The 108,468-nt window shown below is 65.0% G+C and carries 90 protein-coding genes; 27 read left to right on the top strand and 63 right to left on the bottom strand.

Going from position 1 to position 108,468, the window contains the following annotated elements; translation table 11 throughout:
* Window positions 1-191 precede the first annotated feature (191 nt).
* The 9 genes from sppA to AC0L21_RS14435 all read left to right on the top strand — a co-directional run bounded on the left by sppA (window position 192) and on the right by AC0L21_RS14435 (window position 8,159).
* On the top strand, window positions 192-1,172 hold the full coding sequence (gene sppA, locus AC0L21_RS14475) for a signal peptide peptidase SppA (protein ID WP_473262526.1): 981 nt from the start codon (window positions 192-194) through the stop codon (window positions 1,170-1,172).
* A gap of 171 nt (window positions 1,173-1,343) precedes the next feature.
* Entirely contained in the window at window positions 1,344-1,649 is a 306-nt protein-coding gene (locus AC0L21_RS14470; protein WP_007598410.1) for an integration host factor subunit beta, read from the top strand.
* A 71-nt stretch (window positions 1,650-1,720) separates the two neighbouring features.
* Complete coding sequence (locus AC0L21_RS14465) at window positions 1,721-2,113, top strand: lipopolysaccharide assembly protein LapA domain-containing protein (protein WP_473262525.1); 393 nt, start codon at window positions 1,721-1,723, stop codon at window positions 2,111-2,113.
* A gap of 81 nt (window positions 2,114-2,194) precedes the next feature.
* A complete protein-coding gene (locus tag AC0L21_RS14460) occupies window positions 2,195-2,866 on the top strand; it encodes a phosphoribosylanthranilate isomerase (RefSeq protein ID WP_473262524.1) in 672 nt (223 codons plus the stop codon).
* A complete protein-coding gene (gene trpB, locus AC0L21_RS14455) occupies window positions 2,863-4,080 on the top strand; it encodes a tryptophan synthase subunit beta (protein WP_473262523.1) in 1,218 nt (405 codons plus the stop codon). The genes AC0L21_RS14460 and trpB overlap by 4 nt, the downstream gene beginning before the upstream one ends.
* Window positions 4,077-4,913, top strand: coding sequence for a tryptophan synthase subunit alpha (trpA, locus tag AC0L21_RS14450; protein ID WP_473262522.1), 837 nt, complete (start codon window positions 4,077-4,079; stop codon window positions 4,911-4,913). Before trpB ends, trpA begins: the two co-directional genes overlap by 4 nt.
* 124 nt (window positions 4,914-5,037) lie before the next feature.
* Entirely contained in the window at window positions 5,038-5,979 is a 942-nt protein-coding gene (accD, locus tag AC0L21_RS14445) for an acetyl-CoA carboxylase, carboxyltransferase subunit beta (RefSeq protein ID WP_456766997.1), read from the top strand.
* The gene (locus AC0L21_RS14440) at window positions 5,976-7,319 is read left to right on the top strand and encodes a bifunctional folylpolyglutamate synthase/dihydrofolate synthase (RefSeq protein WP_473262521.1); all 1,344 of its coding nucleotides are present in this window, start codon (window positions 5,976-5,978) and stop codon (window positions 7,317-7,319) included. Before accD ends, AC0L21_RS14440 begins: the two co-directional genes overlap by 4 nt.
* A 99-nt stretch (window positions 7,320-7,418) precedes the next feature.
* Window positions 7,419-8,159 (top strand): metallophosphoesterase family protein, encoded by a 741-nt coding sequence (locus AC0L21_RS14435; RefSeq protein ID WP_473262520.1) that lies wholly within the window; start codon window positions 7,419-7,421, stop codon window positions 8,157-8,159.
* Between the two features lie 10 nt (window positions 8,160-8,169).
* Here AC0L21_RS14435 and AC0L21_RS14430 read toward each other — a convergent pair whose 3' ends face one another.
* From AC0L21_RS14430 to ubiE, 12 genes are all read right to left on the bottom strand, one after another.
* On the bottom strand, window positions 8,170-9,183 hold the full coding sequence (locus tag AC0L21_RS14430; RefSeq protein WP_473262537.1) for an ATP-dependent DNA ligase: 1,014 nt from the start codon (window positions 9,181-9,183) through the stop codon (window positions 8,170-8,172).
* Between the two features lie 142 nt (window positions 9,184-9,325).
* Window positions 9,326-9,646: a thioredoxin gene (gene trxA / locus AC0L21_RS14425; protein WP_007598398.1), complete on the bottom strand. Its 321-nt coding sequence runs from the start codon at window positions 9,644-9,646 to the stop codon at window positions 9,326-9,328.
* Between the two features lie 63 nt (window positions 9,647-9,709).
* The gene (addA, locus tag AC0L21_RS14420) at window positions 9,710-13,219 is read right to left on the bottom strand and encodes a double-strand break repair helicase AddA (protein ID WP_473262519.1); all 3,510 of its coding nucleotides are present in this window, start codon (window positions 13,217-13,219) and stop codon (window positions 9,710-9,712) included.
* Window positions 13,213-16,359, bottom strand: a complete 3,147-nt coding sequence (gene addB / locus AC0L21_RS14415; protein ID WP_473262518.1) for a double-strand break repair protein AddB — start codon at window positions 16,357-16,359, stop codon at window positions 13,213-13,215. Before addB ends, addA begins: the two co-directional genes overlap by 7 nt.
* A 213-nt stretch (window positions 16,360-16,572) precedes the next feature.
* The gene (locus tag AC0L21_RS14410) at window positions 16,573-17,295 is read right to left on the bottom strand and encodes a nucleotidyltransferase family protein (RefSeq protein ID WP_027566154.1); all 723 of its coding nucleotides are present in this window, start codon (window positions 17,293-17,295) and stop codon (window positions 16,573-16,575) included.
* Window positions 17,296-17,419: 124 nt separating this feature from the next.
* Complete coding sequence (locus AC0L21_RS14405; protein WP_473262516.1) at window positions 17,420-17,737, bottom strand: PilZ domain-containing protein; 318 nt, start codon at window positions 17,735-17,737, stop codon at window positions 17,420-17,422.
* Window positions 17,738-17,857: 120 nt separating this feature from the next.
* Complete coding sequence (gene tsaE, locus AC0L21_RS14400; RefSeq protein WP_473262515.1) at window positions 17,858-19,390, bottom strand: tRNA (adenosine(37)-N6)-threonylcarbamoyltransferase complex ATPase subunit type 1 TsaE; 1,533 nt, start codon at window positions 19,388-19,390, stop codon at window positions 17,858-17,860.
* A complete protein-coding gene (locus tag AC0L21_RS14395; protein ID WP_473262511.1) occupies window positions 19,387-21,891 on the bottom strand; it encodes a sensor histidine kinase in 2,505 nt (834 codons plus the stop codon). Before AC0L21_RS14395 ends, tsaE begins: the two co-directional genes overlap by 4 nt.
* A gap of 190 nt (window positions 21,892-22,081) precedes the next feature.
* Window positions 22,082-22,540, bottom strand: coding sequence for a dUTP diphosphatase (dut, locus tag AC0L21_RS14390; RefSeq protein WP_473262508.1), 459 nt, complete (start codon window positions 22,538-22,540; stop codon window positions 22,082-22,084).
* A complete protein-coding gene (gene coaBC, locus AC0L21_RS14385) occupies window positions 22,537-23,988 on the bottom strand; it encodes a bifunctional phosphopantothenoylcysteine decarboxylase/phosphopantothenate--cysteine ligase CoaBC (protein ID WP_473262506.1) in 1,452 nt (483 codons plus the stop codon). The genes dut and coaBC overlap by 4 nt, the downstream gene beginning before the upstream one ends.
* Before the next feature lie 56 nt (window positions 23,989-24,044).
* Window positions 24,045-25,619: a 2-polyprenylphenol 6-hydroxylase gene (gene ubiB / locus AC0L21_RS14380; RefSeq protein ID WP_473262504.1), complete on the bottom strand. Its 1,575-nt coding sequence runs from the start codon at window positions 25,617-25,619 to the stop codon at window positions 24,045-24,047.
* Window positions 25,616-26,377, bottom strand: a complete 762-nt coding sequence (gene ubiE, locus AC0L21_RS14375; RefSeq protein WP_473262502.1) for a bifunctional demethylmenaquinone methyltransferase/2-methoxy-6-polyprenyl-1,4-benzoquinol methylase UbiE — start codon at window positions 26,375-26,377, stop codon at window positions 25,616-25,618. The genes ubiB and ubiE overlap by 4 nt, the downstream gene beginning before the upstream one ends.
* Before the next feature lie 81 nt (window positions 26,378-26,458).
* On the opposite strand from ubiE, the gene mutM reads away from it, so the two are divergent.
* Window positions 26,459-27,340 (top strand): bifunctional DNA-formamidopyrimidine glycosylase/DNA-(apurinic or apyrimidinic site) lyase, encoded by an 882-nt coding sequence (gene mutM / locus AC0L21_RS14370; RefSeq protein WP_473262500.1) that lies wholly within the window; start codon window positions 26,459-26,461, stop codon window positions 27,338-27,340.
* Window positions 27,341-27,691: 351 nt separating this feature from the next.
* On the opposite strand, the gene AC0L21_RS14365 is transcribed toward mutM, so the two are convergent.
* Window positions 27,692-28,435, bottom strand: coding sequence for a nucleotide-binding protein (locus AC0L21_RS14365; RefSeq protein WP_473262498.1), 744 nt, complete (start codon window positions 28,433-28,435; stop codon window positions 27,692-27,694).
* A 238-nt stretch (window positions 28,436-28,673) separates the two neighbouring features.
* Between AC0L21_RS14365 and ggt the strand changes: the two genes are divergently transcribed.
* Complete coding sequence (gene ggt / locus AC0L21_RS14360; protein WP_473262496.1) at window positions 28,674-30,353, top strand: gamma-glutamyltransferase; 1,680 nt, start codon at window positions 28,674-28,676, stop codon at window positions 30,351-30,353.
* Window positions 30,354-30,421: 68 nt separating this feature from the next.
* Here the strand turns inward: ggt and AC0L21_RS14355 are convergent, their stop codons facing one another.
* On the bottom strand, window positions 30,422-31,780 hold the full coding sequence (locus AC0L21_RS14355) for a peptidoglycan-binding protein (protein ID WP_473262494.1): 1,359 nt from the start codon (window positions 31,778-31,780) through the stop codon (window positions 30,422-30,424).
* A gap of 156 nt (window positions 31,781-31,936) precedes the next feature.
* Between AC0L21_RS14355 and AC0L21_RS14350 the strand changes: the two genes are divergently transcribed.
* The gene (locus AC0L21_RS14350; RefSeq protein ID WP_473262490.1) at window positions 31,937-32,740 is read left to right on the top strand and encodes a HesA/MoeB/ThiF family protein; all 804 of its coding nucleotides are present in this window, start codon (window positions 31,937-31,939) and stop codon (window positions 32,738-32,740) included.
* 9 nt (window positions 32,741-32,749) lie between these two features.
* Here AC0L21_RS14350 and AC0L21_RS14345 read toward each other — a convergent pair whose 3' ends face one another.
* Window positions 32,750-33,757 carry an aldo/keto reductase gene (locus tag AC0L21_RS14345; protein ID WP_473262488.1) on the bottom strand — a complete coding sequence of 336 codons (1,008 nt, stop codon included), beginning with the start codon at window positions 33,755-33,757 and terminating at the stop codon, window positions 32,750-32,752.
* Between the two features lie 115 nt (window positions 33,758-33,872).
* Here AC0L21_RS14345 and AC0L21_RS14340 point away from each other — a divergent pair, with 115 nt between their 5' ends.
* Window positions 33,873-34,784, top strand: coding sequence for a LysR family transcriptional regulator (locus AC0L21_RS14340; protein WP_473262486.1), 912 nt, complete (start codon window positions 33,873-33,875; stop codon window positions 34,782-34,784).
* Window positions 34,785-34,787: 3 nt separating this feature from the next.
* Here AC0L21_RS14340 and AC0L21_RS14335 read toward each other — a convergent pair whose 3' ends face one another.
* The gene (locus AC0L21_RS14335) at window positions 34,788-35,789 is read right to left on the bottom strand and encodes a 2-hydroxyacid dehydrogenase (RefSeq protein ID WP_007603918.1); all 1,002 of its coding nucleotides are present in this window, start codon (window positions 35,787-35,789) and stop codon (window positions 34,788-34,790) included.
* Between the two features lie 328 nt (window positions 35,790-36,117).
* On the opposite strand from AC0L21_RS14335, the gene AC0L21_RS14330 reads away from it, so the two are divergent.
* Window positions 36,118-36,648, top strand: a complete 531-nt coding sequence (locus AC0L21_RS14330; RefSeq protein WP_473262484.1) for an SH3 domain-containing protein — start codon at window positions 36,118-36,120, stop codon at window positions 36,646-36,648.
* A 140-nt stretch (window positions 36,649-36,788) separates the two neighbouring features.
* Here the strand turns inward: AC0L21_RS14330 and irrA are convergent, their stop codons facing one another.
* The gene (irrA, locus tag AC0L21_RS14325; protein ID WP_018455787.1) at window positions 36,789-37,280 is read right to left on the bottom strand and encodes an iron response transcriptional regulator IrrA; all 492 of its coding nucleotides are present in this window, start codon (window positions 37,278-37,280) and stop codon (window positions 36,789-36,791) included.
* A 355-nt stretch (window positions 37,281-37,635) separates the two neighbouring features.
* Between irrA and fabA the strand changes: the two genes are divergently transcribed.
* The 3 genes from fabA (at window position 37,636) to fabI (ending at window position 40,353) form a co-directional block, all read left to right on the top strand.
* Entirely contained in the window at window positions 37,636-38,157 is a 522-nt protein-coding gene (gene fabA / locus AC0L21_RS14320) for a bifunctional 3-hydroxydecanoyl-ACP dehydratase/trans-2-decenoyl-ACP isomerase (protein ID WP_007603915.1), read from the top strand.
* Window positions 38,158-38,196: 39 nt separating this feature from the next.
* On the top strand, window positions 38,197-39,420 hold the full coding sequence (gene fabB, locus AC0L21_RS14315; protein ID WP_473262481.1) for a beta-ketoacyl-ACP synthase I: 1,224 nt from the start codon (window positions 38,197-38,199) through the stop codon (window positions 39,418-39,420).
* Window positions 39,421-39,552: 132 nt separating this feature from the next.
* Window positions 39,553-40,353, top strand: a complete 801-nt coding sequence (gene fabI, locus AC0L21_RS14310; RefSeq protein WP_473262478.1) for an enoyl-ACP reductase FabI — start codon at window positions 39,553-39,555, stop codon at window positions 40,351-40,353.
* Here fabI and AC0L21_RS14305 read toward each other — a convergent pair.
* Genes AC0L21_RS14305 through AC0L21_RS14295 form a run of 3 tightly spaced genes read right to left on the bottom strand, consistent with a single transcriptional unit; the run spans window position 40,350 to window position 42,341 of the window.
* Window positions 40,350-40,946, bottom strand: a complete 597-nt coding sequence (locus AC0L21_RS14305; protein WP_473262475.1) for a glutathione S-transferase family protein — start codon at window positions 40,944-40,946, stop codon at window positions 40,350-40,352. The genes fabI and AC0L21_RS14305 overlap by 4 nt on opposite strands.
* The gene (locus AC0L21_RS14300; protein WP_473262473.1) at window positions 40,943-41,407 is read right to left on the bottom strand and encodes a GNAT family N-acetyltransferase; all 465 of its coding nucleotides are present in this window, start codon (window positions 41,405-41,407) and stop codon (window positions 40,943-40,945) included. The genes AC0L21_RS14305 and AC0L21_RS14300 overlap by 4 nt, the downstream gene beginning before the upstream one ends.
* Before the next feature lie 7 nt (window positions 41,408-41,414).
* The gene (locus AC0L21_RS14295) at window positions 41,415-42,341 is read right to left on the bottom strand and encodes a hydrogen peroxide-inducible genes activator (RefSeq protein ID WP_007598349.1); all 927 of its coding nucleotides are present in this window, start codon (window positions 42,339-42,341) and stop codon (window positions 41,415-41,417) included.
* Window positions 42,342-42,455: 114 nt separating this feature from the next.
* On the opposite strand from AC0L21_RS14295, the gene katG reads away from it, so the two are divergent.
* Window positions 42,456-44,624: a catalase/peroxidase HPI gene (katG, locus tag AC0L21_RS14290; protein WP_473262471.1), complete on the top strand. Its 2,169-nt coding sequence runs from the start codon at window positions 42,456-42,458 to the stop codon at window positions 44,622-44,624.
* 245 nt (window positions 44,625-44,869) lie between these two features.
* Here the strand turns inward: katG and pnp are convergent, their stop codons facing one another.
* The 8 genes from pnp to rimP form a co-directional block, all read right to left on the bottom strand.
* Window positions 44,870-47,023, bottom strand: a complete 2,154-nt coding sequence (gene pnp, locus AC0L21_RS14285; RefSeq protein WP_007603907.1) for a polyribonucleotide nucleotidyltransferase — start codon at window positions 47,021-47,023, stop codon at window positions 44,870-44,872.
* Window positions 47,024-47,399: 376 nt separating this feature from the next.
* The gene (rpsO, locus tag AC0L21_RS14280) at window positions 47,400-47,669 is read right to left on the bottom strand and encodes a 30S ribosomal protein S15 (RefSeq protein ID WP_007598346.1); all 270 of its coding nucleotides are present in this window, start codon (window positions 47,667-47,669) and stop codon (window positions 47,400-47,402) included.
* 3 nt (window positions 47,670-47,672) lie between these two features.
* The gene (truB, locus tag AC0L21_RS14275) at window positions 47,673-48,791 is read right to left on the bottom strand and encodes a tRNA pseudouridine(55) synthase TruB (RefSeq protein WP_473262469.1); all 1,119 of its coding nucleotides are present in this window, start codon (window positions 48,789-48,791) and stop codon (window positions 47,673-47,675) included.
* On the bottom strand, window positions 48,788-49,219 hold the full coding sequence (rbfA, locus tag AC0L21_RS14270) for a 30S ribosome-binding factor RbfA (RefSeq protein ID WP_473262466.1): 432 nt from the start codon (window positions 49,217-49,219) through the stop codon (window positions 48,788-48,790). Before rbfA ends, truB begins: the two co-directional genes overlap by 4 nt.
* Before the next feature lie 155 nt (window positions 49,220-49,374).
* Entirely contained in the window at window positions 49,375-52,080 is a 2,706-nt protein-coding gene (infB, locus tag AC0L21_RS14265; protein ID WP_219678861.1) for a translation initiation factor IF-2, read from the bottom strand.
* Window positions 52,081-52,150: 70 nt separating this feature from the next.
* Window positions 52,151-52,834, bottom strand: a complete 684-nt coding sequence (locus tag AC0L21_RS14260; protein ID WP_473262463.1) for an RNA-binding protein — start codon at window positions 52,832-52,834, stop codon at window positions 52,151-52,153.
* 22 nt (window positions 52,835-52,856) lie between these two features.
* On the bottom strand, window positions 52,857-54,467 hold the full coding sequence (nusA, locus tag AC0L21_RS14255) for a transcription termination factor NusA (protein WP_473262461.1): 1,611 nt from the start codon (window positions 54,465-54,467) through the stop codon (window positions 52,857-52,859).
* Window positions 54,468-54,469: 2 nt separating this feature from the next.
* Window positions 54,470-55,249: a ribosome maturation factor RimP gene (gene rimP, locus AC0L21_RS14250; protein ID WP_473262535.1), complete on the bottom strand. Its 780-nt coding sequence runs from the start codon at window positions 55,247-55,249 to the stop codon at window positions 54,470-54,472.
* Window positions 55,250-55,612: 363 nt separating this feature from the next.
* On the opposite strand from rimP, the gene AC0L21_RS14245 reads away from it, so the two are divergent.
* The gene (locus AC0L21_RS14245; protein ID WP_473262459.1) at window positions 55,613-56,695 is read left to right on the top strand and encodes a DUF2336 domain-containing protein; all 1,083 of its coding nucleotides are present in this window, start codon (window positions 55,613-55,615) and stop codon (window positions 56,693-56,695) included.
* On the opposite strand, the gene AC0L21_RS14240 is transcribed toward AC0L21_RS14245, so the two are convergent.
* The 16 genes from AC0L21_RS14240 to murJ all read right to left on the bottom strand — a co-directional run bounded on the left by AC0L21_RS14240 (window position 56,692) and on the right by murJ (window position 71,658).
* Window positions 56,692-57,402, bottom strand: a complete 711-nt coding sequence (locus AC0L21_RS14240) for a tRNA (guanine(46)-N(7))-methyltransferase TrmB (RefSeq protein ID WP_473262457.1) — start codon at window positions 57,400-57,402, stop codon at window positions 56,692-56,694. The two genes, AC0L21_RS14245 and AC0L21_RS14240, sit on opposite strands and share 4 nt — an antisense overlap.
* Entirely contained in the window at window positions 57,399-58,556 is a 1,158-nt protein-coding gene (locus tag AC0L21_RS14235) for a M20 family metallopeptidase (RefSeq protein WP_473262454.1), read from the bottom strand. Before AC0L21_RS14235 ends, AC0L21_RS14240 begins: the two co-directional genes overlap by 4 nt.
* An 85-nt stretch (window positions 58,557-58,641) precedes the next feature.
* Entirely contained in the window at window positions 58,642-59,055 is a 414-nt protein-coding gene (locus AC0L21_RS14230; protein WP_473262450.1) for a helix-turn-helix domain-containing protein, read from the bottom strand.
* A gap of 210 nt (window positions 59,056-59,265) precedes the next feature.
* Entirely contained in the window at window positions 59,266-60,879 is a 1,614-nt protein-coding gene (gene lnt, locus AC0L21_RS14225; RefSeq protein WP_473262448.1) for an apolipoprotein N-acyltransferase, read from the bottom strand.
* Window positions 60,876-61,994 carry a hemolysin family protein gene (locus tag AC0L21_RS14220; RefSeq protein ID WP_473262446.1) on the bottom strand — a complete coding sequence of 373 codons (1,119 nt, stop codon included), beginning with the start codon at window positions 61,992-61,994 and terminating at the stop codon, window positions 60,876-60,878. The genes lnt and AC0L21_RS14220 overlap by 4 nt, the downstream gene beginning before the upstream one ends.
* Before the next feature lies 1 nt (window position 61,995).
* On the bottom strand, window positions 61,996-62,505 hold the full coding sequence (ybeY, locus tag AC0L21_RS14215) for an rRNA maturation RNase YbeY (RefSeq protein ID WP_007598322.1): 510 nt from the start codon (window positions 62,503-62,505) through the stop codon (window positions 61,996-61,998).
* A 61-nt stretch (window positions 62,506-62,566) separates the two neighbouring features.
* Window positions 62,567-63,625 (bottom strand): PhoH family protein, encoded by a 1,059-nt coding sequence (locus AC0L21_RS14210; protein WP_219678884.1) that lies wholly within the window; start codon window positions 63,623-63,625, stop codon window positions 62,567-62,569.
* Window positions 63,626-63,629: 4 nt separating this feature from the next.
* Entirely contained in the window at window positions 63,630-65,018 is a 1,389-nt protein-coding gene (gene miaB / locus AC0L21_RS14205; protein ID WP_473262444.1) for a tRNA (N6-isopentenyl adenosine(37)-C2)-methylthiotransferase MiaB, read from the bottom strand.
* 192 nt (window positions 65,019-65,210) lie between these two features.
* Window positions 65,211-65,891 carry an HAD family hydrolase gene (locus AC0L21_RS14200; protein ID WP_473262442.1) on the bottom strand — a complete coding sequence of 227 codons (681 nt, stop codon included), beginning with the start codon at window positions 65,889-65,891 and terminating at the stop codon, window positions 65,211-65,213.
* Complete coding sequence (locus AC0L21_RS14195) at window positions 65,892-66,347, bottom strand: Fur family transcriptional regulator (protein ID WP_007598312.1); 456 nt, start codon at window positions 66,345-66,347, stop codon at window positions 65,892-65,894.
* 38 nt (window positions 66,348-66,385) lie between these two features.
* Window positions 66,386-66,871, bottom strand: a complete 486-nt coding sequence (gene rimI / locus AC0L21_RS14190) for a ribosomal protein S18-alanine N-acetyltransferase (RefSeq protein WP_473262440.1) — start codon at window positions 66,869-66,871, stop codon at window positions 66,386-66,388.
* Window positions 66,868-67,563 carry a tRNA (adenosine(37)-N6)-threonylcarbamoyltransferase complex dimerization subunit type 1 TsaB gene (gene tsaB / locus AC0L21_RS14185; protein WP_473262438.1) on the bottom strand — a complete coding sequence of 232 codons (696 nt, stop codon included), beginning with the start codon at window positions 67,561-67,563 and terminating at the stop codon, window positions 66,868-66,870. The genes rimI and tsaB overlap by 4 nt, the downstream gene beginning before the upstream one ends.
* Before the next feature lie 73 nt (window positions 67,564-67,636).
* Window positions 67,637-68,206, bottom strand: coding sequence for a NifU family protein (locus AC0L21_RS14180; protein ID WP_473262434.1), 570 nt, complete (start codon window positions 68,204-68,206; stop codon window positions 67,637-67,639).
* 173 nt (window positions 68,207-68,379) lie between these two features.
* Window positions 68,380-68,874, bottom strand: a complete 495-nt coding sequence (locus AC0L21_RS14175) for a universal stress protein (protein WP_007598307.1) — start codon at window positions 68,872-68,874, stop codon at window positions 68,380-68,382.
* Window positions 68,875-68,981: 107 nt separating this feature from the next.
* Window positions 68,982-70,034 carry a tryptophan--tRNA ligase gene (gene trpS / locus AC0L21_RS14170; protein WP_106943789.1) on the bottom strand — a complete coding sequence of 351 codons (1,053 nt, stop codon included), beginning with the start codon at window positions 70,032-70,034 and terminating at the stop codon, window positions 68,982-68,984.
* 73 nt (window positions 70,035-70,107) lie between these two features.
* Window positions 70,108-71,658, bottom strand: a complete 1,551-nt coding sequence (murJ, locus tag AC0L21_RS14165) for a murein biosynthesis integral membrane protein MurJ (RefSeq protein ID WP_473262429.1) — start codon at window positions 71,656-71,658, stop codon at window positions 70,108-70,110.
* 125 nt (window positions 71,659-71,783) lie between these two features.
* Between murJ and AC0L21_RS14160 the strand changes: the two genes are divergently transcribed.
* Entirely contained in the window at window positions 71,784-72,785 is a 1,002-nt protein-coding gene (locus AC0L21_RS14160) for an adenosine kinase (protein WP_473262425.1), read from the top strand.
* A 133-nt stretch (window positions 72,786-72,918) separates the two neighbouring features.
* Here the strand turns inward: AC0L21_RS14160 and AC0L21_RS14155 are convergent, their stop codons facing one another.
* Together AC0L21_RS14155 and AC0L21_RS14150 are read right to left on the bottom strand one after the other, a co-directional pair.
* Window positions 72,919-74,613 (bottom strand): AMP-binding protein, encoded by a 1,695-nt coding sequence (locus AC0L21_RS14155; protein ID WP_473262422.1) that lies wholly within the window; start codon window positions 74,611-74,613, stop codon window positions 72,919-72,921.
* A 79-nt stretch (window positions 74,614-74,692) separates the two neighbouring features.
* Window positions 74,693-75,886, bottom strand: a complete 1,194-nt coding sequence (locus tag AC0L21_RS14150; protein ID WP_473262420.1) for a serine hydrolase domain-containing protein — start codon at window positions 75,884-75,886, stop codon at window positions 74,693-74,695.
* Between the two features lie 345 nt (window positions 75,887-76,231).
* Here AC0L21_RS14150 and AC0L21_RS14145 point away from each other — a divergent pair, with 345 nt between their 5' ends.
* Both AC0L21_RS14145 and AC0L21_RS14140 read left to right on the top strand, forming a co-directional pair.
* Window positions 76,232-76,552 carry a hypothetical protein gene (locus AC0L21_RS14145; protein WP_027566114.1) on the top strand — a complete coding sequence of 107 codons (321 nt, stop codon included), beginning with the start codon at window positions 76,232-76,234 and terminating at the stop codon, window positions 76,550-76,552.
* 121 nt (window positions 76,553-76,673) lie between these two features.
* The gene (locus AC0L21_RS14140) at window positions 76,674-78,167 is read left to right on the top strand and encodes an NAD-dependent succinate-semialdehyde dehydrogenase (protein ID WP_473262416.1); all 1,494 of its coding nucleotides are present in this window, start codon (window positions 76,674-76,676) and stop codon (window positions 78,165-78,167) included.
* A gap of 257 nt (window positions 78,168-78,424) precedes the next feature.
* Here the strand turns inward: AC0L21_RS14140 and AC0L21_RS14135 are convergent, their stop codons facing one another.
* The 3 genes from AC0L21_RS14135 to AC0L21_RS14125 form a co-directional block, all read right to left on the bottom strand.
* Window positions 78,425-80,641, bottom strand: a complete 2,217-nt coding sequence (locus AC0L21_RS14135; RefSeq protein WP_473262534.1) for an SLC26A/SulP transporter family protein — start codon at window positions 80,639-80,641, stop codon at window positions 78,425-78,427.
* 341 nt (window positions 80,642-80,982) lie between these two features.
* Window positions 80,983-81,897 carry a phosphoribosylaminoimidazolesuccinocarboxamide synthase gene (locus tag AC0L21_RS14130; RefSeq protein WP_473262414.1) on the bottom strand — a complete coding sequence of 305 codons (915 nt, stop codon included), beginning with the start codon at window positions 81,895-81,897 and terminating at the stop codon, window positions 80,983-80,985.
* A gap of 77 nt (window positions 81,898-81,974) precedes the next feature.
* Window positions 81,975-82,892 carry a pirin family protein gene (locus tag AC0L21_RS14125; RefSeq protein ID WP_473262411.1) on the bottom strand — a complete coding sequence of 306 codons (918 nt, stop codon included), beginning with the start codon at window positions 82,890-82,892 and terminating at the stop codon, window positions 81,975-81,977.
* A gap of 268 nt (window positions 82,893-83,160) precedes the next feature.
* On the opposite strand from AC0L21_RS14125, the gene AC0L21_RS14120 reads away from it, so the two are divergent.
* Entirely contained in the window at window positions 83,161-84,222 is a 1,062-nt protein-coding gene (locus AC0L21_RS14120; RefSeq protein ID WP_473262409.1) for an AraC family transcriptional regulator, read from the top strand.
* Between the two features lie 145 nt (window positions 84,223-84,367).
* On the top strand, window positions 84,368-85,795 hold the full coding sequence (locus AC0L21_RS14115) for a serine hydrolase domain-containing protein (RefSeq protein ID WP_473262407.1): 1,428 nt from the start codon (window positions 84,368-84,370) through the stop codon (window positions 85,793-85,795).
* Window positions 85,796-85,800: 5 nt separating this feature from the next.
* On the opposite strand, the gene AC0L21_RS14110 is transcribed toward AC0L21_RS14115, so the two are convergent.
* A complete protein-coding gene (locus tag AC0L21_RS14110; protein WP_473262405.1) occupies window positions 85,801-87,168 on the bottom strand; it encodes an MmgE/PrpD family protein in 1,368 nt (455 codons plus the stop codon).
* Window positions 87,169-87,292: 124 nt separating this feature from the next.
* Between AC0L21_RS14110 and AC0L21_RS14105 the strand changes: the two genes are divergently transcribed.
* Complete coding sequence (locus AC0L21_RS14105; RefSeq protein WP_473262403.1) at window positions 87,293-88,408, top strand: FUSC family protein; 1,116 nt, start codon at window positions 87,293-87,295, stop codon at window positions 88,406-88,408.
* A 62-nt stretch (window positions 88,409-88,470) separates the two neighbouring features.
* Here the strand turns inward: AC0L21_RS14105 and AC0L21_RS14100 are convergent, their stop codons facing one another.
* The 13 genes from AC0L21_RS14100 to rpsT all read right to left on the bottom strand — a co-directional run bounded on the left by AC0L21_RS14100 (window position 88,471) and on the right by rpsT (window position 106,745).
* Window positions 88,471-89,784: an SMI1/KNR4 family protein gene (locus AC0L21_RS14100; RefSeq protein WP_473262401.1), complete on the bottom strand. Its 1,314-nt coding sequence runs from the start codon at window positions 89,782-89,784 to the stop codon at window positions 88,471-88,473.
* Between the two features lie 79 nt (window positions 89,785-89,863).
* Window positions 89,864-90,514: a 2-hydroxychromene-2-carboxylate isomerase gene (locus tag AC0L21_RS14095; RefSeq protein WP_473262398.1), complete on the bottom strand. Its 651-nt coding sequence runs from the start codon at window positions 90,512-90,514 to the stop codon at window positions 89,864-89,866.
* Window positions 90,511-90,999 carry a DUF2867 domain-containing protein gene (locus AC0L21_RS14090; protein WP_473262396.1) on the bottom strand — a complete coding sequence of 163 codons (489 nt, stop codon included), beginning with the start codon at window positions 90,997-90,999 and terminating at the stop codon, window positions 90,511-90,513. The genes AC0L21_RS14095 and AC0L21_RS14090 overlap by 4 nt, the downstream gene beginning before the upstream one ends.
* Window positions 90,996-92,390, bottom strand: a complete 1,395-nt coding sequence (locus tag AC0L21_RS14085) for an MATE family efflux transporter (protein WP_473262394.1) — start codon at window positions 92,388-92,390, stop codon at window positions 90,996-90,998. Before AC0L21_RS14085 ends, AC0L21_RS14090 begins: the two co-directional genes overlap by 4 nt.
* 190 nt (window positions 92,391-92,580) lie before the next feature.
* Entirely contained in the window at window positions 92,581-93,876 is a 1,296-nt protein-coding gene (gene murA, locus AC0L21_RS14080) for a UDP-N-acetylglucosamine 1-carboxyvinyltransferase (protein WP_063992128.1), read from the bottom strand.
* 810 nt (window positions 93,877-94,686) lie between these two features.
* Entirely contained in the window at window positions 94,687-97,122 is a 2,436-nt protein-coding gene (gyrB, locus tag AC0L21_RS14075; RefSeq protein WP_473262392.1) for a DNA topoisomerase (ATP-hydrolyzing) subunit B, read from the bottom strand.
* Between the two features lie 280 nt (window positions 97,123-97,402).
* Window positions 97,403-99,571, bottom strand: coding sequence for a hypothetical protein (locus AC0L21_RS14070; RefSeq protein ID WP_473262390.1), 2,169 nt, complete (start codon window positions 99,569-99,571; stop codon window positions 97,403-97,405).
* A 126-nt stretch (window positions 99,572-99,697) separates the two neighbouring features.
* Window positions 99,698-100,441, bottom strand: coding sequence for a hypothetical protein (locus tag AC0L21_RS14065; protein ID WP_473262388.1), 744 nt, complete (start codon window positions 100,439-100,441; stop codon window positions 99,698-99,700).
* 118 nt (window positions 100,442-100,559) lie between these two features.
* Window positions 100,560-101,696, bottom strand: coding sequence for a DNA replication/repair protein RecF (recF, locus tag AC0L21_RS14060; RefSeq protein ID WP_473262386.1), 1,137 nt, complete (start codon window positions 101,694-101,696; stop codon window positions 100,560-100,562).
* Between the two features lie 87 nt (window positions 101,697-101,783).
* Window positions 101,784-102,149, bottom strand: a complete 366-nt coding sequence (locus tag AC0L21_RS14055) for an endonuclease domain-containing protein (protein ID WP_473262384.1) — start codon at window positions 102,147-102,149, stop codon at window positions 101,784-101,786.
* 251 nt (window positions 102,150-102,400) lie between these two features.
* On the bottom strand, window positions 102,401-103,519 hold the full coding sequence (dnaN, locus tag AC0L21_RS14050; RefSeq protein ID WP_473262382.1) for a DNA polymerase III subunit beta: 1,119 nt from the start codon (window positions 103,517-103,519) through the stop codon (window positions 102,401-102,403).
* Window positions 103,520-103,799: 280 nt separating this feature from the next.
* Complete coding sequence (gene dnaA / locus AC0L21_RS14045) at window positions 103,800-105,212, bottom strand: chromosomal replication initiator protein DnaA (RefSeq protein ID WP_026233035.1); 1,413 nt, start codon at window positions 105,210-105,212, stop codon at window positions 103,800-103,802.
* 1,266 nt (window positions 105,213-106,478) lie between these two features.
* The gene (rpsT, locus tag AC0L21_RS14040; RefSeq protein ID WP_007598259.1) at window positions 106,479-106,745 is read right to left on the bottom strand and encodes a 30S ribosomal protein S20; all 267 of its coding nucleotides are present in this window, start codon (window positions 106,743-106,745) and stop codon (window positions 106,479-106,481) included.
* Window positions 106,746-107,165: 420 nt separating this feature from the next.
* Between rpsT and AC0L21_RS14035 the strand changes: the two genes are divergently transcribed.
* Together AC0L21_RS14035 and msrA are read left to right on the top strand one after the other, a co-directional pair.
* Window positions 107,166-107,483, top strand: coding sequence for a hypothetical protein (locus AC0L21_RS14035; RefSeq protein WP_007616084.1), 318 nt, complete (start codon window positions 107,166-107,168; stop codon window positions 107,481-107,483).
* Window positions 107,484-107,646: 163 nt separating this feature from the next.
* Window positions 107,647-108,303, top strand: a complete 657-nt coding sequence (msrA, locus tag AC0L21_RS14030; protein ID WP_473262380.1) for a peptide-methionine (S)-S-oxide reductase MsrA — start codon at window positions 107,647-107,649, stop codon at window positions 108,301-108,303.
* Window positions 108,304-108,468: the final 165 nt, after the last annotated feature.

The following is a 108,468-nucleotide window of genomic DNA, read 5'->3' as shown; positions in this document are numbered from 1 at the left end:
GCCGCGCGACGCGCGCATCACATAGCGCCGTAGCTAGCGCGGCTTGGCCGCGGAGGCCGACCCGTTACCCCATCTACGCGGCTACCGGCCTTGTTTTCTTCTAATTGCGCCGCAATTGATGTATCCAGATAAGCCAATGGTGACGCTGCGACGGCAACAACGCGCCTGGCCTTTCACTTGGAGACATTGAGATGTCGCTCGATTCGGACATCATCGTCGATCGCCGCAGGATCCGCCGCAAGCTGACGTTCTGGCGCGTATTGGCCGCGCTGATCGCGATCGCGGCGATCGCAGGCTTCGCGCTGGTCGCGACGCCGGGTGCGCGCGGCACGTTCGCGTCCGCCGGCTCGATCGCGCGGGTCCAGATCGATGGCCTGATCCGCAGCGATTCCGATCGCACGCAGGCGCTCGAGCGGCTGGAGAATTCGCAGGCCGCCGCCGTCATCGTTCACATCAATTCGCCGGGCGGCACCACCGCCGGCTCCGAGCAGCTCTACGATTCCCTTGTGAGTCTGAAGGCAAAGAAGCCGCTCGTCGTCGTCGTCGAAGGCCTCGCGGCTTCCGGCGGCTACATCACCGCGATCGCCAGCGATCACATCATCGCCCAGCAGAGTTCGCTGGTCGGCTCGATCGGCGTGCTGTTCCAGTTTCCGAACGTCTCGGAGCTGTTGAAGACCGTCGGCGTCAAGGTCGAGGAGGTAAAATCCACGCCGCTGAAGGCCGCGCCCAACGGTTATGAGCCGACCAGTCCCGAGGCACGGGCGGCGCTCGATGCGCTGGTGAAGGATTCCTATGCCTGGTTCAAGGGATTGGTGAAGGACCGGCGTGGCATGGATGACACGCAGCTCGAGAAAGTGGTTGATGGCCGTGTCTTTACCGGACGCCAGGCCATCGATCTCAAGCTGATCGACCAGATCGGCGACGAGAAGACCGCCGTAACCTGGCTGGTCGAGCAGAAGGGCGTCAAGAAGGGGCTCTCCGTGCGCGATTACAAGCTGCAGCCGCGCTTCAGCGATCTGCCGTTCCTCAAGACGGCGGCCGCAGTAACGCTGGAAGCACTGGGTTTAGGCTCGATTGCGCATCAAATCGGACAAACCGGCGTCGCACAGGCGGTCGATCGGCTCGGAATGGATGGAATGCTCGCCTTGTGGCAGCCGGCGGCGTCGAACTGACGGAACCGGGCGAGCCCCAGAGGTTTTTCCCGTTCGGCGCGTGCAGGGCCAGCCTGCTTTTTTGGCATTTGTCACGTATTTTCACGACGCTCAACCTTCATTTAGCGTCTTGACAGATCACGGTATTTTCACGGAAATGGTCGTCCGCACGCTCCCGGGTCCTATCTCTCGATGATCAAATCCGAACTTGTTCAGCGTATCGCCGAGCACAACCCGCATCTGTACCAGCGGGATGTCGAGAACATTGTGAATGCGATTCTCGAAGAGATCGTAGCGGCTCTCGCGCGCGGTGACCGCGTCGAGTTGCGCGGCTTCGGTGCCTTCTCGGTCAAGCACCGCCCTGCACGCGCAGGGCGCAATCCGCGCACCGGCGCCCATGTCCCTGTCGATCAGAAGAGCGTTCCGTTCTTCAAGACCGGCAAGGAAATGCGCGAACGGCTGAATCGCGACCATCCGGATCCAGGCGCGCCAGACTGAGGTCCACCTCAGGGTTTCCCGCGGTCGCCTGTGATGCGGCCGCAACCTTGATTCAAGGCGAGCGAGCCGAGATGCGAAAATTCCTGACCGCACTGGTTGTGATTCCGCTGGGCCTGATCCTGATGGTCTTTGCCGTCGCCAACCGGCATTTCGTCACGGTCTCGTTCGATCCCTTCGTGTCCAACGACCCGTCATTCTCGGTCACGCTGCCGCTGTTCCTGCTCCTGATCGTGGTGGCCGCGCTTGGGGTCCTCGCGGGCGGTTGTGCCGTCTGGTTCGGCCAGCGGCACTGGCGGCGTGCGGCGCGCCGACATGACGCGGATGCCCGCGCCGCGCGAGGCGAGCTGGCCGATCTGCGGGCCCAGGCGGCCGCAGCAAGGCCCGAGTCCCAGCGCCTCCCCGTTCCCTCCGGGGTGGGGCTTTACGGGCCCGTCGGGCGAGACAAGCAGCGCGCGACGTTGTAGAAGCGGCCGCAACCGAAAAGCCCGTTTTCCGGCCGCGGACCTGCGGCCTCCATTTGCTTTGAGCCCATATCCCTCGAGAACATGTCCCTGCTCGTCAAAATCTGCGGCCTGTCCACACCCGAGACGCTCGAAACGGCGCTCGATGCGGGTGCAGACATGGTGGGCTTCGTGTTCTTCCCGCCGTCGCCGCGGCATTTGTCGCTGGAAGCCGGCCGGGAGCTCGGACGACAGGTGAAGCGGCGCGCGCTCAAGGTCGCGCTCACCGTCGATGCCGACGATGCGACGCTCGACAACATCATGGACGCGCTGTCCCCGGACATTTTCCAGCTTCATGGCACGGAGAGCGTGGCCCGGCTGCGCGACATCAGGCAACGGTTCGGTCGTCCGGTGATGAAGGTCGTGCCGGTCGCAACGTCAGCCGATCTCGCCGTGCTGCCCGGCTACGCAGAGGTGGCCGAGCGCATCCTGTTCGACGCGCGCGCACCGAAGGACGCGACTCGGCCGGGCGGCCTCGGTGCACCGTTCGATTGGCATCTGCTCGGAAACCTGGAGCTTGCGTTCCCGTATATGGTGTCGGGTGGCCTAAGCGCCGACAACGTCGCCGAAGCCGTTCGCGTCACCCGCGCCGGTGGTGTCGACGTCTCCTCCGGTGTCGAGAGCGCCCCGGGCCTGAAGGATCCCGAGATGATCAAGGCCTTCATTCGCGCCGCGCGCGCAAGCCAAGATGCAAGTCAAGAGTTGAGCGTCCGATGAATGTTGTAAAACCAAATTCCTATCGCAGCGGTCCTGACGAGCGCGGCCATTTCGGCATTTTCGGCGGACGTTTCGTTGCCGAAACCCTGATGCCGCTGATCCTCGATCTGGAGAAAGCCTACACCGAGGCCAAGGCCGACCCGGCCTTCCAGGCCGAGATGAACGGCTATCTCAAGAATTATGTCGGCCGGCCTTCGCCGCTCTATTTCGCCGAGCGTCTGACCGAGCATCTGGGCGGCGCCAAAATCTATCTCAAGCGTGAAGAGCTGAACCACACCGGCTCGCACAAGGTGAACAACGTGCTCGGCCAGATCATGCTGGCGCGGCGGATGGGCAAGAAGCGCATCATCGCCGAGACCGGCGCCGGCCAGCACGGTGTTGCCACCGCGACTCTGTGCGCGCGTTTCGGGCTTGAATGCATCGTCTATATGGGCGCCGTTGACGTCGAGCGGCAGCAGCCCAACGTCATCCGCATGGAGATGCTGGGCGCAACGGTGGTCCCGGTGCAGTCGGGCACCCGTACGCTAAAGGACGCCATGAACGAGGCGTTGCGCGACTGGGTCACCAACGTGCACAACACCTTCTACTGCATCGGCACGGTCGCGGGTCCGCATCCCTATCCGACGCTGGTGCGCGACTTCCAGTCGATCATAGGCAACGAGACCAAGGCGCAGATGCACGAGATCGAAGGCCGCCTGCCGGATTCGCTGGTCGCCTGCATCGGCGGCGGCTCCAACGCCATGGGCCTGTTTCATCCGTTCCTCGACGATTCCACAGTCGAGATCTTCGGTGTCGAAGCTGCGGGCCACGGGCTGACGCAACTGCATGCGGCATCGATCGCGGGCGGCCGTCCCGGCGTGCTGCACGGCAACCGCACCTATCTCCTGATGGACGCGGACGGCCAGATCCAGGACGCGCATTCGATCTCCGCCGGCCTCGACTATCCCGGCATCGGGCCCGAGCACTCCTGGCTGCACGAGATCGGCCGCGTGAACTATCTCTCCGCGACTGACGACGAGGCGCTCGCAGCGTTCCAGCTGCTGTCAAAGCTGGAAGGCATCATCCCGGCGCTCGAACCGGCACATGCCATCGCCAAGGTGATGGAGCTCGCGCCGAAGCGGACAAAAGATCACCTGATGGTCGTCAACCTGTCCGGCCGCGGCGACAAGGACGTCCCGCAGGTCGGCGACATCCTGAGGGGCAAAAGCAAGTGACCACGCGTATCGACACCCGTTTCGCCGAGCTGAAGAAAGCCGGCCGCGCGGCCTTCGTGACTTATGTGATGGCCGGCGATCCCGATCCCACGACATCGCTCAATATCGTCAAGGCGTTGCCCAAGGCAGGAGCCGACGTCATCGAACTCGGTATTCCCTTCACTGATCCGATGGCGGATGGTCCCTCGATTCAGGCTGCCGGTCTGCGCGCGCTCAAGGCCGGCATGACCTTGAAGAAGACGCTGGAACTGGTGCGTGATTTCCGCAAGGACGACAACGTCACGCCGCTGGTGCTGATGGGCTATTACAATCCGATCTACATCTACGGCGTCGACAAGTTTTTGGCTGATGCCAAGACGGCCGGGATCGACGGTCTGATCATCGTCGATCTGCCGCCGGAGGAAGACGAGGAGCTCTGCGTTCCCGCGCTGAAGGCAGGCCTGAACTTCATTCGCCTCGCGACCCCGACCACCGACGACAAGCGCCTCCCCGCGGTGCTCGCGAACACGTCAGGCTTTGTCTATTATGTCTCTATCGCCGGCATCACCGGTGCAGCGGCGGCGGACGCCGATGCCGTCGGCGAAGCGGTCGCGCGCATCAAGCGGCATACCAAGCTGCCGATATGCGTCGGTTTTGGCATCCGCACGCCGGAGGCGGCGCGCGCCATTGCCGAAAAGGCCAATGGCTCGGTAGTCGGCACCGCGCTGGTCGATGCGCTCAAGAACAGCCTCGATGCGGACGGGCGCGCCACCGGCAAGACCGTCAACGCCGTCGCTGAGCTGACGGCGGCACTGGCCCAGGGCGTCAAAGGCGCGCAACAGGCGGCGGAATAGGCCATAATTCCGCTGCCAAGTCCGATGAGCAAGTCCGACGATACGGCGGCTTGCCGGGCCGGGTCCCGGCCGCCATATATCCCTTCAGGCGGTCCCCAGGCGGGATCGCACATCGGAGCAAACCATGAACTGGCTTACCAATGTGGTCCGGCCGAAGATCCGCAACATGCTGCGGCGGGAGACGCCGGAGAATCTGTGGATCAAGTGCCCGGATTCCGGACAGCTCGTGTTCTACAAGGATGTCGAGGCCAACCAGTTCGTCATTCCTGGCTCGAACTATCACATGCGCATGAACGCGGTGGCGCGTCTGAAGTCGATTTTCGACAACGAGACCTGGTACGACGTCGCGCTGCCCGACGTCACGCCCGACCCGCTCAAGTTCCGTGACGAGAAGAAGTACGTCGATCGCATCAAGGATGCGCGCGCGCGAACCAACCTGAACGACGCGATCAAGGTCGGCTACGGCAAGCTCGAAGGTGCCGCCGTCGTCGTCGCCGTGCAGGATTTCGACTTCATGGGCGGCTCGCTCGGCATGGCCGCAGGCGAAGCCATCGTGCGCGGGCTCGAGCTTGCGGTCGAGAAGAAGTCACCCTTCATCGTGTTCGCCGCCTCAGGTGGCGCGCGCATGCAGGAAGGCATCCTGTCGCTGATGCAGATGCCGCGCACCACGGTCGCGGTGCAGATGCTGCGTGAAGCAAAACAGCCCTACATCGTCGTGCTGACCAACCCGACCACCGGCGGCGTCACCGCGTCCTATGCGATGCTCGGTGACGTGCAGATTGCCGAACCGGGCGCGCTGATCGGTTTTGCCGGCGCGCGCGTGATCGAGCAGACCATTCGCGAAAAACTCCCCGAGGGTTTTCAGCGCGCCGAATATCTCAAGGAGCACGGCATGGTCGACATGGTCGTGCATCGTCACGAATTGCGTCCGACCCTGGCGCGGCTCTGCCGATTGTTGACCAGGGCGCCGGCGCTTGAGACCGCGTCAAAGCCGGTACAGCCGGTCGTCAGTCCGGCGCAGATCGTATCGGCTCCCGAAACGGCGCCGGCCGCGCCGCACGCGTGAACGCTTCCTCTGACCGCGCCAAGCCGCCGCTTGACGAATTGGTCGGGCGGCTGTCGGCGCTGCATCAGAAACGCATCGATCTCGGGCTGGAGCGGATGCACCGCCTGCTCGAGCGGCTCGGTCACCCCGAGCGCAAGCTGCCGCCGGTGATCCACATCGCCGGCACCAACGGCAAGGGCTCGACGCTGGCTTATCTGCGCGCGACGCTGGAAGCCGCCGGCCTGCGCGTCCACGCCTACACGTCGCCCTATCTCGTTCGCATCAACGAATGTTTCCGGCTCGGCCGCGTCGGTGGCGGCGTGCTGGTCCGTGACGACGAGTTGCGCTCGGCGCTGGAAGAGGTCGAGCGTGTCAATGCCGGCGAGCCGGCCACCGTGTTCGAGCTCAAGACGGCGGCTGCATTTCACCTGTTCGCGCAGAACCCGGCCGATGTGGTTCTGCTGGAGGTCGGCCTTGGTGGCCGGCTGGATTCAACCAACGTGGTCGATACACCGGCGGCCTGCGTGATCACGCCTGTCAGCATGGACCACATGGATTTCCTCGGCGACACCTTGACGTCGATCGCCGGCGAAAAGGCCGCGATCATCAAGCGCGGTGTGCCCGTGGTTTGCGCCGAACAGCCGGCTGAAGCGATGGCCGTGATCGAGGCGCAGGCCAGGCGCATGCGCGCGCCGTTGTTTGCCGCGGGCGAGAGCTGGCATGTCAATGTCGAGCATGGGCGGCTGGTTTATTCCGATGAGCGCGGCTTGATGGACCTCACCGCGCCGCGTCTGTTTGGTCGCCACCAGTTCGACAACGCCGGTCTCGCCATCGCGGCGTTGCGGGCCACCAACGCCTTCAAGGTCAACCAGGCGGCGTTCGAGGCCGGGATTGTCGGGGCCGAATGGCCGGCACGGATGCAGCGCATCGCTTCGGGCGAGCTACTCGCTCTCGGCCCGCAGGGGTCGGAGATCTGGCTCGACGGCGGCCATAATGCGGAAGGCGGCCGCGTCGCGGCGGCCGCGCTCGGCGATCTCGAAGAACGGGTGTCGCGGCCGCTGGTCGTGATCGCGGGTATGATGGCCAACAAGGACGCGCAGGGTTTTCTCGCCAATTTCGCCGGTCTGACCCGCCACATCATCGCGGTGCCGATTCCCGACACCGACAACGCCATGCCGGTCGACCGCCTCACGGATGCCGCCCGCAACCTCGGCATGCGCGTCGAGCCCGCGCCCGGCATCGAAGCCGCACTGCGCGCCTTGGCGAAGCTCGCCTACGAAGTGCCGCCGCGCATCCTGATCACCGGCTCGCTCTATCTCGCCGGCCACGTGCTCGCCATCAACGGCACGCCTCCTACATAGAAGTTGCGTAGCCCGGATGGAGCGGAGCGCAATCCGGGACTGTACAAGCGATAAAGGCCCCGGATCACGCTTCGCTCCATCCGGGCTACAGGAATCTCCATGCGCTTTGCAGCGATTGCCGACGTCCACGGAAATTACCTCGCGCTGGAAGCTGTGCACGCCGACATCCGCGCGCAAGGCGTCTCCGACATCGTCAATCTCGGCGACATGCTGAGCGGCCCGCTCGATGCGCGCCGGACCATCGAGATCCTGATGCAGCTCGATGCCGTGCACGTGCTCGGCAATCACGACCGCTATCTGCTCGACCGTCCGCCGGAGAAGATGGGTTCGTGGGATCGCCCGGCCCATGCAGCGCTCGATGCCGCGCAACTCGACTGGCTGCGTGCGCAGCCGATGACGCGCGTCTTTCGCGATCAGGTGTTCCTCTGCCACGCGACGCCCGACAATGACGAAGTCTATTGGCTCGATACCGTGCATCCCGATGGCGCGATGGCGCTGTCGCCGCTCGATCGCATCGAGCAATTTGCGCAAGGCATCGCGCAATCGCTGATCCTGTGCGCCCACACCCATCTCGCCCGTGCCGTACGACTTCGCGACGGAAGGCTGATCGTCAATCCCGGCAGCGTCGGCAGCCCCGGCTATCGCGACAAGCATCCGTTCCCGCATGTCGTGGAGGCCGGTACGCCGCACGCGCGTTACGCGATCCTCGAGCTGGCCGATGGTGCCTGGCAGGTCACGTTCCGCCATGTCGTCTACGATCATGAGACGATGGCCGCGCTCGCTAGCCGCAACGGCCAGCCGGAGCTGGCGAACGCGCTGGCGACGGGATGGCTTGCCTAGCGGCTACCGGCTACAGCTGTTTCAGCAGCTTCTTCGGGTCCACCGCCTTCTGCTTCAGCTGTTCGAAGCTGCATTGTCGTGGGGCCTTGTCGGGACGCCAGCGCAGGATCGAGGTGCCGTGGCGAAAGCGCTCGCCGCTGAAATGGTCGTAGCAGACCTCGATCACGAGCTTCGGCTTGAGCGGACACCACTTCGCAGACCGCTCGGTGGACCAGCGGCTCGGCCCGCCCGGTGCGTTGCCGGTGAAGCCCGGCTCGCCGATCAACGCCTCCAGCCGATCGGTCAGACCAGGCTTTTCCGTCGCCTTAATTGCCGAGGTAAAACCGACATGATGCAGGAGACCTTCGTCGTCATAGAGTCCGAGCAGCAGCGACCCGACCACCTTGCGGCCGGCGATCTTGTTGGTGGCATAGCGGAAGCCGCCGACCACGCAATCGGCACTGCGGAATTTCTTGATCTTCTGCATGCCGTCGCGATTTCCCGCCTGGTAGGGCAGGTCGATGCGCTTGGCGATGACGCCGTCCGAGCCGCCGCCGGATTGCGCCAGCCATTTCTTCGCAACGGCATAGCTCGTCGTCGCCGGTGAGAGGCGGAAGAGACTGCTTTTCAGATTGGCCTTGGCAAACGCTTCCAGCGCCGGTCGTCGTTCGCTCAGCGGCTGCCCGGCAAGCTGCTTCTCCCTGGCCGTCGCAAGCAGATCGAACGCGAGATAGAGCGCCGGCGTTTCCTGAGAGAGCTTATTCACGCGGCTCGAAGCGGGATGAATACGCTGCAGCAGCGCATCGAAGGAAAACCCCTTGCCCTGCGGCACCACGATCTCGCCGTCGAGCGTGAAGCGATCCGCCTTCAGCTTCAGCGCTGCGGCGACGATCTCGGGGAAATAGCGCGCGAGGTCCTCGCCGGATTTCGAGCGCAGATCAATGCTGCCGCCGTGGCGCGACAGCAGGCAGCGGAAGCCATCCCATTTCGGCTCGTATTGCCACTCCTTGCCGCGCGGGATCGCGTCGACCGAGCGCGCCTCCATCGCCACGAGAGATGTCGATTTTCGCGCGCGTCTTGCAGGGGGAGGCACAGGCAGGGACTCGTCTTACGCTGGAACTGTCCCATCAACGCAAAACGGCCGGCTTTCGCCGGCCGTTTCCAAAAATTATTTCGTGCGAGGCGGATCAGACCGCAGAGGTGATCCACTGCTGCAGCTTCGCCTTCGGCGCCGCGCCGACCTGGCGGGAGGCCATCTCGCCACCCTTGAAGATCATCAGGGTCGGGATCGACATCACGCCATATTTCGACGCGGTCTTCGGGCTCTCGTCGACGTTGAGCTTCACGATCTTGACCTTGTCGCCCATCGCGCCGGCGATCTCGTCGAGCGCGGGTGCGATCATGCGGCAGGGGCCGCACCATTCGGCCCAGAAATCGACGACCACGGGGCCGTTTGCCTTGAGCACTTCGGCTTCGAAATCGGTGTCAGAAACCTTACCAACGGCCATGGGAGTACCTCGTACCTGAGAGAAGGGCGCGACGGGAATCGCGCCCGAGATCATGGCGTCAACCTATGAATGGCTCCTTGCCGGGTCAAGGACGCTCACACCGAGATGAAGAGATGCCAGCGCCGCGTCCAGCGCGGGCGCCGAAATCTCCATATATCCAAGGGCCTCGGTCCAGAGCAGGACGGCGCGGACTGGCTTTTGGGGATAAAGCCTCGATAGCACCGCCCGGTACAGCGCCAGCTGCCGGACATAGGCGACGGGCGCCGCGGCGGCGCTCTTGGGAGCCGCCTGATTGGTCTTGAAATCGACGATCAGGATCTCATCCGGCCGAACGACCAGCCGGTCGATCTGGCCCGACACCAGCGCTGGGGGACGGCCCGGCCGCTCCAGCCTGCCGACGATCGCGACCTCCGCCCGGCTGCCGGCGGCAAACACCGGCGCGAATCGTGGCTCGGCGATCAAAGCGAGCACCTTGTCGACCAGCGCGGCACGGTCGGCCTCCGCCCAGTCCGCGGCATTGCGCGCCATGAAGCCGAGCGCGGCGTCGCGTCGGCGCTCGGTGGGGATGTCGGGGAGCGATTGCAGCAGCCGGTGCACCAGCGTGCCGCGTTGCAGCGCGAGCGCGCGGGACTGCACTGATTCGCCTGACAGCACGGCGCGGCCTTCCCCGGATGGCTGGCCGGAGGGGCGCACCGGATCGTCGTCGATGGTCTCGTGCGGTGCCGGCGTCCGCAGCCAGTCCGGCAGCGCGGTCGTCTGGTCCAACGAGGTCGCGGGCGTGCCCAGCGCCACGACATCCTCCGGTCGGGAGAAGCGCGTCACTTTTCCCAGCGGCGTCCCGATCGTCTCTTTCGCCAGGCCCGAGCCGGCGAGCCCGGTGTCGACCAGATCGTACCAGCTCAGCTTGCGGACCGTCTTCATGTTGCCGGGCATGCAGCCGCCGACGATGAGCCGGTCGGCGGCGCGCGTCATCGCGACGTAGAGCAGGCGCCGGTATTCGTCCTCGGTCTCCTCGAGCATCGCCTTGCGGGCGTCGGCGACGGGCTTGGGATCGTCCGCCTTGCGTCCGGCCCAGACCACCACCTCGCCGCCATTGCCGCGCGGGACGTGGATCAGCCGCAGCCGCTGCGAATCCGCAGGCGACGATGTGGTGTCCACCATGAACACAACCGAGGCTTCCAGGCCCTTGGCGCCGTGCACGGTCATCACCCGCACCTCGTCGCGCGAGATCTCCATGTCGCGCTTCACCTCGGTATCGGCCGAGCGCAGCCAGGCCATGAAACCCTGCAGCGAGGCCGGCGCCTTGCGCTCGTAATTCAGCGCCAGCTCCAGGAACTCGTCGAGCGCGTCATTGGCCTCATGACCGAGCCGGCGCAGCATGCGCGCGCGTCCGCAGTCGCCTCCGAGCAGCCAGGCGTAAAAGGCGAACGGCGTCTCCTCGCGGGCGCGGATTTCGCAGGCTTCGAGGCGTCGCAACGCCGCGGTGAATTTTTCGCTTGTCGCGGCATACTCGCCAAGCGCGCGGCGCAGCGATCCCTTGCGGTCATGGGCCAGCTGGAACAGATCGTCGTCATCGAGCCCGAACAGCGGGCTCTTCAGCGCCACCGCGAGCGCGAGATCGTCCTGCGGCAGCAGCAGCGCGTCCGCAAGGTTCATCAGGTCGATGATTCCGATGTGCTCGGTCAGCTTGAGCCGATCGGCGCCGGCGACCGGAACATTGGCGTGTTTCAGCGCCTGGATCACCGCGTCGAACGCATTGCCGCGCCGGCGCACCAGGATCAGCATGTCGCCATAGCGTAGGGGACGCCGCTCGCCCTCGTGCCCGGTCAGCGTGCCGCTCTCGACCAGCCGCTTGATTTCGGTCTGGATGCGGCGCGCGAGCTTCACCTCGGGGCTGGTGGCGGCGACGCCGTCGAACGGCGCGCGCCAGCCCTCGATCTCCTGCCTGTCGTCGGCTTCCGCAAGGTCCCATAGTTCGATCACGCTGGGGGCGGCATCGCCGAGTGCATTGTGCAGGGGATGGCCGGTCTCGATCGAATGAATGCTCTTGTAGATCGCGGGCTCACGGAAGACGTGGTCCACCGAATGCAGGATCGCGGCGCCGGAGCGGAACGAATAGGTGAAGGCGACCGGATCGAATTTCAGTCCAGCCGCCGTGAACTTGCGGTGCAGCTCGCGCCGGCGTGCGTCGAACTCTCGGGGCTGCGCGCCCTGGAATGAGAAAATCGACTGCTTCTCATCGCCGACAGCAAAGACGGTGCGGTTCAGCCCCTCGCGCGCGCCTTCGCCGGAGGTGAATTCCGAGATGATGTGCGCGACGATGTCCCATTGCCGCGGGCTGGTGTCCTGGGCTTCGTCGATCAGCACGTGATCGACGCCGCGGTCGAGCTTGTAATGCACCCAACCCGAGGAAACGCGATCCAGCATCGCCAGCGTCTTGTCGATGAGGTCGTCATAGTCGAGCAGCCCGCGCTCCTGCTTCTCGCGGCGGTAGTTCGCGGCAGCCGCCGTCGCGATATGCAGCAGGGCCGCGGTGCGGTCCCGCATGGTCACCGCACGGCGCTTCTCGATCAACCCACTGACGCGCTGCGCCTCGTTCTCGAACAGGCGGGCGACGGACGGGTTGTGATCGCAGAATTTCTTGGTCAGTACCGCCTTGCGCGGCAGCTTTTCGTCGGTCAGGAAAACGCTGAGATAGGCATCGACCTGCGCGGCGCCGGAAAACACCTTTGCCTCGCGGAGCCGACAGGCCTGGTCCTTGTCGGACTTGCTGCCGTCCTCCAGTGCAAAAGCGATGTCGTCCCAGCGCGATCGCGGCAGGAACGGACCGTCGACAATCTCGGTCTCGATGTCCTCGATGCGATCGTTCGCGTCCACGCCCAACGCCGCTGCCATCTGCGCGGCAGCCAGCTCTGCGCTGCCGGCTTCATCGGTCCAGGCCATGAAATGATCGCGGCTTAGACATGCCTCGCGGACGACTTCCTTGAAGGTGACATCGGCGGCGCTCGCCATCGCGGTCAGCAGCGCGCGGCCGGTCACGCTGTCAGGGTCGCGGGCTGCCTCCAGCAGCACCTTCAGATTGGCGCGTTCCATCATGTCGGTCTGGTCGCGCTCGTCGATCACGGCGAAGCGCGCGGGGACATTGGCCTCGAACGGAAACTGCTGGAGCAAACGCGTGCACAGGGCGTGGATGGTCTGCACCTTTAGCCCGCCGGGCGTCTCCAGCGCACAGGCGAACAGCTTTCGTGCGTCGCGCCGCAATCTTGCACTGGGGTGCGGGATGCCGACCGCGCGGATCGCAGCATCGAGTGCCGTGTCGTCGAGCGTCACCCAATGCCCGAGCGTGGTGAACACGCGCTCGGCCATGTTGGCGGCGGCCGCCTTAGTGAAGGTGATGCAGAGGATTTTTTCCGGCGGCACGCCCGAGAGCAGCAGGCGGATCACCCGCTGCACCAGCACATGCGTCTTGCCCGAGCCGGCATTGGCCGACACGAAGGCCGAAGCGGTCGGGTCCGATGCGCGCGCTTGCCTCGCGCGCACCTCATCCGGGATGGGGCGCGGTGCCTTCACCATTCCTCGATCCCCAATCCACCGGCCGCGGACCATTCCTTGATCCGGGCGAGATCGTCATAGGCGCCGTAGCGGTTGGTCCACATCGGCAGGTTCAACGAGGTGTAGGGCTGGTTCTCGTCCTCGAAGGCGCGGATGAGCGCCTCGAGCTTTGCCCGTGCTTCGGCGGCAGCCGTATCAGGCGGCTGTGGCTCGTCACCCTGCTTGAACTTGAGCTCGAGAATGCGTTCTTCGCCCGGCGGATTGTTGCCGCTCAGGCGAACATAGACGAGCTGGCTCACGGACGCGCCGGCGTCGATGTCGGGAAAACCGCCCTCGCGCAGGATCGCGGCTTCCAGCGTGAGCTGCGGCGACAGGCCCATGCGGACCTGCTTGCCGGTCGGTGGCTGGCCGGTCTTGTAGTCGAGGATGGCGTAGCCGCCGCCCTGGCGCCGTTCGATGCGGTCGGCGCGCGCGGAGAGACGGAAGCTGCGCCCATGGTCGAGCGGGATCGAGATCTCGCCGCGGGTTTCCGCGGCGATCGCCTCGATCACGCCCCGCCGTGCCGTCTCCCATTCGCCGAACCAGCGCGCGATGCGCTGGAAGCGCGGCCACCACAGCGCCCGCGCCTCGGGTCGCTCCATGAGTGGTGCAAAATGTTTTTCGCCGATCGCCCGCAGCACGCGCGCAGGATCGTCGGGCAGATTCGTGGCGTAGCGTTCCGTGAACTCGCCGAGCGCATCATGGATCGCCGAGCCGCGGTCGGCCGCCGACAGCGGCATGTCGACGGGATCGAGCGCGTCGAGCCGCAAAATGTGTTTTGCGTAGATCGTATAGGGATCGCGCAGCCAGTCCTCGATCCCAGTCACAGACATCCTGAGCGGCCGGGTCGCGCGTGGCGGTCGCGGCTCCGGCTGCTTGATCGGTCTGACCTCGTCGGGCTGGTCCAGCGCGGCTGCGAACTGCACGTATGTCTCGCCCGCGCGAATCGCGGCCTTCCAGTGCGCATCGCCAGCGACCGCCTCCAACCGGTGCAGGAAGCGCGAGGCGACCGCGGGCGAACCGACGGCCTTGGCGGAGTGGGTGAGGATGACCTCGTCGCCGCCGAGCAGTTGCGCAAAGTCGTGCGCGGAGAGGCCGATACGGCGTTCCGGCAGATCGAGGCCCAGCTGGTGCCGCATCGGCCGGCTCAACCACGGATCGATACGCGGTGCCGGTGGCCAGACGCCCTCGATCAGCCCACCGACGATGATTCGGTCGGCTTGCATCAGGCGCGATTCCAGCGGACCGTAGATCTGGAGCCGCGCGCCCGGCCTGTCTCGCCGCCGCACCGCGCGATCACCGAACGCGGTCTGGAACACGTCTGCGTAGTCGGGCAGCGTGACCATCAATCCGCTGGTGGTGCCGCCGCGCAGGAGATCGTCGAAGGCGCTGGCGAGTGCGAGGCCTTCGCGCTCCTCGAACGCCAGCGGGATGCCCTGCTCGTCGCGCGACAGCTCGATCATGATCTCGCGATGCCGATGCGCGAGTTCGGCGAAGTCATACGGTCTTGATGACGCAAGACTCTCGATCGGCGCCAAGGCTTGTCGCAAGCCATCGATCAGCGCCTGAATGCGATCGAGGTCTTCCGCCTTGAGACGTGCACGCGGCTCGGCCTTATGCAGCGCGGAGACCTCGCTGCGCCACAGCTTGGCCAATTCCTCGCGAAAGCGATTGAATTCGCGCAACAGGCCGGCGGTGCCCGCAGGCGGACGCGTGCCGCGCAACAGCGCGAGCTCCAGGCTTTCGATCGCCGCCTTCCATGCGCCAGGCGCCCGGCCGAGCCGACACAGCGGATGCTTCAGCATCGCGAGCAGCGTCGGCGGCTCCAATCCCTCGGTCGCAGCCTCCGCTGTCAGTCGCGCAAAGACGCCGGCGGAGGTTTCCATCAGGACGTCGCCGCCGGAATCATCGAATGCGAGATCCCACCGGGTCAGCGCAGCCATCACCCGCCGCGCCAGCGCGCGATCGGGCGTGACCAGCGCTGCGGATTTATCGAGGTGCCGCGCCTCGCGCATCGCGATTGCGATCGCGAGCGCTTCCATCTCGGGGTTGGGAGCTTCGACAACCGCGAGGTTCTTCATGCCGCCGGTGATCTTTAAGGCCACATCCGGCTGCTTCAGCCGGTCGTGCCAGATCTCGGTCTTGGCTGATGGCCGCATCGATTCGGAGGCGAGCAGATCGCGACCGCCTTCCGCCGGCGGCTTGAGGATATCGACGTCGCTGCGCCTGATGCCAAAACGATCCAGCAGCGCGTGCATGGCATATTGCGGATGGTTCGAGACCGGATGCTCCGCGAACTTGCCGAGCGAGTCGCGTACGCCGCCGATGCTGCGCCAGGCATCGTCGTCGAGATCGGTGTCGAGGCCGGGCAGCACCACGGCCCCATGCGGCAGCGAGGCGACTGCGTGGAGAAATCTTGCCGTGGCCGGCATCGAGCCGGTCGACCCGGCCGCGATCACGGGGCCATGGGGATGCGCGGTCAGCCGCCTGGCTTCGGCATCAATCAGAAGGTCGCGGCGGGCAGCGGGCTCGATCCGGTTGATCTCGGCGAGATGACCGGGCCAGGCGATGCGCGCGATGCGCAAAAATTCAAGCGAGTGCTGCCAGTAGCGGTCGAGCATATCTGGCACGAGGCCGTCGAGCGCGCTCCAGTCGACGCCGCGCGTGACCATGTCGTCGATCAGGCGCGCGAGATCGGACGCCAGTGCCAGCGTCGAAGCGGGGCCGCCGACGACCAGCGGAGACAGCACCGGGCCCTTGGCCCAGGCTGCGACGAGCTGCGCCAGTGTCAGCCGCCGTTCGAGCTCGCCGAGCCGCGGCGGAATGTCGAGCTGCGTTGCGCCGGAAAACTGTTCGCCCTCATCGGCGAAAGCGAGCTCATCCTCGTCGATGTCGCCGAGCGCGACGATGCGCGGCAGCACGATGGCGTCCGCCTTCATCTCGTCGAGGAAGATCTCGCGGACGATACGCATGGCGCGCCGTGTCGGCAGGTACAGGGTGACATCCGCCAGCCGTGCCGGCTCGTTGCGCGCCTCGAAGCCCTCGACCAGCCGGCCGTCGAGCAGGCTTGAGACGACGGTGCGCAGGAACGGAACTGAGATGGGAACGCTGAAAACGCGCATGAGCTGCCTGATTCGGGAATCAGGCGCCAATATAGGGAGGCGGACTCAAATGGATATGGGTGGAGGGGAGATAGTCCCCGCTGTTCGCCGGACCTGGACTGGTGTCATCATCCGCGAAGGCGGATGATCCAGTATTCCAGAGACGGGGGAGATTCAGCCGAGAAGCCGCGGCGTACTGGATGCCCCGCTTTCGCGGGGCATGACGGCGCAGTCCTACGCCACGCTCTCCAGAAACGCCTCTTCGGCCGCGTGGACGGCATCAGGCGTGCCGACATGCATCCAGACGCCGTCGAGGCGAAGGCCGAACAGCCGCTCCTGCTCGTTGGCACGGTCGAACATCTTGGTCAGCGAGAACTCGCCCGTCGGGGCATCGGCGAAGATCGACGGCGACAGGATGGCCGCGCCGGCATAGACGAACGGAACGACTTCTTTTTCCTTGCGCTTGCGCAGGGCGCCGTCGGCCAGCATGCCGTAATCTCCGCGGCCGCTATAGCCGATGCTGGTTGCCGTCGGCGCCATCAGCAGCAAAATGTCCATCCGCGCGGGATCGAAGTTTTCGGCGAGCCGCGTCAGGTTCGAGCGCACGCCGTCGATCCATAGCGTGTCGGAATTGACGTGAAAGAACGGTGCGTCCCCGAGCAGCGGCAGTGCCTTGACCACGCCGCCGCCCGTGCCGAGTACCTGGTCGCGCTCGTCCGAGATGGTCACGCGCGGATGCTGGCGGGATGCGGTGTGATCGATGATCTGGTCCGGCAGGTAGTGCACGTTGACCACCGCCTCGCTCACGCCGGCCTGGCCGAGCTTGTCGAGCACGTGGTCGAGCAGCGGCTGGCCGGCCACCGGAACCATCGGTTTCGGCATCTTGTCCGTCAACGGACGCATGCGCAGGCCGAACCCCGCGGCGAGCACCATGGCTTTGGTCGGTTTGACGGACATCCTTCGCTTTCTCAGACCCACTGATTTCGCGTTCGCAGCAATCCTAACACGAGGTTTGACTGACCGCACCGCGTCTTAACCGCCTTAACCATCTGCCGTGACGCTTGTACGACGGGTGTTGCCGTTACGCCCCGATGGATGTGGAACGCGCCTTTTTCTTCTTGTCGCCGAGCTTGAGAAAGTTGACGCCGATCTGGTCGCCATTGACCCAGGCGAGCTCGCAGCGTCGGTACGCAAGTCCGGTGGACGACAGCAGCAGAAAAAACTCCTTCAGATGCAAGCCTTCGACCGAGCCCTCGATGGTCAATTTGGCGCCGCTGTCGGAGACGTCCTCCATGGTGCAGTCGCGCCGCCAGGTGCCGTCGATACCCATCATCTGGGCCGCGATCCCGCGCTCGAAAACAACCCGGCTGTTGCCGCGCTGGTCCGTCTTCACCGCCATCTGCCCTGCTCCAGCCCCGTATTCATCCGGCTGCCTCGCCGCCAGATTACCGGTCTCTTGGCTAACAGCCGGTAAATCGGCCCCCGAATCAGCCCCGACTAGCCTTTTCAGCCTTGGGCCTCAGGCTTGCGCCGGCCTTTGGGGCGGCGGGACGTTGGCGAGATACCAGTCGCGCAGATGGGCGAGCGCGGGATGCGCCAGGGAGCGCTGGAGATAGGTCCAGATCCGCGGCTGGTGACGCAGATAATGCGGCTTGCCGTCGCGGCGGTTGAGGCGGGCGAAAGTGCCGAGCAGACGCGTGTTCCGCTGCGCCGACATGATGGCGTAGAGCTCGGCGAAGCCGGCCGCGTCGAAGCTCCCGTCGCTCGTGCGGCGCGCCTTGATGTAGCGCGACAGCAGCGTCAGTTCGATCGCCTCGGGCACGTCGATGCGGGCGTCCTGGAGCAGCGACACCACGTCGTAGGATTGCGGCCCCAGCACGGTGTCCTGGAAATCGATCACGCCGACGCGTTCGATGCCGGTGCGATTCCCGAGCCAGATCAGGTTCGGCGAGTGATAGTCGCGGATGATCCAGGTCTTCGGCGAGGCCTGCGGTTTCTGCAGCAGCTCCCGCCACATCGCGAAAAACTCGGCGCGCTTCCCCTCGTCCAGCGGCGCGTTGCGATCGGGCAGGTACCATTCCGGCATCAAGCCGATCTCGATCAGCAGCGCCTCGGCATCGAAGACGGGAATGGCGTAGGCCTGCCCGCCGAGCGGCAGCGTTTCCGGTAGCGTCTTGCCGTGCAGCGCGGCCAGCAAATCGACGGCGGCTTCGTAGCGTTCGGCGATCGGGCGCGGCGGATCGCCCTCGATCACGCCTTCGCTGCCGAAGTCTTCGCTGATCAGGAATCCGTGGTCGAGGTCGCAATGATGGATCGCGGGTGCGGAGATTCCCTGCGCGCGCAGGCCCTCGTCGATGGCGACGAAGGGTTTGATGTTTTCGGCGAGATGCACCGCGGCGCTGTAGGATTTTCCGTTGTACATCGCAGCACCATCGGGGCGCTGCGGAGAATTCATGAGGATCACGACCTCGTCGTCGCGCAGCAGCCGCGCATAGGAGCGCGTCGAGGCGTCGCCCGCCATCCGTTTGCGCGTTGCCTCCATGTAGCCGGATGCATTGAGGAAATCGCGCAGCGCCTGCAGCCGCGCGACGATGGCGGCGGCCTTGCCATGGCCGGTGATGTCGGCGGCGCGCGCATTCGAGCCCAGTGCCGGCCGGTGCGTCAGCGCGATGTCGATGCGGTCTTGAGGCATCGCCGACGGTGCGCGCTCCGGCCATTCGATCAGGACGAGGGTTGCTTCCGGCAGCGGCGACAGCCCGATCTCTTCGAGCTCGCTCTCGTCCTCGACGCGGTAGAGGTCGGCATGCATCACCGGGAATGGCGGCAGCTCGTAGCCCTGCACCAGCGTGAAGGTCGGGCTCGGTACTTCCAGTGCATCATCGCCGGCGAGGTAGCGGATCATGGCCCGCGCCGCCGCGGTCTTGCCGGCCCCGAGATCGCCGGTGAGCGTGATGGCATCGCCGGGGCCGACCAGGAGCGCGAGGTCGGCCATCAGTTGCGCAGTGGCCGTCTCGTTGTGGAGCGCGACGGAGAATGTGGTTGGCGCAGTCATTCGGCGGCGTCGCGATGCGCCGCCTGATCGGTCGGGAAATCACAGATCACGACCGTGCCCCTGCCCACGATCGAATCGACCCGGATGTTGCCGCCATGCAGCTCGACGAAGGAGCGCACCAGCGACAGGCCGAGCCCGGCGCCGCGATGGCGCGAGCCCTGCGAGCGGCTTTCGAACCAGTTGAACACCTTGTCCTTCATGTCGGCAGGTATTCCAGGCCCGGAATCTGTCACGGTGAAGACCACACTGCGTTCGGTGCGGCGGGCGCTGATGCCGACGGTGGAATCCGGTGGAGAAAACCCGACGGCATTGGCAAGGAGGTTATAGAGCACCTGCACCACGCGCTTCTCATCGCCGGTGAAGCTGCCGACATCGGGCGCGATCTCGACCTTGAGGCGGATGCGGTCGGTGGCGAGCCGGTCCTGGAGACCCTCGGCGGCGAGCTCGATGGTCTTGCTGACGTCGACCGGGCCGAGTTCCAGCTTCATGGCGCCGGCGTCGATGGTGGCGAGATCCAGGATGTTGTTGGTCAGCGCCAGCAGTGCATTGGTCGATTTGGTGACGTAGTCGAGATATTCGGCCTGTTTTGGCGTCAGCGGCCCGGTCGAGGGATCGCTGAGGAAATGCGCGAAGCCGATGATGGTGGTGAGCGGCGACCGCAGCTCGTAGGAGACGTGGTGGACGAAATCCACCTTCATCTGGTCGGCGGCCTCCAGCGCCTCGTTGCGCTCGCGCAGCGCGCGCTCGACGTTCTCGGTGTCGGTGATGTCCTGGAACGTCAGCATCGTGGCGCCGTCGTGCAGGGGCCGGATCATGCCGTCGAGCACGCTGCCGTCCTTGCGCTCCAGCTTCAGCGGAATGTCGGCGCGGCTCTCGATCGAGGTGACGGCCTCGCGGATCTGGCGCCAGACGATCGCGTCGTCGAACAGCTGATGGCACCAGCCCTCGACCGTCTGGATGTGCGGCTCGTCGCGCATGGCGTCAGCGGACAGCTTCCACATCCGCACGAAGGCCGGGTTGAACAGCTGCGCCTTGCCGTTGCTGCCGAACACCGCGACGCCCTCGGCGAGGCTGTCCAGCGTCTCGCGCTGGACCCGGATCATGCCGTCGAAGCGGCGGGCAAGCTCAAGGCTCTCGGTGACGTCGTCGAACAGATAAGTGACGCCGCCTTCGGGATTCGGCGTGGTGACGACGGAGAGCGCGCGCCCGTCGGGCAGGTACCAGGTGTCCTTGGCGGCCTCGACCGCGCGATAGGCCTCGTGCAGCTTGGCCTTCCAGGCGCGGAAGTCCGGCTGCTCCGGCAATTTGCGCGCGGCGCGGAGCTTGTCGAGCACGCTGGAATCGTCAGGGTTGGCGTCGAGAAAGCTGCGGTCGAGGTCCCACAGCTGGCGGTAGGAATCATTGTAGAACGCGAGCCGCCGCTGGCCGTCGAACACGGCAACGCCGGAGGAGAGCTGGTCGAGCGTGCGGCGATGCGCTTCCGCCATCCGCACCAGCGCCGAGCTCAAGGCATCCGCCTCGCTGGCATCGATGGCAACGCCGACATTGCCACCGCCGACATTGACGGCGCGCACGTCATAGATGCGCCGCTCGCCGCCGATCACGATCGGCAGCCGCGAGGTGAAATTGGCCGCTTCCTTCAGTCCCCGCTCCATCGCGGTCCGGTCGGCGCTGTCGAGCAGTTCGAGCTTGCGCTCCTGCGCGTCGGTGATGCTGGCCGCCTCGGTCGCACGGACATAGGCGGGGTTGGCGTAAGCCAGCGCGCCGTTCTCGCCCTTGGCCCAGATCGGCCAGGGTGCGGCGGTCGCGAAACCGCGCAGCATTTCCGTCTCGTCGGAGAGTGCCTTGTAACGGAGATTGGTCTCGGCCAGATCGCGGCGGAGCCCTGAGAGTTCGCGAATCCTGACGATGGCCTGGCCGCCGATGGCGCGACCGATAGCCTCCAGCGTGTGGCCATGCGCGGTGGTGAGCGTCAGCTGGAACCCGTCGCCGCGGTCGCGCAGCGCATCGACGGCGTGATCCATCCGGAGCGCCGGTTCCGGCGGCAACCAGGTTCCAAACGCCAGCACGCGCTGTGGAGAGGAGTCGCGCGGCAGCACCATGGAGGTGTCACCGGAGATCTGCGCGCGATTGTCGCCGGCCGGCCAGGAGATCAGGATCTGCGGCTCGGCGAACAGCAGTGCGCCGAAGCGGTCGGCCTGGAGCTGGAGTTCCCCGATCCGTGCGCGCAGCCGCGCCTCGTTCTTCGCCGTGCGCACGCGCGTGCGCATCAGGAGGATCGCGGCCACCACCGAGAAGCCGAGCAAGGCCAGCGCGGTGGCCAGCACCGCGAGCTCCTGCCGGTTGAAATCCAGCAACGATGAGAGTGTGTCGACGAGGTCGGCGGCCTCAGCCGGCGCAGCCGGCAGCAGCGCCGCGAGAGCGCTTCCCAACAAGCCGTTGCGCACGAGCGATGTGCACGACAGCAGCGTCCGACGCATCGACACGATCACGCCTGACATAGTTGCCCCAAGATCGCACGAATTTGCGCGCGGCGACCCCCGTCGCGCGCGAATCAAACGACAATACCCTCACCGTGACTCCACCGGTAAGAGTCCAGATCGTGAACGCAAAGGCGACCCCAAAAAAATGCGGGGCGCGGTGTTCCAATTCACGTAGTTCCTCGGGTGATTCGGCGGGAATTGCCGAGCGCTAGCGGCCGGTCGAGCCGAATCCGCCGGCGCCGCGGTCGGTCGCGGATAATGTCGCCACTGGAACCAGCGCGGCCTGCACCATTGGCGCGATCACCATCTGCGCGATGCGCTCGCCGCGCTTGACCACGAAGGCGGTCTGGCCGTGATTGATCAGGATCACCTTGATCTCGCCGCGATAGTCCGCGTCGATCGTGCCCGGTGAGTTCAGCACAGTGATGCCGTGCTTGGCGGCAAGCCCCGAGCGCGGCCGCACCTGCGCCTCGTAGCCGGGCGGCAACGCGATCGCGAGGCCCGTCGGCACCAGCGCGTATTGGCCGGACGCGAGCGTCAGGGGCTCGTTTTCGGGCACCGCCGCCATCAGGTCGAGACCGGCGGCATCATTCGTCTGGTAGGCCGGCAGCGGCAGCCCCTCCGCATGGGGCAGGCGTTGCAGTTCGACGGTGACTTTGGCGCTCAAGATGCGGGCTCCCCGGATTTGCCGGTCACGCTCTTGGCGATCTGCGCGACCAGTTCGATGGCGACCTGTTCCTTGGTCATCGCCGGCCAGGAATCAACTGCAATCTCGCCGTTCGTCTCACCGCCCTTGCGGCTGATGAGGTGCACGGTGTTGCGGTCCCCGCCCATCACCCCGGTTGCGGGGGAGACGTCGTTGGCGACAATCCAGTCGCAGCCCTTGCGGGCAAGCTTCGACTTGGCGTTCTCGATGAGGTGCTCGGTCTCGGCGGCAAAGCCGATCACCAGCGGCGGCCGCTTATCGGTCAGCTTGGCGATCGTGGCGAGGATGTCGGGGTTCTCGACCAGCTGGAGCGGCGGCATGCCGGCCGAACTCTTCTTCAGCTTCTGCTCGCCTTCATTGGCGACCCGCCAGTCGGCGACGGCGGCGGCGAAGATCGCGATGTCAGCGGGAAGCGCGGCCTGCACCTGCTCCAGCATCTGCCGCGCCGATTCCACATGCTTGACCGTCACGCCGGGGGGATCGCTGAGATCGACCGGGCCGCTGACCAGGATCACCTCGGCGCCGGCGGCCTGTGCGGCGGCAGCGATCGCAAAGCCCTGCTTGCCGGAGGATCGATTGGCGATGTAGCGCACCGGATCGATCGGCTCGTGGGTCGGACCCGCGGTAATCAGCACGCGCTTGCGTGCGAGGGGGCGCGGCACCGGCGGCCGCAGCAGGCGCTCGGCGGCGGTCGCAATTTCGATCGCCTCGGACATGCGGCCGATCCCGGCTTCACCTGCTTCCGCCATCTCGCCGGAATTCGGTCCGATCAGCATCACGCCGTCGCGTTGAAGCTGCGCGACGTTGCGCCGGGTCGCCGCGTTGTTCCACATCAGCGGATTCATGGCCGGCGCGAGCAGGACCTTGCGGTTGGTCGCGAGCAGGATGGCGCTGGCGAGATCGTCGGCATGGCCGTTGGCGATCTTGGCCATCAAATCCGCGGTCGCAGGCGCCACAATGATCAGGTCGCACTCGCGCGCCAGCCGGATATGACCAGCGTCGAACTCGCTCTGGGGATCGAACAGGTCGGTGTAGACGCGCTCGTGCGAGAGCGCGCTCACGGCCAGCGGCGTGACGAATTGCTGCGCCGCCTTGGTCAGCACGCAACGCACCTCGATCCGCCGCTCCTTGAGCCTCCGGATCAGGTCGAGCGATTTGTAGGCCGCGATCCCGCCGCCGATGATCAGGGTGACGCTGGCTTCTGGAACGGTACCGGTGCGTTGGGGCATCGCGGCGGTGGAGGCCGCGGGCGGCGCCGTGAACGGCGTCAGCGGCTCCTCACGGCCTTCGATCAACTCCCCGAGGATGACCCGGACCTCTTCCTCGACCGACCGGCGGTTCTTGGCCGAACGCAGCCTGAGGTAAGTTTTGATGCCTTCATCGAGCTTGCGAATGGTCAGGCTCGCCATGATGCCCCTCCAGCACAAATGATAGCGATGCTATCATTCGTATGATTGCACTGCAATCACAGATTCCGGACGGCGATCAGGATGCCGATGAAGGTCGCGGCAATGATCCAGAGCGCCACGGTGCGCCAACGGTTCTTGCGGCCCTCGCTGCGGCCCATCGCCGCGATGCTCTCCGGCGACAGCCGGATGCCCTCCCGGGTCATGGTCTCCAGCTGTTCGAGCACCGCAACCGAGCGCGCGGCGATGTCAGGCAGACGCATCAGGATGCGCGCGAGATCGCCGGTGCCGGAGATCGCGCCCTGGACCCGGCCGATCGGACCGAGATTGCGCTCGATCCATTCCCGCACCACGGGGTCGGCGACTTTCCAGATGTCGAGCTTGGGATCGAAGCCGCGTGCCACGCCCTCGACCACCACCATGGTCTTCTGCAGCAGGATCAGCTCGGGTCGCGTGGTCATGTCGAACAGGCCGGTGACCTCAAGCAGCAGCGTCAGCAGCCGCGCCATCGAGATCTCTTCCGCCGTGCGGTTGTGAATGGGCTCGCCGATGGCGCGGATCGCTTGCGCGAAGTTCTCGACCGAGTGATGCGCGGGCACATAGCCTGCCTCGAAATGCACTTCCGCGACGCGGCGATAGTCGCGGGTGATGAAGCCGAGCAGGATTTCGGCGAGGAAGCGCCGCTCCTTCATGCCGAGCCGGCCCATGATGCCGAAATCAACCGCGACGAGACGGCCCGCGTCATCCAGGAACAGATTGCCCGGGTGCATGTCGGCGTGGAAGAAGCCGTCGCGCAGCGCGTGGCGCAGGAAGCTCTGAATCACCTTGCGACCGAGATCGGGCAGGTCGACCTGCGACTCCGCCAGGCGCTTGTGATCGTTCAGCGCAATGCCGTCGATCCACTCCATCGTCAACACGTTGTGCGTGGTGCGGTCCCAGTCCACGGTCGGGACGCGGAAATCAGGATCGTGGCGCGTGTTCTCCGCCATCTCCGATAGCGCCGCAGCCTCGAGGCGCAGGTCCATCTCCATCGCGACCGAGCGCGACATGGTGTTGATGACCTCGATCAGGCGCAGGCGCCGCGCCTCGGACGAATAGGATTCGGCCTTGTATGCGACAAAGAAGAAGTCGGAGAGGTCGCGGCGGAAGCGTGCGGCCACGTTGGGCCGCAGCACTTTCACGGCGACCGCCTTGCGGATGCCGTCGCGCAGGACCTCTCCGCGATGCACCTGTGCGATCGAGGCGGCTGCGACCGGCGCACTGAGGCTCGCGAACACATCGGTCAACGGCCGTTCCAGCGAGGCCGCGATCACAGCTTCCGCCTCGGCTTGCGAGAACGGCGGCAGGCGGTCCTGAAGGCTTTCGAGGTCGCGCGCCATGATGACGCCGACGACGTCGGGGCGGGTCGCCAGAAATTGTCCGAGCTTGAGATAGGCCGGGCCCATCCGGGTCAGAGCGCGCGACAGCCGCGGGCCGTGCTTCGGGCCGCGCCGCTCGATGATGCGCGCAAGCTTCAGCGCGAGCTGTCCGGGCGGCGGCACCAGGCTCGGATCGACGGCGCCGAACACGCCCTCGCGCGCGAATACGAACGCGGCGCGCATCAGGCGCGCACTATGGGTTATGGCAGAGATCACAAACGCCAGCCCGAATGCAGTGCGACGATGCCGCCGGACAATATCTGCCAGTTCACGCGGGTGAAGCCGGCGTCACGGATCATGTCGGCGAAGGCGTTGGGTCTTGGAAACTTGCGGATCGACTCGACCAGATATTGGTAGGACTCGGCGTCACCCGTAATCATGCGGCCGAGCGGCGGGATCACCTTGAACGAGAACAGGTCATAAAGGCGATCGAGCCCGGGCATCTCGACGGTGGAGAATTCCAGACAGAGGAAGCGGCTGCCTGGCTTGAGCACGCGATAGGCCTCGGCCAGTGCGAGATCGATCCGCGGCACGTTGCGAATGCCGAAAGCGATCGTATATGCGTCGAAGCTGCGGTCGGCGAAGGCGAGCGCTTCGGCATTGCCCTCGACGAAATCGACCTGGGTCTCGAGACGCCGCTTTGCGGCACGCTCGCGGCCCACCGCCAGCATCTCGGTGTTGATGTCGCAGACCGTGGCATGGAAACCCGCGCCTGCGGCCTTGGCAGCGCGGAACGAGATGTCGCCGGTGCCGCCGGCAACGTCGAGCAGCGCGAACGGCCGGTCGCCTCTGGGCGGGTCGAGCGCGGTGATCATGATGTCCTTCCAGACCCGGTGCAGCCCGCCGGACATCAAATCGTTCATCAAATCATAGCGCGACGCCACGCTGTGAAACACATCGTTCACCAGCGTCTGCTTGTCGCCCAGGGGCACGTCCCTGAAGCCAAAATGCGTGGTTTCGCCCGGCCGATCCATTACTCTACTCCACGAGGCGGACCATAGCGCGCCCGCCGCAATGGCGCTATCACACCGCCCTCATAAGGTGAATGCCTGACCATGCCCGAATTGCCCGAAGTCGAGACCGTCCGCCGCGGCCTTCAGCCTGTCATGGAGGGTGCGAAAATCCTGGTCGCGGAGGCCCGCAGGCCCGATTTGCGCTTTCCCTTCCAGCCGGATTTCGTGGCCCGGCTGAAGGGGCAGGTCGTCACGGGGCTCGGCCGCCGTGCAAAATATCTCGTGGCCGATCTCGCCTCCGGCGACGTGCTGTTGATGCATCTGGGCATGTCGGGCTCGTTTCGCGTCATCAAGCCGGACAACGAGGCGGCGCCCGGCGAGTTTCACTATCCGCGAGCCAAGGACTCCACGCACGACCACGTGCTGTTTCGGATGTCCTCCGGCGCCGACATCGTCTTCAACGATCCGCGCCGCTTCGGTTACATGAAAGTGATCGCGCGCAGTGCGCTCGACGACGAGCCGCTGTTGCGCGGGCTCGGCCCCGAGCCGCTCGGCAACGAATTCGACGCTGCGATGCTGGCACGGTCCTGTGCGGGCAAGACCACGAGCCTGAAAGCCGCGCTGCTCGATCAGCGCGTGGTCGCCGGGCTCGGCAATATCTATGTCTGCGAAGCCCTGCATCGCTCCCATCTGTCGCCGCGCCGGATCGCCGCGACACTGTCGACCAAAAAGGGTGAGACGACGGACCACGCAAAGCGGCTGGTCGGTGCGATTCACACCGTGCTGAACGACGCCATCAAGGCCGGCGGCTCGTCACTGCGCGATCATCGCCAGACCTCCGGCGAGCTCGGATATTTCCAGCACTCGTTCAAGGTCTATGATCGCGAAGGCGAGAAATGCACGACGCCGCGCTGCGGCGGCACCGTCAAGAGGTTTACGCAGAACGGCCGGTCGACGTTCTGGTGTCCGAAATGTCAGAAGTAACGATCAAGTCCGCAGCCGCGAGACCGCGAGTTTCTGCGCTCACAATGATGGTGTGAAGGCAATACGCCCCTATTTATCCCCGTCATCCTGAGGTGCTCGCCTCTTCGGCGAGCCTCGAAGGGCGACGGCCCAGCTGCATCGGGGCCGCTCATCCTTCGAGGCTCCGCTCGCGATGCATTCGCATCACAAGCGTCGCATCTCAGGATGACAGCACGACTATTTCGATATTGCGATGGAGCATTCAAGAACGCGAAGCGAAGCAATCCGGCCGGGCTGGTGGCCGGATTGCTTCGTCGCTAAAGGCCCTTCCGGATGGCGAAGGGCCGCCTGGCGTCTGAGCGATTGCCCCGCTCAGGACGCTAGTGTCGTGGTCTCGTCGGCCGCCAGCTCGGCGGCGACGTGCAACATGCCGTCCGCGGCCGCGATGACCTGGTCGATCAAGACGTTGGTGGTGGCGGCGAGCTCGAGCCGGGTCTCGATCCAATGCCAGAGGCCGCGGATCTCCTCGGTCGACTTGCCGTTCGGTGCGAATTCGCTGACGGCAAGGCCGCTTGCGAGCGAGTCCTGGTGGTCGTTGCGCATCACGATCAGGGGACGTGCAAGCACCTCGACGAGATCGAGCGCCGCTTCCTCGGCGAGTGTGTTGGCGGCGTTGTCGATGCGCTGACCGCGGATCGGAGTCTGGTTCAACACGAAGCTGTAAGGCCGCTTCCAGGCGCGCGCGACGCTGAGCGTCGAAACGGTCGCCTCGATGTCGGCGACGCTCGGGCGGGCCGGGATCAGGCAGAGGTCGCAATGGCGGATCGCAGCGGTAGTCGCGGCGCTGAGGCCGGCGGCGGTATCGACGATCGCGAGCTGGAGGCCGCTGTCGGCTAGCATTTTCAGGCGCGGCTCGATGTCGGCGGCGTGATAGATCGGCTCGACGACGAGATCGTCGGCGGTGCGGCGGCGCTGCCAGTTGGACAATGTGCCCTGCGGGTCGGTTTCGATCAGGCGAACGGTGAAGCCGGCCTGCTTGGCTGCCAGCGCGAGGCCGATGGCGAGCGTGCTCTTGCCGCTGCCACCCTTTTGGGTGGCCAGTGCGATCGTGTGCATTGAAGATCAATCCTTTGGAGTGCTTGGGTCTCGGGAAACGCCACGCGAACGTGCATCGATCTCGATGCTGAGCTCTTCTCGCTCAGGACGTGCCGGCCCGATCCAAAGGGGATCGCGGAGGTCCGAATCAGCAGTCACGATGATGGCGCAATCGGAAATGCCAGCGAATCCGTACCATTACTGGACCCGTACTCGTACGTGTGCTGTGCTTGCCGCCGTCAATAAAAGGATAGGCGGCATGGGCGGAAACTGGCGCGACCGGACGGAGACGAATTTTGAATGCCAGAAGATGCCCGCGGTATCGAGCCGCGGCATGGTGGTCAGCAACCATCCACTGGCCTCAAGCGCCGGCGCGGAAATGCTGGCCGCCGGCGGCAACGCCATCGACGCCGCGATAGCGACCCTGTTCACGCTGACCGTGGTCGAGCCGATGATGGTGGGCATCATCGGCGGTGGCATGGCGCACATCCGGCTCGCCGACGGCAGCCACCGTTTCATCGACGGGCAGAGCACCGTGCCCGGGGCGGTGCTTGACACCAGCTACACCCCCACGCCGGGTTCCGCGCATGACGTGTTCGACACCGTCGGGAATGAAAATCTCAACGGCCCAAAAGCGGTGGCTACACCGGGTTCGCTGAAAGCCTGGTGCGGGACGCTGCGCCGCTTCGGCACCATGAGCCTCGCCGACGTCATGCAGCCCGCGATCAAGCACGCCGCGCGCGGCTATGCGGCGACGCCCTATCTGCACGAATGCATCAGCGAGAGCGCCGCCGAGATGCGCAAGGACAAGCCGATCGCGGCGATTTACTTGCCTGATGGAGAGCCGTTGAAGGCCGGTGAGCGCGTAGTGCAATCAGAATATTCCGAGACGTTGCGGCATATCGCCGACCACGGCGAAAAGGCGCTCTATGAGGGGCCGCTTGGCGACATCCTGGTCGACTACATGGAAAAGGCCGGCGGCTTCATCCGGCGCAACGATCTGACCAGCTACAAGACCGTCGAGCGCCAGCCGATCCGCGCCGATTACCGCGGCTGGACCATCTTTGGCCCGCCGCCGCCCGCAGCCTCCGGCGTGCATATCGCGCAGATGCTGAACATTCTGGAAGGTTACGACATTAAAGGCCTCGGCTTCGGCACGCCCGAGACCATCCACTATCTCGCCGAGGTCCTGAAGATCGCATTCGCCGATCGCGCCGCGGCCAGCGGCGATCCTGATTATGTCGGCGTCCCCGTGGAGCGGCTGACCTCGAAGGCTTATGCCGAGGAACGCCGCGCTGCGATCGATCCGGTGCGGGCGCAGAGCTGGGGCGCCGGCGTGTCGCAGCTTGAAGGCGCTCACACCACGCACATGACGGCGGCTGATGCGTTCGGCAACGTGGTTGCGACCACGCAGACCATCAACAATCTGTTCGGCGCCAAGATCATGATCCCGGGCCTCGGCGCCATCGCCAACAACTACATGAACCTGTTCGATCCGCGGCCGGGCCATGCCCTGTCGCTGGCGCCGGGCAAGCGGGTGACAACCTCGATGTCGCCGATGATGGCGCTGCGTGACGGAAAGCTGCGCTACGCGCTCGGCTTGCCTGGGGGAAAACGAATCTTTCCGAGCGCGATGCAGGCGCTCGTCAATCTGATCGACCACGGCATGAGCTTGCAGGAAGCCGTCGAGGCGCCGCGGGTCTGGACCGAGGGCAATGCACTCGAGGTCGAGCAGAGGGTGCCGGAGAGCGTGCGGGCGAAACTCGAGAGCTTCGGCCACAAGGTGCAGCGTGTCGCGACGGTTGCCGGCGGCATGAACGGTATCGCCTTTCATGACGACGGCACCATGAGTGGCGCCGCTTGCTGGCGTGCGGACGGCACGCCGGTCGGGATCTCGGGTGGCCTCGCGAAGGCCGGGATCAGGTTCAGGCTGAGCTAATAGCGCGCTGATCGCGGGCTCGGTCATCTCTTCCGCTTGCGGGAGAGTTGCGTACCTGCAGGGCGTGGTTATTTCCGCACGCAGATCACGCGCACGACGGCGGCTTTCGCATCCGCCGAGGTGCCGTTCGCGGTGACACCGTTTGTCTTCAGGAAATCGCGCACCGTCTCCGCGGAGACCATCACCGCCTGCGACGCCGGTACCGACGTCGCGGCGCCCGCAACCATCGCCGGCTTCAACAACGCGATGCCGGCGAACTTGCCGTCGCCGTCGATGGCGGCGCTGCCGGAGAAGCCGACAGCCGGTGGGGGTGAGAGCGGGGAATCGCCGCCACCGACAGATGCCAGCGCAGCCTTGAGGCTCGACACACCGGCGGCTCCGCCCTGGCTCTGCGGATCCGCGATACCGATGATATCGACACTCGTCTTTGCCGCGCCGCTACCGAGGCCGAACGGCTTCAGACCGCGGGCCCCGTAGATATGCAGCAGCGCGAGATCGTGTTCCCGGTCCTCGGCGAGACGGTCGGCGCTGCCGTAGCCGGCGATCGTGATCGCGAGACAGGAATCGGTCACGAGGCGGTCGGTGACGATCGCGCCATCGTCGCTGACGACGAGACCTGTGCCATATTCAACGGTCTTGCGCGGCGGCGGCCCGGCTTGCGGCCCCGACGGAAATGCATTGAACGCGCTCGACATCGCGATCACGACCGGCTCGACCGTGTTCTCGGTCGCTTGGTCGTAGAGGATCGTCATGATACGGACTTCGTCACCCCGAGAGGTGCCGCGCACGTAAAATTTCTTCAGGCCCTGCAAACCCGACAGCACGAAGAAGTCGGGCTTCACCACGGTGTAGTCGACCTTGCGACCCGGCTCTTTCTTCTCCGCTTCGGCAAGCTTGGCGGTGTTCGGGTTCGCCTCCTTGCGGCGGCTGAGCAGCACCTGCACCGTGCCAGTGGGCGAGGTCCATTTCGAGCCGTTGGCGTCGGTCGCCTGCTGCGGCACCAGTTTTGAGGGAATGCCAAGCCGCGCGCCGCTGGTCATCTCCGTCACGATCTTCCAGCCGACGCTGTCCTGCTTCCGGCGCGCGGTCTCGGCCAGCGCGGCGCGTTCCTGCGGATTGAGCACGCCGGTCGGCTTGCCGCCCTTGGCTTTCTGATACTCCTTGATCGCCTCGACCAGGCGTGCGCTGACGTCGCCGGTGATGGCGCCGTTATATTGGCCGACCCAGGCAAGGTCGGACTGCAGCGACAGCCGCTCCGCCTGCGCCATGGCATCGGCCGTCGCAGCCGGCGTCTGCAATGCAGGAGGCCGGATCGGAACGGTCTGAACCGGCTTCGGCTTGGTGCCGGAAATCTGCGGTGTCGTCGTCTGGGCGTGTGCGCCTGTCGCAGCCGCAAACATCAGTGTTGCCGCAAGCATCGATCTCATGACAAATCCAGCCAGCCCATTGAACGCGATGCCATTGAAGCACATCTCGTTGGTCGCGAACAATCTCGGGGTGGTTCAGCCGGGCGATATCGGTGCCTGCATGGTTCGAGACGCGCGTTCCGCGCACCATGAGGGTTGAGAGAACGAAGGATAACGATGCTGAGCCCGGACGAACTCGAACGTTATGCCCGCCATATCGTGTTGCGCGATGTCGGTGGTCCCGGCCAGGCTGCGCTGAAGCGGGCCTCTGTGCTGGTGATCGGCGCCGGCGGGCTTGGTGCGCCCGCCTTGATGTACCTGGCGGCCGCCGGCGTCGGGACGCTCGGCGTGGTCGATGACGATGTGGTATCGCTGTCGAACCTCCAACGGCAGGTCATTCACACCACACCCGATATCGGCCGGCACAAGGTCGAGAGCGCGGCCGAAAGGATCATGGCGCTCAACCCGCATGTCCGCTTCGTCGGCCACGCCACCTGGCTCAATGCCGACAATGCGCTGGCGCTGATCGGCGACTATGACCTGGTGCTCGACGGCTCCGACAATTTCTCGACCCGCTATCTGGCCTCGGACGCCTGCTTCTTCGCGAAGAGGCCGCTGATCACGGCGGCGCTCGGCACCTTCGATGGCTCGCTCACCACCATCCGCGCGCATGAGAAGAACGAGCAGGGCGAATTCAATCCGACCTATCGCTGCCTGTTCCCGGAGGCGCCGCCGCCCGGGACCGTGCCGGCCTGCGCGGAAGCCGGCGTCATGGGCGCGCTCGCGGGCGTGATGGGCTCGATGATGGCGCTGGAGGCGATCCGCGAGATCGTCGGCTTTGGCGATGGCCTGGTCGGCCGTCTCCTGATGATCGATGCGCGCGCGATGCGCTTCGAGACGCTGCGCTACGCGCGCGATCCGGCCAATCCGCTCAATGGCGATGGGCCTGTGATCACTGACCTCAGCGCCCATCGCACCTGAGCGCAGCCGCTACGCCGTGGCCGGCTTCTCGCTATCGAGGTGCGCCATCTGCTCGGCCGCGTAGCGCGTACCGGCGGCGACATCGGGCGGGAAGGCCTTTGCCAGCACCGCGAGATGAGCTGGCGTCAGCGTGACCTTGGCCGCACCGAGTGCCTCGCTGAGGCGGTTGCGGGTGCGGGCGCCGACCAGCGGCACGATCTCCTTCCCTTGCGCCGCCACCCAGGCGATCGCAACTTGTGCCGGCGTTGCGCCAATCTCGGCGGCGATGGCGCGCAGCTGCTCCACCAGCGCCAGATTGGCATCGAGATTCGACCCCTGGAAGCGCGGCGTCATCAGCCGGTAGTCCTTGCCTGTCTTGCCGGAGTCCTTCGACCAATGGCCGCTGATAAGGCCGCGTGCCAACACGCCGTAAGCCGTGATGCCGATGCGGAGATCGCGGCAGGTCTTCAGGATGTCGCGTTCGATGCCACGCTCGATCAACGAATATTCGATCTGGAGATCGGCGATCGGGTGCACGGCATGCGCGCGGCGGATGGTGTCGGAGCCAACCTCGGACAGGCCGATATGTTTGACGTAGCCGGCCTTCACGAGATCGGCGATGCCGCCTATGGTTTCCTCGATCGGAATGTTGGGATCGAGCCGCGCCGGACGGTAGATGTCGATGTAGTCGGTGCCGAGCCGCTGCAGTGAATAGGCCAGGAAGTTCCTCGTTGCGGCCGGCTTCGTGTCCATGCCGGTGAATTCGCCGGCAGGACCGCGCAGCGCACCGAATTTGACGCTGATCTGCACCTTCTCGCGCGGCGCGTCCTTGAGCCCTTCGCGCACCAGCATTTCATTGTGGCCCATGGCGTAGAAATCGCCGGTGTCGACCAGGGTGATGCCGGCATCCAGCGCCGCGTGGATCGTGGCGATGCTCTCGCCGCGATCGGCGGGGCCGTAGACCTCGGACATGCCCATGCAGCCGAGACCGAGAGCGGAGACGGTGGGGCCGGTTGAACCGAGTTTGCGCTGTTCCATGGTGGCTCTCCTCGAAAAGGCGCTGACTGCGCCGGGTGACGAGGCCTGATATGCCCCCGATGGATTGCGCCGATAAGCTGGACAATCGAGAATGGCTTGTTCACATTAGCGAACAATGGCTGAGCCCGACCTGCGTGATCTCGATGTCTTCGTGGCGGTCGCTCGCACCCGCAATTTCCGGCGCGCGGCGATCGATATTCGCGTGTCGGTGTCGAGCCTTAGCCAGCGATTACGGGACCTGGAGGAGCGCCTCGGCGTCCGCCTGATGAACCGCACCACCCGCAGCGTCGCCCTGACCGAGGCGGGCGAGCTGCTGCTGTCGCGCGTGTCGCCGGCGCTGCGCGATGTCGGCGACGCCCTGGATCAGGTCCGGGGCCTGCGCGAAGTGGCCTCGGGCCGGCTGCGCATCAACGCGCCGCCGCCCGCCGTCGATCTCGTGCTGGCGCCGATGATCGGGCCGTTCCTTCAGGCCTATCCGCAGGTCGACCTCGACATCGTCTCCGAGAGCGGGTTTGTCGATATCGTCAGCGCGGGCTTCGATGCCGGCGTGCGCTATGGCGAGCATCTCGCGCAGGACATGGTCGCGATCTCGCTCAGCGGCCCGCAGAGCTATGTCGTGGTCGCTTCACCCGATTACCTCGCTCGCCGCGGCAAGCCTGAGCATCCGAAGGATCTGCTCGACCACGATTGCATCCGCGCCCGCTACTCCAGCGGTGTCATGCATGATCTGGAGTTCGAGAAGGCCGGTCAGCTGGTGAAAGTCGATCCGCCGGCAAAGCTGATCTCGACCAACATGGGCCTCTCCATGCGCGCTGCGCTCGACGGCGCCGGTATCTGGGCGACGCTTGATGGATATGTCGGCGAAGTCCTGAAGTCGGGCGCGCTGGTCAGGCTGCTTCAAGACTGGTGCGAGCCGTTTCCGGGCCCGTTCCTGTATTATCCAAGCCGGCGACAAACGCCGCCGGCACTGCGGGCCTTCATCGATTTCGTCGCCGACTGGCGCAAGCGCGAAACTCGCAGCAAATAGACGTCAAAGCATGCTCGGCAGCACGCGATCCGGCGGCTTGTGCGCGTCGAGGAAGGTGCGGATGTTGATGATCACCTTCTCGCCCATCTCGACGCGGCCCTCGATCGTGGCCGAGCCCATATGCGGCAGCAGCGTCACCTTGCCGGCCTTGGCGAGCCGCACCAGCTTCGGGTTCACCGCGGGCTCGTGCTCGTACACATCGAGGCCGGCGCCGCCGATCTCGCCGCCTTCGATCAGCTTGATCAGCGTGTCCTCGTCGGTGACGCCGCCGCGCGCGGTGTTGACGATGTAGGCGTCCTTGCGGATCAGCTTCAGCCGGCGCGCCGACAGCAGATGGTAGGTCGCGGGCGTGTGCGGACAGTTCACCGAGATGATGTCCATCCGCGCCAGCATCTGGTCGAGGCTTTCCCAATAGGTCGCGCCCAGCTCTTCGGCGATCTTCGGCGCCACCGGCCGGCGGTTGTGATAGTGGATCTGCAAGCCGAAGGCGCGGGCGCGACGCGCGACCGCCTGGCCGATACGGCCCATCCCGATGATGCCTAGGCGCTTTCCGCCGATGCGATGGCCGAGCATCCATGTCGGCGACCAACCCGGCCAGGGTTTTCCTTCCGTCAGGATCGAGGCGCCTTCGATCATCCGCCTGGGCACGGCGAGGATCAGCGCCATGGTCATGTCGGCGGTGTCTTCGGTCAGAACTTTCGGCGTGTTGGTGACGGTGATGCCGCGGGCATGCGCGGCCTCGACATCGATGTTGTCGACGCCGTTGCCGAAATTCGCGATCAGTTTCAGCCTGCAGTCGGGCTGGTTGACGATATCGGCGGAGATGTGATCGGTCACGGTTGGGACCAGCACGTCGGCCGTGCGTGCGGCTTCCGCGATCTGCTCGCGCGACATCGGCGTGTCGTCGAGATTGATCCGCGCGTCGAACAGCTCGCGCATCCGGGTCTCGATCGAGTCCGGAAGCTTGCGCGTCACCACGACGAGGGGCTTTTTCTTCACCGACATGTCCTGCCCTCATGAGGCGTTGCGAGCCGCCTCTGTCGCCAAAGGCCGGCCGTTGAGGCCTCATTAACCCGGTTGTTCGACACTGCGTTTGCCGTGTCGTCCCCGGCGTTTCCTTCAAGCTCTCCCGACATTTCCGGCCGGAAAATCGGGACAAACCGGTTGTTCAGACGTCCGTCCTCTCTAGCAGAAGGCCGGGCCAAGACAAGAACCACGGGCAAAGGGCTCGGGAACACCCGCGTGGGGCGGGTCAGGGGCGACAGCGGCCTGGTTTTGGAATTTTGAAGTGAGGGGGCCCGGCTCGGCCGGACCTTCGACAGGAGACGGGTTGATGGCGTTGGGGCGTTTTTGTTCTGTGATGGCGCTCGTTTGCACCTGGTTGAGCGCTTCGGTCAGCCCCGGGCATTCGGCGAAGGACAACACCCCTCAGACGGCCTCGGGCCTCCCGGTGCCGCGCTACGTCAGCCTGAAATCGGATCACGTCAACGTCCGCGCCGGCCCGACCAAGGACAATGACGTCGCCTGGGTCTACACCCGCTCCGGCCTGCCGGTCGAAATCACCGCCGAGTTCGAGAACTGGCGCCGGGTCCGCGATTCCGAGGGCGCCGAGGGCTGGGTCTATCACTCGCTGCTGTCGGGTCGCCGTACCGCCGTCGTCACGATGAAGCACAAGGACGAGCTTGCGCCGATCTACGATCGCGCCGATCCCGACAGCGCGGTTGCGGCGAGGCTCCAGGCCGGCGTCGTCACACAGGTGAAGAAGTGCACTGCAAACTGGTGCCACGTCCTCGGCAACGGCTTTGACGGCTGGATCCAGCAGGAGCGCCTCTGGGGCGTGTACTCCGACGAGCAGGTGAACTGACGGGGTTGGGAGCGGAGCTGTTGATCCACCGTCATGCCCGGGCTCGTTCCGGGCATCCACGCGCTTCTCGACCAGTCCAAAAACGTGGATGGCCGGGACAAGCCCGGCCATGACGACGAATTCAGCAGTTTTAGACGATCTCAGCGCTTCTTGCGCAGCCGCACGACCATGTCGATGCGGGCGATCTCGTAACCCGCGGGCACCTCCGGCATCTTGGACAGCGCCAAATGCGGATCCTCGATGTCGACCAGCTCATGGCTGTTCTCGAGGTAGTAGTGATGGTGGGTCGTGACGTTGGTGTCGAAATAGGTTTTGGTGCCGTCGACGCTGACCTGACGCAGCAGACCGGCGTCGGTGAGCTGGTTCAGCGTGTTGTAGACGGTCGCCAGCGAGACCGGCACCTTGGCCAGCGTCGCTTCTTCGTAGAGCATTTCAGCTGTGAGGTGACGTGCACCCTTGCCGAACAGCAGCCAGCCGAGCGCCATGCGCTGGCGCGTCGGGCGAAGCCCGGCGGACTGGAGCATTTCGTTGACGTCGTGCCACGGGCAACCGGTCAAAGCCGGCTGGCGGCCGGACATAAGAGCCGCCGCATGGGCCTCTTCGTCGCGATGGGGCGCGTTATTTTCGTTCATTTCCAGCTTCGGGCACGCGTGAACACTGTGATCCTGCAACATATATGGAGAGATAGATGCAGATGCAAGTTTCTCGCAACTAGAGTGGTTCTAATCAGCGAGGGAACCGGTCCCGCGGCCCGTCATTTTACCTTCATGAGAGCGCTTTGCTACCCGAAATGGCCTGTGTTAGAGAGCCCGCGGTTCCGCTTAACCGATTTTGGCGCGACCCGGCATTGAGGGCCGCTCGCTATCCATCCAGGGTCTTTCGGTATTCTCGTCTGACAATGGCAACAGATGTTGCCTTTCGAACAGGATGGGGCCCATTTTCGCCGGAAACGCCGCTCAATCGGGGTTTGAACACAAAGGCTTCCGCATGCTGAACAGGCGCAACGGTTACGAATATGAAGATCTGCTGGCATGTGCCCGCGGCGAGATGTTCGGCCCTGGCAATGCGCAATTGCCGCTGCCGCCGATGCTGATGTTCGACCGCATTACGGACATCAGCGAGACCGGCGGTGAATTCGGCAAGGGCGTGGTGCGCGCCGAGCTCGACGTGAAGCCCGATCTCTGGTTCTTCGGCTGCCACTTCAAGAACGATCCGGTGATGCCCGGCTGCCTCGGGCTCGATGCGCTGTGGCAAATGGTCGGCTTTTATCTGGGCTGGAGCGGTGGTGAAGGTCGCGGTCGCGCGCTTGGCCTGAACGAGCTGAAGTTCAGCGGCCAGGTGCTGCCGGAAGCCCGCAAGGTTGTGTACAACATCGATATCAAGCGCGTGATGCGTTCAAAGCTGGTGCTCGGCATCGCCGACGGATGGCTTTCGGTCGATGACCAGATTATCTATCGCGCGAAGGATTTGAAGGTCGGCCTGTTCAAGCAGGGCACGAGCCTGGGCTGAGCGCATCACCACGAAGACAACGATTGAGGCGAGGCTGTCATGAGGCGGGTTGTGGTCACCGGGATGGGCATTGTCTCCTCCATCGGAAACAACACCCAGGAAGTGCTTGCGAGCCTTCACGAGGCGAAGTCGGGCATTTCGCGGGCTGAGAAATATGCCGAACTCGGCTTCCGTTCGCAGGTGCAAGGTGCGCCGACACTCGATCCTTCGACGGTGGTCGACCGCCGCGCCATGCGTTTCCTCGGTCAGGGCGCGGCGTGGAATCACGTCGCGATGGAACAGGCGATCCAGGATTCCGGTCTGTCGCCTGACGAAATTTCCAATATTCGCACCGGCATCATCATGGGCTCCGGCGGCCCGTCGGCGCGCACCATCGTCGAGGCCGCCGATATCACCCGCACCAAGGGACCGAAGCGCGTCGGGCCGTTTGCAGTGCCGAAGGCGATGTCCTCCACGGCCTCCGCAACACTTGCGACCTGGTTCAAAATCAAGGGCGTGAACTATTCGATCTCGTCGGCCTGCGCCACGTCGAACCATTGCGTCGGCAACGCCTATGAGACGATCCAGATCGGCAAGCAGGACGTCATCTTCGCCGGCGGCTGCGAGGAGTTGGACTGGTCGCTGTCGGTGCTGTTCGATGCGATGGGCGCGATGTCCTCGAAGTACAACGACACGCCCGCCACGGCTTCGCGTCCCTACGACGTCAATCGCGACGGCTTCGTGATCGCCGGCGGCGCCGGCGTGCTGGTGCTGGAAGAGCTCGAGCATGCCAAGGCGCGTGGCGCGCGCATTTACGGCGAGATCGTCGGCTATGGCGCGACGTCCGACGGCTACGACATGGTCGCACCGTCAGGCGAGGGCGCCGAGCGCTGCATGCGCATGGCGATGTCGACCGTGAAGACCAAGGTCGACTACATCAATCCGCACGCGACATCGACGCCGGCCGGCGATCCGCCGGAGATCGACGCGCTTCGCAGGGTGTTCGGAAGCGGCGAGAAGTGCCCGCCGATCTCGGCGACCAAGGCGCTGACCGGCCACTCCCTGGGCGCAACCGGCGTGCAGGAAGCGATCTATTCGCTACTGATGATGAACAATGGTTTCATCTGCGAGAGCGCCCACATCCAGGAACTCGACCCCGTGTTCGCCGACATGCCGATCGTGCGCAAGCGCATCGACAACGTCAAGATCGCCACCGTGCTGTCGAACTCCTTCGGCTTCGGCGGCACCAACGCCACGCTGGTGTTCAGCCGGCTGGATGCGTGACACCATTGTCGGCGCAGCGTTGATTTCGTCGTCATGGCCGGGCTTGTCCCGGCCATCCACGTCTTGGCCTTAGGCTTCGAAGGCGTGGAAGCCCGGGCATGACGAAAGCGGAACGTGAAAGGTGACCGTGAAATGGAAGGTTTGATGAAAGGCAAGCGTGGTCTGATCATGGGCATCGCCAATGATCATTCGATCGCCTGGGGCATGGCGAAGACGCTGCACGCCCATGGCGCCGAGCTTGCCTTCACCTTCCAGGGCGAGGCGCTGGGCAAGCGTGTCAAGCCGTTGGCGGAATCGCTCGGTGTGGACCTGGTGCTGCCCTGCGACGTCGAGGACATCGCCAGCGTCGATGCCACGTTCGATGTGCTCCGCGAAAAATGGGGCAAGCTCGACTTCGTGATCCACGCGATCGGTTTCGCCGACAAGAACGAGCTCAAGGGCCGCTACGCCGACACCAGCCGCGACAATTTTTCGCGCACCATGGTGATCTCCTGCTTCTCGTTCACCGAGGTCGCAAAACGCGCCGCCGAGCTGATGACCGAGGGCGGCAGCATGATCACGCTGACCTTCGGCGCCTCGGAGCGCGCGATGCCGAACTACAACGTGATGGGCGTGGCCAAGGCGGCGCTGGAAGCCTCGGTGCGCTATCTCGCCTCGGATTTCGGACCGCGCGGCATCCGCGTCAACGCGATCTCGGCAGGCCCGATCCGCACGCTCGCCGGCTCCGGCATCGGCGAGGCGCGGGCGATGTTCGCCTTCATGCAGAAGCATTCGCCGCTCCGCCGCGGCGTCACGCTGGACGAGCTCGGCGGCTCGGCGCTGTATCTGCTGTCGGATCTCTCTGGCGGCGTGACCGGCGAGATCCATTATGTCGATAGCGGCTACAACATCGTCCTGATGCCGCGGCCGGACGATCTGAAGACGGAAGACTAGCCCGCCGCGATCTTCTCCGCGCGCTGGAACGCCGGCCGCGCCATGCAGCGGGCGAGATAGGCCTCGAAGGCCGGGCGCGACGGCACCATCTTGAACAGGCGCACCGCGAAGTTCAGGCCGGAGCCGATCGTGATGTCGGCGGCGGAAAATTCCTGCCCGAGAATCCACGGTTCCTTGGCAAGCGCGGTTTCCAGTACGTCGAACACCTGCGTCGCGCTGCCCCAGGCCGCGGTCGACGTCGGGATCTCGATCTTGGTGAAGATCTGGATGATGGCGGGTTCGATGCAACCTGGCGAGAAGAACAGCCATTGCAGGTAACGCGCGCGGCGCGGATCGGTCACGGCCGGCGCCAGCCTGGTCTCGGGATAGCGATCCGCAATGTAGGCGCAGATGGCGGCGGCCTCGCCCAGCGCTGCATCGCCGTCGGTCAGCGCCGGAACCTTGCCCATCGGATTGACCTTGAGAAAATCCGGCGCTTTCTGCGCACCGGTCGAAATGTCGGTCAACACGCGCTCATAGGGCAGGCCACTCTCTTCCATCAGCCAGAGCGTCGTGAACGAGCGCGAGCGGGGCGACCAGTAGAGTTTGATCATCGGGCTTTTCCGTTTTTCGTCCACCGATAATACTTCATCATGAACCCGTTCGAGGGCTCGATCTCTTGCTTCTCGAACACAAAGCCCTCGCGCTCGTACCAGCGCCAGGCTTTTTCGTTCTCGCGGACGCAGCGCAGATACATCTCGTCCGGCATTTGCGTGCGCGTGAAGGCGAGCATTTGACGGCCGAGCGATTGGCCCTGATAGGCGGGTGCGACGAACAGCATGTCGAGATAGAGTTTTGGCAAATGCAGCGCCAGCATTGCGGCGATCGTGCCGTTGTCGTCGGCGACGAACAGGCTCCAGCCGTCCTCGATCTCGCGCCGGATGCGTGCACGCAGGTTTGCCAGCATGAATTCGCTCGCCTCGCCGAGTCCGGTCGAGACCCAGCTCTCCATCCAGACACGGCCGATCTCGTCGTATTCGTCCGCGCGGGCCGGGCGGATGATGGGATGCGACATCGAGGCCTCAAATCGGCTTGCTGCGCACGGAGGGGCGCGCGCGCACCTTGCCCGCCGACAGGCATACCACCTCGGAGATTTGCAGGAGTTGCCGCGCCAGCGGGCTAGTCTTGCGCCAAACCATGCCGATGGTGCGCGACGGCTGCGGATCGCGGAAGCGCGCGAGCGAGACCGAGGCCGATCGCGTTTCCACCGACACGGCCATCTCCGGGATCAACGTGACGCCGATGCCGGCGCTGACCATCTGGACCAGCGTCGACAGCGAATTGGCATCCAGCATCTCGCGTGGCGGCGCCGATTGCATGTTGCAGAATGACAGTGCCTGATCGCGGAAGCAGTGCCCCTCCTCGAGCAGCAGCAGCCGCATCTCGCGCATCATCTCCCGCGATGGTGCCGGCGTTCCCTCATCCGCGCTCGGCCGCACCAGCAGGAATTTTTCCTCGAACAGGGCGACCTCGGTGAGCGAGGGCTCGGACACCGGCAACGCAACGATGGCGGTATCGAGCCGGCCTTCCACCAGTTCCTGGATCAGCCGCGGCGTCATCGTCTCGCGCACGCGGATGTCGAGCTCCGGATGCATGCGCGTCAGATTCTTGGTGATCGTCGGCAGCAGATAGGGGGCGATCGTCGGAATCATGCCGATGCGCAGCCGTCCCGAGAACCGGTCCTGCGAGGCGCGGGCGAAATCGCCGAGCTCGTCGACCGAGCGCAAAATGTCGCGGACGCGCTGCGCGAGCTCCTCGCCAAATCGGGTCAGCGCCACCTGCCGGGCGCTGCGCTCCAGCAGCAGACCGCCGAGCGCCTCCTCCAGCTCCTTGATCTGCATCGACAGGGCAGGCTGCGAGATCGAACAGGACTCAGCCGCGCGGCCGAAATGATTGTGACGCGCCAGGGCGTCAAAATAGCGGAGCTGGCGCAGGGTGAGGTTTAGCATCAGAAAATCTTATCGCTGCGATCATTAAAGTCAACTTCCCCTGATCGAACGTGAAGCCTAGAGTGCTTCTACCTGGTCAAAGGCGCGAGTTCGACGCCACCAGAGGAGGTATTCATGGACGACACTTCAAAGTGCCCGTTTTCGGGTGGAAAACGTGTGCCGGCGAACCGCGATTGGTGGCCGACCCAGCTCAGCATCGAGATGCTGCACAAGAATTCCGCCAAGTCCGACCCGATGGACAAGGACTTCGACTACGCCAAGGAATTCAAGTCGCTCGACTTGAATGCGGTCATCAAGGACCTGACCGCTCTGATGACCGAATCGCAGGAATGGTGGCCCGCCGACTTCGGTCACTACGGCGGCCTCATGATCCGCATGGCATGGCACAGCGCGGGCACCTATCGCACCACCGACGGTCGCGGTGGCGCCGGCGCCGGACAGCAGCGTTTCGCGCCGCTCAACAGCTGGCCCGACAACGCCAATCTCGACAAGGCACGCCGTCTGCTCTGGCCGATCAAGCAGAAATACGGCCGCAAGATCTCCTGGGCCGATCTGATGGTGCTGGCCGGCAACGTCGCGCTGGAGTCGATGGGCTTCAAGACCTTCGGCTTCGCCGGTGGCCGCGCCGACGTCTGGGAGCCGGAAGAACTGTATTGGGGTCCCGAAGGGACGTGGCTGGGCGATGAGCGCTACAGCGGCGAACGCCAGCTCGCCGAGCCGCTCGGCGCGGTGCAGATGGGCCTCATCTACGTCAATCCGGAAGGCCCGAACGGCAAGCCGGATCCGATCGCCGCGGCCAAGGACATTCGCGAGACCTTCTTCCGTATGGCGATGAACGACGAGGAAACCGTCGCGCTGATCGCCGGCGGCCACACCTTCGGCAAGACCCATGGCGCCGGCGATCCGTCGCTGGTCGGACCGGAGCCGGAAGCGGGCGCGCTCGAGGATCAGGGCCTCGGCTGGAAGAGCAAGCACGCTTCGGGCATTGCCGGCGATTCCATCACCAGCGGTCTCGAGGTGACCTGGACGACGACGCCGACGAAGTGGAGCAACAACTTCTTCGAGAACCTGTTCAAGTACGAATGGGAGCTGACAAAGAGCCCGGGCGGTGCGCAGCAGTGGACGGCCAAGGGCGCCGAGGCGATCATTCCCGACGCCTTCGACAAGTCCAAGAAGCATCGCCCGACGATGCTGACGACGGATCTCTCGCTGCGTATGGATCCGGCCTATGAGAAGATATCGCGCCGCTTCCTGGAGAATCCGGACCAGTTCGCGGACGCCTTCGCGCGCGCCTGGTTCAAGCTCACCCATCGCGACATGGGTCCGGTCGTGCGCTATCTCGGCCCGCTGGTGCCGAAGGAAACGCTGATCTGGCAGGACCCGATCCCCGCCGTGAATCACGAGCTGGCCAGCGAGCAGGATATCGCCTCGCTGAAGACCAAGATCCTGGCTTCGGGTCTGTCGGTCTCGGAGCTGGTCTCGACCGCCTGGGCGTCGGCCTCGACGTTCCGCGGCTCGGACAAGCGTGGCGGCGCCAACGGCGCGCGCATCCGCCTCGCCCCGCAGAAGGATTGGGAAGTGAACGAGCCGGCTCAGCTCTCGAAGGTCCTGAGCAAGCTCGAAGCGATCCAGAAGGACTTCAACGCGTCATCCGGTGCGAAGAAGGTCTCGCTGGCGGACCTCATCGTGCTCGGCGGCACCGCCGCGGTCGAGAAGGCCGCGAAGGATGCCGGCGTCGACGTCAAGGTCGGCTTCACGCCGGGCCGCATGGATGCCTCGCAGGAGCAGACCGACGCTGCTTCGTTTGCTCCTCTGGAGCCGCGGGCCGATGGCTTCCGCAACTTCATCGGCAAGCGGCAGCAGTTCATGATGCCCGAGGAGGCTCTGGTCGATCGTGCGCAGCTGCTCCGGCTTACCGGCCCGGAGATGACGGCGCTCGTCGGCGGTCTGCGCGTGCTCGGCGCCAATGCGAACGGTTCGAAGAACGGCGTCCTCACCTCGAAGGTGGGAACGCTGAGCAACGACTTCTTCGTCAACCTGCTCGACATGAGCACGCAGTGGACGCCGGCCGGCACTGACGGCACCTATGAGGCCCGCGACCGCAAGACCAACGCGGTCAAGTGGACCGGCACGCGCGTCGACCTGATCTTCGGCGCACACTCGCAGCTTCGCGCCTATGCCGAGGTCTATGCCACGTCGGATTCCAAGGAGCAGTTCGTCAAGGACTTCGCCAAGGCCTGGACCAAGGTGATGAACCTCGACCGGTTCGACATCGCGGCCTGAGGTGTTTGACCTCTCCCGCTTGCGGGAGAGGTCGACGCGCTCCGGGCGATGCGAAGCATCCTCCCGCGCGCGGCGGGTGAGGGATCTCTCCTCATTGGGAGTCTCTCTGCGGAAGCAACCCTCTCCCCGACCCTCTCCCGCAAGCGGGGAGAGGGGGCGCAGATCGGTCGGAGCAGGCACAAACGAACACAAACAAAAAGGGCGGCCGCGAGGCCGCCCTTCGTGTTTCTGGCAGGTAGCGAGATTTACTCGCCGGCCGCTTCGCGCGCGGGCTGCTGGCTCTCGCCCTTGCCCTCGAGGTCTTCGCCGGTCTCCTGGTCGACCACCTTCATCGACAGGCGGGTCTTGCCGCGGTCGTCGAAGCCGAGCAGCTTGACCTTGACCTTGTCGCCTTCCTTGACGACGTCGGAGGTCTTCTGCACGCGCGCCGAGGCGAGCTGGCTGATGTGGACGAGACCGTCCTTGGAGCCGAAGAAGTTCACGAAAGCGCCGAACTCCATCACCTTGACGACGGTGCCGTCATAGATCTGGCCGACTTCCGGATCGGAGGCGATCGACTTGATCCACTTGATCGCGGCCTTCATCGCCTCGCCGTCGCTGGAAGCGACCTTCACGGTGCCGTCGTCCTCGATGTTGACCTTGGCGCCGGTCTTCTCGACGATCTCACGGATCACCTTGCCGCCGGTGCCGATCACTTCGCGGATCTTGTCGGTGGCGATCTTGAAGGTCTCGATGCGCGGCGCGTATTCGCCGAGCTCGGCACGGGCGTTGGTGAGCGCCTTCGACATCTCGCCGAGGATGTAGATACGCCCATCCTTGGCTTGGCCGAGCGCGACCTTCATGATCTCCTCGGTGATGCCCTCGATCTTGATATCCATCTGGAGCGAGGTGATGCCCTGCTCGGTGCCGGCGACCTTGAAATCCATGTCACCGAGATGGTCCTCGTCACCGAGGATGTCCGAGAGAACCGCAAAGCGCTTGTCTTCGAGGATCAGGCCCATCGCGATGCCCGCGGTCGGCCGCTTCAACGGCACGCCGGCGTCCATCAGCGCGAGCGAGGCGCCGCAGACCGAAGCCATCGACGAGGAGCCGTTGGATTCGGTGATCTCCGACACCACGCGCGTGGTGTAGGGGAATTCGTGGTGCGGCGGCAGCACCGGGTGGATCGCGCGCCAGGCGAGCTTGCCGTGGCCGATCTCGCGGCGCTTGGTGCCGCCGAGGCGACCGGTCTCACCGACCGAGTAGGGAGGGAAATTGTAGTGCAGCAGGAACGTCTCTTTGTACGTTCCCGACAGCGCGTCGATGTACTGCTCGTCCTCGCCGGTGCCGAGCGTGGTCACGACCAACGCCTGGGTCTCGCCGCGGGTGAACAGCGCCGAGCCGTGGGCGCGGGGCAGCACGCCGACTTCGGCGACGATGTTGCGCACGGTCTTGGAATCGCGGCCGTCGATGCGCTTGCCGGTGTCGAGAATGTTCCAGCGAACGATCTTGGCTTCGAGCTCCTTGAACACGCCGCCGATGCGCAGCTTGTCGTATTTCGGCTCCTGGCCTTCCGGGAAGTAGTGAGCGATCACCTTTTCCTTGACCTTGCCGACCGCAGCGTAGCGATCCTGCTTGACCGGAATGGCGTAGGCGGCGCGCAGTTCCTGCTCGACCATGCCGAGCATTTCCTTTTCGAGCGCCGAATTGTCGATCGTGGTAACCTCGCGCGGCTCCTTCGCGGCCTTTTCGGCGAGCTCGATGATCGCATTGATCACCGGCTGGAAGTGGCGGTGACCGAACATCACGGCGCCGAGCATGATCTCTTCGTTCAGCTCCTTGGCTTCCGATTCCACCATCAGCACGGCGTCCGCGGTGCCGGCGACGACGAGGTCGAGCTGGGTGTCGACCATCTCGTCGAGCGTCGGGTTAAGGATGAACTCGTCATTGGCGAAGCCGACGCGCGCGGCGCCGATCGGGCCCTTGAAGGGGGCGCCCGACAGGGTCAGCGCAGCCGACGAGGCCACCAGCGCGACGATATCCGGATCGTTTTCCATGTCGTGCGAGAGCACGGTGACGATCACCTGGGTCTCGTTGCGCCAGCCGTCGACGAACAGCGGACGGATCGGACGGTCGATCAGGCGGGAGACCAGCGTTTCCTTCTCGGTCGGACGACCCTCGCGCTTGAAATAGCCGCCGGGAATGCGGCCGGCCGCGTAGGTCTTCTCCTGGTAGTCGACGGTCAGCGGCAGGAAGTCCACGCCTTCGCGGGGCGACTTCGCTGCGACGACGGTGGCGAGCACCACGGTCTCGCCGTAGGTCGCGACGACGGCGCCGTCGGCCTGGCGGGCGATCTTGCCGGTTTCGAGCTTGAGAGGGCGTCCACCCCAGTCGATCTCGACTGAATGCTTATTGAACATAGAGGTCTTCTTTCATGGGTTCTCGAAAGAAGGACGGGTCGAAAAACAAAAACCATGCGCAAGATTGCGGGACGTTGATCGAAGCGGGCGATCAGCGTCCTGCGATCCTGCCATGGTTTTTGGATTTCGGATGGCGTCCATCCCTTCGGGTCATACGGGCGCCTTGCCCGTTGTGCCCAGCCGCCGGATTGCTGCTGGACTGTCAGTCGGCACGAACGCGAACACCGAAGCGCGGTGTTCGCCCATCATGCCCGGATGCTCGCCGTCAACGGCTCGCATCCGACGCGCACGCAGCCTCGACGAAAAACCTTTAAACAAACGCTTTCGTTCGAAATCACGCGCGAAAACGCGCGCCGGTTGGCGCGCGCAAGAACTCTTAACGACGAATGTTGTGCTTCTCGAGCAGCGCCTTGTAACGCGCCTCGTCCTTCTTCTTCACATAGTCGAGGAGCGAGCGGCGGGTCGAGACCAGCTTCAAGAGACCGCGACGCGAATGGTTGTCCTTCACGTGGGTCTTGAAATGGTTGGTGAGGTTGGCGATGCGTTCCGACAGGATCGCGACCTGAACCTCTGGCGACCCGGTATCGCCGGCCTTGTTGGCATTCGTCTTGATGACTTCCGCTTTGCGTTCTGCGGCAATCGACATCGGTCAATTTCTCTCGTTACGATCGGCGCTGGCAGTCAGGCCGGTCAGGTTGAACACACGCTTGGGGATGATTTCGCCATTGCCGACTTCGGCAAGCGCGAGAAGCCGGCCTGCCACCGTGACATAGACTGTGCCGCTACAAGTGGGCGCATCCCGTCCGCGCAACAAAACGGCCTGGCCCCGATGGAGCCTTGCCGCATCAGCCCGAGTGACGGCCAGTGCCGGGATGTCGTCCAGCGCGGTCTCAACGGGCATAAGCGCGTCGGCGAGGCTACCCTCGCCGGACGCGGCTCTATCGCACAAAGCCTCCAACTGATCCAGCGGAATCATGTCGTTCTCGCCAAATGGGCCGACCAGGGTCCGCCGCAGCGCGCAGATATGGCCGTAAGTGCCGAGAATCCGGCCCATATCGCGGGCCAGCGCGCGGACATAGGTGCCCTTGCCGCACTCGGCCTCGAACACGGCCCGGTCGTTATCTGGTTGATCTACAAGGCTTAAACGGTGAATCTCGACGGGACGGGGGGGCAATTCCACGATCTCGCCGTCGCGGGCGAGGTCGTAGGCGCGCTCGCCCTGGACCTTGATTGCGGAGTAGCGCGGCGGGATCTGCTGGATCACGCCGGTGAAACGGGGCAGCAGCGCCTCGATGGCCTCCCGGGTCGGGCGCTGGTCCGAGGTTGCGGTCGCCCGGCCCTCGATGTCGTCGGTGTCGCGTTCCTCGCCCCAGCATACCGTGAACCGGTAGCGCTTGCGGCCGTCCATGACGAAGGGGACGGTCTTGGTGGCCTCGCCGAGCGCGATCGGCAGGCCGCCGGAGGCCAGCGGATCGAGCGTGCCGGCATGGCCGGCGCGCTTGGCATTGAACAGGCGCTTGAGCACGGCAACCGCCTGCGTCGAGGTCATGCCGATCGGCTTGTCGAGCACGACCCAGCCGTGGACGTCGCGGCGGTCGCGGCGCGGCTGGTTGCCCTTCTGCTTGTTGGCGCGCGGATCGTTGTTGACGCGGCGCGGCTCCTGATGCGGCTGAGAATTGCCGCTCATGTCCGCAAAATTATTTTTCTGCACGTCGAGCTGATCGGCCTCTTCGCCGCCGATCGTGCCGTGAGCCGGGTCCATCGTCATCGTTCTTCTTCCCGATCCGAATCCGGATCCTGTTCCAGGTCCTTCTGCACCACGGGTGTTCGCAAAAGCTTCTCGATCCGTTCCGCTTCGTCGAATCGTTCGTCGACGCGGAAGCGAAGGTCAGGTGCAAATTTCAGGTTAACGCGCCGCGCGACCTCGCCGCGCAGGAATTTCTTGTTGCGCTCGAGCGCAGCGAGGACGATCTCGGTGTCGCGGCCACCGAGCGGCATCACATAGACTGTCGCGAGCTTCAGGTCGGGCGACATCCGCACCTCCGGCACGGTGATGATGTGACCTTCGAGGTCTGCATCATGCACGCTGCCTTGCGCCAGAATCTCGGCTATCGCATGGCGAACCTGCTCGCCGACCCGCAACTGACGTTGCGAGCCGCCGGACGCGGAACTCTTTTTCTGATGATGGCGGGGCATGGTCTGAAAATCACCTCGTCATGCCCGCGTTTGGGGCACTGGCACTGTCATTTGTCTTGTTGAAACGAAGAGGGTGGATGGCCGGAAAAAATCCGGCCATCGCACTCCCGCAATTCAGTTCAAAAAAGATCCAGGCGCTTCGGTAAGATTTGGACTTACAGGGAGCGCTGGATCGTCTCCACGCGGTAACACTCGATGACGTCACCGGCGCGCATGTCGTGATAGTTCTCGAAGGCCATGCCGCATTCCTGACCGGACTGGACTTCCTTCACTTCGTCCTTGAAGCGCTTCAGCGTCGACAGCTTGCCTTCGTGCACGACGACGTTGTCGCGGATCAGACGCACGTTGGCGCCACGTTCCACGGTGCCGTCGGTGACGCGGCAGCCGGCGACCTTGCCGACCTTGGAGATGTTGAAGATCTCCAGGATCGCGGCATTGCCGAGCATGGTTTCGCGCAGGGTCGGCGCGAGCAGGCCGCTCATGGCCTTCTTCACGTCGTCCACGAGGTCGTAAATGATGTTGTAGTAACGGATCTCGATGCCGTTGCGCTTGGCGGCCGCAGCGGCCTCCTTGTTCGCACGAACCGAGAAGCCGATGATCGCGGCGTTGAAGCCTTCCGCGAGCGTCACGTCCGATTCCGAGATGCCGCCGACACCCGCATGCAGGATACGCGCGGCGACTTCGTCGGTGCCGAGCTTCTCCAGCGAACCGAGGATCGCTTCCAGCGAGCCCTGCACGTCGGCCTTGATGATCAGCGGGAATTCCTTGCGGCCCGCCGTCTTCAACTGCGACATCATCTGCTCGAGCGAGCCGCGCATGCCGGAGATCGAGGCAGCTGCGTTCTCGCGCTTCTGGTGCGCGCGGTAGCTGGTGACCTGGCGGGCGCGGGCTTCGTTCTCGACCACGGCGAGACGATCGCCGGCTTCCGGCGGACCGTTGAAGCCGAGCACCTCGACCGGCACCGAGGGACCTGCCTCCTGCACCGTCTCGCCCTGATCCGAGATCAGCGCGCGGACGCGGCCCATTTCGGCGCCGGCGACGATGATGTCGCCGACACGGAGCGTGCCGCGCTGGACCAGCACGGTCGCGACCGGGCCGCGGCCACGATCGAGCTTGGCTTCGATCACGGTGCCTTCGGCCGGACGATCCGAATTGGTCTTGAGGTCGAGGATGTCGGCCTGGAGCGCGATCATCTCGAGCAGCTTGTCGAGATTGGTCTTGTTCTTGGCCGAGACTTCGACGTCGACGACTTCGCCGCCGAAGGATTCCACCTGCACCTCGTGCTGGAGCAGCTCGGTGCGCACGCGCTCGGGCTTGGCGTCGGGTTTGTCGATCTTGTTGATGGCAACAATGATAGGCACCCGCGCCGCCTTGGCGTGGTTGATGGCTTCGATCGTCTGCGGCATCACGCCGTCGTCGGCCGCAACCACCAGCACGACGATGTCGGTCACCTTGGCGCCGCGGGCGCGCATCGCGGTGAACGCGGCGTGGCCGGGCGTGTCGATGAAGGTGATCTTCTTGCCGCTTTCGGGCGACAGCACCTGATAGGCGCCGATATGCTGGGTGATGCCGCCGGCTTCGCCGGAGACCACGTTGGCATGGCGGAGCGCGTCGAGCAGCGAGGTCTTGCCGTGGTCGACGTGACCCATCACGGTCACCACCGGCGAGCGCGGCTCGGTGTCGGTAGAATCATCGATGGCGTCGAACAGGCCTTCTTCAACGTCGGACGCGGCAACGCGCTTGACGGTGTGACCAAGCTCCTCGGCGATCAGCTGCGCGGTGTCGGCATCGATCACGTCGGTGATCTTGTGGATCGCGCCCTGCTTCATCAGCATGCGGATGATCTCCACCGCGCGCTCCGACATGCGGTTGGCGAGCTCCTGGATGGTGATCGCTTCCGGGATGACCACCTCGCGGATGAGCTTTTCTTTCGGCTCGTTCGCGGCATGGCCCTTCAGGCGCTGGGTGCGGCGGCGGAACGAGGCGATCGAGCGCTCGCGGACGTCGTCGGCATTGAAGGCGGTGACGACCGTCAGGCGGCCGCGCTCCTTCTGCGGGCCGGGCTTGTGGGTGGGCTTGGGAGCGACCACAGGCCGCGCAGCGCCGCCGGGGCCGCGACGGATCTGGCGCGGACCCTCGTCCTCGTCCGGTCCGGCTGCGACCGCGGGGGCGCGGCCCACCGGGCCTCCCGGCCGCTGCGTGGTCGTTCCGGGCCGCGCGGTTGTTGTTCCCGGGCGTGCCGTGGTGGTTGTTCCGGGGCGCGCCATCGGCGCTCCGGGCCGCGCTGCAGGAGCGGCCGAGGTCGCGGTTGCAGGGCGCGCCGCAGATTGCGGTTGCTCGCCTTCGCCAAAACGCTTCTTGGCCTCGGTTTCGGCCTTCCGCTTGGCTTCCTCTTCGTGGCGGTGACGCTCCTCCTCGGCCTTCCGGCGGGCTTCGGCGGCCTCGCGATCGGCACGCTCGGCGCTTTCGCGGACCGCGCGGCGCTGGGCCTCTTCCTCGGCATGGCGGCGCTCTTCGACTTCGCGCACCTTGGCATCGGCCAGCGCGCTGGCGCGGGCGGAACGTTCGTCCTCGGTCAGCGTACGCAGCACCACGCCGGAGCCGGCGTTGCGCGGCGGCGCGGGGCGGGCCGGAGCAGGCTTGGGCGCGGCGGCGGCCGGCGCGGGCTTCGCCACCTCGGCCACCTGCGGCTCGGGGCTGCCGTCGACACGGCGCTTGCCACGCTTCTCGACCACGACCTGCTTGCTACGGCCATGACTGAAGCTCTGGCGCACGGTGCCCGTTTCGACGCGCGGCTTGAGCGATAGCGTCTTGCTCGGAACGCTCAGCTTCTTGTCGCCAGGGGTCTTGGTATCAACCATTAAGCAGTCCTAATCCTGATCTTGTTGTCTTGTGCGTTGCCGCACCGTGCTATCGGGTGGTCGTTGTCTCTCAGAAATCCTGGCCGGGCTTTTCGGCAGTCCTGTCAGCGTCCGCCATCCGGTATCGGACCAGCATCTGGCTACGTGACAGGAATGACTTGCTCGCCGGGCCCGCGAGCAGGGCAGCATGTATCACATTTGACCGGGTAAGTGCCAAATCCAATTCTGTCGATTTTAGTGCGGTGACGACGGGAATCGGCGGCTTGGCGCCGCGATTTCCCTCATTTTGACGCGCCAGCATGTCCAATTTGCGGATTCCGTCCGCGGCCCCGTCGCTGGCATGGATCAGGACCTCGACCGTACCTTCCCGAAGCGCGCTTTCGACCTTGCCGAAACCGGCCACGATCTGGCGCGCTTTGGCGGCAATCCCAAGGGCTTCGACCACGCTCCGGACCAGGAGCGCCTCGAGGTCGGCGGGAAGCGTCTGAGGGATGCGCAGCTCGCGCTTGAAGGCTTTGGTAAAATGGTGACGCCGAACGGCTTCCGCAACCACCTCGCGCGAGGCGGTGACCCACATACCGCGTCCGGGCAGCTTGCGCTTGAGATCGGGAACTACGTGCCCTTGGGGCGAGACGACGAAGCGGATCAGCTCGTCGATCGACCGGACCTCGCGGCTGACCGCACACATCCGCACGGTCGCGGACCTTTCGGTCCGCGGTCCATGGTCGAGTTCGGGGTCAGTATCGGCGAGCATCCGGGTGACATCCTCCTTCGCCCTAAGCCGGCTGATCTTCGGTCGCCTCGGCCTCTTCGGCGGGCTTGGCGAGATCGGCCTCGGTGATCCAACCGGCCTTGACGCGGGCCTGCATGATCATCGCTTCAGCATCGTCACGGGAAATTTCGAGGCCGTCGAGCGCGCCCGGATATTTGGTCTGCTCGCCGCCTTCCTTGCGCTCGGTCCAGCCGACCAGATCGTCCGTGGCGCAGCCGGCGAGGTCGTCGACCGTCTTGATGTCGTTCTCGCCGAACTTCACCAGCATTTTCGAGGTGACGCCGGGCACGTCCTTCACGGCGTCCTCGACGCCGAGCTCCTTGCGCCTGGCCTCGAGCTCGGCTTCCAGTTGTTCGAGATATTCACGGGCGCGGTTCTGGAGTTCCTGCGCGGTCTCCTCGTCGAAACCTTCGATGCCGGCGAGTTCCTTGACGTCCACCATCGCGAGTTCCTCGACGGAGGTGAAGCCTTCGGACGCCAGCAATTGGCCGACCACTTCGTCGACATTGAGCGATTCCATGAAGACGCGGGTGGAGTTCTCGAAATCGGCCTGGCGGCGCTCCGATTCCTCCTGCTCGGTCAGGATGTCGATGTCCCAGCCGGTGAGCTGCGAGGCCAGTCGCACGTTCTGGCCGCGGCGGCCGATCGCCAGCGAGAGCTGGTTGTTGGTGTCGGGCACGACGACCTCGATGCGCTCGCGGTCTTCGTCGATGACGACCTTGGAGACTTCGGCCGGCGCCAGCGCGTTGACCACGAAGGTCGCGATGTCGGGCGACCAGGGGATGATGTCGATCTTCTCGCCCTGCAATTCGTTCACCACCGCCTGCACGCGCGAACCGCGCATACCGACGCAGGCGCCGACCGGATCGACCGAGGAATCACGGGAAATCACGCCGATTTTTGCGCGCGAGCCGGGATCGCGGGCGACCGCCTTGATCTCGACGATGCCGTCATAGATCTCGGGCACTTCCTGCGCAAACAGCTTTGCCATGAACTGCGGATGGGTGCGGGAGAGGAAGATCTGCGGCCCGCGGGTCTCGCGGCGGACATCGAAGATGTAGGCGCGGACGCGGTCGCCGTTGCGGAACACTTCGCGCGGCAGCATCTCGTCGCGGCGGATGATGGCCTCGCCGCGCCCGAGATCGACGATCACGCTGCCATATTCGACGCGCTTGACGACGCCGTTGACGATGTCGCCGATGCGGTCCTTGAATTCCATATATTGCCGGTCGCGCTCGGCTTCGCGCACCTTCTGCACGATCACCTGCTTGGCGGATTGCGCGGCGATGCGGCCATATTCAAGCGGCGGCAGGGTGTCGGCGATGGTGTCGCCGACCTGGGCACCGGGATTGGCGCGCTGCGCATCCACCAGCGAGATTTGGTTGGAATGGTTTTCGACCGTATCGACCACCAGCATGTGGCGCGACAGCCGCAGCTCGCCCTTCTTCGGGTCGATCTCGGCGTGAACGTCGGTCTCACTGCCGTAACGGGCCCGCGCCGCCTTGGCGATGGCATCCTCCATCGCCGCGATGACGATGCCGCGGTCGATCGATTTCTCGCGCGCAACGGCGTCGGCGATCTGAAGCAATTCAAGTCGATTGGCGCTGACTGCCATGGCTAGTCTCCTTCGTCAGGATCGATCTCGCCCCGACGCGCGCGTTCGGCGGCCAGGCGATGTTTCTTGGTATTGGTCGGAGCCGGCTTCTTCGTAGTGGCCGGCGCTGGCTTCTTAGCCGGCTTGGTGTTCTTGGTCGTTTTTTCGCTGATGCTGGCGTGCGGCGCCGCCGGCGGCTCAAGGCCGAGATTGCGGCGCATTTCGCGTGCCTGGGCCTTGCCGCGGCGCATGGATTCCGCGATCAGCTCGTCGGTCAGCACCAGCCGCGCCTCGGCGATGTCTTCCATCGTCAGGAGAACGTCGGCAGCCTCGCCCGCCTTGACGTCGTCGCGATGCAGATGCACGCGGTCGCCTTCGACGGGGCCGATCGTGCCGCGGAACCGCTTCCGGCCCTCATGAGCGACCGCCATCTCGACCTTCACCAGATGGCCGGCATAACGTTCGAAATCGGAGCGGCGCACCAGCGGGCGGTCGATCCCCGGTGAGGAGATTTCCAGCCGGTAGGCGCGATCGACGGGATCGGCGACGTCGAGCACGGGCGACAGCGCCCGCGAGATCGCCTCGCAATCCTCGATCTGCATCGAGCCGTCCGGCCGCTCGGCCATAACCTGCACGGTGCAGCCGGATTCCCCGGAAATGCGGATCCGCACCAGGCGGTAGCCCATGCCTTCGAGCACCGGCCCGGCGACCGCGGACACCCGTGCTGCGACGCCCGGCTCGACTACGAGTCTCGGCTCGGCCAGCAATTCGGCATCCGTGGAACCAGGGTTCGGTTCGGTCATGTCAGAGGTCAAGGCGCTCGATATGGTTAAGGCTTGGTTTAAGATCTCAAAGCTCGCTTCGGAACTCTCCCGACAGATCGCCGGGCCGCGTATCTTCCACCAAGCCGCGTTCAGGTAATAAAAAAGAGCGGGTCCTTTCGGGCCCACTCTCACTACGCGGATCGTATGAGAAGATGAATTGGCGCTGATATAGCCCTTTCCGTCTTCCCGGACAAGGCCCATGCAGGGCAGGCCGGGCTTTTTGCGCCCGGCCTGCGGCCCCGCGCAACGCTTCCTTCACCTCCGAGGCCTAAATTCCCTGATTGTGGGGCGGCTTGGACCAAGGGCGCACCCGCGGCGTGCCCCGTACGAGTTTGCGTTTTCATGACCGTTGCCACGTCGCTCATTCCCGGACTGGACGATATCGTCAAACGCGGCGACCCGCGGCGTCGCGGCGAGATCGCGCACGCTATCTCCCAATTGTTCTTTCAGGACCCCGAGAAGCTTCGTCCCGATGTCATCGATCTCTTCGACAATTTGCTGATCGATCTTGTCCCGCATGCCGAGCTCGCCTCGCGCGTCGATCTCGCCGAACGCTTCTCGCGCCTGAACAACGCGCCGCGGCACCTGGTGAGCCAGCTCGCGCGCGAAAACGAAATCGCGGTGGCGGGCCCCGTGCTGCGCCATTCGCCCGTGCTCGACGACGCCGCTCTCGTCGAGATCGCGCGACTGAAGGGCCAGGGCCATCTGCTGGCGATGAGCGAGCGCCCCACGCTGTCGGCTGTCATCACCGACGTGCTGGTCGAGCGCGGCGATCGCGACGTGGTACGCCGCGCCGCGGGCAATTCCGGCGCGGTGTTCTCGCCGGGCAGCTATTCCGAGCTGATCAAGCGTGCCGCGCAGGATGGCGTGCTGACGCTCAGGATCGGCCAGCGTAGCGATCTTTCGGGTGAGAACCTGAAACAGCTTCTCGACGGCACGCTCGACGTCATCCGCCGCCGTCTCTCGAGCGTGGTCAATCCCGCGCGCCAGGTCGAGATCAAGCGGGCCATGACGGCCATCGAGGAAGCCACGCTGCCGCCGGGTCCGCGCCGCGATTTCTCGGGGGCGCAGCGCACCGTCCTGGCCTTGCATCGCGAGGGTCATCTTGGCGAGAGCGCACTGCTTGGCTTCGCGAAGGCCCACAAATACGAGGAGGCGATCGCCTCGCTTTCGGCGATGTCCGGCGTCCGCCTCTCGGTCCTCGACCGCCTGATCACGGGTGACCGCTACGATCCAATTCTGGTTCTGGGGCGTGTGCTGAATCTCGGCTGGCCGACAGTGCGGGCGCTGATCCTGATGTGGTACGGCCCGAATCGCACGCCAGCCGACGCGGATCTTGAGCAGGCGCGCGCGAACTTCACGCGGCTGATGCCGACGACCGCCGAGCGCGTCGTGAATTTCTGGCGCAACCGGCAGACGATCTAGACCCGCCTGAATCGCAGATACGCGGCCTTGCGGCCTTCGCGCGTTGCCTTTCGGCCGTAGCGCGTCATCGTGTATCCGTCCCACGGCAGGCGAAAATCATCGGCGCGCTCCGCGAGCCAGACAAAGTCCTGCGAGCGCGCCAGATGCGACAGCGTCCAGGCGCAGTAATCGTCGATGTCGCAGACGAAGCGAAATTCGCCGCCGGCTTTCAACACGCGCGCCATCGCGGCGATGGTCCGGTCCTGGACGAAGCGCCGCTTCCAGTGCCGCCGTTTCGGCCAGGGATCGGGGTGGATCAGGTCGATCCGCGAGAGCGAAGCCTTCGGCAGCCAGGCCAGGAGCTCGGCGGCATCGCCCGCGAATAGGCGGATGTTGCCGATCTCGGCAGCCTCGATCTGCGCGAGGATCTTCGCCATGCCGTTGACGTAAGGCTCGCAGCCGATGAAGCCGGTCGTGGCGAAGTGCTGTGCTTCCGCCGCGAGATGCTCGCCGCCGCCGAAGCCGATCTCGAGCCGCAAATCGTCGACTGCGGGGCCGAAGATCTCGCGGGCATCCGCCGGTGCTTCGCGGTCGATGGCGAGCGCAAGACGCGGCAGCAAATGATCGATCAGCTCGGCCTGGTGCTGCCTGAGCTTGTGGCCCTTGCGGCGTCCGAAGAAAGCGCGCTCGCTGTCCTCGCGATCGGGATCTGATTTGCGCTCACTCATCGTAGCGTCTGGTACAGGCGATGGAGCAGCCGCGCGCGCGGTTCGAGCGACGAGACATAGAGCTGCTCATAATGGGTGTGCGCGCCCTTGCCGTCGACGCCGAGCCCGTCGAGCGTCGCGGTGTGGGCGGCGGTGAAATTGCCGTCCGAGCCACCGCCGGTGTGAACGTCGACCAGCTCGAAGCCGATCTCCGTGGCCACGGTCTTTGCATGTTCGTACAGCGAGGCGCCTGCATTGCCCTTCTCGTAGGGCGGACGATTGAGCCCGCCGGTGACCCTGACGGTGACGCCATCCGTCTTCGATGTCAGGGCGAGGATCTTGCCGACGAATTCATCCGCGTCCTTGAGGCTCAGCACGCGCAGATCGATTTCGGCATGGGCTTCTTCCGGTGTCACGTTGGGCCGCGTGCCGCCGCGCACCACGCCGACATTGACGGTGACGCCGCGCGCCAGATCGTTCATCGCTTCCAGCGCCAGGATGACGTTGGCGAGCTCGCGGATCGCGCTGCGGCCATCCTGGGGCCGCGTGCCGGCATGCGCGGGCACCCCCTTGATGAACACTTCGAATCGCCCGACGCCCTTGCGGCCGGTGACGATCTTGCCGCCATCGCGGGCCGGCTCCGTCACCAGCACGTACTTCGCCTTGCGCCCTTCGGTCTCGATGAGTGCGCGAGAGGTGGGGCTGCCGATCTCCTCGTCGGAGGTGAACAGATGGGTGATGCCGAGCGGCGGGCGATCGGCCGTGGCACAAAGCGCGCGAAAGGCGTGATGGGCGATGTAGGCGCCGCCCTTCATGTCGTAGATGCCGGGACCGAACGCGCTGTCGCCTTCGACCTTGAACGGCAGGCGCTCGATGAATCCCATGGGATGAACGGTATCGAGGTGGCTCAGCACCAGGATGCCGGGCCGGTCCTGGCCCCAGGTCGAGCGCGCTACGAGATGATCGCCGCAGCCGTCGACGCCGGCGATGCGCTCGAGCGCAACAGGGAGATCGCGGTATTGCTCCGCGACCATTGAGACCAGCTTGTTGACCTGTTCAGGTGCGTCCGTTGGCGTCTCGACCTCCACCCAGCGGCGGATGCCATCGAGAATAGTTTTAGAATCGAACCAATTGGAGCTGACCATGAGCGCATCTGTGCCTTTGAATCGCATCATCGAGGAAGACGCGCATCAAAGCGCGGCCACAAATGACGACATAGGCCAGATTTGACGCAGTCTCAAATCGGATTGAGACGGCGCCTCAGCGCTTGTCGGGGCCTTCGCGGGCCGCGATCTGCTCGACGAGATCGACGATCGAGCGGCGCATCTTGGAATCGCTGATTCGGGTGAACGCCTTGGTCAGGGCGAGTCCTTCGGAAGTCGCGAGAAAGTCCGAAACATAGGAGGGCGATGCGCCTTCTGCGAAGCCGTCCGGCCCCGCCACGCCGCTCGGACCGCCCTCGAACAGGAACGACACCGGCACCTGCAGAATTTCGGCAATTTGCTGGATGCGGCTCGCGCCGACCCGGTTTGTGCCCTTCTCGTATTTCTGAACTTGTTGGAAAGTCAGGCCCAAAGCTTCACCGAGCTTTTCCTGGCTCATGCCCAACATGATGCGGCGCATCCGCACGCGACTGCCGACATATTTGTCAACAGGGTTGGGCGCTTTCGACATTTCCTCAGCCCTCCAAACATCACCTTCGGCGCAATCAGGAATGCCTCAGGTGTAAGCAACGTCAAAATCAGACCCTGTTATTGGAAAACATTGCGGAGAAATTTAGCAATGCCCACTGTCTTTTGCAGCCGGTGCAGAATGAGGAGGCCGCGTGCAGTCTGTCAACCGTGGGACTACGGTTGTCAAAAGTTATCGGCCGCGGCTGCGTGATCAGGGGTGCCGTTTGGCAACACGTCGGCGGACCGCCAGAAACACGGCGAGCGCGACAAGCATGGCCGCGGGTACATCGCCCACGCGCGCATAGATGGTCGGCGGGATCGCGGCGGGCAGATTTGCGTCCAAAACGCCTTCGATCCCGAGACCGAGACTGGCGACGATGCGCCCCACCGGATCGATCACTGCGGAAACGCCGGTATTGGCGGAGCGAACCAGCGGCAATCCGAGCTCGATCGCGCGCATCCGCGCCTGTTCGAGGTGTTGGTAGGGGCCGGTCGAGATTCCGAACCAGCCGTCATTGGTGAGATTCACGATCCAGCCCGGACGTTCATTGCGTCCAGCCAACTCGCCCGGAAAGATTGCTTCGTAGCAGATCAGCGGCAGCGCGGACGGCGCGCCGGGGACCGGCAGCGCATGCCGCACGGTGCCGGGAATGAAGCCGCCGCGCACACGCGTGAGTTGCTCGAACCCGAGCTTTTCCATCAGGCCCTGGTAGGGAAGAAATTCGCCGAACGGCACCAAATGCAGCTTGTCGTACACAGAGAGCACGCTGCCGTCGTGGTCGATCACGTAGATCGAGTTATAGGCGCGGGTGATCGGCGTGCCTCGCGGCAGGTCGGGCGCGCGGACCGAGCCCGTGATCAGCACCGTGCCCTTGGGCAGAAGCTCCGCGATTTGCGCCATCGCATCGGCTTCGCGCGTCAGGAAGAACGGAAAGGCGGATTCCGGCCAGATCAGGATGGTGGCATCGCGCACGCCGGTCGATTGCGGTCCGGAGGCGCGGTCCGACAAGGCCAGATATTTCTTCATCACCTCCGCCTTGGCGGCGTAGTTGAATTTCGCGTCTTGCTGGAGATCCGGCTGCATCAGGCGCAATTTGGTGCCGGCGACCATCGTGGTCGGATGCAGCGACAGGCGGATCGCGCCGAAGATACCCATGACAAGCAGGAGCGCCAGGGCCGCGGCCGGTGCGCGCCACGCCAGGCGGCGATCGGGCGTGCGGTCGATCAGCGCCGCGGGGCTCGCGAAGATCGCAACCGTCAGGAACGTCATGCCCCACAGGCCGATCAGCGACGCCGTTTGTGCCAGCGGCAGCGGCTCGGACAGCGCATAACCGAACGCGTTCCAGGGAAAGCCGGTCAGCGCATGACCGCGCAGCCATTCCGTGATGGTGAGGCTTGCCGCGAGCGCAAGCACGCGTGTCGCGCTCTTGGTCCAGAGCAGGCGGGCGAGCGCAAAGCCCATTGCCGTGAAGATGGACAGATAGGCCGGCAGGCCCAGCACGGCGAACGGCGTCAGCCAGGCGAATACATCGGCGTCGACGAAGAAGGCGTAGCCGATCCAGTAGAGGCCGGGCACGAAATAGCCGAGGCCGAACCAGTAGCCGGTCAGCGCCGCGGCGGGGACGCCGCCATATCGTCCGGCGCCGGCGCCGTCGATCAGCCAGACCAGCACCGGCAAGGTGATGAACAGCACCGGGAAGGCGTTGAAGGGCGCCAGCGCCAGCACCGAGAGCGCGCCGGCAGCCATCGCGACGAGCGCGCGCTTCCATCCCCAGGTCAGGATGATGGCAAGCGCGATCTGGCGAAATCGCTGGAAAGGGCTCACTGCGGACCGGTCCCGTCGCTTGGCGGCGGGGTGGGCGTGTCGCTGGCTGTCTGCTGGCTGCCGTCCGGCGCAGCCTCGCGGCGCCGGCTCTCGCGCTGGGTGCGCGGTGCAGGACGCTCCTTTCGCGTCGAGATCCGCAGTCGCTTGACCCGGCGCGGATCGGCATCGAGCACCTCGATCTCGTAATGGCCCGGGCCCGAGATCACCTCGCCGCGCACCGGCAGGCGCCCGACGAAGCTGACGAGATAGCCGCCCAGCGTCTCCACTTCCTCGCCGGCCTCGCCGGTGACGAAGTCCTCGCCGATCACGGTGCGGACGTCGTCGAGGCTGGCGCGGGCGTCGGCGATGAAGGCGTTGTCGGGCAGCCGCACGATCGAGGGCGGCTCGTCGCTGTCATGCTCGTCGTCGATCTCGCCAACGATCTGCTCGACGATGTCCTCGAGCGAGACCAGCCCGTCGCTGCCGCCATATTCGTCGACCACCAGCGCCAGATGGATGCGGGTGGCCTGCATCTGCGCGAGCAGGTCGATCGCCCGCATCGAGGGCGGCACGTAGAGCAGCTTGCGGATGATGCGCGCTTCTTCGAGCGGCAGCGCGAGATCGACCGTGCGCAGATCGAGCCCGGCCGGCAGCGGCTTCTTGCGCTTGGTTTTCGTGACCCCCGACACGCGCGCACGCGCGGTCATGAAGGCGAGCAGATCGCGGATATGGACGATGCCGACGGGATCGTCGAGCGTCTCGTTGTAGACCACAAGGCGCGAATGGCCGGCGCTCTCGAAGCGGTCCATCAACTCGCCGAGCGGGATGTCGCGCTTCACCGCGATGATGTCGGCGCGATGCACCATGACGTCGGCGATGCGGCGCTCGTGCAGGCCGAGGATGTTGCGCAGCATGGTGCGCTCGACCGTCGAGAAGCCGGTGTCGTCCGGCGTCGTGGCGTCGAGCACGACCTGGAGGTCGTCGCGTACCGAACCCGCCTTCCAGCCGAACAGGCTGCGAATGGCACGCAGCAGCCAGCCTTCCGCGGTCGGGCGCATCACCTCGCCGGGCGTTACCACGACGGGCAAATTGGCCGTGGTGCGCGGATTGTCTTGAATCGGGTCGGAATCCGGCATCTCAATGCGTCCCTGGGCGGTCGGCATAGGGGTCGGGAATGCCGAGATGAGCCAGGATCTCTCGTTCGAGCGCTTCCATTTCCTCGGCGTCGTCTTCGTTTTCGTGGTCGTAGCCGACCAGATGCAGGAAACCGTGCACGGCGAGATGGCTCAAATGATGATCGAAAGGCTTTTGTTCCTCGTCCGCCTCACGTCGCATGGTCTCGTAGGCGATCGCGATGTCGCCGAGCATGCGCGGGGCATCGCCCGGTTTCCATTCGCCTTCCGGCTGTAGCGCGGGAAACGACAGCACGTTGGTCGGCTTGTCGATGCCGCGCCAGTTGCTGTTCAGCGTACGGATGCCGGCATCATCGGTCAGCATTACCGCCACTTCCGCCTCCGCAACGTCTTCGTCGACATTCTCGGCGGCGGCCGCCACGGCGCGCTGGATCACGGCTTCGGATTCGGGCTCCCGCTGCCAGCAATCGGCGACGACGAGGACCTCGGTGATGGGAAGGTTGGGGTGTGACATTGTCCTTGTTCCGAACGAAGGGGCGTCGTGTCCGCGCCCATATGGTCCGGTTGCTGCCTCGTCAGGATTTACCGGCGGCCGGCCGCTGCGGCGCCCCTTCGTAGGCGGAGACGATCCGCGCCACGAGTTCGTGGCGGATCACGTCTTCGGCCTTGAAATGAACTTGCGCAATACCTTCGACGCCGCTCAGCAGGCGCGTCGCCTCGGCGAGGCCCGAGGTCTGGCCGTTCGGCAAGTCGATCTGCGAGGGATCGCCCGTGACGATCATGCGGCTGTTCTCGCCAAGGCGGGTCAAAAACATCTTCATCTGCATCGACGTGGTGTTCTGCGCCTCGTCCAGGATGATGGCCGCGTTGGTCAGCGTGCGGCCGCGCATGAAGGCGAGCGGCGCGATCTCGATCTCGCCGGTCTGCAGCGCGCGCTCGACGATGCGCGCGTCCATCAGGTCATAGAGCGCGTCGTAGATCGGGCGAAGATAAGGATCGACCTTCTCGCGGAGATCGCCGGGCAAAAAGCCGAGCCGCTCGCCGGCTTCTACCGCCGGGCGGGACAGGATGATCTTGTCGACCTCCTTGCGCTCGAACAGTTGCGCGGCATGCGCGACCGCGAGCCAGGTCTTGCCGGTACCGGCGGGGCCAATGCCGAACACCAGCTCGTGGCGCTTCAGCGCGCGGATGTAGGAATCCTGCGCCGCCGTGCGCGCACGCACCGGGCGCTTGCGCAGATTGATGCTGTCGAAGGTGGATTTGGCCGACTTGGCGTCGAACTCGAACAGCGAGCCCTGCGCGATCACGGCACGGATCGCGCCCTCGACCTCGCCTTGGTCGAGATCCTGCCCTTTCACGGCCTGGGCGTAGAGCGTCTCCAGCACGCGGCGCGCGGCATCGCAGCCGTCGCGCGAGCCGCCAATCGTGATGTGGTTGCCCTTGGAATCGACGACGACGCCGAGCCGCCGTTCGATCTGTGCCAGATGCTGGCCGTAAGGGCCGACCAGCGCCGACGCGGCACGGTTGTCGTCGAAGTCGATGACGACCTGGGTCTCGGGCGGAACCTGCATGTCGCGGTCAAATTTGCGGCTGGGAGCGATGGAAGAAGACGAATCCGATGCGCTTTTGGGCAAGGGTTCAGGCTCCAGTGGCGATGGGCGATAAAGCGGGCTCGTGCGCCATGGCGAGCTCACCGAGGAAGCTGTAGCGTTCAAGGCTGTCGATCCGGACCGGCAGGATTTGTCCGATGATGTCGGGCGAGGCCATCACATGCGCGGGCTGGAGGAAGGCGGTGCGGCCGACGATCTGGCCGTCCTTGCGGGCCGGACGCTCGAACAGCACATCGACCGTTGAGCCAATCGCGGCCTTGTTGAAGGCCGATTGCTGGCTGTCGATCAGTTCCTGGAGCCGCTCCAATCGCTGGTCCATCTCGGAGGGGGACACCGTCTCCTGCATGTCCGCGGCCGGCGTTCCCGGCCGGGCGGAGTATTTGAACGAATATGCTGCAGCGTAGCCGATTTGCGTGACAAGCGCGAGGGTGGCGAGAAAATCTTGCTCAGTCTCGCCCGGGAAGCCGACAATAAAATCTGATGAGAAAGCAATGTCTTGGCGTGCGGACCGGAAACGGTCGATGACATCAAGATAATCATCGGCGGTATGTTTCCGGTTCATGGCGGCCAGAATCCGGTCCGAGCCCGACTGCACCGGCAGGTGCACGAACGGCATCAGCGCGCCGAGATCGCGATGGGCTGCAATCAGACTGTCGTCGACATCGCTGGGATGGCTGGTCGAATAGCGCAGCCGCGCGATGCCCGGGAGCGCCGCGAGGTGCTCCAGCAGCCTGCCGAGTGGCCAGCTTTTTCCGTCCGGCCCCTCGCCGTGATAGGCGTTGACGTTCTGTCCGATCAGCGTGAGCTCGCGGACGCCGTTCTCAGCGAGCCGCTTCACGTCGTCGACGATCTTTGCCACCGGCCGGGAGACTTCCGAGCCACGCGTGTAAGGCACGACGCAGAAGGTGCAGAACTTGTCGCAGCCTTCCTGCACCGTGACGAAAGCGGAAATGCCGCGGGCGCGGATCGCGCCGGGCTTGGGCTGGGCGAGGAAGCCGAACTTGTCCTGGGCTGGGAATTCGGTCTCGATGGCGCGACCTTCATTGCCGGCGCGCTTCAACAGTTGCGGCAAATGATGATAGCTCTGCGGTCCCACCACGACGTCGACCGCGGGTGCACGGCGCACGATCTCCTCGCCTTCGGCCTGTGCCACGCAGCCCGCGACCGCGATCTGCATGGTGCGCCCATCACGCGCGGCGGCGTCCTTGGCGACGCGCAGGCGGCCGAGCTCCGAATAGACCTTTTCCGAGGCCTTCTCGCGGATATGGCAGGTATTGAGGATGACGAGATCGGCGTCATCAGCGCTGGCCGTCTCCACGAATCCTTCCGGGGCCAGCGTGTCCACCATGCGCTGGGCATCGTAGACGTTCATCTGGCAGCCATATGATTTGATGTGCAGCTTGCGCGGCGGCGTCATGGAACCCGGAAATGAGGTGGGAGGACCGCCCTCAGATATAGGCTGGGAAGGCGGAAATCCAGCGATTGGGGGTCTTTTCGGTCGTCATTCCCTGACGCGACGCAGTCGCGAATCCGGAATCCAGAGGTTTTGGCACGAGATTCCGGGTTCGCTGCCGGCGCATCGCCCCGGAATGACGCCGGGAGGAGGGATTCAGCCCGTCAGGGTCTCCGCCGCGACCCGCCGGACCAGCTCCGGTAATTGCCGCATATCGTCGAACGTCAATCCGGCCCCGGCGGCCCGTAGTCTTTCAGCGTGGCCCGGCGGGCAATGGCTGCCACCGTGAAACCCCAGCACGGTCATCCCGGCGGCCTGCGCGCCGGTCACCCCGGGGACGCTGTCCTCGATCACGAGGCACCGCTCCGGCGCGACTTTCATCTGCACGGCGGCGAACAGAAAAAGATCGGGCGCGGGCTTGCCGCGTGCGACCTGGCTCGCCGAAAAGATGTTCGGAGCGAGCAGATCGTAGAGACCGGCGCAGGTCAGGCCGTGATGGATCTTCTCCGGCGTGCCGCTCGACGCAACGCATTTGGGCAAATCGATTGCACCAATCGCTGCGGCCACATGGGTGATCGGCTGCAAATCGCTGGCATAGAATTGCAGCGTCGCCGCATTCACTTGGCTCTCGAGATCATCGGGAAGATTGCGGCCGATCTCCTGTTCGACCATTCGCCGTGCGTCCTTCTCGGATACGCCGAGAAAGCGGACCAGCACCTGCTCCGATGTGATCGGATAGCCGTGCCTGGACAGCACATCAGCATGCGCGCGACAGGAGATCACCTCGCTGTCCACGAGCACGCCGTCGCAATCGAAGATGACGAGATCGATCGCCACTTAGCTTGTGGGTTTGTCGTCGTCGAGCGGGACGCAATAGAGTTCGAGCCGATGATCGACCAGCTTGTAGCCGAGCTTGCGGGCGATCTCCGCCTGAAGCTTCTCGATCTCCTCGGAGGTGAACTCGATCACCTTGCCGTCGCGCAGGTTGATGAGATGGTCGTGATGGCTGTCGCGCATCTGCTCGTAGCGCGCGCGGCCTTCGCGGAAATCATGGCGCTCGATGATGCCCGCATCCTCGAACAGCTTGACTGTCCGATACACGGTCGAGATCGAGATCTTGTCGTCGACGGCGACACAGCGGCGGTACAGTTCCTCGACATCGGGATGATCGACCGCCTCCGCGAGCACGCGGGCGATGACACGGCGCTGCTCGGTCATGCGCATGCCGGTGGCGGCACAGCGCGCCTCGATGCCGGACGCTTTGGAAGCGGGGGAAGGTTTAAGACCAGTCATGTGATGTCCGCCTGACGGGGCGCTTTCTGCCATCAATGTTACGACAAGTCACGTCGCATCAGAAGTGCGTTCAATTGTTCCCCGTTCGGCTGCTTATAGTAGCGTTCGCGGCGTCCGACCACCATGAATCCGGTTCGGTCGTAGAGCCGCCGCGCCGGCTGGTTATTTTCCTCGACCTCGAGAAATATTGTGCGCACACCGCGTCCTGCCAGGTGGCCGAGATGGGTCATCAGCAGCGTGCGAGAGAGGCCGCGGCCGCGATGGGCCTGGTCGACCGCGATCGAGAGGATTTCCGCTTCGTCCGCGCCGATCCGCGACACCGCGAAGCCGACGATCTTGCGGCCGAGGCGCAACCGGTGCACCAGCGTGTTGCGCTCGCTGAGCATGCTCTCGAACTCGCCTTCGCCCCAACCGCGCGCGAAGGAGGCGCCGTGGAGCTGCGCGAGCCGTGCGACGTCGCGCGCGACAGCCGGCTCGACGACGGGCGTCCCGCCGCGCCACCATTCCGAGAACCATTTCATCATGAGCTTGCGGCTTGTGCTGCAAGCGGCAGTTGTGCAGACGGCTTGGCGTCGGGCGCCCGCAGATAGAACGGCCGCGCCGGATTTGTTGCGGGATCGGCCGCGGCGCCAAGCCAGGCGACCCAGCCGATGTCGGGCGCGGGCTGCGCGTCCACCGCGACCGGCTGCGGCATGTCTTTCGGCCAGCGCTCGGCGAGAATCTTCGCGGCATTGCCGACCAGATGCGGCGCGCCGAATTGTGACGCCGCGATCGCTTCGTCGACGGGAGCGACGCCCGGCCGCACCAGCTGACTGCCGTCACCGGCCACGATCTGGAAATAGACGTGGTCGTGCCGCGCGTCGATCGCCGAGATCACCGGCGCCGCTCCGCTCTGGCCGACGACGGCGGCGGCATAGGCCGACAAGGTGGTCAGGCCGACGGCGGGCCGCTTCGCAGCAAGCGCAAGGCCGCGGGCCGCCGAAATGCCGACGCGCAGGCCGGTGAAACTTCCGGGGCCCATGGTGACAGCGATGCGGTCGAGCGCGGTGAAGGCGAGATTGGCTGACTGCATCACGCGCGCGATCATCGGCATCAGCGCTTCGGCGTGGCCGCGCTTCATCAGAAGCTGCTCCTGCGCGAGGAGTTGGCCGGAATCGGTGTCGAGAACGGCAACCGCGCACGCTTCCAGCGCGGTATCGAGGGCGAGGATCAGCATGAAACGTTCATAGCATCATCCCGGTCGTCATGGCCGGGCTTGACCCGGCCATCCACGACTTTGCGGCCCCAGCCTACATCGGCCGGACTTCGACCACGTCGGGGACGAAGTGCTTGAGCAGGTTCTGGATGCCGTGCTGGAGCGTCGCGGTCGATGACGGGCAGCCGGCGCAGGAGCCCTTCATGTTGAGATAGACGATACCGTCCTTGAAGCCGCGGAAAGTGATGTCGCCGCCGTCATTGGCGACCGCCGGGCGCACGCGGGTCTCGATCAGATCCTTGATCATGTCGACCGTCTCGGCATCGGCCTCGTCGAAGAATTCGTCCTCGTCGTCGAGATCGGCATCGCTCGCGGCAGCACCGTCGGCGAGCAGCGGCGCGCCGGACATGTAGTGCTCCATGATGGCGCCGAGGATCGCGGGCTTGAGCTGTTGCCATTCACCGTTCGCCTTGGTCACGGTGATGAAGTCGGATCCGTAGAACACGCCGGTGACGCCGGGGACTTCGAACAGTTTTTCGGCAAGCGGCGAGCGTGCGGCCGATTCGCGGCTGGCAAATTCCATCGGACCGCCGTCGACCACGACGCGGCCGGGAATGAACTTCAGCGTGGCGGGATTGGGAGTGGCTTCGGTTTGAATGAACATGGTTTTCTCCAGACGTCGCCGGTTCAAGGCCGGCGCGTGCTCTATCCACTAGCAGATAGCGACGGCGAACGCACGGTCAAGGGGTAAGTTGGCCGTTCACCTGTTATATCAGCGGGTTAAGGTGCCCGCTTCTCCCTCTCCCGGCCAACGAGGCGAGGCGAAAGAGCGGCAGTCTAGGATAGCGAATCCACGCTCTGGTCGCTCAGCGCGCCGGAAATGACCGTCACCGGCACCGGGAACGTGCCCAGCGCGTGCGCGAGCAGCGAGACCAATGGGCCCGGGCCTTCCGCGCCCGGGTTCGCGGCGAGCACCAGCATGGCGATATCGGGGTCCTCGTCGATCACCGCCAGCAGCTGTTCCATCGCAGCACCTTCGCGGATCACCCGTTCCGGCGTGATCGCGGCGATGCCGTTGGCGCGGCCGGCGGCACGGTCGAGCGCGGCTTCTGCCGCCTCCTGCGCTTCGGCGCGCATGATGTCGGCAACTCCAAGCCATTCCTGGCTCTGCTGCTCGGGCTCGATGATGCGGAGCATCACCACGCCGCCGCCGGCGCGGATCGCCCAGCGGCTGGCGTAATAGACCGCGCGATCCCATTCGGCGGTGTCGTCGACGATGACGAGGCATTTGGGCTTGTGACCCGGCTCGAAGCAAAGTCGCTTGCTGGTCATGCATGTCCCGGAATGTGCGCGGCTGACATGCTGCCACACTCCATCGTGCTTGGGGAGAGCAGAAGCGGCCGGCGCGGTGGCGTCGGCCGCGTTTTCGCGAACGCGCCTCAGCGCCGGCGGATGAAGCCCACGATGTCCTTCGAGAGCTTCATGGTCTCGTCGGCGATCGCACGCGCCCGGTCGGCGCCGTCGTTCAGGATCGCGTCGATATGGCCGGGGTCGGCGACGAGGCGCTTCATCTCGCCGGCGATCGGCGCGAGTTTGGTGACGCACAAATCCACCAGCGCGTTCTTGAAGCTGGAGAACTGGCCGCCGCCGAAATCCCTGAGCACGTCGGCCTTGGAGCGGCCGGAGAGCGCGGCGAAGATACCGACGAGATTGTCGGCCTCGGGGCGCGCTTCCAGACCCTTCTCCTCGGTCGGTAGCGGCTCGGGATCGGTCTTGGCCTTGCGCACCTTCTGCGCGATGGTATCGGCGTCGTCGGTCAGATTGATGCGCGAATTGTCGGACGCGTCCGACTTCGACATCTTCTTGGTGCCGTCGCGCAAGCTCATCACGCGCGTGGCCGGGCCCGTGATCAACGGTTCCGGCAGCGGGAAGAACAGGCCGTCATTGGCGCCCTGGCTGCGGATCGAGTCAGCGAAGTCATTGTTGAACTTTTGCGCAATGTCGCGCGAGAGCTCGAGATGCTGCTTCTGGTCCTCGCCGACCGGCACGTGGGTGGCGCGGTAGAGTAGAATGTCGGCCGCCATCAGCACGGGATAGTCGAACAGCCCGACGGACGCGTTCTCGCGGTCCTTGCCGGCCTTCTCCTTGAACTGGGTCATGCGGCCCAGCCAGCCCATGCGCGCGACGCAGTTGAAGATCCAGGCGAGCTCGGCGTGGCCCGAGACCTGGCTCTGGTTGAACACGATGTGCTTGCTCGGATCGATACCGCTGGCGATGAACGCCGCGGTGACCTCGCGGGTGTTGCGCGCGAGCTCGACCGGTCCACCCCAGACGTCCACCCCCTGCGTGATCGCGTGCATGTCGACGACGCAATAGATGCAGTTGTGGGTTTCCTGCATCTTCACGAAGTTGACGATCGCGCCGAGGTAATTGCCGAGGTGCAGATTGCCCGTCGGCTGGACGCCCGAAAAAACCCGTTCAACGAATGCCATGGCAGCTTTCCTGCAAGATACGGGGCGTCGTTTCCAACAGCGGCGCTGCCCCGTCAAGGGTATTTCGCTAACCTCAGGCGCCGGGATCGGGCTGGGCGGGGCGCTTCAAGGCACCGGCCGCCTCGCGCCAGGACGCGACGCGGAGGATTTGCAGGAGCAAGCCATAGACGACGATTCCGGCGGCGATCTGTGAGCCCAGCGCAATGAAGCGGATCAGCCCGTGGGCCTGTGAAGGCAAGAGGGCTGCGGTCAGCCACAGCAGGCCACCCATGAACAGCGCGGCGAGCACGATTCGCGGCAGCCGGTTGCGGGCGCCGGCATCGACCGAGAAGCCGAATTCACGCGTGCCTTTCCTGAGGAGCGAGATCGCACTGCTCCAGGCGCCGGCGGCAATGCTGGCGGCGATCCCGCTCGCGCCGAAGAAATGACCGAGCAGGACCGCGAGCGCGACCGCGACCACGAACCCTTTCGCGGTCGCAAGCAGCGGCGTCATCGTGTCGCCGCGGGCAAAATAGGCCGGGGACAGCGCCTTGATCAGCACATGCGCCGGCAGGCCCAGCGCCAGCCACATCAGTGCATGCGCCGTGGCCCCGCTGTCCTCCGCGCCAAAGGCGCCGTGTTCGAACAGCAGCCGCACGATCTGCTCCGCCAGCACGATCAAGCCGAGCGTCGCCGGCAACGCCAACCCGGTCGCGAGTTCCAGCGCGCGCGATTCCGCATGCGCAACCGCATCACGGTCGCCGCTCCTCACCGCGCGCGTCAGCTCCGGCACCAGCACCGTACCCATGGCGACGCCGACAATGCCGAGCGGCAGCTCGATCAGGCGGTTGGCGAAATAGAGCCAGGAGACCGCGGCCGGCGTGGTCGAGGCGATGATCGCGCCGGCCACCATCAGCCATTGCGGGCCGGAGCTCGCGATCATGCCCGGGATCGCCTTGGCGAAGAAGCCGCGCATATCCTTGTCGAAGCTCACGCGCAGCGGTGTCGCCAGACGCGCACTTCGCTGCGACAGCAGCATCAGGAGCTGCAACAAGCCGGCGATGCCGACGGCGGCCGCCAGCATCCACGCGGCGAAGGTTGCATCGGCATGCCCCAGCAGGAGTGCCGCTATCGCGGCGATCAGGGCGATGTTGAACAGCAGCGGCGAGAACGCGGTGAGTGCAAAGTGTCCCTGCGCGTTGAGCAGGCCCATCAATACCGTGACGGGTCCCGCGAAGGCCAGATAAGGCAGCATCAGGCGCGCATTCTGGATGGCGAGATCGAGCGATGCGCTGCCGACGAAGCCCGGCGCGATGATCATGATGATCAGCGGCATCAGCAGTGCAATCACGATCGAGATCGCGATTAGGCCCGCGCTGACCGTACCCAGCACGCGTCCCGCGAACGCCGCCGCAGCCGCCTCGCCATCGCGGTCTCGAACGCGCAGCCAGGCCGGGATCAGCGCCGCATTCAGGGCCCCCTCGCTGAGCAGGCGCCGCACCACGTTGACGAGCTGAAATGCCGCCAGAAACGCGTCCGCCACGGCACCGGTGCCGAGCAGCGCCGCGATCAGGGAATCGCGTGCAAAGCCCAGCAGCCGTGAAGCCAGTGTCCCCGTCGAGACGGTCAGGAAGGAGCGGATCATCGGAACTGCATAATACCGTTGCTTGCCCGCGAAGGGCCGGCCGTGATAGGCCGCGAGCCAGATTTCAGACCGACAGGAAGCGGATTTCCGCGGGTATCGCAATCCGCCAAACAGGATCAAGGTGAATGGCTGACGTGAAATATGACGTTCTCGGCATCGGCAACGCGCTGTTCGACGTGCTGGTCAAGACCGATGAAGCCTTTCTGGGCAAGCACGGCATGACCAAGGGCAGCATGTCCCTGATCGACGAGGCGCGGGCCGCCGCCATCTACAAGGACATGGGCCCGGCGACGGAAGTTTCCGGCGGTTCGGCCGCCAATACCATCGTCGGCATCGGCAGCCTCGGGGCGCGCGCCGCCTACGTCGGCAAGGTCAAGGACGACCAGATTGGGAAGCTCTACGTCCACGACATCCGCGCGGCCGGCGTCGCCTTCAATACGCCCGCGGCGAAGGACGGCCCTGCGACCGGCTGCTCCTACATCCTGGTGACCGACGACGGCGAGCGCACCATGAACACCTATCTCGGCGCCGCGCAGGATTTGTCGCCCGCCGACATCGACCCGGCCGAGATCGCCGCGGCCGGCATCGTCTACCTCGAGGGCTATCTCTGGGATCCCAAGAACGCCAAGGACGCCTTCGTCAAGGCGGCCAAGATCGCCCATGATGCCAAGCGCAAGGTGGCGCTGACATTGTCGGATTCCTTCTGCGTCGATCGTTATCGCGACGAATTCCTGGGGCTGATGCGCAACGGCACCGTCGATATCGTGTTCGCCAACGAGTCCGAGCTGCATTCGCTCTACCAAACCTCGGATTTCGACACCGCACTCAAGCAGCTGCGCAACGACGTCAATCTCGGCGTGGTCACCCGCAGCGAGAAAGGCTGCGTGGTGGTGACGCCAACTGACGCAGTCGCAGCGCCGGCGTCTCCGATCGCGAAACTCGTGGACACCACCGGCGCCGGCGACCTCTTCGCCGCCGGCTTCCTGTTCGGCCTGGCGCGCAACCTGCCGTTCAAGCAGTGCGGCGAACTCGGCGCGCTCGCAGCCGCCGAAGTAATCCAGCACATCGGCGCGCGTCCCCAGGTGTCGCTGAAGGAGCTCGCCGGGCAGCGCGGCCTGACGGTTTAAGGTGGAATAGCCTCGTCCTCGCTGTCATCGCCCGGCCAAGCCGGGCGATCCAGTACTCCGAGACGGGTGTGGTTCAATCGAGAGGCTCCGGCGTACTGGATTCCCCGCCTTCGCGGGGAATGACAGATGCGGCTCACGCAGTCTTCGCGGCTTTCAACCCAAGCCGTTGCTCCACCTCGTCGCGCATCAGGAATTTCTGGATCTTTCCGGTCACGGTCATCGGAAACTCGTCGACGAATTCCACGTAACGCGGAATCTTGTTGTGGGCGATCTGGCCGTCGCAGAAGGCGCGCACCTCTTCCATCGTCAGCGTCTCGCCGGACCTGACGCGGATCCAGGCGCAGAGCTCCTCGCCGTAGCGGGTATCCGCAACGCCGAAGATCTGCACGTCCTGAATCTTGGGATGGCGATAGAGAAATTCCTCGATCTCGCGGGGATAGAGGTTCTCGCCACCGCGGATCACCATGTCCTTGATGCGGCCGACGATGTTGCAATAACCCTCGTCGTCGATAACGGCTATGTCGCCGGTATGCATCCAGCCGTTGGCGTCGAGCACATCCGCGGTCTTCTCCGGCTCCTCCCAATAGCCCAGCATTACGCTGTAGCCGCGGGTGCAGAGCTCGCCCCGTTCGCCGCGCTTGACGATCTTGCCGCCGAGATCGACGACCTTGACCTCGACATGCGGATGGATTCGTCCGACCGTCGAGACGCGGCGGTCGAGCGGATCGTCGACGGCGCTCTGGAAGCTGACCGGGCTCGTCTCGGTCATGCCATAGGCAATCGTGACCTCGCCCATGTTCATCTCGCTATTGACGCGCTTCATCACTTCGATCGGGCAGGGAGCACCGGCCATGATGCCGGTGCGCAGCGATGTCAGATCGAAGTTTGAGAATTCGGCGTGGTCGAGTTCGGCGATGAACATCGTCGGCACACCGTACAGCGCAGTGCATTTTTCCTGCTCGATCGTCCGCAGCGTCGCGAGCGGATCGAACCCCTCGCCGGGATAGACCATCGTCGCGCCGAGCGTGACGGAGGCGAGGTTGCCCATGACCATGCCGAAGCAATGATAGAGCGGCACCGGAATGCAGATGCGGTCCGCTTCGGTCAGGCGCATGGCGCGGCCGACGAAATAGCCATTGTTGAGAATGTTGTGATGGGTCAGCGTCACGCCCTTGGGCGATCCCGTCGTTCCGCTGGTGAACTGGATGTTGACGGCATCGTCGAATTGCAGGGAGGCACCGAGCGCGGCGAGCTGTTCGCGATGCGGGGTTCCACCCATGCCGGCGACCTCCTCGAACGGGATCGTGCCCGGGCAGGCGGGGCCGCCGATCTGGATCACGATGCGCAAGGCCGGCAGCCGCGCGGCGCGCAATTGCCCGGGCCTGGCGCTCGCAAGCTCCGGCAACAGCGTGTTGAGCATGTCCATGTAGTTGCTGGTCTTGAACGCCGTCGCGGTGACGATGGCGCTGCATCCGACCTTGTGCAGCGCGAATTCCAACTCGCTCAGCCGGTAGGCCGGATTGATCGTCACCAGGATGAGACCGGCCTTGGCGGCAGCGAACTGGGTCAGCGTCCATTCCGGCCGGTTCAGCGACCAGATGCCGATCCGTGCGCCGCGTTCGAGACCGAGCGCAACAAAGCCGGCGGCGAGCGCGTCGACCCGCGCGGCAAACTCCGTCCATGTCCATCTCACGCCGTGGCTGGGCGAGACCAGCGCCTCGCGATCGCCCCAGCGGCGCGCGGCCTGATCGAGGCTGCGCCCGATGGTGTCGCCGAGCAGCGGCGTGTCGGAGATGCCGCAAACGTAACTGTCGGCTTTGTCTGCCAAGATCGTGTCCTCCAGTCAGGTGCGTGGACGGCCGGGACAACAAGCCCGGCCGTCACGCGTCGTGAGAGCTAGGCGCGCCTCAGGCCGCTTTCTGCCCGCTGCCGGCATCGAGCCCGGCATAGACGCCGCGCTCGAAGCCGGCAAAAGCCTCGAGACATTTTGCGTCGGCGAACGGCAGCAGCTGCATCAGGATCACGCCGGTGACGTCGCGCGCCGGGTCGATCCAGTAGTAGGTGTTGGCGAGGCCCGCCCAGGCGAGGCTGCCCGCGCTGCGGCCCTCGGCGGTCTTGGCGGTGTTGATCATGAAGCTGAGGCCCCACTTCTTCACCTGCTCCGGATAGAGATCGACGTCATTGGTGTACATCGGCGCCGCCGTGGTCATCTTGCCCATGGCGAGATCGCCGATGTGGTTCTGCCCCATCGTCGCGATGGTCTCGGCCTTCAGAACCTGATTGCCGTTGCCGCGGCCCTTGTTCAGGATCATCTGGGTAAACTTGATGTAGTCGGCCGCGGTCGAATAAAGGCCGCCCCCACCCATGTGGAATTCGGGCTCCTGCTCGAGCTCGAACGGGATCGCAGCGAGCTGGCCATCCTCGCCGCGCGCATGCATGCCGACCAGGCGCTTGCGCATGTCGGCAGTGATCTTGAAAGCGGTATCGCTCATGCCGAGCGGTGCGAACAGATTGTCGCGCAGATAGGCATCGAGACGCTTGCCGCTGACGGCTTCCACGGCCTTGCCGACGAAATCGATATTGGTGCCGTATTCCCAGCGCGTGCCGGGGTCGGTCATAATGGGCGTCTTCAACGCCGCGTTCTGACATGTGGTGATGGCGGGGATGCCGTTCTTGTCCAGATAGACCGCGAGATCGCCATTCCACATGTTGTAGCAGAAGCCTGCGGTGTGGGTCATGAGCTGACGCAGCGTGATCGGCCCCTTGGCCGGCCGCAGCTTGGCCTCGCCCTTGGCATCGAAACCTTCGAGCACCTGCGGCTTGGCGAGATCGGGCAACACCTCGCCGATCGGCGCATCCAGCGACAGCTTGCCTTGCTCGACGAGCTGCATCGCGCCGGCTGATGTCACCGCTTTCGTCATCGATGCGATCCAGAACACGCTATCGGCAGTCATAGCATCCGGCTTGGACAGGTCGCGTTTGCCGAACGCGCCCTGATACAGCACGTCGGTACCGTTGGAGGCGATGGCGACGACACCGGGAATCTCCTTGGCCTCGCTCTTCTGGCGCAGAATCTGGTCGATCTCAGCTTTGCCTTGCATACGCGTTTCCTCCGGTTTGATTATTGTTGGAAGCGATCGATTGTCCTCCCGCGTGCGCCGCGCGGCAAGCACATCCGCATACCTGCCGCGGTCGCGATGTCGTGACTTGACGGTCGGCTCCCCGCGCACGACGACAATGCGCTGAACTGCAACACTCCGTCACAATCTGCGGTGGATGGCCGCAGCAGCCGTGACCGTGGATGGGCGCTGGCGTTATGTTTCGACTGTTTGAAGCACTTGAAACATTTTGTGAGCTGCGGCGTTCAGCTCTCGGCCGATCCACGGCCAACGTTAAGACTTGATGCAAATTTCGTGGCCGCCCACCGGCCGCGAGGGGGACCTCAAATGATTTCGACCTGGAGCGAATGGAAGCGCTATCCCCGTCCCGGACGGGGCGAGAATCTCGAGGCGCCGATCTCGCCCGGCATCTATGAGGTTCGCATCGCCGGCACCGGCGCGCTCTATTCGTTTGGCGCGGTCGACAATCTGGCGCAGGCGCTGGCGCTATTGCCGGTCGGTTCAAAGTCCTGGTTCGGCCGCCGCAACGCGTCGGACGTCCCCGATCTCGAATATCGGACCTGCGCGACCTCCTCGAAGGCCGACGCCAAGGCCGCCGCCGAGCGCATGATCGGGCGGCGCGAGACCTATCTGAGCGGCGCGGCGTAAGTCCGCCGCTCCGAGCCTGGCTCCCAGCAGATGTGCGTTGCGGGACGGTGCATTGCGCGCCGCCTCTCCCTATATTCCGGCCGAACCGGAACAGCCCGCAAGACCCCGCAGGAGTGACCCCATGACCCCGACCGCCGCCGCACGTGCTCAGCACGCCACCTCCAATCTGCGCGACCGGCTGAAGGACCCGTCGCTTCTGAAGGAGGCCTGCTACATCGACGGCGCCTGGGTCGGCTCGCCGGTCTTCGCCGTCAACAATCCCGCGACCGGCGTCGAGCTGGCAAAGGTTCCGCAGCTTTCGGCCGATGACGCCACCAGGGCGGTCGAGGCCGCCGAGCGCGCGTTCCCTGCCTGGGCCAAGCACACCGCCAAGCAGCGCTCCAATATCTTGCGCAAATGGTTCGATCTGATCATTGCCAATCGCGAGGACCTCGCGCTGATCCTCACCTCCGAGCAGGGCAAGCCGCTCGCCGAAGCGCTCGGCGAGGTCGACATCGGCGGCGCCTATGTCGAGTTCTTCGCCGAGGAAGCCCGCCGCGTCTATGGCGAGACCATCCCGACCCAGCGGCCCGACGCGCGCTTGCTCGCGATCAAGCAGCCGATCGGCGTCTGCGGCGCGATTACGCCGTGGAATTTCCCGAACTCGATGATCACACGAAAGGTTTCGCCGGCGCTTGCGGCCGGGTGCACCGTGGTGCTGAAGCCCGCCAATGAAACGCCGCTGTCGGCGCTGGCGCTTGCCGCGCTCGCGGAGAAGGCCGGCGTGCCCAATGGTGTGTTCAACATCATCACCGGCGATGCCGCGCCGATCGGCAAGGTGCTGTGCGAGCATCCGGCCGTGCGTTTCGTCGGCTTCACCGGCTCCACTGCCGTCGGCAAGATCCTCTACCAGCAGGCCTCCGTCGGCGTGAAGCGGCTCGGCCTCGAGCTCGGCGGCAACGCGCCGTTCGTGGTGTTCGACGACGCCGACATCGATGCCGCGGTCGAAGGCGCGATCGTCTCGAAATACCGCAACATGGGCCAGACCTGCGTCTGCGCCAACCGCATCTACGCCCAGGACAAGATCTACGACGAATTCGTGCAGAAGCTGTCGAAGAAGGTCGCGGCGATGAAGATCGGCGACGGCACCGAGAGCGGCGTCACGCAGGGCCCGCTGATCAATTTGAAAGCGGTCGACAAGGTCGAACGCCACATTGCGGACGCCGTCAAGCGCGGCGCCAAGGTCGTCACCGGCGGCAAGCGCAGCGAGCTCGGGCGCTCGTTCTTCGAGCCGACCGTGCTCTCCGACGTCAAGCCGGACTCGCTGGTGGCGCAGGAGGAAACCTTCGGCCCGCTCGCACCGGTGATCCGCTTCAAGGACGAGGCCGACGTGATCGCGATGTGCAACGCCTCGCCGTTCGGGCTCGCCTCCTACTTCTACTCCCGCGATCTCGGCCGCGTCTGGCGCGTCGCCGAAGCGCTGGAGTCGGGCATGGTCGGCGTCAACACCGGCCTGATCACCACCGAAGTCGCGCCCTTCGGCGGGGTCAAGGAAAGCGGCCTCGGCCGCGAAGGCTCGCATCACGGCATGGAAGAATATGTCGAGATCAAATACGTGATGATGGCGGGGGTTTAAGCCGCGCTATTTCTTGGTCGTCCTGGCGAAAGCCAGGACCCATTACCCCAGGGCGGGGTTGCGGCGCGAAGCTGGTAACCACGAGTCGTCGCGAGAACTATGGCCGGTGGCTATGGGTCCTGGCTTTCGCCAGGACGACATCGGAGTATGTGGCAGGCTAGCGGCGTAGCCCGGATGGAGCGAAGCGCAATCCGGGGCCTCTGTCGTTTGTGGCACGATCCCGGATTGCGCTTCGCTCCATCCGGGCTACGCGCCAATCACCGCCTCAGCACCGCGATCGTTCGGTTCGCAAAGGTCAGCCGCTCCGCCATGACCGACACGAAATAGGTCAGCAGCTTGTGGCTGAGCTCCGGATCCTCGGTCTTGATGGCGTCGAACTGGTGCGTATTCAGCACATAGAGCACGCTGTCGACTTCGGCCTGGATGGTGGCGCTGCGCGGTGTCTGTGACACCAGCCCCATCTCGCCGATCGTGGTGTAACGGCCGAGGCTGCGCACGCGCGTGCTGCGGTCGTCATCGGCCGGAATCATGATGCCGACCCGGCCGTCGAGGATGAAATGCATGGAATCGGCGGGATCGCCGGCCTGCACGATGACCTCGCCGGCTTCGACCTCGATGCGCTGGCAGCGGCGGATCAGCTCGTCGGCACCATCCTCGCTGCCGAGCATTCGCGTGAACCAGTCGCGGAGGCTGGCTTCTTCCTGCGCCAGCTCCTGATGCTGCGAGATGAGCTTGTTCTCGCACCATTCCAGCGCGTGATCGAGCTCGGGGATGATGGTGACGCCCTCGCCGACGAAGTCGCTGGAGCGCAGCACCTTCTCGGCAGCGACCGACAGATGAACCAGGATCAGCTCGACGCCGAGTTCGCCAGCACTGCGCTTGATCTGGGCAAAGCTATAGGCAGCCGATGAATCGACGCCGGTGACGAGCTTGAAGTCAAACAGCAGATAGCGGCATTCGGGGCGTTCCTGCAGCAGCTGCTTGACGTGCTGATAGAGCCGGTTGGCGGAGCCGAAGAACAGATAGCTCTGGAGATTGAGGCCGCGGATCTTGCCGCCATGGGCCAGCAGCACCTCCTGGTCGTCGCGCGAGCGATCGAGCGAGGAGCGGTACTCCGAGCCATCGAAACTGTACTTGATCGACTCCACCCGCGCGGCGCTGAACGCAAACGTCGCGCAGCCGATGATGACGCCGATCAGGATGCCCGGCACGAAACCCCAGGCCACGATGATCGCGATGATGGCGATCAGCGACAGATATTCCAGCTTCGACAGCCGCTTGCGCGACTCGATGATCCATTTGTGCAGCTGGTCGGCGCCGAGATAGAGCAACAGGCCGCCGAGCACGAATTTGGGGATGAAGCCGAGCAGCTCGGGTGCGACGGCGAGCACCAGCAGCGACAGCGCCGAGGCCGTGAGGCCTGACAGGCGCCCGCGCCCGCCGCTGGAGAAATTGAGCATCGAGCGGCTGGTCGAGCTGCAGCCGGCGTAGCCGCCCAGCAGGCCGGTCAGGATATTGGCGGCGCCGGTGACGTTCAGCTCACACTCCAGATTGGCTTCGCGATGCGTGGCCACTTCGATGCCGGTGGTGTTGAACAGCGTACTGGAGGCCGTGACGAAGATGACCGCGACGACGTTGCCGAGCAGGTCCGGGATGGCAAACCAGGGATAGCGGGCGAGATCGTCGGTATGCCAGGGCAGCACGAAGACCGCCTGTGGTGGGGACTGAAAGGTCCAGCCCAATGTGTGCGCCTCATCGAAGGAAACGCCGGTGATCCAGAACGCCAGATGCGCGGTGAGCACGCCGCCGACCAGGATGATCGGCAGTCCGAACGGGCTGCGCGAGCGGTGCCAGGTGAGATACAGCACCAGCGCCATCGCGCAGGCGGCACCCAGCTCCAGCAGGATGGTGCGGTCGGCGAAGTGCGGCAGCGTCGCGAATTGCAGCGGGTGATCGGTGATCACCCGGACCGAACCCATGACGATGAGAAGTCCGGTTGCACCGAGGAAGCCGCCGACCACCGGATAAGGCACGTAGCGGATGGCGCGGCCAAGCCGCGTCAGGCCCAGCCCACACAGCACCAAGCCTGTCAGCATCGTCGACAGGCCGAGCGTGATCAGGATCGGTGACAGCAACGGCGCTGACAGGTGCGCCGTCTCGATGCGTTCGACCACCGAGGCCGCCAGGATACCCGTCACCGCGGCGGTCGAGCTGTCGGGGGCTGCAATCGCGAAGGGCAGGGAGCTGCCGAGGCCGACGACGGCCGCAAGCACGGCGGAGCTGACGAAAGTGGCCGTGATGCCGTAGGACAGATAGGGCGACAACGGCCCCGCGAAGATCAGCAGCGAGTAGGACAGTCCGAACGTGACGGTCAGGACGCTGGCGGCGCTCCCGCCCAATATATCATTCAGCGCGCGCTTCAGGGCCGGATTGAGCCCGGTCGACGGAGTGAAGCCAATTGCGGGATCGGTCACGCCGTGACACTCGCTCATGAAAATTCCTGTTCGAGACGTAGACGACTGCGAGCCTAGCGCAACAGGATTCTTGCGATTATGAGGTATCCGACAGTTCCATCCACGGCGTGTGAATGGCCAATCATGCCCGGGGAGAGAGGAAAACCGAAGCGCCTGCCATTCGGTGTCGTCCTGGCGAAAGCCAGGACCCATTTCCCGAGGGGGCAGTTTGGCGAAGGCTGTGCATTCGGGACTTGCACCGATCGATAGACCTCGCGCTATGGGTCCTGGCTTTCGCCAGGACGACACCGCGGAGGCATCGAGCCGGTTGGCAATGACGGAGCGAGAGGCGCCGACTGGGGCTAGATCTTCAAATCCTGCCCCGTCACGCGTCGATACGCTTCAAAATACCGCTTGCTGGTCGCGTCCACCACGCTTGCCGGCAACGGCGGCGGCGGGGCGTCGCCGTTCCAGCGACCGGCGCGGCGTTCGACGTCGAGATAGTCGCGCAAGGGCTGCTTGTCGAAGCTCGCTTGCGGCTGGCCCGGCTTGTAGGCGTCGACGGCCCAGAAGCGCGAACTATCCGGCGTCATGACTTCGTCGATCAGGATGATGCGGCCGTCCTTGTCGCGGCCGAATTCGAACTTGGTGTCGGCGATGATGATGCCCTGCTCGCGGGCGAGCTCCTCGCCGAGCGTGTAGATCGCGCGCGTCATGCTCTCGAGCGTGTAGGCCGTCTCGTCGCCGACGACCTCGCGCATCTTCGCGATGGTGATGTTCTCGTCATGGCCGGTCTCGGCCTTGGTCGCCGGGCTGAAGATCGAAGGCTCCAGCTTCTCGCTCTCGACGAGGCCCGCCTTCAGCTTCTCGCCGGCCAGCGTGCCGCTGGCTGCATATTCCTTCCAGGCCGAGCCCGAGAGGTAACCGCGGATCACGCATTCGATCGGAAACACCGTGGTGCGGCGGCAGAGCATGGCGCGGCCGAGAATTTCGGCGCGATGCGGCTTCAAGGCCGGCACGGCGGCGATGATCTCGTCGGTGTCGGCGCTGATCATGTGATGCGGCACCACGCCTTCGAGTTCGTTGAACCAGAACGCGCTGATTTGCGTCAGCACCGCGCCCTTCATCGGAATGGTCTCGCCCATCACGACGTCGAAGGCGCTGATGCGGTCGGTGGTGACGAGCAGCAGGCGGTCGTCGTCGATGGCGTAGATATCGCGCACCTTGCCGCGCCCGATCTTGGGCAGCGGCAGGTCGCTGGAGAGCATGGCGGTCATCGGCAGAACTTTCGGAGCAAGGCCTTGCGACAGGACATCCGGCCGCGCCTGATCGCGCGACCGGAAACCGGGATAGCCTATTCCGGCAGCGGAATGAACTCATGTTCCTGCGGAACTGCGGCGAAGCGGCCGGTTTTCCAGTCCTGCTTGGCCTGCTCGATCCGCTCCTTGCTGGAGGAGACGAAATTCCACCAGATGTGGCGCGGGCCTTCCAGGGCGTCGCCGCCCAGAAACATCATCCGCGTGGCCTTGAGCGCCTTCACCGTGATGCGGTCGCCCGGGCGGAAGATCAGCAGCCGTGGCCCCTCGTAGCGCTCGTTCGCGATCTCTACCTCGCCGTCGACGACGTAGATCGCGCGCTCCTCGTGATCGGGATCGAGCGGCACGGTGGCGCCCGCGACCGCCGTGACCTCGGTGTAGAACCAGGGCGAGACCATCGAAACAGGCGAGGTGACGCCGAAGGACGAGCCCGCGATTACCTTCGCCGTGAAGTCGCGCTCGGTGACCATCGGCAAGTCACCCGCGCCGTAGTGCTGGAACGACGGCGCGATCTCTTCCGACCCTGCCGGCAGCGCGATCCAGCTTTGCAAGCCCAGCATCTTCTGCCCCGAGGCGCGCTGCACATCCGGCGTGCGCTCGGAATGCGCGATGCCGCGGCCGGCTGTCATCAAATTCATCGCGCCGGGCTGGATCTCCTGGATGTTGCCCTCGCTGTCGCGATGCATGATCGCGCCGTCAAACAGATAGGTGACGGTGGCAAGCCCGATATGCGGGTGCGGCCGCACGTCCATGCCCTTGCCGGAGACGAATTGCACCGGCCCGAAATGGTCGAAGAAGATGAAGGGTCCGACCATCTGCCGCTTGCCATGCGGCAATGCGCGCCGCACCGCGAAGCCGTCGCCGAGATCGCGCGTGCGCGGCACGATGACAAGATCGAGCGCATCGCAGGACATGGGATCGCCGAGCACGGGATCGTTCGAGGGTTGCCAGCTCATGGTGGACTCCTTTTGGCTTTTTCGAGCTAAATCGTAGCAGGATTTCGTGCGGCCGTCGCGGCTAAGCCCGGGCCACATACTCCGCCGTCATCGCCCGCGAAAGCGGACGATCTAGTACGCCGCGGCCACTCGGTTCAATCATGGCCGTCTCGGCGTACTGGATCGTCCGGTCAAGCCGGACGATGACAGCCGTGGTGCGGATGGTGCTTGAAAAAATCAATCCGACGGACGATGTTCGGCTCGCCCATACCAATGGCCACAGCATCTGATGACGTCAGCCGCCCTTGAACTCGCATTCCGCGCCGCTTCTGTGGCGTTGCTATTAGTGCTGGCGGCATCGCTTGTCAGCGATTTCCGCAATGTGCTGGCAGCCCGGCTCGGCGCGGCCTTTGCGCTCGGCTCGGCCGCGCATGCCGCGAGCTATTCCGTCGGAATATCGTCGCTGGTCCCGGCATGGCATGCGCCGCTGATTGCACTCTCGACCGGCAATATCGTTGTGTTCTGGCTGTTCACGCGCGCGCTGTTCGACGATGAGTTCCGCCTGCGCCGGTGGCACGGATTGACCTGGGGGTTGGTGACAGCGTTCAGCTTCGTCAGCTGTCTCTGGATCGCACCCGGCGGACATGTCCGGCTCGTCGTCACCTCGGTGAACCTGATCGTGCTCGGCTTCATTGCGCTCGCGATCATGCAGACGATCGGCTCATGGTCGGCCGATCTGGTCGAGCGCCGCCGCCGTGTTCGCGTCTTCATCGTCTGTGCTGCCGCGCTCTATGGCGGATTGAACGCGCTGCTCCAGATCCTCGTCGTCGGCAGTGACATCGGCGACGTCGCCAACACCATCAATACCGGCGTGCTCGCCAGTATTGTCGCGGTCATCGCTTATGCGATGATGCGCGTCGATGGCGCCGATCTGTTTCCGGCCGCCACGGAGGTTGCGCCGGCGATCGCGGCGAGCCCGCCTGTGGGCGAGGGCGCCGCCGACCAAAAGCTCATCGACGCCCTGATGCGGCTGATGGCGGACGAACGGATCTATCGCCAGGAGAACATCAGCATCGGCGTGCTGGCGGGCCGGCTGCAAATTCCCGAATACCGGCTGCGCCGGCTGATCAACCAGGGGCTCGGCTACCGCAATTTCAATGTGTTCCTGAACAATCACCGGATCGAGGAGGCCAAGGCCGCGCTGGCCGATCCCGCCCAGGCCGAGGTCCCCGTCATCACCATCGCGATGGATTCCGGCTTCCAGTCGCTCGGCCCTTTCAACCGCGCCTTCAAGGCCGTGACCGGCGTGACGCCGACGGAATACCGGCGGCTCAAGGTGAATGCCGTCTGATCTTTAGTGCACTGTATTATCTAGGTTATTTTGGAATCGGCGAGCATTTCGCGGGATTCAGCTACGCCGTTTTCCAAATCCGGCGAGCGGGCAGGGCGTGAATGCCGCTTCGTCTCCGGCACGCGTCTCAAGCCGGAGCAAGCCCGTGACCCGCCGCCGCAAGATTGTCCTTCTCGCCACCACCATCGCCTTTGCCGGCCTCGCGCTCGGCGCGGTTCGCGCCCATGACGTGCCCAGGGTCGCCACCGGCTTCATCGCCGACGTGCTCTGCGCGGACACGTTTGTCTCGGGCCTCGATGTCGGGCGAAATTTGACCGAGACCATTGATGCGATGCCGGGCGCCGGTTTGCTCACCTGGGCGATGGACTATCAGGTCGATCGCGCGCGCAAGGACGTTACGGTGACGCTGTTCGGCATTGGCCGCAGCCACGCCGTCTATCGCGACGGCCTCGGCTGCACGCTCGAGCACGGCCGAGGGATCACCGACGTCGCCTTGCCGCCTGATGATAGGCCGCCGGTGTTGCTGCCCGAGATTGCCGGCCCCGCAATCGTGCCGCCGCAAAGCCCGGAGCTGGCAGCCGCGCTCGATCGCGCCTTCGCCGAGCCGACCTCGCCGCCATATCGCCGCACCCGCGCGATCGTCGTCATGAAGTCGGGCCGCGTCATCGCGGAGCGCTATGCCGACGGCATCGGACCCGAGACGCCGCTGCTCGGCTTCTCCATGACGAAGTCCGTGATCTCGGCTCTCACCGGGATTCTCGTGCGCCAGGGCCGACTGAAGCTCGACGGGCCCGCACCGGTCGCCGCCTGGACGAATCCGGACGATCCGCGCCACGCCATCACCGTCGATCAATTGCTGCGCCACACCGCGGGTCTGGCGCTCGGCAGCTCGCTGCAGGCCTCGCTCGGCTCCGCCTTCGAGCCGGTCAATCGCATGAAATTCACCGAAGACGACATGGCCGCCTATGCCGCGAGCATGCCGCTTGCGACCGCGCCGGGCACCGTGTGGAATTATCACGATGGCAACACCATCATGCTCGCGCATCTGATCCGCAACGCCGCCGGCGGCAATCCCGAAGGAGCGCTTGCCTTCGCGCGCCGCGAATTGTTCGCGCCGCTCGGCATGCGCCATGTCACGCTCCAGCTCGACGGCGCCGGCACGATCAAGGGGTCGAGCGAGATGCTCGCATCCGCGCGCGACTGGGCGGGCTTCGGCCAACTCTATCTCAACGACGGCATCGCCGGCGGCCGGCGCATCCTGCCCCAGGGTTGGGTGAATTACTCGGCGTCCGCGACGCCCAATGCATGGGTCGGCATCGGTGCCGGCTTCTGGACCAACCAGGGCGACAGTTTTGGCGCGACCTTCCGCATCGATCACGGCTGGCCGCGCGATGCCTTCTTCGCCAAGGGCACGATCGGGCAGTACACGATCGTGATTCCGTCGGAACGTCTGGTGATCGTGCGGTTAGGCCGTTCGCCGAACGCACCGCCGGAAGCGGATGGCGTGTTCGATCTGGTGCGCGACGTGGTCGCGGCAACGCGCGAGAAGGGAAAGCTGGCGGGGGAGGATTAGGAGCTTTACCTCCCCAGTTCCGTCGCCTTCGCCACGCGGTCGAACCGCTCCAGTGTCATGATCGCGTCCGCGAATTTCTCCGCACGCGCGTTCAGCACCGGGCGGGCCAGCGTCAAGAATTTCTGCTGCATCGCTTGCGCATCCGGGAACGAGGTCGGCTCGCCGGAAGGGTCGGCAAAGAGCCGCTCGTGCACGCCGTCGTCCGTCGTGATGCTCACGCGTGCGCCAAAGGGGTGGGTGCGGCCGATCTCGAGACGGTCGTCCTGCACCACGTCGAACTTGTCGGCGAGCGCGTCGATGGCTGCGTCCCCGAGGCGGGCGTAGTCGTCCCAGCCGAATGAGCCCTGGTCAAGCGCGAGCGCGCCGGTGAAGAACATCGAGAACTGGCCGCCGACGATCGAGGTCGGGTGCCGCTTGGTCGCGGCGTCGCCGGTGAGCGTGATGCCGTTGCGATGCAGGCCGATTTCGACGCGCTTGATCTGATCGGGCGTCAGATTGTGCTCGCGCCGCATCGCGATCAGCGCGTCGATCGCGGCGTGGGTATAGCGGCAGCTCGGATACGGTTTAACGCCGATCTTCATGGTCTCGTAGGTTTTGCCGAGCTCGGCGACCGCCTTGTCGGGATGCGCATCGTCGGTGTAGCCGGCGAGCAGGCCGTGCTTGCCCTCGACCGATTCCGTCGCGCCGACGAAATCGTTGCGCGCGAGCGTCGCGGCGATCACGCCGTTCATCGCGGCGGCGCCGACCTGGTAGCGCTTGTTCCAGGCGCCGTTGACCAGGAATTGCAGCGAGCCCGCGGCCTGGCTGCCGGCGACGCCGAAGGCGGCGATGAGCTGTTGCTCGGACAGGCCGAACAGCTTGCCGGCGGCCGCGGCTGCGCCATAGGTGCCGGCGGTGGCGGTCGGATGGAAGCCGCGGGCATAATGCGAGGTCGGGTCGAGCGCGTTGCCGAGCCGGCAGCAGACCTCGTAGCCCGCAACGATCGCGGTCAGCACGTCGCGGCCCGACGCGCCGACCATCTCGCCGATGGCGAAGGCCGCCGGAACCACCGGCGCGCTCGGATGCAGCGAAGAGTCTGCATGGGTGTCGTCGAAGTCGAGCGAATGGCCGAGCGCGCCGTTGAGCAGCGCCGCGACCGCCGGCGTCCAGGTCTTGCTGTCGCCGAAAACGGTGGATTCGCCCCTGGTGTCGAGCGCGAGCGCCTCCAGCATCTTCAGGATCGAGGGGGTCGATTCCGCTTCGCTGCGGGCCCGGATCGCGCTGCCGAGGAAGTCCAGCGTCAGCACTTTCGCGCGATCCAGCACTTCCGCCGGAATATCCTGGAATTTCAGGTTGGCGACATAGGCGGCGAGCGTTGCGGTTTCGTGAGCCATCGTGTTTCCTCGTTTTGGCGCGCAAGTTAGGCGGGCTGATTTGGCCTTTCAAGCGGGCTCGGGGCCGCGGGCATCAGCTATGCTTTTGGCTGGCTTTACGAGGATCGGACCGGGATACGCGACCATGGCATTCGCAGGAGAGCTGTTCGACCGGGTCTGGTCGCGAAAGACCCAATTGGGGCTGGCGGTCCGGGTCACGGTTGCGGCCACCGGCGCCTACGCGCTCGCCACCGCGCTGAATCTGTTGTTGCCGCTCTGGGCTGTCCTCACCTCCATCATCGTGACCCAGATGAGCGTCGGGCGATCGCTGAAGGCGACACGCGATTACATGCTCGGCACCATCGGCGGCGCGATCTATGGCGGCGCCATCGCGATCCTGATCCCCTATTCCGGCGAACTGGGCCTGCTGGGCCTGCTGGTGCTGGCCGTGGCGCCGCTTGCCTTCGTCGCATCGATCTATCCGAATCTGAGCTCTGCAACGGTGACGGCCGTGATCGTGCTCGTGCTTCCCTCGATGCATCATGCCGATCCCATGGCCTCGGCGATTGATCGCGTCAGCGAAGTTTCGGTCGGCGCGGTGACGGGGCTGCTGGTCTCGTTCCTGGTGCTGCCATCGCGCGCGGTCCGGCAAATCCGCGCCAGCGCGGCGAAGCTGCTGGAATTGATCGCAGAGGCCTTCACCGAATTGCTCGCGGGCCTGACGCGCGGCCGGGACAATGACGCGCTGCATCGGATTCAGGACGGTATCGGTACCGCAATGGTCGGCATGAACACCATTGGCGCCGAGGCTGAGCGCGAGCGCTCTGCGCGATTATCGAGCGGCCCGGACACCGGCCCGTTGTTGCGCACGATCTTGCGGCTGCGCCATGACGTCGTGATGATCGGTCGCTCGACCGTTGTGCCGCTGCCGGCCGAGGTGCAGACGCGGCTTGCCGCGCCGCTGACGGAGGTCTCGACCGTGATCGCGCGCTTCCTGCGTTCGGCCGCCGCCGCCCTGCGCGAAGGCGCCGGCGCGCCGCCGATCCATCCCGTCCATGTCGCGCTCCAGCATTACGCCGAGGCGGTTGCCGCCGTGCGCCAGGACGGCCTGATCCGCGGCCAGCCGAGCGACACCGCGGAGCGCTTCTTCGCACTCGGCTTTTCGCTCGAGCAGATGCACCAGAATCTCTGCGATCTCGACCGCGTCGTCGGCGAATGGTCCGAGGCCGCGGCCGACAAGCCCGCGCGCGTGGTGGAGTGAGCGGAGCGTTTTCGAGCGAAGTGGCTATCGTGTCGCGTAAGAAAAACGCGTCGGCATAGAGTTCAGAGCTCGAAGAACGCGAGCGCCGTCGCATCGCGCCGCGTGATGCCGTCCGTCAACGTCTTCAATGCAACGTCGAAACTCGGTTGGCTTTGTTCCAGCTCCCATCCGCCGTCGTGATCCCACTGGAAACACTGGCCAGAGCGCTCGCCGGGCTCGATATGGAGCAGCAGACAGCGGCTGAGCTGCGACGGTTCGGCAACCGGGATCAGATGCTTGAGCGAGACGCCATATGTCTTGCGGAAATAGGCACAGGCTTCTTCGAGCTCGTCCTCGGAATGGGCAATGAAGTTCAGGACATTGCGCCGCTGTGTGGTGAGCTCGCCCGGCGAATAGAAGCGGAGTTCGGACGAGGATTCCGGCAGCCGTACCAGCAACTCGGTCTCGCCGCGCCTCAGCAGGAATTTGCGATAATCGCGCGGCAACGGGGCGCCGAGCGCCTGCTCCGCCGCGCTGACGTCAGCTTCGCTCGCCGGCGTGCCGCGTTTCCAGCGCCAGCCTCTTACAGATTTGCGTGCCTTGCGCTGCGCCACATGTTCGGCATAGCCGGGCAGCGCCATGATCTCCTCGAAGCCGCCGAACTCGGACCATTGATAAGCATCGTCGAAGGCTTCCTCGCGCCGCTCGGGAAAGTGGCTGCAGAGCAACTCGGCGCGCTTGACGATGCGGGTCTGGCTCGGGGCGATCTTGCAGAGATGCTCGATCGTCTCTAGCGCGGCCTCGGGATTGCCGGCCTCGATATAGGCATCGCTCAGCAATTCCAGGATGCTTCCTTCGAGATCTCCTTCGTAGATTGACCACGCATAATGCGGCTTTTCGGCGGCGCGCCGTGCAACCAGAGCGTCGCGCGCCTGCTCGGCGAGGCGCACTGCCTGTGCCGCATCGTCTCCGGCAGCGTAGCCGCGACGCGCGTCATGCCAGAGATATAGCGGCTCATGTACGGCGGGTGTACCCCTCAGCGTCTCGAGCTGCCTTGCCTGCTGTTCCATTGGCGCGCTCAGCGCCAGCACCATGAGTTCGTCCAGGCCCTTCTGCCAGTCCGGCTTGACCTGCGGATCGGGCGGTAGCTCGCGCAGCGTATATTGGGTGTGGCAAGTCTCGACGTAGCCGGCAGCGACGAGGTCGGCCATATGGCGGCGAAAGGCCGCGGCAGCGTCCGCCATGTTGGAGAATTTCTCGCGCAGAAATTCATCCGCATCGGGATCGCCGCTCCAGTTCATGTTGATACCGATCACCATGGGATCTCTACCCGGGATCAGCATCAACTCGCGATCGTCGTCGCCGGGCGGACGGTGGAAGAATTTTGCCAGGTGCATGCGAGCTCCGAAGGCGCCGCCGGGATTGGGGCGCAACGTCTCAGTCGCACGCACGCAGAGGTTGGTTCACGGCCGCGGCTTATCGCTTCGCCAGCCCCTTGCTCTCCATGCGCCAGACCAGCAAATCGATGCGGTCCTGGCCGAAGAACGGCTCGTTGTCGAACACGAAGGTCGGCACGCCCCAATGGCCGGAGGCGGCGTGGTCCTTCTCGTTCTCCGTGATCACCTGCTCGTAGCGATCCGGGTCGGCGGTGATCGCGGCATCCATCGCGGCGAGATCGAAGCCGGCCTTGTCGGCGGCGCGCGCGAGATGATCGCCTTCGTTCCAGCCCGCCACCGAGCCGTCCCACAGCACGCGGGCGATCGCATCGGTGAATGCGAGCGAGCGTCCCTCGAGCTGCGCCATGGCACCAAGCCGGGTCAGGCGGTGGATGTAGGGCTGCTCCGCCGCGACATCGAACGTGACCTTGTCCTGCACGATCGGATCGGGCCTCGGAAAGCGGAACGGAATGCCTTCGTGCTGCGCCACGCGCGTGCTGTCGAGCACCACATAGCGAATGAAGTTCGGGCTGGCCTTCTTGAAAAACCCGGGCACACGGACTGCGAGCGGATAGACCGGCCGTAGATTCACCGCCAGATCGTAGGTTTCGACCAGCTTCAGCGTTTTCGGCAGCGCCAGATAGCTGAACGGGCTGCGAAAGGAGTAAAAGAGGTCGAGGGAGAGCGTCATCGCGCCGGCTCCGCGAGCCGCCCCATCATGCTGCGGGCGACGAGCTTGTGAAAGGGCGTGATGAGCGCGAGGTAGGCGCGGCCCAGCCGATTGTTGGTCCGCACCAGCGTGGTCAGGGTGACGTGGCGCGGCACCGCTTCGCCGGCCACATCGACCACGATGCGGAAATCGAGATGATAATCATTGAAGCCGGCGACCAGCTGCTCGGGCGTTTCACTCAGCACCGGAAACAGGCCGATCAAACCTCCGGGCGCCGGTGCGCCCTCGCCCGATGTCTTCAATCCAAAGGGCGTCACCAAAATGTTGCGCAGGCGTGTCAGTGCAGCGATCCAGCGCGGTCCGTGCAACACCATCCTGGTGCAGACCTCGCGGGCATTCACCGGTGCTGGGCCGATCTCCACGCGAAAGGAGTCGATGAACTGCGCACCGGCCAGCAGCGTGCCGGCGTCGACATCGGGGGTAACTTCGCGGACGGTTCCGTTCATCCCGCCAGTTTGCGCGTCAGCATACGGAAGCGCAAGATCAGAAGTCCGGCATAGACGAACGATCCGATCGACAGTCCGATCCAGACACCGACCGCGCCGAGATCGGCGTGAAAAGCGAGGTACCAGGCGATGGGAAAGCCCACGCACCAATAGCCGATCGCGGCGAATACCAACGTCATCCTGGTGTCATTGATGCCGCGCAGCGCGCCGCCCATGATGGTCTGGATGGCATCGGCGATGAAGAAGGTCGCGCCGACCAGCAGCAGCTTCGCGGTCAGCTCGACTGTCGGCATGCTCACCTCGCCACTGCCGAAGAACAGCCGTCCGAGCTGATAGCGGCCGAAGATGATCGCGACAGTCAGGGCCGAGACGAACGCGATCCCGATCACAGCTGCGACGAGACCTGCGCGCTTCACCCCGGCCGGGTCGCCGCGGCCGAAGGCATGGCCGACCCGCACAGTGGCCGCCATGCCGATGCCGAGCGGGACCATGAACAGCACGGCGGTGACCTGGAGCGCGATCTGATGCGCCGCGAGCGCCGTGGTCGAGATCAATCCCATCAGCAGCGCGGCCGAAGAGAACAGGCCATATTCCAGCAGCAGCGAGAACGAGATCGGGGCGCCGATCGCGATCAGTTTGCGCATCAGGGGCCAGTCGATCCGCCAGAGATGGGCAAGCGGACGATAATCCGCGAACGGCCTGCGCAGCCCCGCAATGGCGAGCGTGGCGACGAACGTGCCGAGATTGACGATGGTGGTCGCAAGCCCCGCGCCGAACAGGCCGAGCTCCGGCAGGCCGAACAGGCCGTGGATCAGGGCGTAGACCAGCGCGGCATTGACGGGGATCGCCGCGAGCGTGATCCACAGCGGGGCCTGCGGACGGTTCACCGCACTCATCATGCTGCGCAGCGCGATGAAGCCGAGCGCCGGCGCGATGCCCCAGGCGAGGCCATTCAGATAGCGCTGGGCGAGCGCGGCCGAATGCGGCGCCTGGCCGAGTGCGACCAGGATGTGCTCGCCATACAGCGGCGAGGCCATCATCGGCAGCGAGATCAGCAACGCGACCCACAAGCCGACGCGCAAGGAGCGGCGGATGCGCCTGATATCGCCGGCGCCAAAGGCTTGCGCGACCAGCGGCGACACCGCCGCCATTAATCCGAGCCCGAAAGTGAAGCTGACGAAATAGACTGTATGCGCCAGCGCCGCTGCTGCGACCGCGCTCTCGCCGAGCCGCCCGATCAGCGCGAGATCGGTCGTGATCATCGCGATCTGCCCGAGCTGCGTCAGCATCATCGGCACGGCCAGCCGCAGCGTCTCGACGAATTCGTCGGCGAGAAGATTTGGCGGCACGCCGGCTTGCGGCTGCGAACGAGGCTGGACGGTGTCGAGCATGATCACCCAATAGCATCACCGAGCGACGAAAACATGGCCCTCGTGTCCCGGACGCGCGAAGCGCGAGCCGGGATCCAGAAGTTGCGGGCACGGCTTCTGGCCGCGTGGACCCCGGCTCAGCAGCGCATCACTGACGTGCTGCGCTGCGTCCGGGGCACGAGACCATTTTCGGATTGGGAGCCGAAGCGCCTCACCCCTTCCGCTCGGGCACGCGCCTGATCTTCGCGCCGAGCGCATTCAGCCGTTCGTCGATGCGCTCGTAGCCGCGCTCGATCTGGTCGGCGTTGTTGATCGTGGAGGTGCCCTCGGCACAGACGGCCGCGAGCAGCATGGCCATTCCGGCGCGAATGTCGGGTGAGGTCATCGTCGCGCCGTGCAGCCGGCTTGGACCGGCGATGATGGCGCGATGCGGGTCGCACAGCACGATGCGCGCGCCCATCGCGATCAGCTTGTCGACGAAGAACATCCGCGATTCGAACATCTTCTCGAACATCAGGATCACGCCCTCGCATTGCGTGGCGGTGACGATCGCGATCGACATCAGATCGGCGGGGAAGGCCGGCCAGGGCTGGTCTTCCAGCTTCGGCACGTGGCCGCCAAAATCGTCCTGGATCTTCAGCGTCTGGTTCGAGGGCACGATGAGATCGTCGCCCTCGATGCGGCAGACGATGCCGAGCCGCTCGAATCCCATGCGGATCGAGCGCAGATGCTCGACGCCGGCGCGCACGATGCGAAGCGGCGAACGCGTCACGGCCGCGAGCCCGATCAGCGAGCCGACCTCGATATGGTCGGGCTGGATCCGGTAGGTCGCACCGCCCAGCGTCGCCGGGCCATGCACGATCATGGTGTTGGTGCCGATGCCCTCGATCTCAGCTCCGAGCGCGACCAGGAAATTGGCGAGGTCCTGCACATGCGGCTCGGACGCGGCGTTGCGCAAATAGGTGGTGCCTTCGGCGGCGACGGCTGCGACCAGCGCGTTCTCGGTCGCGGTCACGCTGGGCTCGTCCAAGAATACGTCGGCGCCGGTCAGTTTGGAAGCGCGGAATTCGAGCCGGTCGGTGGCGGTGACCTTGGCTCCCAATTGCTCCAGCGCGAGCACATGCGTGTCGAGCCTTCGGCGGCCGATGACGTCGCCGCCGGGGGGCGGCAGCATCACTTCGCCGCAGCGGGCGAGCAGGGGGCCCGCGAGCAGGATCGAGGCGCGGATGCGCACGCATAGCTCAGGATCGAGATCGGCGGCGCGGATGCTCTTGGCGTGAATATGAAGCGTGTTGCGGGCGGTCCATTCCGCCGCCGCGCCGACCGAGCGGATCAGTTCGACCAGCGTCTCGGTGTCGCGGATCCGCGGCACGTTTTCCAGCGTCACCGGATGCTCGGTGAGCAAGGCTGCCGCGATGATCGGCAGCGCGGCATTCTTGTTGCCGGACGGCTCGATCGAGCCCGAGAGCCGGTGACCGCCCTCGACGATGTACTGGATGGGCGCCACGGGGTTCTCGCTGTCCTGTTGGGTGGGGCGGGCGGGTTTTCGAGCCGGAAACTACAGAGAATTGAGCGCGGTAGCAATTGCGCCGGCCGCGGCTCGAGCCTGTCCGGCGGGACTTAAAACAACCCGATGATATTCGCCACCACATAGAGGATCGCGATCAGGATCAGCGCGCCGATCACGACAAAGGAGATTTCGATCGCGACGGCGCCGGTGCCGAGCGTGGCCGCCACGGCGGCGAGGAGCCGTTCCTCCCGAGAAATGAGCGCAAGGACCGATCGCCGTGACCGAGGAGGCTTCGCTCCAGCTTCGTCCAGCCGATTTCTCGACCTTCGGAGCCTGATACTCCATACCCTTCACCCGCGCGATCACGCGGTCTTTGATGCGGTGTCCGGTGTCGACGATGACTTGGTCCGTCGGTGCCGGCGGAAACACGATCGGCACGATCCAATGCGGCAACACCGCCGCCATCAGCGCCAGCATGCCGACAATGCTGCCGATGATGCCCAAACGGCGAGATGGTACAGCGGAACTGGTTGCTACGGAGCTGGTCATGGCGTGGCGCTTCCGGGCCGGAACAGGCCTCGCGGGTTCATGCCACTTCGTCGCGATGGCGGGTGGTGAGGTTCAGAGGATGGCCCGAGCACAAGCTCCTGGCAGCTCGGCCTCGTGGTTCGAGACGCGCCGCAGGCGGCGCTCCTCACCATGAGGGTTTAGAGTTTCGCCGCGAAACGAGACCTCATCCTGAGGAGCCCGCCAAAGCGGGCGTCTCGAAGGATGGCCCCCAACAAGATCGCCGGCGCGCGAACGATCTCAAATATCGATCGTCGCGCTCAGCGAATGTTCCTGGATGAAGTCGCGGCGCGGCTCGACCACGTCGCCCATCAGCTTGGTGAAGATGTCGTCGGCCTCGTCGACCTCCTTGACCTTCACCTGGAGCAGTGATCGCGCATTGATATCCAGCGTCGTCTGCCAGAGCTGCTCCGGATTCATCTCGCCTAGCCCTTTGTAGCGCTGCAGCGAGACGCCCTTGCGGCCGGCGTCGGTGACGGCTTCGAACAGATCGACCGGGCCGTAAACCATGTGCTCGGTGTCCTTGCGCCGCAGCTTGCCCGGGCGGGCATAAACGTCCTGGAGCTTGACCGTGTACTCGTCGAGCTTGCGGGCTTCGACCGAGCCCAGGAAGGCGTCGTCGATGAGAGCGACGTCCTTGACGCCGCGCACCGTGCGCTCGAACTGGAAACCATGGCCTTCGACGTATTGACCGATCCAGCCGCGCTCGACCTCGTCGGCGAGGGTGTCGAGGCGGGCGGCGATGTATTGCGCGGCCGCGGCAGCTTTCTCCGCATCGCCGTAGATCGCCTTGTTGAGCACGCCGGTGATGGCGGCCTGCTCGATCACCTTGCGATTGTAGCGGGTGTGCAGGCTGCGCAGGATGCCGCGGACGGCGCGGGCGTCGTCGACCAGCGAGCGCAGGTCGCGGCCGGTACGATCGCCGCCGCTGCCGGGAATATAGACGCAGTCGTCGAGACCGGTATCGATCAGATAGTCTTCCAGCGCCCGCTCGTCCTTCAGATATTGCTCGGACTTGCCGCGGTTGACCTTATAGAGCGGGGGCTGGGCGATATAGAGATAACCGCCGTCGATGATCTCGCGCATCTGCCGGTAGAAGAAAGTGAGCAGCAGCGTGCGGATGTGGGCGCCGTCGACGTCGGCGTCCGTCATCACGATGATCTTGTGATAGCGCAGCTTCTCGATCGAGAACTCGTCGCTGATGCCGGTGCCGAGCGCGGTGATCAGCGTGCCGATCTGCTCGCTGCCCAGCATCTTGTCGGGGCGGACGCGTTCGACATTGAGGATCTTGCCGCGCAGCGGCAGCACGGCCTGGAATTCGCGGTTGCGGCCCTGCTTGGCGCTGCCGCCTGCCGAGTCACCCTCGACGATGAAGAGCTCGGATTTCGCCGGGTCCTTCTCCTGGCAGTCGGCGAGCTTGCCGGGCAGCGAAGAGACCGAGAGCGGGCTCTTGCGCGTCAGCTCGCGCGCTTTGCGCGCAGCTTCGCGGGCCGCGGCCGCCTGGATCACCTTGCCGACGATCATCTTGGCTTCGGAGGGATGCTCCTCGAACCAGGCCTGCAGCGCCTCGTTCAGCACGTTCTCGACCACGGGCCGCACTTCCGAGGACACCAGCTTGTCCTTGGTCTGCGACGAGAATTTTGGATCGGGCACCTTCACCGACAGCACGGCGGTGAGGCCTTCACGGCAATCGTCGCCGGTGAGCGCGATCTTTTCCTTTTTCGCGTTGGCCTCGGCATAGCCGTTGACCTGGCGCGTCAGCGCGCCGCGGAAACCGGCGAGATGGGTGCCGCCGTCGCGCTGCGGGATGTTGTTGGTGAAGCACAGCACGTTCTCGTGGTAGCTGTCGTTCCACCACAATGCGGCCTCGACACCGATGCCGTTGGCTTCCGCGCGCACCATGATCGGCGCCGGCACGATCGCCTTCTTGTTGCGGTCGAGATATTTGACGAATTCCTCGACGCCGCCCGAATAATGCATCTCCTCGCGCTTCTCGACCGCGTGACGCATGTCGGAGAGGGCGATGTTGACGCCGGAGTTGAGGAAGGCGAGCTCGCGCAGCCGGTGCTCCAGCGTGGCGAAGTCATACTCGATGTTCTTGAAGGTTTCCGTCGAGGCCTGGAACGTCACCTCGGTGCCGCGCCTGCCGGGCGCATCGCCGACCACCTTGAGCGGCGCGACCGCATCGCCATGGGCGAATTCGATATAGTGTTCCTTGTTGTCGCGCCAGATGCGCAAGCCGAGCTTGCTCGACAGCGCGTTGACGACAGAGACGCCGACGCCGTGCAGGCCGCCGGAAACCTTGTAGGAATTCTGGTCGAACTTACCGCCGGCATGGAGCTGGGTCATGATGACCTCGGCTGCCGAGATGCCTTCGCCCTTGTGGATGTCGACCGGAATGCCGCGGCCGTCGTCGCGCACGGTGACGGAATTGTCGGCATTGAGGATCACGTCGACGCGCGTGGCGTGGCCCGCGAGCGCCTCGTCGATCGCGTTGTCCACGACCTCGTACACCATGTGATGCAGGCCCGAGCCGTCATCGGTGTCGCCGATATACATGCCGGGGCGCTTGCGAACGGCGTCGAGACCCTTGAGCACGCGGATCGATTCCGCCCCGTAATCGCTCGGATTTGAGGGTTCGTTTTCGGCAGGCGTCTGCCGAGCAGGTTCTGTCATGAGAGGCCTTCGAGATGTCGCCCGAATCAGCGGCGCAAAAGGCGCTGATATGCGGGCTATTTGTGCCACGAAAGACGGATTGCGCCTAGCGCAAAGTATCTTCCGGCAAGCCTTTGATTAGATGGGATTTTTCGGCCGATTTTCAAGGCCTTCGAAGGCCGATTCGGCGGCTTGGGAAAAGCGCGATTCGAGGCGCCGTTTCGGGCTCTGGAAGGCGTGGATTTTGCGGGGAGGAGGGGCGTTCCGAAGCGCCTGGAACGCCCCGGAACGGCCTTGCAGCTCAATACATCTGAAGCGGCAGCACGTCTCCGTTTGGCCCTACCAGGAGGCCCCAGGCATCGCCGGCGGCAACGGTGAGGGTCTCGGTGCGAGCAGGGCGTCCCGGCAGACGCAGCGCGTACTGGTACTTGCCGGGCGGTAGATCGAGCATCGGGCCTTTCGGCGATTGCGGACCGCCGGCGCCGGCCGCGATCTTCACGGTCTGATTGTTGATCGTCAGCGATGCTTCCTTCGGCCCCATATTGCCGAGCATCAGCCTCGCCTGTCCCGCCCTCGGCATGATGTCGGCCTTGGCCGCGGCCTGCGGATTCCGCTGCACCAGGCTGACCGTCGTCTCATCCCTGGCGCGGCCGAGCTTCAGCACGGCTGGTCCCTGCGGCGAGGTGAACGCGAGCTCCGCCCGCTCGGCAGTGACGGTCGCGCCGTCGGTCTTTTCCTGCCAGCCCCGCTTGGCCAGCTCCGCGCGATAGAAGGCGAGGACCTCGCCAAGCTCGGCGGGGATGCTGGCTTCGAGCTCGGTCCGGAAGGACTGGTCGCTGCCGGGAAATTTCGTGGAGCTGATGCCGGTCGAGCTGTGCTGCGTCGGCACCGGCAGGGCCGAATCGGGATCGGGCGTGAGCGGCTCCTTCGATTTGGCCTGGACCGCCTTGGCTTGGGTCGATTTGGCCTCGACGGGCTTGGCCGCGACGATAACAAGACCGGAGCCGTTGGCGCTAACGTTCACCTTCGGCCCCATCTGCATCACGGTCATCGAGATCGACTTGCCGCTCTTGGAGAATTCCATCACCGCCATGTTGGGCTGGTTGATGACGGAAGGTTGCTCCTTCCAGCCCGCTGGCTTGAGCGATGCGCGATAGAACGCGGCAAGCGCCTTCACGCTCGAAGTCGAGGAGAATTCAAGCCTGCCGTCGTCGCCCTCAAATGTCACGCCTTCGGCGGTTTCGGGCAGCGGCACCGGAGTCTTGCTGTCGGGGAGCGCATTCAGCGGCGCGTCGGACAATGCGGCCGCCTGCACCTTGCGTCTTGCTTCGTCGACAGTGATGAGCTGCTTGGCTGCACCTAACGCATCCCCAAGGAACTTCTCGTCCGCCTCTTTCTTCGCCTTGGCGCGGGCGGCAAGCGCGGAGTCCTTCACCTGCGCGGTCAGGCTGACCATGGTGAAATCATATTTGCGGCCGAGCCGCAGCACGCCGGTTTCCTCCGCCGAAGAGATCTTGATCGCGACCTCATCACCGGGTGCGAGCGGCGCGCTTCCGTCCTCCCGCCAGCCGCGCGCGGCGAGCTCGCGGTGATAGAAGGCGAGTACGGCCGGCAACTCGGCCATCGCGGCGGCCGACATTTCGCGCTTGTTGTCGCTCGCGCCGCCGAGACCCCTGGCCGTCTTGGTCGGGCTTGGCCGCGGCAGGCCGGCCAGATCGCTATCGGCCTTGAGCTCGCTGGGCAGCGCGAAGGGCGCGACCCGGATATCGACATGGGTGCGGCCATCGTCGCGGCGCGTCAGCGTCAGCATCACGGGCTTCTGCTGATAGAAGCCGGTCTCCTTGCTATCGGCATGCGCGTAGAACGCGCGCAGGCCGTTGGGAACGGTCTCATCCAGGCTGGTGGTCCAGCGCGCAGCGGTTTCCGGCGTGAGCTTCTGCCAGCCGATCGCAGTCATCTGGCTGGCATAGAAATCCGACGTTGCATCGAGCGGCGTCGGCGCGATGCAGCCGAGGTAGGGCCGGGTCCCGTCGAACACGATATCGCTGGCGCCTTCCGGAAACGGCACGTTCCCGTAGATCCGGTCGGTCGTGTAATAAACCACGGACTGGTCTGGCCGTCCGAGCGCCTGCGTGAAGTGAACGGAGAGACCCTGTCGTCCCTTCCTGAACTTCAGCAGCGTGCTTTTCTCCTCCAGCGGCATCACATAGGGCACCCAGCCGTTGTCGCTCAGAAGCTTTTGGACCGCGGGCAGTGTCACGGCCTGCCGCGTCGGTACGCGATATTCGACGCGATAGGGATCGGGGCGCGAGGTGTCTTCCACCGCACCTTCGAGCTGCGGCAGCGCGTGGACGTCGACGATTCCCTCGTCGGCGCCGGCCGCGATCGAGCAGCTCGCCATCAGGAAGAGACCGCATGCAAGCAGCCGCCATCGTGCCGGGACTTGCATCCCGCGCGGGACCATCGCCATTGTTACGTCTCCAGGATGCCGCGGGGCGCTTGGGCGCGCGCGATTGCAACGGCTGCGACGCCGTCGGGGGGGCCTCAGACCAGAAGTCGCGGCAGGAACCGGGCAGGTTCAAAGATTCCGGACCGGTCAATACAGCTGGAGCGGCGACCATGCCTCGCCGTCGCGCCCGACGGTAAGCTCCCAGGCGTCGCCGGCCGCGAGGTTAAGGATGTCAGTGTGGGCCGGACGGCCGGGCACGCCCAGTTCGTAGGAATATTGGCCGGGCGCCAGATCCAGCGAGACGGCGTTGGCGCCGGCGGCGCGCTTGATGATCCGCGCGTTGATCCCGAGCACGGCTTCCGTCTCGCCGATATTGCTGAACACCAGCTTCGCCTGACCCGGTTCGGGCATGACGTTCGCCAGGGTTGCTGTATCCGAGTTCTTCTGCACGAGATGAACCGAGGTGTTGCTGTCCTTGCGGCCGAGCTCCAGCATGGCCGGCCCGAGCGGAGAGACGAACGCGAGCCGGACGTGATCAGCGGAGAGGACGGCGCCATCGTGCTGCTCCTGCCAGCCGAGCTTTCCGAGCTCCCTGCGGTAGAAGGCGAGAACGTCGCCGAGCTCGGCGGGCACGGTGGCTTCGAGCTTGACGCGAAGCGGCGCTTCGACGCCCTGCATCAGGGTGGTGTGGATTCCTCGAAAGCTGTAGCGGGTCGGCGCGGGCAGCCTGGTATCGGAATCCGGCGTGAGTTCGGCCGAAAACATCGGCGCGAGATGCGGCATCCAGGCGCCGGCGCTTGCCGCGAGCATGCACGTCGCGAGCAAGACGAGGCCGCATGCAAACGCCCACCATCGTGCCGGAGCCTGCGCCCCGGACCCTACCGTCCGCATCTCACTCTCCAGGGGTTCGCGCGTGATGTCATTGCGCGATTGCAAACCGGCTGCGACAGCGTCGGCGCCGCATCCCGCAACTAGTCGCGGCGGAAATGGGGCTGGTTCAACGGCGGGACTACTGCCGGGCCGATAACTGTCCGCTTTCGACGTCAAAGATCTCGCCCCCGGCGCCGATGTCGGCGAAGGCGGCGGGGTCAGCGCCGGTCAGCCACACCTGCGCGCCGAGCTTGCGCAACTCGGCGAACAGCGCCGCGCGCCTATTAGGATCGAGATGCGCGACGACCTCGTCGAGCAGCAGCAGCGGCACGATGCCGGTCATCTCGGCGACCAGGCTTGCATGCGCCAGCACCAGACCGATCAGCAACGCCTTCTGCTCGCCGGTCGAGGCATCGCGCGCCGGCATGCTTTTCGGCGCGTAGATCACCTGGAGATCGGTGAGATGCGGACCGTCCGTGGTGCGGCCGGCGATGGCGTCACGCGGACGGTTGTCGCGCAGGATCTGGCGGTAGCGGTCCTCGACCGACGTCGCGGTCTCGTTGAGCAGCGCGTTCTCCATCCAGCCGTCGAGCGCGATCTGCGCCGAGGGGAAGGCGGAGGCCTGCGCACGGGCATTCAGCATGCCGGTCAGCCGCGCCGCGGTCTGGCCCCGGGTCGCGGCGACCGCGACCGCAAGCTCCGCGGTCTCGCGCTCGATCGCGTCACACCAATGGTCGTCGTAATTGCGGGTCTCGAGCAGGCGGTTGCGCGAACGCAGCGAACGTTCGAGCGCGGAGATGCGGCTGGAATGGTCGCTGTCGATGGCAAGCACCAGGCGGTCGAAGAAGCGCCGCCGCTCGGACGCCGCGCCCATGAACAGCCCGTCCATCGCCGGCGTCAGCCACACCATGCGGATGTGGTCGCCGAACGACGCCGCCGAATTGACCGGTTCGCGGTCGATGCGGCAGCGCCGGCTGACCGGGCTGTCTGCGTGCGGCGGATCGATGCCGGTGCCGAGCGTGGCAAGGCCCAGCGCGCCCTCGACCTGTGCCGACACCGCCCAGGAGCCGTCGCCCTGGTTGTCGGCGACGTCGTCCAGCGTCGCGCGCCGCAGGCCGCGTCCCGGCGACAGGAACGAGATCGCCTCGATGCAATTGGTCTTGCCCGCTCCGTTCGGCCCGACCAGCGCCACCATGTCAGCCTTCACCTCGAGCCCCGCCGCCCGGTAATTACGAAAATGCGTCAGCGTCAGGCGATGAATGCGGGAGGGGGTCATCAGATCTTCGTCGTGGCCGCGATTCTTCCCCTCCCCTTGTGGGAGAGGGTGGCGCCTCACGAAGTGAGGCGACGGATGAGGGGTATGTTACCGCAGGGCGAGCTTTGCAAGGATGTCCTCCAATACAGAAGCGGGCTGCTGCAACACGTCATTGTTCCAATAGCGCACGATGACAAAGCCTTCTGTGGAGAGAGCTGCGTCACGCGCTGCGTCGCGTTGCGATTCCGCATGCTGACTGCCGTCGATCTCGATCACGAGGCGTTTCTCGAAGCAGACGAAGTCGAGAATGTAGTTCTCGATCGGAACCTGTCGGCGAAATTTGTACGCCGATAGCCGGCGATGCCTCAGTAAGCGCCACATCGCTGCTTCCGCATCCGTCGGCTCGTGCCGCATGTTCTTGGCGAACTGGCGAAGATGCCTGGCAGTCGGCCGATGGTGTGGGTCGCGCGGCATCGGCGCTCATTCTGAATGTTGCTGGGGCGCGCTGCCCTTCCCCTCTCCCCTTGCGGGAGAGGGTGCCGTCGCGCAGCGACGGCGGGTGAGGGGTTGTCTCCACATAGAAAGTGCCGCGAGAGGACCCCTCACCCAAGTGAGGCCTTGGCCGATAGCGGAGCTGCCCTCTCCCGCAAGGGGAGAGGGCGCGATAATGCGCATCGCGCTTGGTTGATGAGGGAATATTTGGCGTCCGCGAGGGAGCACGTCCCTCACACCCGCATCGGCATCAGCACGTACAGCGCGCTCTTGTCGTCGCGGTCTTGCACCAGGGTTGGCGAGCCCGGGTCGGCGAGCCGGAGCGTTGCGACGGCGCCTTCGATCTGGGCGGCGATGTCGAGCAGATAGCGGGAGTTGAAGCCGATATCGAGGGCGTCGGACGCGTATTCGACTTCGAGCTCTTCGGTCGCGCTGCCGGAATCCGGATTGGTCACCGACAGCACCAGCTTGCCCGGCGAGAGCGAGAGTTTCACGGCGCGCCCGCGCTCGCTGGAAATCGTCGAGACGCGGTCGACCGCGTTCTCGAAATCCTTCTTGTCGACGACGAGCTCCTTGTCGTTGCCCTGCGGGATGACGCGGCCGTAATCGGGGAAGGTGCCGTCGATCAGCTTCGAGGTCAGCACCACATTGCCGATGGTGAAACGGATCTTGGCCTGCGACAGCTCGATCGTGACCTCGGCCTCGTTGTCCTCGATCAGGCGCTGCACCTCGCCGACGGTCTTGCGCGGCACGATCACGCCGGGCATGCCCTCGGCGCCCTTGGGCTGGACCAGGTCGAGCTGGGCGAGGCGGTGGCCGTCGGTGGCGACGCCGCGCAAGGTGGCGGCTTTGGCGGAGCCTGCGGCGTGCAGATAGATGCCGTTGAGATAGTAGCGGGTCTCCTCCGTGGAGATCGCGAACTGGGTCCGGTCGATCAGCCGCTTGACGTCCTTGGCGGCGAGATTGAACGAGTGCGACATGTCGCCGGCGGCGAGATCCGGAAAATCATTCTCCGGCAGGGTCTGCAGCGTGAAGCGGGAGCGGCCGGCGCGGATCGCCAGCACGGCGCGGTCGCCGTCGGCCTCGAGCACGATCTGCGAACCGTCCGGCAGCTTGCGCACGATGTCGTAGAACATGTGCGCCGGCACGGTGGTGGAGCCCGCGGTCGCGGTTTCCGCTGCAAGCGTTTCGGTGACCTCGAGGTCGAGGTCGGTCGCCTTCAGCGACAATTTCGCATTCTCGGCCCTAACAAGCACGTTGCCGAGGATCGGAATCGTGTTGCGGCGCTCGACCACGCGGTGGACGTGGCCCAGCGACTTCAGGAGTTGCGCGCGTTCGACCGTAACCTTCATTGCACTACTCGCCCGATCCCCAAGGAAACACACATTTGGAAAAGCCGGGCGGCGGGACGCGCGCCACGGCACCGAAGACCCCGGAAGGCCGGATCATCCAGCCGATATGACCAAAGCCGTCAGGGTCGCGCAAGGTGGCGCGGAAAGTCATCCGTTTCAAGGGATTGCGCGACAGTTCCCCACGATTTACCCGCAAAGACGGGGCCCGCCGCCCAGGCAGAAGAAGGCCGCCGCCCAGGCAGGGCCGGGGCGGCGGGAAGGAAGGATAAGGGCTAGGCGTTTATTCCTGAAGCTGGCGCTTGAGCGATTCGACCTCGTCCGACAGCGCCGTGTCCTTGGAAACCAGGGCCTCGATCTTGCGAACGGCGTGCAGCACGGTGGTGTGGTCGCGCCCGCCGAAACGGCGTCCGATTTCCGGCAGCGATCGCAGGGTCAGCGTCTTGGCGAGATACATCGCCACCTGGCGCGGACGGACCACGTTGGCGGTCCGGCGCGAGGACAAGAGGTCGGAGCGGCTGACATTATACTGCCGTGCCACCACGCGCTGGATGTCCTCGATCTTGATCCGCTTCGGCTCCTGCGGCCGGATCAGGTCGCGTACCTCGTGCTCCGCCATCTCCAGCGTCACCGGCCGGTTGTTGAGCTTCGAGTGTGCGAGCAGGCGGTTGATCGCGCCTTCGAGATCGCGGCCGTTATGGGTGATGGCGCGGGCCAGATAGGTCAGCACCTCCTCCGGCACCTCGAAGGTCGCATGATGGGCGCGGGCCGCGGCGACGCGCGACTTGAGAATGCCGTGTCGCAGCTCCTCGCCGAGCGAGGCCATTTCGACCACGAGGCCGCCGGCCAGCCGCGAGCGCACGCGGTCGTCGAGGCTTTCGAGGTCGGACGGCGGACGGTCGGCCGCGATCACGACTTGGCGGCCGGCATCGATCAGCGCGTTCAGCGTGTGGCAGAACTCAGCCTGGGTCGACTTGCCCTGCAGGAACTGGAGATCGTCGATCACGAGCACGTCGATGCCGCGCAGCGCTTCCTTGAAGGCGAGCGCCGTCTGCGTCTTCAGCGCGGCGACGAAGCCGTACATGAATTTCTCGGCGGTGAGATAAAGCACCTTGCGCTCGTTGCCGGAATTGCCGGCCCAGGTCACCGCCTGCAGGAGATGCGTCTTGCCGAGGCCGACGCCCGCATGGATGTAGAGCGGATTGAACATCACGGGATCGCCGCGACGCCCCTCGGCGACCTGACGCGCAGCCGCATGCGCCAGCGTGTTGGAGCGACCGACGACGAAGCTCGCGAAGGTCAGGCGCGGATCGAGCGGCGAGCCGCCGAGCGCATCATGATTGGCCGAGACCGGCGCGGTCGCGGTGGAGCGCAGCTCCGGCGCAGGCGAGCGGCGCGTTTCGACCGGCGCGGGCGCTTCCTTCTGCTGCACAACCGGGCGCACGGCCGAGCGCACGGTGAGATCGATGCGATGCACTTCCGGCATCTCGGCCTGCCAGCACGACAGCACGCGCTCGGCATAATGGGCCTGGATCCAGCTCTTCAGGAAGCGGGTCGGCACCGACAGACGCACGCTCTCGTCCTGGACGCCTTCCAGATCCATGCGCGCAAACCAGCTCGTATAGACGTCCTCGCCAACGTTCGAGCGCAGCCGACTCTTCACGCGTGACCAGCGATCCTGTTCCGGGGTTGTCATCATTTGAGAACTTTTCTTGAGAGATAAGGTTGCGTGGTGAGCGCCATGCAGAGTTCCTGCCAGGGATACCTGCCCAGGGATGTTTGCAATGGCGGGACCTCAAGCGATTTCATCTGCAGGCATGGTTCGACCGTTCGGCGGAAACGCCGCGTCCGATCAGCAATGTCTAGAGATGGAGGGGTCGCGAGGTCAGCGCGTACTCGGCGCTCCGTGACACGCGGGAGGCTTGGTGTCCGACGAATCTAAAACGGCATCGCTGGAAGTCGAAATTCTGGAAGTCGAAATGTGTTTCAATACCGCGTTGAGTTCGTAAGACATGATACCTCCCCGTCCTGCCGTGATTGCTCACGACAAGGTCCTGCGTGTCCAAACGACACCCGCGTCGTCATCGGATGCCTGCCCGTGTACTAGTCCGCTCGGCCTCGCCATCATGCCTGTCGGGGCAGCTTTCAAGATGTCCCTTAAGCGCGAGAGAAAGATCCCGCTTGGAGACATTCAGACAAAAAGCTACCGTTCCCACATTGCTGTGGGTTTTGATCCGACAATCGCTTGTTGAAGCGCCGCCTACGTGCACATCGCCGCCGATTTGCACGCTCGCCCCGTTTCCGATACCGCGCTGGTCTCAAGATCGTGGGCGCCGCTGACCTCTTAAGGAATACACTATGCGGGAAGACTCGCAACGGAATTGATTCACACTTGAGGCATCAAAAATCTTGATCTGCGTTAACGCCACGCGGACTTGTGCACAGGCTTCAGAGCAAGTTTTTGGAATCGTGCTCAGAATCGAAGACGCCACGTTTCATGTGACAATTCTCCGCCACCGCCAAAAATTTTTTACAAAAGCGTCACGCGCACGACGCGCTGGCGAATTTTCCAAATGCTTGGCCTCACTATGTCGATAAGTGATTAGCGAGACATCGTTTTTTGAGTCTCGTTTGACAGGGTAACTCCATTGCGTCTCGCGATCCGGGGAAACTACGGTGTGCAGAACTCGCAGGCGCCGCGAATTCAACTTGAGCCCGCCCCGCAAGGACTTTTTGCACCGCGGTGGAAGTTTCCGCTGTTGCAAAACCATTCGCAGGTAAAACTACGGACGCATCATGCTGCAAACGTCGCAATCCTCCGATCGAAGGTCGCTCGACGCGTGACTGCTTGCGTGAGTATGACGGGCAACAAAAAAGCCCGGCGCGATGCCGGGCTGTTTGACGCATGTGATGTGCGACCGGATCGTCCGATCGAACGAATGCTGCTAGATCACTCGCCGGCTTACTTGGCGAGCTTGGCGATCTGCGCGGTGAGCCGCGAGACTTTGCGGCTGGCATTGTTCTTGTGAATGATGTTTCGCTGCGCGGCGCGCATCAAGGCGGGCTCGGCGTTCGCCAGCGCCGTCACGGCTGCGGCGCGGTCGCCGGTCTTGATCGCTTCTTCGACGTTACGCACGGCACCGCGCATCTGGGTGCGGCGCGACTTGTTGACGGCGGTGCGGCGGGCGATCTTGCGCGTCGCTTTCTTGGCGGAAGTGGTATTGGCCATGGTCTCAATGTCCTTTGCGGGTACCGGTCGCGTCTTGGTCGGGTAGCGCCGGCTTGCTTGACCGCGTAATCGACGCTCGGAATTAGGGTGTTCGGTTGCTAGGCTGTTCCTGGAACAAGAGCGACGGCCTTGCGGCTGTCTCTGAGGCCCAAAGAGCCTCTCAGCTCAAGGAGCCTCTAAGCCCAAGGAGCCTGCAACTGCTCAAAGAACAGCGGCGGCAGGATTGCGCCCGCCGCCAGTTGGCGCCCTTATAGAGAGGGTCTTTGGCACCGTCAACGCTTTCCCGGGCTGGACAAGCAGCCTCTCGGGGTGGGGATGAATGTCGTAACGCCCTGAAGAGGTTGAATTTCTGCCGTTTCCCTTGTATTGGCTGGCGGCGTTCCGAGGGTCGTCCGATCGGACGACTATAGAGGGTGAGGCATGATCCGCGGCTTTTTCCGACTGATTGGGCTGCTGCTGCTCGCCGGCGGGTTCATCTTCATGGTCTACGACGGCGCCCGCTGGGTCGCCGACCAGACCCTGCGGTTCACCCGCTTCGGCCAGTTCTGGAACGACATCAATCAGGCCAGCCAGACGGCATTCCGGACCTGGGTCGAGGCCAAGGCGCCCTGGCTCTGGACCTCGGTGATCCGCCTGGTGCTGGATCAGCCGGTTTTCGCCGTCCTCGGCATTCTCGGCATCCTCCTGATGATTCTGTTCCGCCCGCGCAAGCCGTTGATCGGCTATTCCCGAGATTGAGCTTTCGCTTCGCGCGACAGAGCCGGCCCGTGCGCCACGTAACAGGGCTGCCCCTTCGCGCGTAAAGACCTATATTCCCAACTGATCGCGAGCACGCCGCCTGAGCGCTTGGCTCATCGCCTTGCCCCCAGGCGACGGACAGCTCGTTCTTGGAGATCCGTCCATGCTGTTCATGCGCAAGACCACCGCATTGCCGAGCGCCACGGAAGCGCTGCCGGGCCGTGCACAAGCCATTCCGACCGCGACCACCCATTTCGTCAACGGCGCGAAGTTGCAGCCGCCTTATCCCGCAGGTCTCGAGCAGGCCGTGTTCGGGCTCGGCTGCTTCTGGGGCGCCGAGCGCAAGTTCTGGGAGCTTAGCGATGGCGTTTACACAACCGCCGTCGGCTATGCCGGCGGCCACACGCCGAACCCGACTTATGAAGAGACCTGCTCCGGCCGCACCGGTCACACTGAAGTGGTGCTGGTCGTGTTCGATCCGAACAAGGTGTCGTACGAGAAGCTGTTGAAGACGTTCTGGGAGAGCCATAACCCGACGCAGGGCATGCGCCAGGGCAACGATGTCGGCACGCAGTACCGAAGCGCGATCTACACCACTTCAGACGCGCAGAAGAAAGCGGCCGATCAATCCAAGGCGCTCTATCAGAAGGCGCTTGCCGCAAAAGGTCTCGGCACCATCACCACCGAGATCGCACCCGCCGGCGAATTCTACTTTGCCGAGGATTATCATCAGCAATATCTGGCCAAGAATCCCGCTGGCTATTGCGGCCTGGGCGGCACCGGCGTGTCCTGCCCGATCGGAGTGGGCGTGAGCGCGTAGGTCTAACCACGAGTTCGCTGCACCTCTCCCGCTTGCGGGAGAGGTCGGGGGGGGGGGGGCGCGCGGGGGGGGGGGGGGGGGTGGGGGGGGGGGGGGTGGCGGGCGGGGGGGGGGGGCGCCCCCCCCCCCCCCCCCCCCCCGCGGGGGGGGGGGGCCCCGGGCCCC

Source organism: Bradyrhizobium sp. WSM4873 (assembly GCF_055811355.1).
The sequence above is the reverse complement of the archived record's forward strand: the minus strand, read 5'-3'. Positions and strand labels throughout refer to the sequence as shown.

Excerpts from the sequence above, each read along its gene's own strand:
- AC0L21_RS14330 (WP_473262484.1), top strand. The coding sequence starts at position 36,118 with ATGGCGTTGGGGCGTTTTTGTTCTGTGATGGCGCTCGTTTGCACCTGG.
- ggt (WP_473262496.1), top strand. The coding sequence starts at position 28,674 with ATGGGCGGAAACTGGCGCGACCGGACGGAGACGAATTTTGAATGCCAG.
- recF (WP_473262386.1), bottom strand. The coding sequence starts at position 101,696 with ATGACCCCCTCCCGCATTCATCGCCTGACGCTGACGCATTTTCGTAAT.
- tsaE (WP_473262515.1), bottom strand. The coding sequence starts at position 19,390 with ATGACTGCGCCAACCACATTCTCCGTCGCGCTCCACAACGAGACGGCC.
- truB (WP_473262469.1), bottom strand. The coding sequence starts at position 48,791 with ATGACGATGGACCCGGCTCACGGCACGATCGGCGGCGAAGAGGCCGAT.
- rimI (WP_473262440.1), bottom strand. The coding sequence starts at position 66,871 with ATGATGAAATGGTTCTCGGAATGGTGGCGCGGCGGGACGCCCGTCGTC.
- AC0L21_RS14145 (WP_027566114.1), top strand. The coding sequence starts at position 76,232 with ATGATTTCGACCTGGAGCGAATGGAAGCGCTATCCCCGTCCCGGACGG.
- AC0L21_RS14175 (WP_007598307.1), bottom strand. The coding sequence starts at position 68,874 with ATGACCAGCAAGCGACTTTGCTTCGAGCCGGGTCACAAGCCCAAATGC.
- AC0L21_RS14465 (WP_473262525.1), top strand. The coding sequence starts at position 1,721 with ATGCGAAAATTCCTGACCGCACTGGTTGTGATTCCGCTGGGCCTGATC.
- rbfA (WP_473262466.1), bottom strand. The coding sequence starts at position 49,219 with ATGCCCCGCCATCATCAGAAAAAGAGTTCCGCGTCCGGCGGCTCGCAA.
- trpB (WP_473262523.1), top strand. The coding sequence starts at position 2,863 with ATGAATGTTGTAAAACCAAATTCCTATCGCAGCGGTCCTGACGAGCGC.
- rpsT (WP_007598259.1), bottom strand. The coding sequence starts at position 106,745 with ATGGCCAATACCACTTCCGCCAAGAAAGCGACGCGCAAGATCGCCCGC.
- fabA (WP_007603915.1), top strand. The coding sequence starts at position 37,636 with ATGCTGAACAGGCGCAACGGTTACGAATATGAAGATCTGCTGGCATGT.
- AC0L21_RS14110 (WP_473262405.1), bottom strand. The coding sequence starts at position 87,168 with ATGGCTCACGAAACCGCAACGCTCGCCGCCTATGTCGCCAACCTGAAA.
- nusA (WP_473262461.1), bottom strand. The coding sequence starts at position 54,467 with ATGGCAGTCAGCGCCAATCGACTTGAATTGCTTCAGATCGCCGACGCC.
- tsaB (WP_473262438.1), bottom strand. The coding sequence starts at position 67,563 with ATGCTGATCCTCGCCCTCGATACCGCGCTGGAAGCGTGCGCGGTTGCC.
- accD (WP_456766997.1), top strand. The coding sequence starts at position 5,038 with ATGAACTGGCTTACCAATGTGGTCCGGCCGAAGATCCGCAACATGCTG.
- AC0L21_RS14365 (WP_473262498.1), bottom strand. The coding sequence starts at position 28,435 with ATGCACACGATCGCACTGGCCACCCAAAAGGGTGGCAGCGGCAAGAGC.
- AC0L21_RS14100 (WP_473262401.1), bottom strand. The coding sequence starts at position 89,784 with ATGCACCTGGCAAAATTCTTCCACCGTCCGCCCGGCGACGACGATCGC.
- AC0L21_RS14245 (WP_473262459.1), top strand. The coding sequence starts at position 55,613 with ATGACCGTTGCCACGTCGCTCATTCCCGGACTGGACGATATCGTCAAA.
- fabB (WP_473262481.1), top strand. The coding sequence starts at position 38,197 with ATGAGGCGGGTTGTGGTCACCGGGATGGGCATTGTCTCCTCCATCGGA.
- trxA (WP_007598398.1), bottom strand. The coding sequence starts at position 9,646 with ATGGCCGTTGGTAAGGTTTCTGACACCGATTTCGAAGCCGAAGTGCTC.
- AC0L21_RS14105 (WP_473262403.1), top strand. The coding sequence starts at position 87,293 with ATGGCATTCGCAGGAGAGCTGTTCGACCGGGTCTGGTCGCGAAAGACC.
- infB (WP_219678861.1), bottom strand. The coding sequence starts at position 52,080 with ATGGTTGATACCAAGACCCCTGGCGACAAGAAGCTGAGCGTTCCGAGC.
- AC0L21_RS14345 (WP_473262488.1), bottom strand. The coding sequence starts at position 33,757 with ATGGAACAGCGCAAACTCGGTTCAACCGGCCCCACCGTCTCCGCTCTC.
- dnaA (WP_026233035.1), bottom strand. The coding sequence starts at position 105,212 with ATGACAACCCCGGAACAGGATCGCTGGTCACGCGTGAAGAGTCGGCTG.
- AC0L21_RS14410 (WP_027566154.1), bottom strand. The coding sequence starts at position 17,295 with ATGTCCGTCAAACCGACCAAAGCCATGGTGCTCGCCGCGGGGTTCGGC.
- AC0L21_RS14055 (WP_473262384.1), bottom strand. The coding sequence starts at position 102,149 with ATGCCGCGCGACCCACACCATCGGCCGACTGCCAGGCATCTTCGCCAG.
- msrA (WP_473262380.1), top strand. The coding sequence starts at position 107,647 with ATGCTGTTCATGCGCAAGACCACCGCATTGCCGAGCGCCACGGAAGCG.
- AC0L21_RS14460 (WP_473262524.1), top strand. The coding sequence starts at position 2,195 with ATGTCCCTGCTCGTCAAAATCTGCGGCCTGTCCACACCCGAGACGCTC.
- trpS (WP_106943789.1), bottom strand. The coding sequence starts at position 70,034 with ATGGCATTCGTTGAACGGGTTTTTTCGGGCGTCCAGCCGACGGGCAAT.
- AC0L21_RS14180 (WP_473262434.1), bottom strand. The coding sequence starts at position 68,206 with ATGTTCATTCAAACCGAAGCCACTCCCAATCCCGCCACGCTGAAGTTC.
- AC0L21_RS14195 (WP_007598312.1), bottom strand. The coding sequence starts at position 66,347 with ATGACTGGTCTTAAACCTTCCCCCGCTTCCAAAGCGTCCGGCATCGAG.
- ybeY (WP_007598322.1), bottom strand. The coding sequence starts at position 62,505 with ATGTCACACCCCAACCTTCCCATCACCGAGGTCCTCGTCGTCGCCGAT.
- AC0L21_RS14470 (WP_007598410.1), top strand. The coding sequence starts at position 1,344 with ATGATCAAATCCGAACTTGTTCAGCGTATCGCCGAGCACAACCCGCAT.
- dnaN (WP_473262382.1), bottom strand. The coding sequence starts at position 103,519 with ATGAAGGTTACGGTCGAACGCGCGCAACTCCTGAAGTCGCTGGGCCAC.
- AC0L21_RS14125 (WP_473262411.1), bottom strand. The coding sequence starts at position 82,892 with ATGAGCTGGCAACCCTCGAACGATCCCGTGCTCGGCGATCCCATGTCC.
- AC0L21_RS14160 (WP_473262425.1), top strand. The coding sequence starts at position 71,784 with ATGGCTGACGTGAAATATGACGTTCTCGGCATCGGCAACGCGCTGTTC.
- murJ (WP_473262429.1), bottom strand. The coding sequence starts at position 71,658 with ATGATCCGCTCCTTCCTGACCGTCTCGACGGGGACACTGGCTTCACGG.
- rpsO (WP_007598346.1), bottom strand. The coding sequence starts at position 47,669 with ATGTCGATTGCCGCAGAACGCAAAGCGGAAGTCATCAAGACGAATGCC.
- mutM (WP_473262500.1), top strand. The coding sequence starts at position 26,459 with ATGCCCGAATTGCCCGAAGTCGAGACCGTCCGCCGCGGCCTTCAGCCT.
- AC0L21_RS14335 (WP_007603918.1), bottom strand. The coding sequence starts at position 35,789 with ATGTCGGTGAAGAAAAAGCCCCTCGTCGTGGTGACGCGCAAGCTTCCG.
- addA (WP_473262519.1), bottom strand. The coding sequence starts at position 13,219 with ATGGTGAAGGCACCGCGCCCCATCCCGGATGAGGTGCGCGCGAGGCAA.
- gyrB (WP_473262392.1), bottom strand. The coding sequence starts at position 97,122 with ATGACAGAACCTGCTCGGCAGACGCCTGCCGAAAACGAACCCTCAAAT.
- AC0L21_RS14350 (WP_473262490.1), top strand. The coding sequence starts at position 31,937 with ATGCTGAGCCCGGACGAACTCGAACGTTATGCCCGCCATATCGTGTTG.
- AC0L21_RS14295 (WP_007598349.1), bottom strand. The coding sequence starts at position 42,341 with ATGCTAAACCTCACCCTGCGCCAGCTCCGCTATTTTGACGCCCTGGCG.
- fabI (WP_473262478.1), top strand. The coding sequence starts at position 39,553 with ATGGAAGGTTTGATGAAAGGCAAGCGTGGTCTGATCATGGGCATCGCC.
- katG (WP_473262471.1), top strand. The coding sequence starts at position 42,456 with ATGGACGACACTTCAAAGTGCCCGTTTTCGGGTGGAAAACGTGTGCCG.
- AC0L21_RS14260 (WP_473262463.1), bottom strand. The coding sequence starts at position 52,834 with ATGCTCGCCGATACTGACCCCGAACTCGACCATGGACCGCGGACCGAA.
- AC0L21_RS14235 (WP_473262454.1), bottom strand. The coding sequence starts at position 58,556 with ATGATGCGATTCAAAGGCACAGATGCGCTCATGGTCAGCTCCAATTGG.
- AC0L21_RS14140 (WP_473262416.1), top strand. The coding sequence starts at position 76,674 with ATGACCCCGACCGCCGCCGCACGTGCTCAGCACGCCACCTCCAATCTG.
- AC0L21_RS14340 (WP_473262486.1), top strand. The coding sequence starts at position 33,873 with ATGGCTGAGCCCGACCTGCGTGATCTCGATGTCTTCGTGGCGGTCGCT.
- AC0L21_RS14435 (WP_473262520.1), top strand. The coding sequence starts at position 7,419 with ATGCGCTTTGCAGCGATTGCCGACGTCCACGGAAATTACCTCGCGCTG.
- AC0L21_RS14230 (WP_473262450.1), bottom strand. The coding sequence starts at position 59,055 with ATGTCGAAAGCGCCCAACCCTGTTGACAAATATGTCGGCAGTCGCGTG.
- AC0L21_RS14120 (WP_473262409.1), top strand. The coding sequence starts at position 83,161 with ATGACGTCAGCCGCCCTTGAACTCGCATTCCGCGCCGCTTCTGTGGCG.
- AC0L21_RS14355 (WP_473262494.1), bottom strand. The coding sequence starts at position 31,780 with ATGAGATCGATGCTTGCGGCAACACTGATGTTTGCGGCTGCGACAGGC.
- rimP (WP_473262535.1), bottom strand. The coding sequence starts at position 55,249 with ATGACCGAACCGAACCCTGGTTCCACGGATGCCGAATTGCTGGCCGAG.
- sppA (WP_473262526.1), top strand. The coding sequence starts at position 192 with ATGTCGCTCGATTCGGACATCATCGTCGATCGCCGCAGGATCCGCCGC.
- coaBC (WP_473262506.1), bottom strand. The coding sequence starts at position 23,988 with ATGGCGAGCCTGACCATTCGCAAGCTCGATGAAGGCATCAAAACTTAC.
- AC0L21_RS14430 (WP_473262537.1), bottom strand. The coding sequence starts at position 9,183 with ATGGAGGCGCGCTCGGTCGACGCGATCCCGCGCGGCAAGGAGTGGCAA.
- AC0L21_RS14305 (WP_473262475.1), bottom strand. The coding sequence starts at position 40,946 with ATGATCAAACTCTACTGGTCGCCCCGCTCGCGCTCGTTCACGACGCTC.
- AC0L21_RS14150 (WP_473262420.1), bottom strand. The coding sequence starts at position 75,886 with ATGCAAGGCAAAGCTGAGATCGACCAGATTCTGCGCCAGAAGAGCGAG.
- AC0L21_RS14220 (WP_473262446.1), bottom strand. The coding sequence starts at position 61,994 with ATGCCGGATTCCGACCCGATTCAAGACAATCCGCGCACCACGGCCAAT.
- AC0L21_RS14095 (WP_473262398.1), bottom strand. The coding sequence starts at position 90,514 with ATGACGCTCTCCCTCGACCTCTTTTACTCCTTTCGCAGCCCGTTCAGC.
- irrA (WP_018455787.1), bottom strand. The coding sequence starts at position 37,280 with ATGAACGAAAATAACGCGCCCCATCGCGACGAAGAGGCCCATGCGGCG.
- AC0L21_RS14300 (WP_473262473.1), bottom strand. The coding sequence starts at position 41,407 with ATGTCGCATCCCATCATCCGCCCGGCCCGCGCGGACGAATACGACGAG.
- AC0L21_RS14085 (WP_473262394.1), bottom strand. The coding sequence starts at position 92,390 with ATGCTCGACACCGTCCAGCCTCGTTCGCAGCCGCAAGCCGGCGTGCCG.
- ubiE (WP_473262502.1), bottom strand. The coding sequence starts at position 26,377 with ATGGATCGGCCGGGCGAAACCACGCATTTTGGCTTCAGGGACGTGCCC.
- AC0L21_RS14405 (WP_473262516.1), bottom strand. The coding sequence starts at position 17,737 with ATGGCGGTGAAGACGGACCAGCGCGGCAACAGCCGGGTTGTTTTCGAG.
- addB (WP_473262518.1), bottom strand. The coding sequence starts at position 16,359 with ATGCGCGTTTTCAGCGTTCCCATCTCAGTTCCGTTCCTGCGCACCGTC.
- pnp (WP_007603907.1), bottom strand. The coding sequence starts at position 47,023 with ATGTTCAATAAGCATTCAGTCGAGATCGACTGGGGTGGACGCCCTCTC.
- AC0L21_RS14130 (WP_473262414.1), bottom strand. The coding sequence starts at position 81,897 with ATGACCGCCATGCTCTCCAGCGACCTGCCGCTGCCCAAGATCGGGCGC.
- AC0L21_RS14090 (WP_473262396.1), bottom strand. The coding sequence starts at position 90,999 with ATGAACGGAACCGTCCGCGAAGTTACCCCCGATGTCGACGCCGGCACG.
- AC0L21_RS14035 (WP_007616084.1), top strand. The coding sequence starts at position 107,166 with ATGATCCGCGGCTTTTTCCGACTGATTGGGCTGCTGCTGCTCGCCGGC.
- AC0L21_RS14395 (WP_473262511.1), bottom strand. The coding sequence starts at position 21,891 with ATGTCAGGCGTGATCGTGTCGATGCGTCGGACGCTGCTGTCGTGCACA.
- AC0L21_RS14240 (WP_473262457.1), bottom strand. The coding sequence starts at position 57,402 with ATGAGTGAGCGCAAATCAGATCCCGATCGCGAGGACAGCGAGCGCGCT.
- AC0L21_RS14070 (WP_473262390.1), bottom strand. The coding sequence starts at position 99,571 with ATGGCGATGGTCCCGCGCGGGATGCAAGTCCCGGCACGATGGCGGCTG.
- AC0L21_RS14065 (WP_473262388.1), bottom strand. The coding sequence starts at position 100,441 with ATGCGGACGGTAGGGTCCGGGGCGCAGGCTCCGGCACGATGGTGGGCG.
- miaB (WP_473262444.1), bottom strand. The coding sequence starts at position 65,018 with ATGACGCCGCCGCGCAAGCTGCACATCAAATCATATGGCTGCCAGATG.